Origin of the sequence: Roseivivax sediminis (assembly GCF_900112685.1) — a bacterium.
GTDB lineage: Bacteria > Pseudomonadota > Alphaproteobacteria > Rhodobacterales > Rhodobacteraceae > Roseivivax > Roseivivax sediminis.
In genome coordinates this window covers 169,099-281,060 of record NZ_FOMS01000003.1, presented here as the reverse complement: position 1 = coordinate 281,060, position 111,962 = coordinate 169,099, and the positions used below count along the sequence as shown (strand labels likewise).

The 111,962-nt window shown below is 67.7% G+C and carries 109 protein-coding genes (2 of these 109 only partly in view); 42 read left to right on the top strand and 67 right to left on the bottom strand.

The window, feature by feature from the left end; all coding sequences use genetic code 11:
* Nucleotides 1-146, top strand: partial view of a sigma-70 family RNA polymerase sigma factor gene (locus F3H57_RS06935; RefSeq protein ID WP_149755161.1) — the end only. 361 nt of this gene lie to the left of the window's left edge; the window shows 146 of its 507 coding nt (coding positions 362-507); its start codon lies beyond the left edge, outside the window; the stop codon is at nt 144-146.
* 26 nt (nt 147-172) lie between these two features.
* Here the strand turns inward: F3H57_RS06935 and F3H57_RS06930 are convergent, their stop codons facing one another.
* Nucleotides 173-1,783, bottom strand: coding sequence for a sodium:solute symporter (locus F3H57_RS06930; RefSeq protein WP_149755160.1), 1,611 nt, complete (start codon nt 1,781-1,783; stop codon nt 173-175).
* Between the two features lie 105 nt (nt 1,784-1,888).
* Complete coding sequence (locus F3H57_RS06925) at nt 1,889-2,737, bottom strand: SDR family oxidoreductase (RefSeq protein ID WP_149755159.1); 849 nt, start codon at nt 2,735-2,737, stop codon at nt 1,889-1,891.
* Nucleotides 2,738-2,863: 126 nt separating this feature from the next.
* Between F3H57_RS06925 and F3H57_RS06920 the strand changes: the two genes are divergently transcribed.
* Together F3H57_RS06920 and F3H57_RS06915 are read left to right on the top strand one after the other, a co-directional pair.
* Nucleotides 2,864-3,088, top strand: a complete 225-nt coding sequence (locus F3H57_RS06920; protein WP_149755158.1) for a hypothetical protein — start codon at nt 2,864-2,866, stop codon at nt 3,086-3,088.
* Between the two features lie 187 nt (nt 3,089-3,275).
* Nucleotides 3,276-6,386 carry a CheR family methyltransferase gene (locus tag F3H57_RS06915; protein ID WP_149755157.1) on the top strand — a complete coding sequence of 1,037 codons (3,111 nt, stop codon included), beginning with the start codon at nt 3,276-3,278 and terminating at the stop codon, nt 6,384-6,386.
* Between the two features lie 12 nt (nt 6,387-6,398).
* Here the strand turns inward: F3H57_RS06915 and F3H57_RS06910 are convergent, their stop codons facing one another.
* Both F3H57_RS06910 and F3H57_RS06905 read right to left on the bottom strand, forming a co-directional pair.
* Nucleotides 6,399-6,986, bottom strand: coding sequence for a response regulator (locus F3H57_RS06910; protein WP_149755156.1), 588 nt, complete (start codon nt 6,984-6,986; stop codon nt 6,399-6,401).
* Nucleotides 6,987-7,170: 184 nt separating this feature from the next.
* The gene (locus F3H57_RS06905; protein ID WP_149755155.1) at nt 7,171-7,455 is read right to left on the bottom strand and encodes a hypothetical protein; all 285 of its coding nucleotides are present in this window, start codon (nt 7,453-7,455) and stop codon (nt 7,171-7,173) included.
* Between the two features lie 229 nt (nt 7,456-7,684).
* Between F3H57_RS06905 and F3H57_RS06900 the strand changes: the two genes are divergently transcribed.
* Nucleotides 7,685-8,929 carry an MFS transporter gene (locus F3H57_RS06900; RefSeq protein ID WP_149755154.1) on the top strand — a complete coding sequence of 415 codons (1,245 nt, stop codon included), beginning with the start codon at nt 7,685-7,687 and terminating at the stop codon, nt 8,927-8,929.
* Nucleotides 8,930-8,938: 9 nt separating this feature from the next.
* Here F3H57_RS06900 and ligD read toward each other — a convergent pair whose 3' ends face one another.
* The 3 genes from ligD to F3H57_RS06885 all read right to left on the bottom strand — a co-directional run bounded on the left by ligD (nt 8,939) and on the right by F3H57_RS06885 (nt 13,067).
* Entirely contained in the window at nt 8,939-11,380 is a 2,442-nt protein-coding gene (ligD, locus tag F3H57_RS06895) for a DNA ligase D (RefSeq protein WP_149755153.1), read from the bottom strand.
* A complete protein-coding gene (gene ku / locus F3H57_RS06890; protein ID WP_149755152.1) occupies nt 11,380-12,282 on the bottom strand; it encodes a non-homologous end joining protein Ku in 903 nt (300 codons plus the stop codon). Before ku ends, ligD begins: the two co-directional genes overlap by 1 nt.
* A gap of 98 nt (nt 12,283-12,380) precedes the next feature.
* A complete protein-coding gene (locus tag F3H57_RS06885) occupies nt 12,381-13,067 on the bottom strand; it encodes a GntR family transcriptional regulator (RefSeq protein ID WP_149755151.1) in 687 nt (228 codons plus the stop codon).
* Between the two features lie 102 nt (nt 13,068-13,169).
* Here F3H57_RS06885 and uxaC point away from each other — a divergent pair, with 102 nt between their 5' ends.
* Together uxaC and F3H57_RS06875 are read left to right on the top strand one after the other, a co-directional pair.
* Nucleotides 13,170-14,576: a glucuronate isomerase gene (gene uxaC, locus F3H57_RS06880; RefSeq protein ID WP_149755150.1), complete on the top strand. Its 1,407-nt coding sequence runs from the start codon at nt 13,170-13,172 to the stop codon at nt 14,574-14,576.
* 36 nt (nt 14,577-14,612) lie between these two features.
* A complete protein-coding gene (locus F3H57_RS06875; RefSeq protein ID WP_149755149.1) occupies nt 14,613-16,031 on the top strand; it encodes a mannitol dehydrogenase family protein in 1,419 nt (472 codons plus the stop codon).
* 13 nt (nt 16,032-16,044) lie between these two features.
* Here F3H57_RS06875 and F3H57_RS06870 read toward each other — a convergent pair whose 3' ends face one another.
* A complete protein-coding gene (locus tag F3H57_RS06870; RefSeq protein ID WP_149755148.1) occupies nt 16,045-17,070 on the bottom strand; it encodes a LacI family DNA-binding transcriptional regulator in 1,026 nt (341 codons plus the stop codon).
* A 134-nt stretch (nt 17,071-17,204) separates the two neighbouring features.
* On the opposite strand from F3H57_RS06870, the gene F3H57_RS06865 reads away from it, so the two are divergent.
* Genes F3H57_RS06865 through F3H57_RS06835 form a run of 7 tightly spaced genes read left to right on the top strand, consistent with a single transcriptional unit; the run spans nt 17,205 to nt 24,872 of the window.
* Entirely contained in the window at nt 17,205-18,263 is a 1,059-nt protein-coding gene (locus F3H57_RS06865) for a sugar phosphate isomerase/epimerase family protein (RefSeq protein WP_149755147.1), read from the top strand.
* 2 nt (nt 18,264-18,265) lie between these two features.
* Nucleotides 18,266-19,396 carry a Gfo/Idh/MocA family protein gene (locus F3H57_RS06860; protein WP_149755146.1) on the top strand — a complete coding sequence of 377 codons (1,131 nt, stop codon included), beginning with the start codon at nt 18,266-18,268 and terminating at the stop codon, nt 19,394-19,396.
* Complete coding sequence (locus F3H57_RS06855) at nt 19,393-20,241, top strand: sugar phosphate isomerase/epimerase family protein (RefSeq protein ID WP_149755145.1); 849 nt, start codon at nt 19,393-19,395, stop codon at nt 20,239-20,241. The genes F3H57_RS06860 and F3H57_RS06855 overlap by 4 nt, the downstream gene beginning before the upstream one ends.
* Nucleotides 20,238-21,749, top strand: coding sequence for a sugar ABC transporter ATP-binding protein (locus F3H57_RS06850; protein ID WP_149755144.1), 1,512 nt, complete (start codon nt 20,238-20,240; stop codon nt 21,747-21,749). The genes F3H57_RS06855 and F3H57_RS06850 overlap by 4 nt, the downstream gene beginning before the upstream one ends.
* Entirely contained in the window at nt 21,746-22,732 is a 987-nt protein-coding gene (locus tag F3H57_RS06845; protein WP_149755143.1) for an ABC transporter permease, read from the top strand. The genes F3H57_RS06850 and F3H57_RS06845 overlap by 4 nt, the downstream gene beginning before the upstream one ends.
* Nucleotides 22,729-23,712, top strand: coding sequence for an ABC transporter permease (locus F3H57_RS06840; RefSeq protein WP_149755142.1), 984 nt, complete (start codon nt 22,729-22,731; stop codon nt 23,710-23,712). Before F3H57_RS06845 ends, F3H57_RS06840 begins: the two co-directional genes overlap by 4 nt.
* Before the next feature lie 41 nt (nt 23,713-23,753).
* Nucleotides 23,754-24,872 (top strand): substrate-binding domain-containing protein, encoded by a 1,119-nt coding sequence (locus F3H57_RS06835; RefSeq protein WP_149755141.1) that lies wholly within the window; start codon nt 23,754-23,756, stop codon nt 24,870-24,872.
* 558 nt (nt 24,873-25,430) lie between these two features.
* On the opposite strand, the gene F3H57_RS06830 is transcribed toward F3H57_RS06835, so the two are convergent.
* The 5 genes from F3H57_RS06830 to F3H57_RS06810 are packed head-to-tail and all read right to left on the bottom strand — an operon-like array spanning nt 25,431 to nt 30,811.
* Nucleotides 25,431-26,945 (bottom strand): UxaA family hydrolase, encoded by a 1,515-nt coding sequence (locus F3H57_RS06830; protein ID WP_149755140.1) that lies wholly within the window; start codon nt 26,943-26,945, stop codon nt 25,431-25,433.
* An 11-nt stretch (nt 26,946-26,956) separates the two neighbouring features.
* Nucleotides 26,957-27,967, bottom strand: a complete 1,011-nt coding sequence (locus tag F3H57_RS06825; protein WP_223162993.1) for a zinc-binding alcohol dehydrogenase family protein — start codon at nt 27,965-27,967, stop codon at nt 26,957-26,959.
* Nucleotides 27,964-28,737, bottom strand: a complete 774-nt coding sequence (locus F3H57_RS06820) for an ATP-binding cassette domain-containing protein (protein ID WP_149755249.1) — start codon at nt 28,735-28,737, stop codon at nt 27,964-27,966. Before F3H57_RS06820 ends, F3H57_RS06825 begins: the two co-directional genes overlap by 4 nt.
* A gap of 59 nt (nt 28,738-28,796) precedes the next feature.
* On the bottom strand, nt 28,797-29,735 hold the full coding sequence (locus tag F3H57_RS06815; protein ID WP_149755139.1) for an ABC transporter substrate-binding protein: 939 nt from the start codon (nt 29,733-29,735) through the stop codon (nt 28,797-28,799).
* Nucleotides 29,736-29,782: 47 nt separating this feature from the next.
* A complete protein-coding gene (locus F3H57_RS06810) occupies nt 29,783-30,811 on the bottom strand; it encodes an ABC transporter permease (RefSeq protein ID WP_149755138.1) in 1,029 nt (342 codons plus the stop codon).
* A 138-nt stretch (nt 30,812-30,949) separates the two neighbouring features.
* Here F3H57_RS06810 and F3H57_RS06805 point away from each other — a divergent pair, with 138 nt between their 5' ends.
* A complete protein-coding gene (locus F3H57_RS06805; protein WP_149755137.1) occupies nt 30,950-31,852 on the top strand; it encodes a GntR family transcriptional regulator in 903 nt (300 codons plus the stop codon).
* On the opposite strand, the gene F3H57_RS06800 is transcribed toward F3H57_RS06805, so the two are convergent.
* Nucleotides 31,844-32,806, bottom strand: coding sequence for an aldo/keto reductase (locus F3H57_RS06800; RefSeq protein ID WP_149755136.1), 963 nt, complete (start codon nt 32,804-32,806; stop codon nt 31,844-31,846). The genes F3H57_RS06805 and F3H57_RS06800 overlap by 9 nt on opposite strands.
* Nucleotides 32,807-32,930: 124 nt before the next feature.
* Here F3H57_RS06800 and F3H57_RS06795 point away from each other — a divergent pair, with 124 nt between their 5' ends.
* From F3H57_RS06795 to F3H57_RS06780, 4 genes are all read left to right on the top strand, one after another.
* The gene (locus F3H57_RS06795) at nt 32,931-33,758 is read left to right on the top strand and encodes an amidohydrolase family protein (protein WP_149755135.1); all 828 of its coding nucleotides are present in this window, start codon (nt 32,931-32,933) and stop codon (nt 33,756-33,758) included.
* 24 nt (nt 33,759-33,782) lie between these two features.
* Nucleotides 33,783-34,112: an L-rhamnose mutarotase gene (locus F3H57_RS06790; protein ID WP_149755134.1), complete on the top strand. Its 330-nt coding sequence runs from the start codon at nt 33,783-33,785 to the stop codon at nt 34,110-34,112.
* A gap of 72 nt (nt 34,113-34,184) precedes the next feature.
* Nucleotides 34,185-35,435: an AGE family epimerase/isomerase gene (locus F3H57_RS06785; RefSeq protein ID WP_149755133.1), complete on the top strand. Its 1,251-nt coding sequence runs from the start codon at nt 34,185-34,187 to the stop codon at nt 35,433-35,435.
* Between the two features lie 28 nt (nt 35,436-35,463).
* Entirely contained in the window at nt 35,464-36,606 is a 1,143-nt protein-coding gene (locus F3H57_RS06780; RefSeq protein WP_149755132.1) for a fumarylacetoacetate hydrolase family protein, read from the top strand.
* A 7-nt stretch (nt 36,607-36,613) separates the two neighbouring features.
* On the opposite strand, the gene guaD is transcribed toward F3H57_RS06780, so the two are convergent.
* Genes guaD through xdhA form a run of 5 tightly spaced genes read right to left on the bottom strand, consistent with a single transcriptional unit; the run spans nt 36,614 to nt 44,311 of the window.
* Nucleotides 36,614-37,963 carry a guanine deaminase gene (gene guaD, locus F3H57_RS06775; protein ID WP_394349822.1) on the bottom strand — a complete coding sequence of 450 codons (1,350 nt, stop codon included), beginning with the start codon at nt 37,961-37,963 and terminating at the stop codon, nt 36,614-36,616.
* A 50-nt stretch (nt 37,964-38,013) separates the two neighbouring features.
* Nucleotides 38,014-39,588 carry a permease family protein gene (locus F3H57_RS06770; RefSeq protein WP_149755131.1) on the bottom strand — a complete coding sequence of 525 codons (1,575 nt, stop codon included), beginning with the start codon at nt 39,586-39,588 and terminating at the stop codon, nt 38,014-38,016.
* A gap of 53 nt (nt 39,589-39,641) precedes the next feature.
* Nucleotides 39,642-40,517, bottom strand: a complete 876-nt coding sequence (xdhC, locus tag F3H57_RS06765; protein WP_149755130.1) for a xanthine dehydrogenase accessory protein XdhC — start codon at nt 40,515-40,517, stop codon at nt 39,642-39,644.
* A complete protein-coding gene (xdhB, locus tag F3H57_RS06760; protein WP_149755129.1) occupies nt 40,514-42,844 on the bottom strand; it encodes a xanthine dehydrogenase molybdopterin binding subunit in 2,331 nt (776 codons plus the stop codon). The genes xdhC and xdhB overlap by 4 nt, the downstream gene beginning before the upstream one ends.
* Nucleotides 42,845-42,856: 12 nt before the next feature.
* Entirely contained in the window at nt 42,857-44,311 is a 1,455-nt protein-coding gene (gene xdhA / locus F3H57_RS06755; protein WP_149755128.1) for a xanthine dehydrogenase small subunit, read from the bottom strand.
* Nucleotides 44,312-44,454: 143 nt separating this feature from the next.
* On the opposite strand from xdhA, the gene F3H57_RS06750 reads away from it, so the two are divergent.
* On the top strand, nt 44,455-45,360 hold the full coding sequence (locus tag F3H57_RS06750; protein ID WP_149755127.1) for a LysR family transcriptional regulator: 906 nt from the start codon (nt 44,455-44,457) through the stop codon (nt 45,358-45,360).
* A gap of 331 nt (nt 45,361-45,691) precedes the next feature.
* Here the strand turns inward: F3H57_RS06750 and F3H57_RS06745 are convergent, their stop codons facing one another.
* The gene (locus tag F3H57_RS06745; RefSeq protein WP_188129619.1) at nt 45,692-46,513 is read right to left on the bottom strand and encodes a universal stress protein; all 822 of its coding nucleotides are present in this window, start codon (nt 46,511-46,513) and stop codon (nt 45,692-45,694) included.
* 182 nt (nt 46,514-46,695) lie between these two features.
* Nucleotides 46,696-47,571, bottom strand: a complete 876-nt coding sequence (locus tag F3H57_RS06740) for a universal stress protein (RefSeq protein WP_149755125.1) — start codon at nt 47,569-47,571, stop codon at nt 46,696-46,698.
* A gap of 137 nt (nt 47,572-47,708) precedes the next feature.
* On the opposite strand from F3H57_RS06740, the gene F3H57_RS06735 reads away from it, so the two are divergent.
* The 7 genes from F3H57_RS06735 (at nt 47,709) to F3H57_RS06720 (ending at nt 53,031) form a co-directional block, all read left to right on the top strand.
* Nucleotides 47,709-47,954: a helix-turn-helix domain-containing protein gene (locus tag F3H57_RS06735; protein WP_149755124.1), complete on the top strand. Its 246-nt coding sequence runs from the start codon at nt 47,709-47,711 to the stop codon at nt 47,952-47,954.
* The gene (locus F3H57_RS06730; protein ID WP_149755123.1) at nt 47,951-49,678 is read left to right on the top strand and encodes a cation:proton antiporter; all 1,728 of its coding nucleotides are present in this window, start codon (nt 47,951-47,953) and stop codon (nt 49,676-49,678) included. The genes F3H57_RS06735 and F3H57_RS06730 overlap by 4 nt, the downstream gene beginning before the upstream one ends.
* Nucleotides 49,679-49,825: 147 nt before the next feature.
* On the top strand, nt 49,826-49,984 hold the full coding sequence (locus tag F3H57_RS22115; protein WP_188129618.1) for a hypothetical protein: 159 nt from the start codon (nt 49,826-49,828) through the stop codon (nt 49,982-49,984).
* A gap of 40 nt (nt 49,985-50,024) precedes the next feature.
* Nucleotides 50,025-50,156: a cation-transporting P-type ATPase gene (locus tag F3H57_RS22955; protein ID WP_223162992.1), complete on the top strand. Its 132-nt coding sequence runs from the start codon at nt 50,025-50,027 to the stop codon at nt 50,154-50,156.
* Between the two features lie 211 nt (nt 50,157-50,367).
* Complete coding sequence (locus tag F3H57_RS22490) at nt 50,368-50,751, top strand: hypothetical protein (RefSeq protein WP_223162991.1); 384 nt, start codon at nt 50,368-50,370, stop codon at nt 50,749-50,751.
* Between the two features lie 27 nt (nt 50,752-50,778).
* Complete coding sequence (locus tag F3H57_RS22485; protein WP_223162990.1) at nt 50,779-51,318, top strand: alpha/beta fold hydrolase; 540 nt, start codon at nt 50,779-50,781, stop codon at nt 51,316-51,318.
* Nucleotides 51,319-52,167: 849 nt separating this feature from the next.
* Complete coding sequence (locus F3H57_RS06720) at nt 52,168-53,031, top strand: bifunctional allantoicase/(S)-ureidoglycine aminohydrolase (protein ID WP_149755122.1); 864 nt, start codon at nt 52,168-52,170, stop codon at nt 53,029-53,031.
* Here the strand turns inward: F3H57_RS06720 and bhcR are convergent.
* Nucleotides 53,012-53,857: an HTH-type transcriptional regulator BhcR gene (gene bhcR / locus F3H57_RS06715; protein WP_149755121.1), complete on the bottom strand. Its 846-nt coding sequence runs from the start codon at nt 53,855-53,857 to the stop codon at nt 53,012-53,014. The genes F3H57_RS06720 and bhcR overlap by 20 nt on opposite strands.
* Nucleotides 53,858-54,025: 168 nt before the next feature.
* Between bhcR and bhcA the strand changes: the two genes are divergently transcribed.
* The 4 genes from bhcA to bhcD all read left to right on the top strand — a co-directional run bounded on the left by bhcA (nt 54,026) and on the right by bhcD (nt 58,520).
* Nucleotides 54,026-55,216: an L-aspartate--glyoxylate aminotransferase BhcA gene (bhcA, locus tag F3H57_RS06710; RefSeq protein WP_149755120.1), complete on the top strand. Its 1,191-nt coding sequence runs from the start codon at nt 54,026-54,028 to the stop codon at nt 55,214-55,216.
* Nucleotides 55,216-56,199, top strand: a complete 984-nt coding sequence (bhcB, locus tag F3H57_RS06705; RefSeq protein ID WP_149755119.1) for a beta-hydroxyaspartate dehydratase BhcB — start codon at nt 55,216-55,218, stop codon at nt 56,197-56,199. Before bhcA ends, bhcB begins: the two co-directional genes overlap by 1 nt.
* Before the next feature lie 87 nt (nt 56,200-56,286).
* Entirely contained in the window at nt 56,287-57,450 is a 1,164-nt protein-coding gene (bhcC, locus tag F3H57_RS06700) for a 3-hydroxy-D-aspartate aldolase BhcC (RefSeq protein ID WP_149755118.1), read from the top strand.
* A 104-nt stretch (nt 57,451-57,554) separates the two neighbouring features.
* Complete coding sequence (gene bhcD / locus F3H57_RS06695; RefSeq protein ID WP_149755117.1) at nt 57,555-58,520, top strand: iminosuccinate reductase BhcD; 966 nt, start codon at nt 57,555-57,557, stop codon at nt 58,518-58,520.
* A 31-nt stretch (nt 58,521-58,551) separates the two neighbouring features.
* Here bhcD and F3H57_RS06690 read toward each other — a convergent pair whose 3' ends face one another.
* Entirely contained in the window at nt 58,552-58,980 is a 429-nt protein-coding gene (locus F3H57_RS06690; RefSeq protein ID WP_149755116.1) for a PaaI family thioesterase, read from the bottom strand.
* Between F3H57_RS06690 and F3H57_RS06685 the strand changes: the two genes are divergently transcribed.
* From F3H57_RS06685 to gluQRS, 4 genes are all read left to right on the top strand, one after another.
* Nucleotides 58,871-59,827, top strand: a complete 957-nt coding sequence (locus tag F3H57_RS06685) for an enoyl-CoA hydratase (RefSeq protein ID WP_316632799.1) — start codon at nt 58,871-58,873, stop codon at nt 59,825-59,827. The genes F3H57_RS06690 and F3H57_RS06685 overlap by 110 nt on opposite strands.
* Before the next feature lie 101 nt (nt 59,828-59,928).
* The gene (gene trmFO, locus F3H57_RS06680) at nt 59,929-61,290 is read left to right on the top strand and encodes a methylenetetrahydrofolate--tRNA-(uracil(54)-C(5))-methyltransferase (FADH(2)-oxidizing) TrmFO (RefSeq protein WP_149755114.1); all 1,362 of its coding nucleotides are present in this window, start codon (nt 59,929-59,931) and stop codon (nt 61,288-61,290) included.
* Between the two features lie 4 nt (nt 61,291-61,294).
* Entirely contained in the window at nt 61,295-61,501 is a 207-nt protein-coding gene (locus tag F3H57_RS06675) for a hypothetical protein (protein WP_149755113.1), read from the top strand.
* Between the two features lie 6 nt (nt 61,502-61,507).
* A complete protein-coding gene (gluQRS, locus tag F3H57_RS06670) occupies nt 61,508-62,368 on the top strand; it encodes a tRNA glutamyl-Q(34) synthetase GluQRS (RefSeq protein WP_149755112.1) in 861 nt (286 codons plus the stop codon).
* A 15-nt stretch (nt 62,369-62,383) separates the two neighbouring features.
* Here the strand turns inward: gluQRS and hisI are convergent, their stop codons facing one another.
* Nucleotides 62,384-62,746: a phosphoribosyl-AMP cyclohydrolase gene (gene hisI / locus F3H57_RS06665; protein WP_149755111.1), complete on the bottom strand. Its 363-nt coding sequence runs from the start codon at nt 62,744-62,746 to the stop codon at nt 62,384-62,386.
* A 68-nt stretch (nt 62,747-62,814) separates the two neighbouring features.
* Between hisI and F3H57_RS06660 the strand changes: the two genes are divergently transcribed.
* Together F3H57_RS06660 and F3H57_RS06655 are read left to right on the top strand one after the other, a co-directional pair.
* Nucleotides 62,815-63,267 carry an iron-sulfur cluster assembly scaffold protein gene (locus tag F3H57_RS06660; RefSeq protein WP_149755110.1) on the top strand — a complete coding sequence of 151 codons (453 nt, stop codon included), beginning with the start codon at nt 62,815-62,817 and terminating at the stop codon, nt 63,265-63,267.
* Between the two features lie 55 nt (nt 63,268-63,322).
* Nucleotides 63,323-64,729, top strand: a complete 1,407-nt coding sequence (locus F3H57_RS06655) for a methyl-accepting chemotaxis protein (protein ID WP_149755109.1) — start codon at nt 63,323-63,325, stop codon at nt 64,727-64,729.
* Between the two features lie 384 nt (nt 64,730-65,113).
* Here the strand turns inward: F3H57_RS06655 and recG are convergent, their stop codons facing one another.
* The 4 genes from recG to sciP all read right to left on the bottom strand — a co-directional run bounded on the left by recG (nt 65,114) and on the right by sciP (nt 70,614).
* Entirely contained in the window at nt 65,114-67,204 is a 2,091-nt protein-coding gene (recG, locus tag F3H57_RS06650) for an ATP-dependent DNA helicase RecG (RefSeq protein WP_149755108.1), read from the bottom strand.
* Nucleotides 67,201-69,324, bottom strand: coding sequence for an NAD-dependent DNA ligase LigA (gene ligA / locus F3H57_RS06645; protein WP_149755107.1), 2,124 nt, complete (start codon nt 69,322-69,324; stop codon nt 67,201-67,203). Before ligA ends, recG begins: the two co-directional genes overlap by 4 nt.
* 177 nt (nt 69,325-69,501) lie before the next feature.
* Nucleotides 69,502-70,221 carry a response regulator transcription factor CtrA gene (ctrA, locus tag F3H57_RS06640; RefSeq protein ID WP_149755106.1) on the bottom strand — a complete coding sequence of 240 codons (720 nt, stop codon included), beginning with the start codon at nt 70,219-70,221 and terminating at the stop codon, nt 69,502-69,504.
* 114 nt (nt 70,222-70,335) lie between these two features.
* Nucleotides 70,336-70,614 carry a CtrA inhibitor SciP gene (sciP, locus tag F3H57_RS06635; RefSeq protein WP_149755105.1) on the bottom strand — a complete coding sequence of 93 codons (279 nt, stop codon included), beginning with the start codon at nt 70,612-70,614 and terminating at the stop codon, nt 70,336-70,338.
* Between the two features lie 121 nt (nt 70,615-70,735).
* Here sciP and mnmA point away from each other — a divergent pair, with 121 nt between their 5' ends.
* The 5 genes from mnmA (at nt 70,736) to F3H57_RS06610 (ending at nt 76,789) form a co-directional block, all read left to right on the top strand.
* A complete protein-coding gene (gene mnmA / locus F3H57_RS06630) occupies nt 70,736-71,878 on the top strand; it encodes a tRNA 2-thiouridine(34) synthase MnmA (RefSeq protein WP_149755104.1) in 1,143 nt (380 codons plus the stop codon).
* A 162-nt stretch (nt 71,879-72,040) separates the two neighbouring features.
* Nucleotides 72,041-73,774 carry a glycosyltransferase family 2 protein gene (locus F3H57_RS06625; protein ID WP_149755103.1) on the top strand — a complete coding sequence of 578 codons (1,734 nt, stop codon included), beginning with the start codon at nt 72,041-72,043 and terminating at the stop codon, nt 73,772-73,774.
* Nucleotides 73,771-74,727, top strand: a complete 957-nt coding sequence (locus F3H57_RS06620; protein WP_149755102.1) for a glycosyltransferase family 2 protein — start codon at nt 73,771-73,773, stop codon at nt 74,725-74,727. Before F3H57_RS06625 ends, F3H57_RS06620 begins: the two co-directional genes overlap by 4 nt.
* Nucleotides 74,728-74,997: 270 nt before the next feature.
* Nucleotides 74,998-76,437, top strand: coding sequence for a DEAD/DEAH box helicase (locus F3H57_RS06615; RefSeq protein WP_149755101.1), 1,440 nt, complete (start codon nt 74,998-75,000; stop codon nt 76,435-76,437).
* A gap of 121 nt (nt 76,438-76,558) precedes the next feature.
* A complete protein-coding gene (locus F3H57_RS06610; protein WP_149755100.1) occupies nt 76,559-76,789 on the top strand; it encodes a tautomerase family protein in 231 nt (76 codons plus the stop codon).
* Nucleotides 76,790-76,905: 116 nt separating this feature from the next.
* Here the strand turns inward: F3H57_RS06610 and F3H57_RS06605 are convergent, their stop codons facing one another.
* The 38 genes from F3H57_RS06605 to F3H57_RS06420 all read right to left on the bottom strand — a co-directional run bounded on the left by F3H57_RS06605 (nt 76,906) and on the right by F3H57_RS06420 (nt 110,674).
* The gene (locus F3H57_RS06605; protein ID WP_149755099.1) at nt 76,906-78,573 is read right to left on the bottom strand and encodes a ribonuclease J; all 1,668 of its coding nucleotides are present in this window, start codon (nt 78,571-78,573) and stop codon (nt 76,906-76,908) included.
* A 16-nt stretch (nt 78,574-78,589) separates the two neighbouring features.
* Nucleotides 78,590-79,357, bottom strand: a complete 768-nt coding sequence (locus F3H57_RS06600; RefSeq protein ID WP_149755098.1) for a type III pantothenate kinase — start codon at nt 79,355-79,357, stop codon at nt 78,590-78,592.
* A 14-nt stretch (nt 79,358-79,371) separates the two neighbouring features.
* Nucleotides 79,372-80,109: a biotin--[acetyl-CoA-carboxylase] ligase gene (locus F3H57_RS06595; protein WP_149755097.1), complete on the bottom strand. Its 738-nt coding sequence runs from the start codon at nt 80,107-80,109 to the stop codon at nt 79,372-79,374.
* Between the two features lie 100 nt (nt 80,110-80,209).
* Nucleotides 80,210-81,652 carry an NADH-quinone oxidoreductase subunit NuoN gene (gene nuoN, locus F3H57_RS06590; protein WP_149755096.1) on the bottom strand — a complete coding sequence of 481 codons (1,443 nt, stop codon included), beginning with the start codon at nt 81,650-81,652 and terminating at the stop codon, nt 80,210-80,212.
* 11 nt (nt 81,653-81,663) lie between these two features.
* Nucleotides 81,664-83,217 carry an NADH-quinone oxidoreductase subunit M gene (locus F3H57_RS06585; RefSeq protein WP_149755095.1) on the bottom strand — a complete coding sequence of 518 codons (1,554 nt, stop codon included), beginning with the start codon at nt 83,215-83,217 and terminating at the stop codon, nt 81,664-81,666.
* Nucleotides 83,217-85,328: an NADH-quinone oxidoreductase subunit L gene (gene nuoL, locus F3H57_RS06580; protein ID WP_149755094.1), complete on the bottom strand. Its 2,112-nt coding sequence runs from the start codon at nt 85,326-85,328 to the stop codon at nt 83,217-83,219. The genes F3H57_RS06585 and nuoL overlap by 1 nt, the downstream gene beginning before the upstream one ends.
* 4 nt (nt 85,329-85,332) lie before the next feature.
* Nucleotides 85,333-85,638, bottom strand: coding sequence for an NADH-quinone oxidoreductase subunit NuoK (gene nuoK, locus F3H57_RS06575; protein ID WP_076446015.1), 306 nt, complete (start codon nt 85,636-85,638; stop codon nt 85,333-85,335).
* Nucleotides 85,639-86,075: 437 nt separating this feature from the next.
* Nucleotides 86,076-86,678, bottom strand: coding sequence for an NADH-quinone oxidoreductase subunit J (locus tag F3H57_RS06570; RefSeq protein ID WP_149755093.1), 603 nt, complete (start codon nt 86,676-86,678; stop codon nt 86,076-86,078).
* Complete coding sequence (locus tag F3H57_RS06565; RefSeq protein WP_149755092.1) at nt 86,675-87,082, bottom strand: carboxymuconolactone decarboxylase family protein; 408 nt, start codon at nt 87,080-87,082, stop codon at nt 86,675-86,677. Before F3H57_RS06565 ends, F3H57_RS06570 begins: the two co-directional genes overlap by 4 nt.
* Nucleotides 87,079-87,288 (bottom strand): hypothetical protein, encoded by a 210-nt coding sequence (locus F3H57_RS06560; RefSeq protein ID WP_149755091.1) that lies wholly within the window; start codon nt 87,286-87,288, stop codon nt 87,079-87,081. Before F3H57_RS06560 ends, F3H57_RS06565 begins: the two co-directional genes overlap by 4 nt.
* Nucleotides 87,285-87,779, bottom strand: a complete 495-nt coding sequence (gene nuoI, locus F3H57_RS06555; RefSeq protein ID WP_149755090.1) for an NADH-quinone oxidoreductase subunit NuoI — start codon at nt 87,777-87,779, stop codon at nt 87,285-87,287. Before nuoI ends, F3H57_RS06560 begins: the two co-directional genes overlap by 4 nt.
* Entirely contained in the window at nt 87,779-88,096 is a 318-nt protein-coding gene (locus tag F3H57_RS06550) for a hypothetical protein (RefSeq protein WP_149755089.1), read from the bottom strand. The genes nuoI and F3H57_RS06550 overlap by 1 nt, the downstream gene beginning before the upstream one ends.
* 1 nt (nt 88,097) lies before the next feature.
* The gene (gene nuoH / locus F3H57_RS06545; protein WP_149755088.1) at nt 88,098-89,132 is read right to left on the bottom strand and encodes an NADH-quinone oxidoreductase subunit NuoH; all 1,035 of its coding nucleotides are present in this window, start codon (nt 89,130-89,132) and stop codon (nt 88,098-88,100) included.
* 9 nt (nt 89,133-89,141) lie between these two features.
* Nucleotides 89,142-89,534: a hypothetical protein gene (locus tag F3H57_RS06540; RefSeq protein ID WP_149755087.1), complete on the bottom strand. Its 393-nt coding sequence runs from the start codon at nt 89,532-89,534 to the stop codon at nt 89,142-89,144.
* 4 nt (nt 89,535-89,538) lie between these two features.
* On the bottom strand, nt 89,539-91,545 hold the full coding sequence (nuoG, locus tag F3H57_RS06535; RefSeq protein WP_149755086.1) for an NADH-quinone oxidoreductase subunit NuoG: 2,007 nt from the start codon (nt 91,543-91,545) through the stop codon (nt 89,539-89,541).
* A gap of 9 nt (nt 91,546-91,554) precedes the next feature.
* Entirely contained in the window at nt 91,555-91,980 is a 426-nt protein-coding gene (locus tag F3H57_RS06530; RefSeq protein ID WP_149755085.1) for a DUF5333 domain-containing protein, read from the bottom strand.
* Nucleotides 91,981-92,087: 107 nt separating this feature from the next.
* A complete protein-coding gene (locus F3H57_RS06525; RefSeq protein ID WP_149755084.1) occupies nt 92,088-92,450 on the bottom strand; it encodes a hypothetical protein in 363 nt (120 codons plus the stop codon).
* A gap of 94 nt (nt 92,451-92,544) precedes the next feature.
* Entirely contained in the window at nt 92,545-92,805 is a 261-nt protein-coding gene (locus F3H57_RS06520; protein WP_149755083.1) for a hypothetical protein, read from the bottom strand.
* 201 nt (nt 92,806-93,006) lie between these two features.
* Nucleotides 93,007-94,290, bottom strand: coding sequence for an NADH-quinone oxidoreductase subunit NuoF (nuoF, locus tag F3H57_RS06515; RefSeq protein ID WP_149755082.1), 1,284 nt, complete (start codon nt 94,288-94,290; stop codon nt 93,007-93,009).
* A gap of 3 nt (nt 94,291-94,293) precedes the next feature.
* Entirely contained in the window at nt 94,294-94,509 is a 216-nt protein-coding gene (locus F3H57_RS06510; protein ID WP_149755081.1) for a DUF5337 domain-containing protein, read from the bottom strand.
* A gap of 22 nt (nt 94,510-94,531) precedes the next feature.
* A complete protein-coding gene (locus F3H57_RS06505) occupies nt 94,532-95,305 on the bottom strand; it encodes an endonuclease (RefSeq protein WP_223162989.1) in 774 nt (257 codons plus the stop codon).
* Nucleotides 95,306-95,408: 103 nt separating this feature from the next.
* On the bottom strand, nt 95,409-96,530 hold the full coding sequence (locus tag F3H57_RS06500) for an NADH-quinone oxidoreductase subunit E (protein WP_149755080.1): 1,122 nt from the start codon (nt 96,528-96,530) through the stop codon (nt 95,409-95,411).
* 42 nt (nt 96,531-96,572) lie between these two features.
* Nucleotides 96,573-96,911: a hypothetical protein gene (locus F3H57_RS06495; RefSeq protein WP_223162988.1), complete on the bottom strand. Its 339-nt coding sequence runs from the start codon at nt 96,909-96,911 to the stop codon at nt 96,573-96,575.
* A gap of 62 nt (nt 96,912-96,973) precedes the next feature.
* Nucleotides 96,974-98,194, bottom strand: a complete 1,221-nt coding sequence (locus F3H57_RS06490) for an NADH-quinone oxidoreductase subunit D (RefSeq protein ID WP_149755246.1) — start codon at nt 98,192-98,194, stop codon at nt 96,974-96,976.
* Nucleotides 98,194-98,628: a GFA family protein gene (locus F3H57_RS06485; protein ID WP_149755078.1), complete on the bottom strand. Its 435-nt coding sequence runs from the start codon at nt 98,626-98,628 to the stop codon at nt 98,194-98,196. The genes F3H57_RS06490 and F3H57_RS06485 overlap by 1 nt, the downstream gene beginning before the upstream one ends.
* A complete protein-coding gene (locus F3H57_RS06480) occupies nt 98,625-99,251 on the bottom strand; it encodes an NADH-quinone oxidoreductase subunit C (protein ID WP_149755077.1) in 627 nt (208 codons plus the stop codon). Before F3H57_RS06480 ends, F3H57_RS06485 begins: the two co-directional genes overlap by 4 nt.
* A 54-nt stretch (nt 99,252-99,305) precedes the next feature.
* A complete protein-coding gene (locus F3H57_RS06475; protein WP_149755245.1) occupies nt 99,306-99,830 on the bottom strand; it encodes a NuoB/complex I 20 kDa subunit family protein in 525 nt (174 codons plus the stop codon).
* The gene (locus tag F3H57_RS06470; RefSeq protein ID WP_149755076.1) at nt 99,830-100,195 is read right to left on the bottom strand and encodes an NADH-quinone oxidoreductase subunit A; all 366 of its coding nucleotides are present in this window, start codon (nt 100,193-100,195) and stop codon (nt 99,830-99,832) included. Before F3H57_RS06470 ends, F3H57_RS06475 begins: the two co-directional genes overlap by 1 nt.
* A gap of 175 nt (nt 100,196-100,370) precedes the next feature.
* Nucleotides 100,371-100,976: an exopolysaccharide biosynthesis protein gene (locus tag F3H57_RS06465; protein WP_149755075.1), complete on the bottom strand. Its 606-nt coding sequence runs from the start codon at nt 100,974-100,976 to the stop codon at nt 100,371-100,373.
* A gap of 365 nt (nt 100,977-101,341) precedes the next feature.
* On the bottom strand, nt 101,342-102,127 hold the full coding sequence (locus tag F3H57_RS06460; protein ID WP_149755074.1) for a crotonase/enoyl-CoA hydratase family protein: 786 nt from the start codon (nt 102,125-102,127) through the stop codon (nt 101,342-101,344).
* A 24-nt stretch (nt 102,128-102,151) separates the two neighbouring features.
* Complete coding sequence (locus F3H57_RS06455) at nt 102,152-102,604, bottom strand: hypothetical protein (RefSeq protein WP_149755073.1); 453 nt, start codon at nt 102,602-102,604, stop codon at nt 102,152-102,154.
* A complete protein-coding gene (locus F3H57_RS06450) occupies nt 102,601-103,455 on the bottom strand; it encodes a hydroxymethylglutaryl-CoA lyase (RefSeq protein WP_149755244.1) in 855 nt (284 codons plus the stop codon). Before F3H57_RS06450 ends, F3H57_RS06455 begins: the two co-directional genes overlap by 4 nt.
* 47 nt (nt 103,456-103,502) lie before the next feature.
* Nucleotides 103,503-105,437, bottom strand: coding sequence for an acetyl/propionyl/methylcrotonyl-CoA carboxylase subunit alpha (locus F3H57_RS06445; protein ID WP_149755072.1), 1,935 nt, complete (start codon nt 105,435-105,437; stop codon nt 103,503-103,505).
* 78 nt (nt 105,438-105,515) lie between these two features.
* Complete coding sequence (locus tag F3H57_RS06440) at nt 105,516-105,950, bottom strand: ASCH domain-containing protein (RefSeq protein ID WP_149755243.1); 435 nt, start codon at nt 105,948-105,950, stop codon at nt 105,516-105,518.
* A 72-nt stretch (nt 105,951-106,022) separates the two neighbouring features.
* Nucleotides 106,023-107,627: a carboxyl transferase domain-containing protein gene (locus tag F3H57_RS06435; protein ID WP_149755071.1), complete on the bottom strand. Its 1,605-nt coding sequence runs from the start codon at nt 107,625-107,627 to the stop codon at nt 106,023-106,025.
* Complete coding sequence (locus F3H57_RS06430; RefSeq protein WP_149755242.1) at nt 107,624-109,177, bottom strand: AMP-binding protein; 1,554 nt, start codon at nt 109,175-109,177, stop codon at nt 107,624-107,626. The genes F3H57_RS06435 and F3H57_RS06430 overlap by 4 nt, the downstream gene beginning before the upstream one ends.
* A 7-nt stretch (nt 109,178-109,184) precedes the next feature.
* Complete coding sequence (locus F3H57_RS06425) at nt 109,185-109,511, bottom strand: hypothetical protein (RefSeq protein WP_149755070.1); 327 nt, start codon at nt 109,509-109,511, stop codon at nt 109,185-109,187.
* Nucleotides 109,511-110,674, bottom strand: coding sequence for an acyl-CoA dehydrogenase family protein (locus F3H57_RS06420; RefSeq protein ID WP_149755241.1), 1,164 nt, complete (start codon nt 110,672-110,674; stop codon nt 109,511-109,513). The genes F3H57_RS06425 and F3H57_RS06420 overlap by 1 nt, the downstream gene beginning before the upstream one ends.
* Nucleotides 110,675-110,783: 109 nt before the next feature.
* Here F3H57_RS06420 and F3H57_RS06415 point away from each other — a divergent pair, with 109 nt between their 5' ends.
* Nucleotides 110,784-111,251: a pyridoxamine 5'-phosphate oxidase family protein gene (locus F3H57_RS06415; RefSeq protein WP_149755069.1), complete on the top strand. Its 468-nt coding sequence runs from the start codon at nt 110,784-110,786 to the stop codon at nt 111,249-111,251.
* Nucleotides 111,252-111,407: 156 nt separating this feature from the next.
* Here F3H57_RS06415 and F3H57_RS06410 read toward each other — a convergent pair whose 3' ends face one another.
* Nucleotides 111,408-111,962, bottom strand: the 3' portion of a protein-coding gene (locus F3H57_RS06410; protein WP_149755068.1) for a DegT/DnrJ/EryC1/StrS family aminotransferase. Its footprint extends 627 nt past the window's final position; 555 of the gene's 1,182 nt are visible here — the last part of the coding sequence; its start codon lies beyond the right edge, outside the window; its stop codon occupies nt 111,408-111,410.

The window sequence follows — 111,962 nt, the reverse complement described above, 5'->3', positions numbered from 1 at the left end:
TGCTGATCCTGGTGGTGATGCTGGGTGAGACCTACGAACGCGCCGGAGAGATCTGCGGCTGCACGATGGGCACCGTCAAGAGCCGGGTGAACCGCGCCCGAAAGCTCGTGGCAGACGACCTGGAGCGCGAGCCGGTCCGGACCTGACGACCCGGCCGAGCCCCGAGGTTGCTTCACCAGAACCAGACGATGAAGCCGATCAGCGCCGCGCTCAGGAGCCCTGCCCAAAGAACGCGGTTGTGCCAGAGCGGCGCCTCCAACTGCGTGAACGTCCGCGCGAATTCGCCGCGCGACCAGACCAGCTTGTCGATGTCCTCCTGCTCGCGCCGTTCGGTGCGCGTCGCGGCCGACAGGCCGAAATGCAGCACGATCCCCAGCATCATCATGATCGACGACATCACCGTGTAGTGGATCTCCGGCAGGCCCACGGCCTCCCAGACCCCCGTCACCTCCTTGAGAAGGAACAGCGGGATGCCGATCGCCAGCCCCGCGACGATGGTCCAGAAGGCGCCGGTGCCGTTGAGCCACGGCACGAAGAGTCCGAGGATGTAGACCACCACGATGGTCGGCACGATGTAGCTCAGCGACGACTGGAAGTAGCTGAACAGGCTCTCGAACGATCCGATGAAGGGCGAATAGACCGCACCGAAGACCATCACGATCCCGGTGACGATGCGGCCCAGAGCGACCATGCGCACCTCGCTCACATCCGGCTTCAGCGGCTGGACGAAGTCCTTGACCACCAGCGTCGAGGCAGAGTTCAGCGCCGAGTCGAGCGACGACATGATCGCCGCGATCAGAGCTGCCATGATCAGCCCGCGGATTCCCACCGGCATCAGCTCGAACGCCAGCGTCGGAAAGGCCAGGTCGGGCGTTTCCAGCTCGGGATAGAGCTTCAGCGCGATCAGCCCCGGAAGGATCATAAGAAACAGGTTCGGCAGCTTCAGAAAGCCCGCGAAGAGCGCCCCCACCTGCCCTTCCCGCAGATCCTTGGCGCCGAGCGTGCGCTGCACCACGAACTGGTTGATCGTCCAGTAGTAGAAACCCAGGAGCACCACGCCCCAGAGCCCGGTCCAGGGCAGGAAGTCGTCGCTTGCCGGCAGGATCAGGTGCCGCTTGCTGTCCTCGATCCCGGTGAAGAGCTCGGACCAGCCGCCGACCTCATCGAGGCCGATCCAGAACAGCGCCGCCGCGCCCACGATCAGTAGCACCGCCTGTACGGTGTCGGTGACGACAACGGCCGAGAGCCCGCCGAGGATCGTGTAGAGCCCCGCGACCAGGGCCAGCAGCGCCACGGCCGTCCAGATGTTGAGGTATTCGGTGACGTTGGAGATCACCAACCCGCCGGCATAGAGCGCCCCGGCGGTGTCGATGAACATGATCGCCAGAATGGTGAAGAGCGAGAACGCCCGCCGCGAGCGCACGTCGTATCGGAACTCGAGGAATTCGGGGACGGTGGCGATCTTCGCGCGCAGGTAGGACGGCAGGATGAAGATCGCGAAGAGGATCAGCACGAAGGCCGCGGTCCACTCGTAATTGAAGATCGCGACGCCGTTGGCGTAGCTGCCGCCCATCAGGCCGACGAAGCTCGACCCCGACATGTTGGAGGCAAACAGCGAGAAGCCGATCAGGTACCACGGCAATGTGCGCCCGGCGAGGAAGTACCCCTCCGAGCCGCCTTCGAGCTTGCGCGAAACGTAGACCCCGTGAGCGATGATGGCGACGAAGTAGAGGGCGACCACCGTGAAGTCGATCCAGCTGAGGTCGAATTTCGCGTCACCCATCGTCGTCTCCTTCCGCCGTCGCTGTGGGCCCGTGAACATGAACCGCGGCGGAATGTTCCTGCCCGTCCCGCCACGGCCGGCACGCACCGCGGCCAGCGGGCGCGGTCACATCATCGGCTCGCCGCCGGCGACCGCGACGGTCGCGCCGGAGGTGTAGCTGGACAGCGGATCGGCCAGCATGACGTAGGCGGTGGCCAGCTCCGCCGGCTGCGCCGGACGGCCCATCGGCCTGTTGGCGCCGAACTCCTCGTGATCGGGGATCGTCGAGGGGATGAGCGGCGTCCAGACAGGCCCCGGCGCGACGCAGTTCACGCGGATGCCGCGGGGGCCCAGCATCTGCGCCAGCCCGTTGGTGAAGTTCTGGATCGCGCCCTTGGAAGCGGCATAGGCCAGCAGCCCCGGACTCGGCCGGTCGGAGTTGATGGAGGCGGAGTTGATGATCGACCCGCCGCGCGGCATCACCGGCACCGCCGCCTTGCACAGGTAGAACATCGAATGGATGTTGGTGCGGAACGTCGCTTCCCACTCTTCGTCCGAAATCTCCTCGATCGAATTCACGTGGGCCTGGTGCGCGGCGTTGTTGACGAGGATGTCGAGCCGGCCGAAGGCCGCGTGGGTGTCCTCCACCAGCCGTCGGCAATGCGCTGCGTCCTGGATGTCGCCGGGCATGAGATAAGCGCGGCGACCCGCCCCTTCGACCAGGTCGAGCGTGGTCTGCGCGTCCTCCTGCTCCTCGAGATAGGAGATCACGACATCGGCGCCTTCGCGGGCATAGGCCAGCGCGACGGCGCGGCCGATGCCGCTGTCCGCGCCGGTTATCAGCGCGGTCATGCCTTCGAGCCGTCCGGAGCCGCGATAGCTCCGCTCGCCGTGGTCGGGTTTGGGATTCATCTTGCCGGTCTCGCCCGGCAGGTCCTGGTGCTGCGTCTCGAAGGGCGGTGTCTTGTCGGTCATTTCTGCCTCCTGGGATTTTTCTGCGAACAACTGCCCCGATGAGATGTTCCCGGCTGAGGCGGAGGGCAGCGCCCTTCCGCACGGCAACCCGCCGCCGGACCCGGCGGCCGCGAAAGGAGGCAATCCATGGCGCGATGCGACCAGTGCCAAAACGACTACGACAACCTGATGATCGTGGAGAAGAACGGCCAGCGCTTCGGCTTCGACTGTTTCGAATGCGCGATCGAGAAGATGGCCCCGCGCTGCGCCCAGTGCGCCACCCGCGTGATCGGGCACGGGCTTGAAGCGGGCGACAGCGTCTATTGCTGCGGGCATTGCGCGCGCAAGGCCGGCGTGGAGGCACGCGCCTGACCCGGCCCGTCCCCGCCGCGCCGTCCGCCGTACCGGGCGGTTTAGCGGCGCGGCGCGGTTTACGCGGCCGTTGCGACAGGTCAGGATGGTGACGAGCGACCCAAAGTGACAGCCAGCGGCAGCGCCCGGCGCGGACAACGTGCCGCGGGGCGTGCCGCCGCGTCGCACGCCCCGCGATTGGACAGACATGACGACAGGACAGGAACTGACGGTCGTGGGCATCGGCGCATCGGCCGGCGGCATCGAGGCGCTGGAGACCTTCTTTCGCAATCTCGGGGCGCCGCGGAACATGGCCCTCGTTGTGGTCACCCACCTCAACCCCGATCACGAGAGCCGACTGCACGAGGTGCTCGGCAGGCACGCCGATATCGAGGTACGCGCTGCCGAGGACGGCGCGACGCTGAGCGCGGGTCAGGTCCACGTGATGCCCGAGGCCTGCGTGATCCGACTGCGCGACGGGCGCATCGCTCTCGATCGGGTAACCAGGCCCGAGGCGCGCGAGAAACCCATCGACATCTTCTTTTCCTCGCTCGCGCGGGACCGCGGGGACCGGGCTGTGGGCATCGTGCTGTCGGGCAGCGATGCCGACGGCACGCTCGGCATCAAGGCGATCAAGGAAAGCGGCGGCATCACCATGGCGCAAGCGCCGGATGGCGGGCGCGGACCCGGCCATGCCGACATGCCCAGAAGCGCCATCGCCACCGGTCTGGTCGATTTCGAGCTCACGGTCGAGAGCATGCCGGAGACGCTGCGCCGGCTGGTGGACAGCCGCACCTCCTTCGAGGCGCTGGCCGACACCTGGGACGACGGCGCGCTCGACACCGAGATGCAGACCGCGTTCGACCTACTGCGCAGCCATACCGGGCACGATTTCTCGGGCTACAAGAAACGGACCTTCCTGCGCCGCATGTCGCGCCGGGCGCAGATCGTCGAGGCGTCGACGCTGACCGACTACATCCGGCACCTGCGCAATGCCCCGACCGAAGTCATGGAACTCTACCGCGACCTGCTGATCAACGTCACGCGGTTCTTCCGCGATGCCGACGCCTTCGCCGCGCTGGAAGAGAACGTCATCCCCCAGCTGTTCCAGGGCCGCACATCCGGCGACGTGGTGCGCGTCTGGGTGCCGGGATGCGCCACAGGCGAGGAGGTCTATTCGATCGCCATCCTCCTGCGCGAGGAGATGGAGCGGCATCCGGGCGGGCCGCACGCGCAGATCTTCGCCACCGATATCGACGAGCCGGCGCTCGACGTCGCGCGCGCCGGCCGCTATCCCGAGGAATTCGTCTCCTCCATCGACCCCGCGCGCCGCGACCGCGCCTTCCGTCGCGAGGGGACGCAATACATCGTGCGCAAGGAAGTGCGCGATCTGTGCATCTTCTCGCCGCACAGCGTGATCTCGGATCCGCCCTTCGCGCGGATGGATCTGTTGTCCTGCCGCAACCTGCTGATCTATTTCGGACGCGACCTGCAGGACCAGGTGATCCCCACGTTCCACTATGCGCTGAAACCCGGCGGCTACCTGTTCCTCGGCACCTCCGAGAGCATCAGCCGGCAGGATGCGCTCTTCGCACCGGTGGACCGCCAGCAGCGGATCTTCCGCAGCCGCGAGACGACGACTTCGCATCCCGGCGTTCCGAACGCGTTCCGAGGCGGCGCGGAGGGCCTCGGAAAGCTGCATATCGGGCGGTCCCAGCCCAGCCCGTCCCGGTCAAGCTTCCAGCTCCGCCAACGGGTCGAGATGCAGGTCCTCGACCGGCACGCGCCGCCGCATGTGGTCGTCGACCGGCACGGAGAAATCGTCTATTATTCCGCCCGCGTCGGCCGCTTTCTCGAGATCCCGCGCGGCGCACCCAACCGTCGGCTTCTGGACATGACCCCCCGCCAGCTGCGGCAGGAGCTGAACACCGTCTTGCGCGAGGCGATGGAAAGCGGGCTGCCCGCCCACCGCAACGCGGTCCACGTCTCCGACGAGGACGGCCAGGACACCGAGCTGCGCCTCACGGTGGAGCCCATCCACATGGAGCGCGGCGCGGAGACGGTGTACCTCACGCTCTTCGTGCCCACCGGGCGGCGGGGCGCATCGGACAGCCGCTCGGACGCCTCCGGGCACGATGAGGACACCTACGAGACCGAGTTGCGCGAGCTGCGCGAACGCATGCATTCCACGATCGAGGAATACGAAACCGCGCTCGAAGAGCTGAAATCATCGAACGAGGAACTCGTCTCCGCCAACGAGGAAGCGCAATCGGCCAACGAGGAACTCGAAGCCTCCAAGGAGGAGATGCAGACCCTCAACGAGGAGCTGTCATCGACCAACGCCGTCCTCAGCAGCAAGCTCGAGGAGCTCGACCGCGCCCACGACGACATGCGCAACCTCTACGAGGCGACGCAGATAGCCAGCGTGTTCCTCGACACCGACCTCGTGATCCGCAACTTCACGCCCGCGGCGCTGACCTTCTTCCACCTGCGGCGGAACGACGTGGGCCGGCCGCTCAGCGACCTGGCCCTGACACTCGATTACCCGGAATTCCGCGAGCGACTGCAGGAGGTCCTGTCGAGCGGAGAGATGATCGAGGACCGGGTGCGTCCGAAGGACGATGCGCGCCGCTTCGTCGTCCGGCTGGTACCCTATCGCGACAAGAACAACGGTATCGACGGCGTGGTCGTGACGCTGATCGACATGACCAGTCTTGCCCGCGCGGAGGAAAACCAGCGCCTGCTGATCGACGAGCTCAACCATCGGGTCAAGAACATCCTGACGGTGGTCATCAGCGTCGTGAACGCGACCCTGCGCAGCACCCGCGATCCCGACGCATTCGGCGCGGCGTTGAACGACCGGCTGCACGGCATGGCGCGCACCTACAAGCTCCTGTCGCAGGAGGAATGGCGCGAGATATCCCTGCACGCGCTGATCGAGCAGGAATGCCACGCCCACGACCCCGCGCGCTTCGCCATCGAGGGGCCCGATCTTTCGCTTTCGTCGCGCAAGTCGCTGCCCGTGGGGCTGGCGATCCACGAACTTGCCACGAACGCCGCGAAATACGGCGCGCTGACCTGCGATACGGGATGCGTCCATATCCGCTGGAGCGTGACGGACGACATCGTCCGCATCGACTGGCGCGAAACCGGCGGACCGGCAACGTCCGAACCCGAGGCCGACGGCTTCGGCTGGCAGTTGATCGAAGGCCAGGTGTGCCAGCAGCTTCGCGGCGAGTTGGAGCGCGAGTTCCGCCCCGAGGGCCTGCAGGTGTCGATCCGGTTTTCACGGAAAGACCCGCAGGACGTGTGGTCCTGACCGCGCCGGCGGTCAGTGCATCAGCCGCGTGCCGTCGCGGACCAGAACGGTCTCGCATTTACGGTAGAGCCAGTCCATGCGCGACTGCGCCCCGTCCGGCAGTTCGCCCTCGCGCACGGCCCGGATCGCTTCCAGCAACGTGCGTTCCACAAGCCGGTCGGCGCTGGCCGGATCGGACAGCAGCAGCCGCGACCAGGCGCGCAGGAGCGGCAGGCATTGCTCGACGCTGTCCGCAGCCGACTCGTCCGGCGCCCGGAGCCGGTCGACCGCGCGGCCCAGATCCTGCACCGAGACCGGCTTGGAGAAGATCTCGGCGTGCCGCAGGGCGTTCGGCACGGGAACGTCGTGGCGGCGACCGGTATAGAATACGAAGGGCACGTCCCGCCGGGCCAGGGCTTCGGCCACCGGAAACACGGCGTCGCCGGATATGTCGAGATCGAGGATCGCCGCATCGGCGGAGTGGATGTGCCCCATCGCGTCGCCTAGGGTCAGGGCAGGTCCGAGCACATCGGCACCGGTGGTGCGAAAGAAATTCCCGATCTCCTGCGCCTGCAGGAAGTCGTCTTCGACGACCAGTATCTTTCGTCCGTGCATGTCCATCGCAGCCTCCTTGGGGACCGTCTCTGCCGCTTCGTGAGGCGCTTTCGTTATTCATTCAAAACGCCGCACCTGTCTGAAGGTTCCGAAGCGTTTTGGCCGCGAAGGCCACGCGGGCCGATGCCGAGCCCAGGGGATGGTCAAGCGGATGGCGCCACCCGGCGCCGGAATGACGGTCGCCCGACCGTCACGATCCGCCGCCGCCGCGCCGCGGCGGCTCCGGCGTGGTGGTGCCCCGCAGCTTTTCCTGTTCGTTCGAAAGAATCCTGCGGATCTCGGCCGAAAGCTCCTCGGCCCGGCCGACATCACCGACGGACTCGGCGCGGTCGAGCTCCGTCAGCACGGATTTGAGAAACTGGTACCGGTCGCCGGCCGAGTACCCCTGTTCGGCCATGAGTTCCTGCAGTTCTTCCGGGCCGACCAGATTGCCTTCCGGCGTTCTGAGTTGGGACAAGTCGGGTCTGGGGGCCATGATGCCTCCTTTTCCGTATCTGCGCCCCGGCGGGCCGGGGCTGTTGGCAGGCAGGACGCGGCAGAATGCCGGCCCGAACTATGCCGTTACGGGGTCAACGCCCTGCGCGCGCTAATGTTCGCACCGCGGACCCGCGGCCCGGCCCCGTCGGCGAGGATCGGCCACCGCGCCGCGGGAACGCGCCGCGCGCCCGGATCATTCGTCGACGGATCAAGAGGCACCACAGGACATGACACGCACACTGATCACACTCTCCGCCCTTCTCGCCGGGTACTTCATGCTGCAGATGAGCAACGGGCTTCAGGGCTCGCTCCTGGCCGTGCGCGCCGATCTCGAAGGGTTCGGCGCGACGGTGGCCGGGCTGGTGATGTCGGGCTTTTTCGTCGGCATGGGCATCGGCTCGCTCCTGGCCGGCCGCATGATCGAGCGGGTCGGCCACGTGCGCACCTTCGCCGCGCTCGCCTCCGTCGCCTCGGCGGCGGCGCTGGTGCACCTGGTGGTGATCCAGCCGGTAGTCTGGATCGCAGTGCGCGCGATCACCGGCTTCTGCTTCGCGGGGCTGCTGGTGGTGGTCGAATCCTGGTTGAACGCCTCGGTCGCGAGCCGGGAACGCGGGCGCCTCCTGTCGATCTACGCGATGGTCGGCATGGCCGCCGGCGCGGTCGGGCAACTGTTGCTCGACGCCGCCGATCCGGCGGGCTTCATGCTCTTCGTGCTGGTCTCCATCGGGCTGTCGCTGGCGCTGGTGCCGAGCACGCTGAGCCGGGCCACCGCGCCGGTGCCCGATGTCGCGCAGGAACGCCCCTCCGTCGGCCAGCTCTGGCAGATCTCGCCGTTCGGCGCGGTGGCGATGGCGATGGCAGGCGCCACCATAGGCACGTTCTTCGGCCTCGCCCCGGTCTTCGCCCAGCGCATCGGCTTCACACCGTCGGACATCGCCTATCTGATGGCGGCGGCGACGCTGGGCGGCATGGCGCTGCAATTCCCGGTGGGCGCCCTGTCGGACCGGCTCGACCGGCGCTGGGTGTGCATCGGCCTCGCGCTGACCGCCGCGGCGACGATGGCGCTGCTGGGCCTCTCGACCGCGCCCGCCTTCGGGCCGGGGCTGGCCATCGCGGCGCTGATGGGCGGTGTGCTGCTGCCCACGACCTCGGTCGTAGTGGCGCATATCAACGACCGCGCCCCACCCGAGGCGCTGCTGGCCGCGTCCGGCGGCATCGTGCTGATGCAGGGGATCGGCGCTGCCCTGGGGCCGTTCCTCGGCGGGGCCGCGATGGACACCATCGGCCCGCGCGGCTTCCTGCTGACGCTCAGCGCCGTGCAGGCGGTCATCGTGGTCTTCGCGCTGGTCCGCATCGTGCTCAACCACAATATCGAGCCCGACCGGAAGACCCCCTATGCGCCGGTGCCCATGACCCAGGTCGAAGGCGAGCTGCACATGCCCGAGCACGAGGACGCGCCCGCCCCGGCCTGACCGCGGCGGCTACCGGCGCTGCCACGCCTCCAGCCGGTCCACCACGTCCGACGTGAGACGCTGCAGATCGCCGGCCATCGCGAGGTAGGAACAGGGGTCCTCCAGCCGCTCGCGGACCGCGCCCATGTCGAAACCGTTCGGCGCCTCGAGGCCATTCAGCTCGTCCCAGGTGACCGGCACCGCGACCGGACCGCCGGGGCGGGCGCGCACCGAATAGGGCGCCACAGCCGTCGCGCCGCGCTCGTTCCGCAGCCAGTCGATGAAGATCCGGCCCTTGCGCTTCGCCTTCGACATGGTCGCGGTGAAGCGCTTCGGCTCCGCCTCCGCCATCACGTGCGCGAGCGTCTTGGCGAAGGTCTTCGCCACGTCCCAGTCGTGGCTGCGGTGCAGCGGCAGCCAGACATGCACGCCCTTGCCGCCGGTCACCAGCGCCCCTGAAGCCAGCCCGAGATCGGCTAGCCTGTCCCTGAGGTCGAACGCCGCCGAGCGCACGTCGCCCCAGCCCAGCCCCTCGTCGGGATCGAGGTCGAAGACGAGCCGGTCGGGCCGCTCCAGCCGGTCGGTGCGGCTGCCCCAGATGTGGAACTCGATCGTGCCCATCTGCGCGGCGGCGACGAACGCCTCGGGCCGCGTGGCATAGATGTAGGTGCCGCGCTTGCCCCCCGATTCCTCGATCTCGATCTCTTCCAGCGCGTCCGGAAAGCCCTTGCCGGCATGCTTCTGGAAGAAGGTCTCGCCCTCGATCCCCGTGGGCGCCCGCAACAGCGACAGCGGCCGGTGGCCCGCGATCTCGGTCAGCCGCTCGCCTGCCCGTTCGTAATGCCGTGCAACGTCGAGCTTGGTGCAGCCCGAGGCCGGGAAGACCTCCCGGTCGGGGCTGGAAATGGAGATACCGGCCACCTTGCCCTCGCTCTCCGTATCGGCGGGGGTCTCCGCGCCCACCTCTTTCGCCTCCTTGTCGGTGCGGGTGCCCTGGTAGGCGCCGTGGCGGATATGGCCGTCCTCGGTCAGTTCGGTGAACTCGACCTCGATCACCGTGTCCGGCGTGACCCAGACCGCATTGCAGGCGATCTCCTTCGGCACCTCCTCGAAAGGCGAGGTCTTGCGCGAGCGAAAGCCCTCCGACAACGCCGCGAGATCGTCCTGCGAATACCCGGTGCCGACGCGCCCGCGATAGATCAGATCGCCGTCCTGGTATTCCCCCACCAGCAGCGAGGCGAAGGGCCGGTCCTTGTCCGACCGGGTGAAGCCGCCGACGACGAATTCCTGCCGATTCACGCATTTCACCTTGCGCCAAGTCTTCGTGCGTGTGCCGCGATAGGGTGCGTCCGCCTTCTTCGAGACGATCCCCTCCGCCCCGGCCTTGCAGGCGGCGGCGAAGATCTCCGGCCCCTGCCCGCGCACCTGATCGGTGATCCGCAAGGGGCCGTCGTCCGGCACGCCGCGAAACAGCTCCTCGAGCCGCGCGCGGCGATCCTCCTGCGCCGCGCCGGTCAGGTCCTCGCCGTCGACCTCCAGCAGATCGAAGCAGAAGAACACCAGATCCCCGCCGTTCGACAGCGCCCGCTGCAGCGACGAGAACGCCGAGCCGCGGATCTTCGCCGCCATCACCTCCCCGTCGAGGAGCGCGCTGTCGCAGGGCAAGGGATCGAAGGCGCCCGCGAGCGCCGCAAACTTCTCGGTCCAGTCCTTGCCGCTGCGGGTCCAGAGCGTCACCCCGCCCTTGCCGATCGCGGCGAGCGCGCGGTAGCCGTCGAACTTGGTCTCGTGCAGCCAGCCGTCGCCCTCGGGCGCCTCCTCGACCAGCGTGGCGAGCTGGGGGCTGCGGAATTTCGGGGCCTTGCGGCTGCGCTTGGGCACGTCGTCTTTCATGCGTTTCGCCTTTGCCTTCTGCGCGATCTCCTCGAAGTCGCGGCCGGTGACGACGGAGGTCTCGTACCCCTCGGTCAGCGCGTCCGCGTCGCCTTGGGCGTAATCGTCCTTCTCCTTGATCAGGAGCCATGCGCCCTCCCCGCCCTTCTTGAAGCGCACGAGCGCCCAACCGCCGCGCATCCGTTCCCCGGCGATGTCCATCTTGAGGTTGCCGTCTTCCAGCATCTCGCCGACATCGCCACGCGGGGCCCAGGTGCCGCGATCCCACAGCATCACCGTGCCGCCGCCGTATTCCTTCTTCGGGATCGTCCCTTCGAAATCGCCGTAGTCGAGCGGATGGTCCTCCGTCCGCTGCGCCAGCCGCTTGTCGCCGGTGCGCGGCGACGGCCCCTTGGGGATGGCCCAGGACAGCAGCACCCCGTCGTGTTCGAGTCGCAGATCGTAATGCAGCGAAGAGGCGTCGTGCTTCTGGATCGAGAACCAGCGCCCTTCCGTCTTCTGCGGCCCGGCCCGGCCGCGCGGCTCGCTCGTCCGGGTGAAGTCGCGCTTGGCGTTGTAGTCCTTCAGCCGGTCGGCCATCACGACGCCTTCTTCTTCGACCGCGACCCGCCGGAGGAAGATTTCGACTTGGAGCTGCCCGAGGATTTGCGACCCGACGACTTGCGGCCGCCCTTGCCGCCGGACTTGCCCTCTGACGCATCGACGCTCTTGCGCAGCGCGCTCATCAGGTCGACGACGTTGTCGCCGTCGTCCCCGCCGTCGTCGTCCCCGGTATCGACGCGGGAGGTCGACTTGTCCTTGCGCTTGGCCTCGATCATCTCCTTCAGAGCCTTGTGGTAGCTGTCGGAAAAGGCGGAGGCGTCGAACGGCTTCGTCTTGCGGCCGATCAGCTCGCGCGCGAGGTCGAGCAGTTCCTCGTCGGCCTCCTCGTCGGCGATCTCGCTGAACAGCGGATCGGCGCTGCGGATCTCTTCCTCGTAGCGCAGCGTCTCCAGCAGCAGCCCGTCGCCGCAGGGCCTGATCGCGGCGAGGTGCTCCTTGCCGCGCAGCGTGATCTGGCAGAGCGCCGTCTTGCCCTCGCCCCGCAGCGCGTCGCGCACCACGCGGTAGGCATCCTCGGCCAGCTCGTCCTGCGGGACGATGTAGTACGGGCGCTCGAAGTAGATCGGCGGGATCTCCCCGCTCTCGACGAACTGGACAAGCTCCAGCGTCTTGGAGGTCTCCACCTTCAGCGCGTCGATCTCCTCGGGGTCGATCAGGATGTAGTCGCCGTCCTCGGTCTCGTAGCCCTTCACGATATCGTCGCTGTCGACCGGGCCGACGCCCTTCACGGTCTTCTCGTAGCGCACGCGCTTGCCGGAGGGTTCGTGGATCTGCCGGAACGACACGCGCGGGCCGGAGGTGGTGGCCGGATAGACCTCCACCGGGATGGAGACGAGCGAGAGGCGCAATTGCCCCTTCCAGACGGCGCGTGGGGCCATGACGAAATCCCTAAGTTGCCATACCCGAGAACGCCGCAGCGGGGATTATGTTTCCGGCGGGGCCCCGTCGGCTGACGGCTCTGGCCCGGCCGGAGGTCTCAGGGCCCCTCGAAACACTCCGGGTGGGCGCGCCGGATCTGCGGCAGGACCCGCAACAGGTCACTGACATGGGCGCGCAGGCAGGCCTCCGCCGCGTCCGCGTCGCGCGCGGCGATCGCGTCGCGCAGCCTGCGGTGGTCGGCCAGCACCTCCGCCCGCCGCCCCGGCGACAGCGTGAGAAAGCGCACCCGGTCGGTCTGCGCCTTCTGGCTGCGGATCAGCGCCCAGACATGGGCGTGCCCGGCGATACGGCAGAGCGCTTCGTGAAACGCCTCGTCGAGCGGGTGGAACGCCGCCGGGTCGGTCGCCGCCGCCTGCGCGGCGAGCGCTTCGTCCAGCTCTTCTAGGTCCGCGGCGCTGCGCCGCACGCAGGCCATGCGCACGCAATCGGCCTCGAGCGCGGCGCGCACGAAGACCGCGTCGCGCAGCCCCTGCTCGGAGATCCGCGTCACCCGCGTCGCCCGCTGCGGACGGATCGCTACCAGTCCCAGCCGCGACAGCCGGAAAAGCGCATCGCGCACCGGCTGGCGCGAGACCTCGAAACGCCGCGCCACCTCCACCTCCGACAGCTTGGCGTCCGGCGGCAGATCCAGCGTCAGGATCGCATCGTAGAGCGCCGAGAACACCGTCTCGGTGGTGGTGGCGAGCGCGGCGGTGCCCGCCGGTTGGATCTCCTCGCGCCTCATGCGATTACCCGGCCATGCCGCGCGGCGGCAGGCTCCCTTTGACAGCACATTCGATCTAACATACTAGAATGGAGCGCATTGGAAAACGGGGGAAAGACCGACATGCCGTTGACAGATCCGGACCGCCTGTTCCCGACCGAACCGCGGCTGCGCGACCTGGCCCGCGCGCTCTACGAGCCGGTGGCGGACCTGCCGATCATCTCGCCGCACGGCCATTGCGACCCGCGCTGGTTCGCCGAGAACGCCCGTTTCCCGAACCCCGCGGAACTGTTCGTCGTTCCCGACCACTACGTCTTCCGCATGCTGATCAGCCAGGGCGTGCCGCCCACCGATCTCGGCATCCCGCGCGCCGACGGCGGCGCGACCGAGACCGATCCGCGCAAGATCTGGCGGCGCTTCGCCGCGCATTATCATCTTTTCCGGGGCACGCCCTCGGCGATGTGGCTTGACCATTCCTTCGAACACGTCTTCGGCCTCGACGAGGTGCTGTCGGCGGACACCGCCGACGCCTATTACGACCATATCGACGCCAAGCTGGCCGAGGACGCCTTCCGCCCCCGCGCCCTCTTCGACCGCTTCGGGATCGAGGCGCTGGCGACCACCGAAAGCGCGCTCGACGACCTGCGGTGGCACAAGATGATCCGCGACAGCGACTGGCCGGGCCGCGTCATCACCACCTACCGCCCCGACGCCGTCGTCGACCCCGAATTCGAGGGCTTCGCGGAGAACCTCGACCGCCTGGGCGAGCTGACCGGCGAGGATTGCACGACGTGGGAGGGCTACCTCAACGCCCACCGCGCGCGCCGGGCGATATTCAAGGAGATGGGGGCGACCGCCTCCGACCACGGCCACCCCACCGCGCGCACAGAGGACCTCGCGCCGGCGGACGCCAAGGCGCTCTTTGCCACGGTGCGCCGCGGGCGCTGCACCGCCGAAGAGGCCGACGCGTTCCGCGGCCAGATGCTGACAGAGATGGCGCGGATGAGCCTCGAGGACGGGCTGACGCTGCAGATCCACGCCGGCTCGCACCGCAACCATTCGGCCCAAATGTTCGCCCGGCACGGCCGCGACAAGGGCTTCGACATCCCCCGCCGCACCGACTGGGTCGGCGGGCTGAAACCGCTCCTCAGCGCTGTCGGCCTTGAGCCCGGGCTGACGATCATCCCGTTCACGCTGGACGAAAGCACCTACGGGCGCGAACTTGCGCCGCTGGCCGGGGCCTACCCGGCGCTACGCCTCGGCCCGCCCTGGTGGTTCTTCGACAGCTTCGAGGGCATCCGCCGCTTCCGCGAGGCGACCACCGAGACCGCCGGCTTCTACAACACCGCGGGCTTCAACGACGACACGCGCGCGTTCTGCTCCATCCCGGCGCGGCACGACGTCGCCCGGCGGTCGGACTGCGCCTACCTTGCGCAACTCGTCGCCACGGGCCGCCTGCGCGAGGCCGACGCGCACGAAGTGGCGCACGACCTGACCTACCGGCTGGCGAAAGACGCCTACAAGCTCTGAGCGCCGCCCACCCCCCCGTACGAAGAAAGCGACGACATGACCGACCGCCTGACCCGCTCCGCCCCCGCGCCGAAACCCGGCATCGTGCATTTCGGCCCCGGCGCCTTCTTCCGCGCCTTCAACGCGGTCTACACGCACGAGGCGGTCGCGGAGAAAGGCGGCGACTGGGGCATTGTCGCGGTGAGCCTGCGCAGCCCCGGCCCGCGCGATCAGCTCGCCCCGCAGGGCTGCGCCTTCACGGCGGTGGAGCTTGGCCCGGACGGCCGGCGCTACGCGCAGATCGGCGCCATCGCGGAGGCGCTGGTCGCCCCCGAAGACCCCGAGGCGGTGCTTGCGGCGATGACCGATCCGGCGATCCGCATCGTGTCGCTCACGATCACGGAGAAAGGGTACTGCCACAACCCCGCGACCGGACGGCTCAGCACCGACAACGCCGACATCGCGCACGATCTCGCGACGCCGGACGCGCCCCGCTCCGCGCCCGGCTTCATCGTGGAGGCGCTGGCGCGCCGCCGCGCGGCGGGCCATGCGCCCTTCACCGTGCTCAGCTGCGACAACCTGCCCTCCAATGGCCGGCTGGCGCGCGGCATCGTGATCGACTTCGCCCGCGCCCGCGACGCCGATCTCGCCGACTGGATCGCGGCGGAGGTGACCTTCCCGGCGACCATGGTCGACCGCATCACCCCCGCCACGACCGAGGATGACGTCGCCGCGCTGGAAGAGGCGCAAGGGTATCGCGACGAGGCGATGGTGGTGCATGAGCCGTTCCGCCAATGGGTGATCGAGGACGATTTCGTCGACGGCCGCCCGGCCTGGGACGCGGTCGGCGCGCAGATGGTCGAGGACGTGGAGGCGCACGAGCTGATGAAGCTGCGCTGTCTGAATGGCACCCATTCCACGCTTGCCTATCTCGGCTACCTCGCCGGGTTCGAGACCATCGCGGAGACCACCGCCAACCCCGATTTCGCCGCACTTTGCGCCAAGCTCTGGGCCGAGGAGATCGTCCCGACGCTGCCGCAGCCCGAGGGCGAGGACCTCTCGGCCTACACCGCCGCGCTGCTTGAGCGCTACCAGAACCCCGGCATCCGGCACCGCACCTGGCAGATCGCCATGGACGGCAGCCAGAAGCTGCCCCAGCGCATCCTCGGCACCGTGACGGATCAGCTCGACCGGGGGAACGTGCCGCACGGGCTCTGCCTCGCCGTGGCGGCCTGGATCCGCTACGTCGGCGGCACCGACGAGGGCGGGCAGCCCATCGACGTGCGCGACCCGCTGGCCGACGATCTGCGCGCGGCGGCGACCTCGGACGATCCGGTGGGCGCGGTGCTGGCCATCGACGCGGTCTTCTCCGAGCGTCTTGCGAAAGACGAGAGCTTCCGCGCCGCGGTCAGCGACGCGCATGACCGCCTGACCGGCGACGGCGCCGCGCGCACGGTCGCCGCCTTCATCGCCTGAGGGTACAGCGGCCCTAACCTTCCGCCGCCGCTTCGCTGCGCGCGGCGGCGGGGCACGCGGGCAGCGTCGTTCCCCGCACCACCAGTTCGGGCGCGATGGGCGCGCCCGTCGCACCGGCCGCCGCGCCTTGGCCTTCCAGCATCGCCACGATCATCCGCGCGGCCTGGCGCCCCATCTCCTCGCGCGGCTGGCGGATCGTGGTCAGCGCGGGCAGGAAATGATCGGCGAAGTCGATGTCGTCGAAGCCGATCACGCTGACGTCGCGCGGCACCGACACCCCCAGCCGCCCGCATTCGGAGATGAAGCCCAGCGCGCATTCGTCAGAGGCGCAGAACACCCCCGTGGGCCGCTCGGCCAGGCCCGCCCAGCGGCGCGCGGCCTCCGCCCCCGCGGCGAGCGTGAAGTCGCCGTCAAAGACCTCCGCCGACACAGCCCGCGCCGCGGCCGCCTCCAGAAATCCCGCGCGCCGCGTCTCGGCCAGAACGTTCTCCGCCGGCCCGCTGACATGCAAAAGCGCGCGGTGCCCCAGATCCGCCAGGTGGTCGACCGCCAGCCGCGCCGCTGCCGGGTTGTCGAACACGAGGCGGGGCGCGTCGTAGGACTCGTTCCATTCGCTGAGCTGCACCAGCGGCAGATTCCAGCCGTTCACCACTTCGGGGTCGATATTGCCGTCGAGCAGAACGATCCCGTCCGCCCGCCCGTCGTAGCCCAGCGAGACAAGCTTGTCGCGTCCGATCCGGCTGTCGGAGATCTGCACCGTCAGGCCCACGGCGCCCGCCTCCTCCTGGATGGCGGCGAAGATCCGGCTGAAGAAGGTGTTCGACAGGTTGGGCGCAAGGATCAGGATCGACCGCGCCCGCCGCTGCCGCAGATCCCGCGCGGCGGAGTTGATGCGGTAGCCGGTGGTGCGCACCGCCTCCATCACCTTCTTGCGGGTCGCGGGACCGACCGTCTCGGGCGCGGACAGCGCGCGGCTGACCGTGGCGGTGGACACCCCCGCCAGCGACGCGACGTCGACGATCCGCACTCTTTCCGCCATCGGCCCTCCGCCGGAACTGCATTCGATTAATCGATTACATTTTCCATTGCCAAATGACCATCGCTTTGATGTAATCGATTTCAACACACCACCGGGAGGACGCCGCGCCCACGCACGCGGCGGCGGGAGGACACATGCAGACGATCAAGGGGCCGGCCCTGTTCCTGGCGCAGTTCGCGTCGGACGAAGCGCCGTTCAACGACTGGAGCGCGATCACCCGCTGGGCGGCCGAATGCGGCTACAAGGGTGTGCAAGTGCCGAGCTGGGACAAGCGGCTCTTCGACCTCGCCAAGGCCGCCGAGTCCCGCGACTACTGCGATGACTTCAAGGGACGCGCCGCCGAGAACGGCATCGAGGTGACGGAGCTGTCGGCGCATCTGCAGGGTCAGCTCGTCGCGGTACATCCGGCCTACGACATCGCCTTCGACGGCTTCGCCGACCCGTCCGTCCACCGCGACCCCAAGGCCCGGCAGGCCTGGGCGGTCGATCAGGTGAAGATGGCGCTCAGCGCGTCGCGCAACCTCGGCCTGACGGCGCTCGGCGCCTTCTCCGGCTCCCTCGCCTGGCCCTATGTCTACCCCTGGCCGCAGCGCCCCGCCGGCCTGATCGAGGCGGCGTTCGACGAGCTCGCCGCGCGCTGGCGCCCGCTTCTGGATCACGCCGAGGAGTGCGGCGTCGATATCTGCTACGAGATCCACCCGGGCGAGGATCTCCACGACGGCATCAGCTACGAGATGTTCCTCGAGCGCGTCGACGATCACGCCCGCGCCCGGATGCTGTACGATCCGTCCCATTACGTGCTGCAATGCCTCGACTACGTCGCGCATCTGGACACCTATGCCGACCGGATCGGCATGTTCCACGTCAAGGACGCGGAGTTCACGCCGACCGCGAAACAGGGCGTCTACGGCGGCTTCCAGTCCTGGGCGAACCGCGCCGGCCGCTTCCGCTCCCCCGGCGACGGGCAGGTCGATTTCGGGGCGATCTTCTCCAAGCTGACGTCACAGGGCTTCGGCGGCTGGGCCGTGGTCGAATGGGAATGCGCCCTCAAGCACCCCGAGGACGGCGCGCGCGAGGGCGCGGCCTTCGTGCGCGACCACATCATCCGCGTGACCGAACGCGCCTTCGACGATTTCGCGGATGGCGGCGCGGACGACGCCGCCAACCGCCGGATGTTGGGACTGGAGGGCTGAGAATGGCAGAGACACCGATCCGGCTCGGCATGGTCGGCGGCGGCGCCGACGCGTTCATCGGCGCCGTCCACCGCATCGCCTCGCGCCTCGACGGGCATTACACGCTCCTTGCCGGCGCGCTCAGTTCCACGCCGGAAAAGGCCCGTGCCAGCGCCGAGGCGCTTGGCCTGCCCCGCAGCTACGACAGCTTCGAGGCGATGGCCGAGGCCGAGGCGGCGCGCGACGACGGGATCGAGGCGGTGGCCATCGTCACCCCGAACCACGTCCACGCACCCGCCGCGAAGGCATTCCTGAAGCGCGGCATCCACGTGATCTGCGACAAGCCGCTGACCTCCACGGTGGACGACGCCGAGGACCTCGCGAAGACGGCCGAAGCCTCCGGCGCGCTCTTCGTGCTGACGCACAATTACACCGGCTACCCGGTGGTGCGGCAGGCGCGGCAGATGGTGGCGGACGGCGCGCTCGGCACGCTGCGGCTGGTGCAGGTGGAATACGCGCAGGACTGGATGACCGGGCCGGCCGAGGGCAAGCAGGCCGAATGGCGCGTCGATCCGGCGCGTTCGGGCGGCGGCGGGTCCATCGGCGATATCGGCACCCACGCCTACAACCTCGCCTGTTTCGTCTCGGGCCTGACGCTCGAGGCGCTGGCCGCCGACCTCCACGCCTTCGGCGCGGGCCGCACGCTCGACGACAACGCCCACGTGATGCTGCGCTGGAAGGGCGGCGCCAAGGGCATGCTCTGGTGCAGCCAGGTCGCGCCCGGCAACGAGAACGCGCTGAAGCTGCGGATCTACGGCGATCGCGGCGGCCTCGAATGGGTCCAGGAAGAGCCGAACCACCTGTGGTACACGCCCTTCGGAGAGCCCAAGCGCCTGCTCACCCGCAACGGCGCCGGCGCGACGGAGGCGAACACGTCGCTCTGCCGCGTGCCGGGCGGCCACCCCGAGGGCTACCTCGAAGCCTTCGCCAACATCTACACCGAGGCGGCGCGCGCCATCCACGCCCGCCGCCTCGGGCAAGACGTGCCGGGCGACCTCGCGTATCCGACGATTCACGACGGCCTCGACGGCATGCGCTTCATCGACGCCTGCCTGCGCTCGGCCCAGGGCGACAGCGCGTGGGTGGCGCCATGAAGCTCGGCATCAACCTTCTGTGCCTCGGCGGGCATATCGACGACAGCCACCTGCCGCAGCTCGAACGCATCGCGGCGATCGGCTACGATCATGTCGAGGTTCCGGTGATGCACGGGCATCCCGACCATTACGCCCGGCTCGGCGCGCGGCTCGCCGATCTCGGGCTTGGCCGAGCGCAGACCTCCATCGTCCCCGACCCGGACGCCAACCCGCTGTCCGACGACGACGCGGTGCGCCGGCGCGGCCTCGATCATCTTTCGTGGATCCAGGACTGCGCGGAGGCGCTGGGGTCCGAAACCATCGGCGGCCCCTTCCACGCGCCGATGGCGCATTTCACCGGCGAGGGCCCGACCGAGGCGGAAGTCGCCCGCGCCGCCGAAGCGCACCGCACGATGGCCGAACGCGCGGGCCGCAACGGCTATGTCCTCGCGCTCGAACATCTCAACCGGTTCGAGACCTATTTCCTCAACACCATGGCGCAGGCGCGGGCCTATGCCGACGCGGTCGATCACCCGGCCTTCGGCATCATGTACGACACCTTCCACGCCAATATCGAGGAGTTGTCGCAACCGGAGGCGATCCGCACCATCGGCGGCAAGATGCACGTCCTGCACGTCTCCGAGAACGACCGCGGCATCCCGGGGCGCGGGCAGATCGACTTCGCCGCCGTCTTCCGCACCGCCAAGGAGATCGGCTTCGACGGGCCGGTGGTTCTGGAGGCCTTCGGCGCGGGCGTGCCGGAACTCGCCGCCGCCACGCGGGTCTGGCGCCCGCTTTTCCCCGATTTCGAGACGCTCTTCGCCGAGTCCCACGATTTCATCCGCGCCGCGTGGGAGGCCGCATGACCGCCCCCGTCATCGAGATGCAGGGCATCACCAAGACCTTCCCCGGCGTACGCGCGCTGTCGGAAGTGAGCTTCGACGTCCGCCCCGGCGAGGTGCAGGCACTGGTGGGCGAGAACGGCGCGGGCAAGTCGACGCTGATCAAGATCCTCTCGGGCGTCTACCATGCCGATGCCGGCGAGGTCCGGATGGGCGGGGAGCCGGTGCATTTCGCGCATCCCGTGGAGTCGCTCCGCGCCGGGATCGCGGTGATCTACCAGGAGTTTTCCCTCCTGCCCGAGCGCAGCGTCGCCCAGAACCTCTTTCTCGGGCGCGAGCCGCGCGGCCGCTTCGGCCTCATCGACGAGCGGCGCATGCACGACGAGACGCGCAAGGTGCTCGACCTCTTCGCCACCGGCGGGCGGATCGACCCGGGGCGCGCGGTCGGCACACTCGATGTCGCCACCCAGCAGATGGTGGAGATCGCCAAGGCGGTGTCGCACGACGCCCGCGTGATCGTCATGGACGAGCCCACCGCCGCGCTCAACGACGCTGAGTGCGAGGAACTCTTCACCACCGTCGACCGCCTGCGCGAGCGCGGCGTCGCGATCATCTACATCACCCACCGGATGCGCGAGATCGCGCGCCTCGCCGACCGCGTCACCGTCCTCAAGGACGGCGAGGTCGCGGCGCGCTTCGACGCCGTGCCCGAGCCGGGCGAGATCGTGCACGCCATGGTCGGCCGCGACATCGCGGATTTCTACGCCCCGCCCGCGACCGAGGCCGAGATCGGCGATCCGGTCCTGACGGTCACCGGCGGCGGCAACGCGCACCTGCACGGCATCGACATGTCCGTGCGCGCCGGAGAGATCGTCGGGCTGGCCGGAATCCAGGGCGCGGGCCGCGTGGCGCTCGCCATGGCGCTGTTCGGGCAGGAGCCGTTCGAGACCGGCGAGGTCACGCTCGCCGGAGAGCGCGTGTCCTTCCGCACCCCGCGCGAGGCGATCGAGGCCGGGATCGGCCTGCTGCCCGGCGACCGCAAGAGCGAGGGGCTCGTGCTGATGCAGTCGGTGCGCGACAACGGGATGCTGACGCCCCGCGCCTTCGCGCCGCTCTGGTCGAGCCACAAGCGCACCGCGCAGGCCGACCTCGCGCGGATCGACGAACTGCTGGACCGCATGGAGATCCGCGCTGCCTCCTACGATCAGGACATCCGCGCGCTGTCGGGCGGCAACCAGCAGAAGGCCATCGTCGCGCGCTGGCTGTCGATGCGCCCCAAGCTCTTGATCTTCATCGAACCGACGCGCGGCATCGACGTGAACGCCAAGGCCGGGATCTACCACCTGATGCGCGACCTCGCGCGCGGCGGCGCGGGGATCCTGATGATCTCCTCCGACCTGCCGGAAGTCATCGGCGCCGCCGACCGCATCCTGGTGATGCAGGAAGGCCGGATCGCCGCCGAATTCCCGCACGGTCCCACCGAGCGCGACATCATGCACGCCGCCACCGGCGAGACAGAGGTCGCCGCATGAGCGCCGCCGACACGCCCGCCCCCACCCGCGCCGGGTTCCGCTTCGAACGCTGGGCGCCGCTGATCCTGCTCGCCGGGGCCTTCGCGATCTACGTGATCGTCGCGGTCGCCACGGACCAGACGCAGTACCTCACGCTCGAGAACCTCATCGCCATCCTCGCGCGGTCCATCGCGCTCGGCATCACGGCGATCGGGCAGACCTTCGTGATCCTCGTCGCCTCCATCGACCTCAGCGTGGCGAGCCTGATTTCCGCCACCGCGGTGCTGGCCTCCGTGGTCATGGACGGATCGCCGGCGATGATCCTGCCGGCGATCCTCGCCGCGCTGCTGCTCGGCGGCCTCGTCGGGCTGGCCAACGGGCTCGTGGTGAGCGGGCTCAAGGTCAACCCGCTGATCGCGACGCTCGGCATGAGCCTGATTATCCAGGGCTGCCTGTCGGCCTTCGTGTCGAACTTCGCCGGCTCCGTGCCGCCGGCCTTCCAGGTCTTCGCCTACGGCGAGATCGGCATGGTGCCGGTGGCGCTGATCTTCCTCGCCCTCCTTGCCGTCACGGCCTGGGGCGTGCTGCGCTTCACCAAGTTCGGCTCCGACATCTACGCCGTCGGCGGCAACGAGGAAGCCGCCCGCTTCGCCGGGATCAAGACCGGCCGCATCGTCGTGGCCAGCCACGTGATCTGCTCGGTCTGCGCGTCCATCGCCGGGCTCTACCTCGCCAGCCGCCTGCGTTCGGGCGCGCCGTGGATCGGGGCGGACGGGGTCTACGACCTCGAAAGCATCGCCGTCGTCGTCATCGGCGGCACCGTCCTCGCCGGCGGGCGCGGTGGCGTCTGGGGGACCATGGCGGGGATGCTGATCTTCTCGCTCATCGACTCGGTCTTCAACATCGCCGGGGTCGACAGCTTCGCCAAGCAGGTGTTGCGCGGCATCATCATCGTCGCCGCCGTCGCCTTCTACGCCATCCGGTCGAAAAGGATCGTGGCATGACGGACCAGAGCGCCGCCCCCGACCGCAAGCGCCGCCGTCTGCCGCAGATCAACCCGGTCTGGGTGCTGCTGGCGGTGCTGATCGCCGGTATCGTCTACATGAACCCCGGCTTCGCGGAGCCGACGGGCTACATGAACTTCCTCAAGCGCGCGGCGCCGCTGGCGATCCTCGCGGCGGGGCAGGTCTACGTGATCACCTCGGGCGGGTTCGACCTCTCGGTCGGCTCGCTGATCACGCTGGTGGTCGTGGGCGCGTCGATGCTCACCAACAACGATCCCTCCGCGACCTACTGGGTGATCCCGCTGATGCTGGCCATGGGCCTCGGCGTCGGCGCGGTGAACGGCGCCATCGTGTGCTTCCTGCGGGTGCCGTCGCTGATCGCCACGCTGGGCACGATGATCACGCTGAACGGGCTGGCCTTCCTGTGGTCGGGCGGCGCGCCGCGCGGCTACCTGCCCGACACGTTCCGCTTCTTCGGGCGCGAACTGATCCGCGACGTGCCGCTGGTGCGCTTCATCCCGGTCTCGGTCATCGTGCTGATCGTCGTCGTCGGCCTCTTCGCCTGGCTGATGCACCGCACCAATCTCGGCCGCATGGTCCATGCCATCGGCGACAACCCGGTCGCAGCGCGGCTCGCCGGGGTGCCGGTGAACCGGGTACGGATCTCGGCCTTCATGCTCTCGGGGCTCTCGGGCGCCATCGCGGGCATCCTTCTGGGCGGTTTCGCCGGCGTGTCGACCGATGTCGGCGCGGGCTACGAGCTGGAAGCGATCACCGCCGCAGTCCTGGGGGGCGCGCAGCTTCTCGGCGGGCGCGGCTCGGTGCCCGCGGCGCTCGGCGGGGCGCTCGCGCTCACCGCCATCTTCACGCTTCTGAACTTCCTCGGCCTGCCGCAACCCGTCCGGCAGGTGGTGCAGGGTCTGATCCTGATCGCGGCGGTCGCGCTGGCCATGCACCGAAGGAAACGCACGGGAACCTGATGGCCCGCGGGGAGCGGGCCGGACATACTGGGAGGATACCAATGAGACTGCTACTGACGGCAACCGGCGCGCTGGCCCTGAGCCTGTCGCCCGTGCACGCCCAGAACTTCGACGACCCCGAGGAATTCGCCAAGCAGCAGGAGCAGCTGCAGGCGGAGCCGAACGGCCCCGAAGGCGAGCCCTGGCTGCAATATATCGGCGACGGCATGGTCGAGACCGCCGATCTCGGCGTCGAGGCGCCGGCGACGGTCTGCTTCTCCAACGCCGGGGTGAACAACCCCTGGCGCGTGGTCGGCTTCACCAACATGACCGAGGAACTGGCCAACCACGACTCCATCGAGGACTTCGTGCATGTCGACGCGGAAGGGTCGGACGACAAGCAGATCGCGGATATCGACGACCTGCTGGCGGGCGGCGATTGCGACGTGATGATCGTGTCGCCCAACACCACCGCGGCGCTCACCCCGGCGGTGGAGCGCGCCTGCGAGGCGATGCCCGTCATCGTCTTCGACCGCGGCGTGAACACCGACTGCCCGGTCACCTTCGTTCACCCGGTCGGCGGCTACGGCTTCGGCATCCAGGGGGCGGAGTTCGTGGCCAGCGAGCTCGACGAAGGCGCCGACGTGCTGATGCTGCGGATCCTGCCCGGCGTCGACGTGCTCGAGACGCGCTACTCGGCCGGGCGGCGCATCCTCGAAGAGGCCGGCATGAACATCGTCGGCGCGGAATTCACCGACGGCGACAACGCCAAGACCAAGTCGATCGTCGAGGATTACCTGATGCGCGGCAACATCGACGCGGTGTGGATGGATGCCGGCGCCACCGCGGTCGCGGCGATCGAGGCGTTCGAGGATTCCGGCTACGAGATCCCGGTCTTCGTGGGCGAGGACCAGCAGGATTTCCTGCGCAAGTGGCAGGAGGAGGACATGACCGCCATCGCCCCCACCTACCCCACCTACCAGTGGCGCACCGCGATCATCGCCGCCGCCCGCGTGATCGAGGGCGAAGCGCTCCCCGGCCCCGAATGGGTGCTGCCGCAACCGGCGATCACGCAGGAGAACCTGTCGGACTACATCAACCCGGCGATGCCGCCGCTGCACTACGCGATGTGCGGCTGCGATGACATGGAGGGCTACCCCGAGGCCTGGGGCGGCGAGTGACCCACGCGCCGGGGCGCGCGGCCGCCCCGGCCTGAAATGAGTGACGGCCGCGCCACCCACCGGCGCGGCCGTTTCATTTCGGGAGTTCTGCCGGTCACCGAAGGTGACGGGCGCGCGCCGGACCGGGGGCTGGCGCTGCGACTTTCGAGGTCGGCGCTTTATCCCGGCCACGTTCCTCCGAAATATGAACGTCGCACGCGGGTGACATCGCGCCAGACCGTGGGGACGGTCCGGCGCGCGCCCGGCACCTTCGGTGCTGTTCGGGCGGATGGTGCCTGGCTCGGCGGTCACTAGATTACGGCTTGGACCGTTGCGCGTCGCTGCGAAGTAGCGGCGTTTGCCCCCGCTGAGCCGCCGAAGGTGAGAGGCACGCGTCGGACCGGGGGCCGGCGCCACACCGCCCGAGGCCCGCGCTTTATCCCCGCCAAGCCCCTCCGCAACATGAACGGCGCACGCGGGTGACATCGCGCCAGACCGCCGGGCCGGTCCGGCGCGCGCCCGTCACCTTTGGTGCTGTTCGAGCGGTCAGTGCTTCGCTCAACCGGGGCGGGCCGCTCCCTACATCACGGCGCCGATCTGCCATGGCACGAACTCCACCGCGCCGAAGCCGTGCGCCTCGCTCTTGGTCTGCTCGCCCGAGGCGACGCGCAGCATCAGATCGAAGATCTCGCGCCCCTTCTCCTCCAGGCTCACCCCCGACAGGATCGCGCCGCAATCGACATCCATGTCCGGCTCCATCCGGCGCCACAGATCGGGGTTGGAGGCCAGCTTGATGCAGGGCACAGGCTGGTAGCCCGACACGCTGCCGCGCCCGGTGGTGAAGGCGATGAGATTGGAACCCGACGCCGTCTGCCCGGTGACCGAACAAGGATCGTAACCGGGGCTGTCCATGAAGACGAAACCCGGCCGGTCGATCGGCTCACCGTACTTGTAGACGCCCGAGAGCGGCGCACGCCCGCCCTTCGCCACGGCCCCGAGGCTCTTCTCAAGGATCGTCGTCAGCCCGCCGCGCTTGTTGCCGGGGGACGGGTTGTTGTCCATCTCACCGAAGTTGCGGGCGGTGTAATCCTCCCACCACTCGATCAGGTCGATGAGCTTGCGGCCCGTAGGCTCGTCCACCGCGCGGCGGGTCAGGAGGTGCTCGGCGCCGTAGATCTCCGACGTCTCCGACAGGATCGACGTGCCGCCGTGGCGCACCAGAAGATCCGAGGCGACGCCGAGCGCGGGGTTCGCGGTGATCCCCGAATAGCCGTCCGATCCGCCGCATTGCATGCCCAGCACCAGGTGCGAGGCCGGCACCTCCTCGCGCACCGCCTTGTCGGCTTCGGCGGCAAGCTCCTTCAGCGCGCCAACGCCCCGCGCCACGGCGGCGGGTGTGCCGCCCTCCCCCTGGATCGTCATGTAGCGGAAGCGCGCGCTGTCCTTGATGGCGGAGCGGTCGACGAGATCGGGGATCTGCATGACCTCGCAGCCGAGACCCAGCATCAGGATCGCGCCGAAATTGGGATTGCGCGCATAGCCCGCGAGCGTGCGGAAGAGCGTGTCGTACCCCTCGCCCTCGCCCGACATGCCGCAGCCGGACCCGTGGGTGATCGGCACCACGCCGTCGACATTCGGGAAGGCGTCGAGGTCGATCTCCCGCGCCGCCGCCTCCGCGATGAAGCGCGCGACGGAGCCCGAGCAGTTCACCGAGGTCAGGATGCCGATATAGTTGCGTGTGCCCACCCGGCCCGACGGGCGGCGGAAGCCCCGGAACGTCGCCTCGCCCGGCGCGGGATCGAGCGGCACCGCAGCGGAGCCGAAGCCGTAATCCTGCCGGTGCGCGCCCATGCCGAGGTTGTGGGAATGCACATGCGCGCCGGGCGCGATGGCGGCAGTCGCGACGCCGATGGTCTGGCCGTACTTCACCACCGGCTCGCCCGCGGCGATGGCCCGGATCGCGATCTTGTGGCCGGCGGGCACGGCCTCGGCCGCGGCAACGCCCGGCGCGACCTCCGCGCCGGGGGCGAGCGCGACGAGCGCCACCATGATGTTGTCGCTCTCGTGCAAGTGAAGTGCGACGGGTCCGGTCATGTTCTCTGCCTTCAGGGTGTGACGATGATCTTGACGATGGCGTCGCGGTTCTCCGCCAATCCGGGGAACCTGCCCGGCAGTTCGGTCAGCGGCAAGGTCTCTGTCGCGATCGCCTCCGTGGGGATGGCGCCGTCGCGGATCGCCGCCATCACCCGGTCGAAATCGGATCGAAGGGCGTTGCGGCTGCCGACGATGCGCGCCTCGCGCTTGTGGAACTCGGCATCGGAAAAGGTGATGTCGTCCTTGACCACGCTGACGAAGACCGCGGTGCCGCCATGGGCCAGAAGCGGCAGGCCCGCCTCCATCGCGGTCGCGTTGCCGGTGGCGTCGAAGACGACGTCGAAGCCCTCGGCCAGATCGCCTGTCAGCACGTCCCCCCCCGGCGCGTGGTGACGGTCGAAGCCGAACAGCCGCTCCGCCGCCGCCAACCGTTCGGGGCTGAGGTCCATCAGGTGCACCTCCGCCCCCGCGATCCGGGCGAAGAGCGCGGTGCCAAGCCCGATGGGCCCTGCCCCGGTCACCAGCACGGCATCCCCCGGCCCGGTGCCCGAGCGCGCGACCGCGTGGGCGCCGATGGCGAGGAACTCCACCATCGCGGCCTGCTCCGCGCTCAGGCCCTCGGCGGGATAAAGGTTGCCCTCCGGCACCGCGATGCGGGCACACATGCCGCCGTCGCGATGCACACCGAGGACGGAGATCGACGCGCAGCAATTGGGTTTGCCGCGCCGGCAGGCCCGGCAGGTGCCGCAGGAGATATAGGGGTTCACCACCACCAGCTGCCCCGCATCGGGGCCGGAGGCGATGTGCCCCGACAATTCGTGCCCGATCACGCGCGGGTAGTCGAGGAACGGGTGCTTGCCCTCGAAGATGTGGTAATCCGTCCCGCAGATACCGATGGCGGCGATGTCCACCAGCACGTGCCCCTCGGGCGCCGTCTCCGGCAGGGGCCGCGTCTCCACCCGGAAGGTGCCCGGCGCCACGCAGACACCGCATTCCATGGTATCGGTCGCGCCATCCTTCATTGCGCCGGCTCCAGATTGCGGGCGGACCAGTCGGCCGGCAGCTCGCCCTTGATGATGAGGCTGAGGATGTCGTCCTTGGTGACCTCTTCGATGGCGTGCGAGCCGACGAGCCGGCCCTTGTTCATCACCACCACCCGGTCGCACAGGTCGAACACGTCGTGCATGTCGTGGCTCACGAGGAAGATGCCGATCCCCTCGGCCCGCAGCTTGCGGATGAGGTCGGCGACCATCTTGGTCTCCGACGGGCCAAGCGCCGCGGTCGGCTCGTCCATGATCAGGATCTTCGTGTCGAAATAGATCGCGCGGGCGATGGCGATCACCTGGCGCTGCCCGCCCGACAGGCTCGAGACCGGATCGCGCAGGTTCTTGAAGTTGGGGTTGAGCCGGGCCAGCGTCTCTTTCGCCGCGCGGTACATCGCGCCGTCGTCGAGATTGCCGAACCGGGTCTTGAGCTCCCGCCCGAGGAACAGGTTCGCCGGCGCGTCAAGATGATCGGCCAGCGCGAGCGTCTGGTAGATCGGCTCGATCCCCACCGCGCGGGCGTCGTTCGGCTCGTCGAAACTCACCGCCTCGCCGTTGACGCGGATCTCTCCGCCACTGGGCTTCATCGCCCCGGCGAGGATCTTCATCAGGCAGGACTTGCCCGCGCCGTTGTGACCCAGCAGCCCGACAACCTCGCCCGGATAGAGGTCGACCGACACGTGCTCCACCGCGCGCACGCCGCCGAAATGCTTCTCGATGTCGATCATCTCGACCAGGGGCGTTCGCATCATCGCTTGCCTTCCTTCGCTGAACGCGGGGGCCGGCGCACCGGCCCCCGGGACACGGATCAGTAGAGGACGTTCTGCGCCTCGTCCGAGTCGATGTTGTCCTGATCGACCATCACGACACCGGTGTTGATGAAGTCATCGACCGTCTCGCCGCTCAGGATGTCGATCACGGTGTTCACCCCCGTCTCGCCCATCGCGAAGGAGCCCTGCACCGCGATCGCGTTCAGCACGCCGTCGCGGACGAAATTCTGCAGGTCCTCGTTGCCGTCGAAGCCCAGCGCGACGAGCTGCCCGGCCTTGCCCGCCTGCACGATCGCCCGGCCCATGCCGACGGCGGTCGGCTCGTTCGCGCCGAAGATGCCGACGAGGTCGGGATTGGCCGACAGCACGTCCGTCGTCTGGTTGAGCGCGGTCGCCATCTGGCTCTGCGAATAATACGGGCCGACGACCTCCAGCTCGGAGTTTTCGGCCAGGTAGTCCTGGAAGCAGCCGACGCGCCCGATCTCCGACCCGACGCCCGCGACATAGGACATGATCGCGACCTTGCCCTCGGTGCCGGCCTCCTCGATCATGCGCTCGGCGACCTGTTCGCCGGCGGCGCAGTTGTCGGTCGACAGGAAGGCCTGGTAGTACTCCTCCGCCCCGTCGGCGAGCATGCTGTCGACGATCACCACCGGAATGGCGGATTCGTAGGCGCGCTTGACCACCGGCACCAGCGCCTCGGGGTCGGACGGCGCCAGCACGATGCCCGCGACGCCGCGGTTGATGGCGTTCTCGACAAGGTTCACCTCGTCGGCGATGGCGCTTTCGGCGGCGGGTCCGTCAAAGCTCATGGTATGCTCGGACTGGCCCTCGATGGCGGCCTGCGCGCCCTTGTTCACGTTCTGCCAGAAATTGGAGTTCGTGGTCTTCACGATCACCGCGATCTCGCCCGCCTGCACCATGCCCGCGCTGAGGGCGAGCGCCGAGGCGGCAATCCCGTATTTCAGAAATGTCATTTGTCTTCCTCCCTTGAACACGTGGGTTCACGTTCACGCCCCGGCCTTCACGGCCGGTTGCGCATCTGGTCGATCCACACCGCGCCGATGACGACGAGGCCGATCACGATCTGCTGGATGAAGGCGGAGACCCCCGCCATGTTGAGCCCGTTGCGCAGGATGCCGATGATGAACGCGCCGATCATCGTGCCCGAGATGGAGCCCACCCCGCCCGACAGTGACGCGCCGCCGATCACCGCCGCGGCGATGGCGTCAAGTTCGTACATCACCCCTTCGGAGGGCTGCGCCGTCACCAGCCGCGACATCAGCACGTTGCCCGCAAGACCGGCGAGCGCGCCCGACATGGTGTAGGCATAGAGCTTCGTGCGATCCACGCGCACACCCGACAGGCGCGCGGCCTCCTGGTTCGATCCGGTGGCGTAGATGTGCCGGCCGATCTGGCGGCGGCGCAACAGGTAGGCCGCGCCGATGGCCACGATCAGAAGCAGGATCGCCGGATAGGGAATGCCGGGGAAGATCACGTTGGGAAAGCCGTTCTCGCGCATCTCCACCACCCGGAAAAGCGCACCGTTGCCAAGCGTGCCGAACGCGTCCCCGAGCCCCGAGATCGGCGTCGCCCCCGTCAGTTGCAGTGCCAGCCCGCGCGCGATCAGCATCATGCCCAGTGTCGCCACGAAGGGCGGAATCCGCATCCGCGTGATGACGAAGCCGTTGAAGGCGCCGCAGGCCGCGCCCGCCGCGACGCCCAGCGTCATCGCCGGCACCACCGGCAGCCCGGCCTTGACCGCAAAGCCCGACACCACGCCAGACAGCGCCAGCACCGATCCAACCGACAGGTCGATACCGCCGGTGATGATGACCATGGTCATGCCGATCCCCAGAAGCCCGATCACCGCCGTCTGCAGCAGGATCGTCAGCCCGTTGTTGACCGAGAAGAAGGCGGGACTGGCCAGCGAGAAGCCGATCACCAGCAGGAAAAGCGTCAGCACCGCCGAAAGCTTCTGCAGGGCGGCGAACCCCGCACTTCCCGGAAAGGACGGGCCGAGCCCCTCCGCGGGCTTGCTCGTATCTGACATGGCGCATCCTCCCTGACCGTCTGCGCTTTATTATTAAAAACTGTTACGAACGCGCTTGCGGACGGTCAACAGTTTTTTTTAATTTGAAACAGACATCGCGCCCCCTCCAGAGGCGCGAGGGGAAGGAAAGGCAGCGCATTGGCCCGAAGCGACACGCGATACAGGCAGGCCTACAACCGCCTTCTGGACTTCTGCGGCACCCTGCCCGTCGGCGCCTCCGTCCCCGCCGAGACCGAACTGGGCGAGATCGCCAATGTCAGCCGCACGGTGATCCGCCGCTGCCTCTCCCGCCTCGAAGAACGCAAGGTCATCTCGTGGGACGGGCGCGAGAAGCGGCTGCTGCGCCGGCCCACAGACGCCGACCGGGTGGAGCTTGCCGACAGCCGCGTATCGACCGCCGACCTCGAACAGCGCTTCCTCGACTGGGTGCTGCGCTTCGACGTGCCGGCGGACACGCCGCTATCGGTGGCCGAGCTGTCGCGCACCTTCGGCGTGCCGCAGCACGAGCTGAAGGAATTCCTCGCCGGGCTCAGCCGCTTCGGCCTCGTGGCGCGGCGGCGGCAGGGGGGCTGGATGCTGCGCGGCTTCACCCGCGACTTCGCGGTGGAGCTGTCGGATTTCCGCGCGGTGCTCGAGCTGAACGCCGTCGAACAGGCCGCCGAGGCCCCCGTCGATCACCCGATCTGGCCCCGGCTGGAAGCGCTCCGGGCCGAGCATCTCGACCTCGCGGCCCGGATCGACAGCGACTTTCACGCCTTCTCCAAGCTCGACGAGACCTTTCACAAGACGATCAACTCGGTCGTCCGCAACCGCTTCATCGAGGAATTCCAGAAGGTCATCTCGCTGATCTTCCACTACCACTACCTGTGGGACAAGACCGAGGAGAAGGACCGCAACGCCGCCGCCATCGCCGAGCATCTGGCCATCATCGACGCGCTCGAGGCGCGCGATGCAGACGCGGCGCGCGAGGCCGCGCGCCGCCATCTCAGGACCTCCAAGACGACGCTGCTGTCGTCCCTGCGCCACCACGAGCTAGGCTAGCGCGGCGCGCGCCTCTCCGGGGATTTCCTCAGCCAAAGCAGACAGGTTACGGGTCAGGCTCGACGCTTTGGCGGTGCCCAGCAGCACCGAGGCCGCCGCCGGATGGTCCCGCGCGAAGTGCAGCGCGGCGGTCGGCAGCTTCAGCCCGTGCGCCTCGGCGCGCGATTGCAGCTCCGCCACGCGGGCGCGCACGTCCTCGGGCGCGGGTCCGTAATCGTAGGTCGCGCCCTCGACCGGCCCGGTCGCGAGGATGCCGGAGTTGAACACCCCGCCGAGCACCAGGCTCGTGCCCTCCGACAGGCAGCGCGGCACCAGTTCGGCCTCTGCCGAGCGGTCCAGCAGCGTCAGCCGCCCGGCCAGCAGGATCGCGTCGATGGCCCCGTGGTCCATAACGTCGAGGCACACCTGGCATTCGTTCACACCCAGCCCGAAGGCGCCGATCCGCCCCTCTTCCTTCAGCCGCACGAGCCGCTCGTAGCCCGAGCCGAAGAACGCCTCCATGTGACCGGCATTGTCCGCGCCGTGGGTGTATTCGCCGATGTCATGGACATAGACGATGTCCGCGCGCGTCGCGCCGACCCGCTCGAAGCTCTGCTCCAGGCTCTCTTCGATGCCGTCGCCTGAGTAGTCGTAGCGCACATCGTTCTGCGCCGGCTGGACGTAGCCGTCGGCCTCTTCGATGGGCGCGGCGGCTGGCGACAGGACGCGCCCGACCTTGGTCGACAGCGCGTAGCCCGTCCGCCCCGACAGGAACCGGCCGAGCCGCGCCTCGGACAGCCCGCGCCCGTAATGCGGCGCGGTGTCGAAATAGCGGATGCCGGCGTCCCAGGCGGCCTGAAGCACCGCCTGCGCGTCCGCCTCGTCCACCGCGCGATAAAGGTTGCCGATGCTCGCGCAGCCGAAGGCGACCTCTGTCACTTCGACGCCGGTGCGGCCGATCGTGCGCGTTTTCATGCGGCCCCTCCCTGCGATGCGCGGGCACGCTCCGCCCGCCGGATCGGTGTGGTTGACATGCGTTCGACCCTCTCCCTACAGTTCACTATCATAAAGAACACATCCACCTGAGAGGGGGCAAGCAGTGATCATCGACGCGCATCAGCACTTCTGGCGCATCTCGCGCGGCGACTATTCGTGGATGAACGACAGCGTCGCCGAAATCCGCCGGGACATCCTGCCCGCCGACCTTGCGCCGCTGACCGAGGCTGCGGGTGTCGGCGGCACCATCCTCGTGCAGGCCGCGCCGACCACCGACGAGACGCTGTTCATGCTGGGCCTCGCCGAGGAAACCCCGCTGGTGAAGGGCGTCGTCGGCTGGATCGACCTCGAAGGCGACGTGGACGCACAGCTTGAGCGCATCGCCCACCCGGCCTTGCGCGGCATCCGCCCCATGCTCCAGGATATCGAAGAGACCGAATGGGTCCTGCGCCCCGCGGTGCTGGACGGCCTGCGCAAACTTGCCGCCGCGGGCCTCCGCATGGACGCCCTCATCACCCCACGGCACCTGCCGGTCATCGACCGGCTCGCGCGCGAGATCCCCGATCTTCCACTGGTGATCGACCATTGCGCCAAGCCGGTTTTCGACGGCACCGATCCCGGGGGCGACTGGCGGCAGGGCATGACCGCGCTCGCCGCGCATGGCCAGATCGCCTGCAAGCTGTCGGGCCTTGCCAACGAATACGGCCCCGGCTGGTCGGCGGACACGTTGCGCCCGGTCTTCGAGCATGTCGTCGGCACCTTCGGCACGGGCCGGGTGATGTGGGGCAGCGACTGGCCGGTGCTGGAGCTTGCAGGCGATTACGCCGGCTGGCTCGCCGCCGCGCAGACGCTGGCCGAGCCGCTTTCGGGGCCCGAACGCACCGCGCTCTTCGGCGGCGCCGCCGCCCGGTTCTACGGCCTCGGCGCCTGACACCCTAGAAAGGACAGCAAAAACATGCAGCGCATGGGCCTCGTCATCGGCATCGACCCCGAGTCCATCCCAGAATACAAGCGCCTCCACGCCGCGGCGTGGGATGGCGTTCTGAACCGGCTGCGCGCCTCCAATATCACCAATTACTCGATCTTCCTGCGCGAGCCGGAGAACCTCCTTTTCTCCTACTGGGAATATCTCGGGAGCGATTTCGAGGCCGACAGCGCCGCCATCGCCGCCGATCCCGTCACGCGGGAATGGTGGGCGATTTGCGGGCCGATGCAGCGCCCGCTCGACAGCCGGGCGGAGGGCGAATGGTGGGCGCCGATGGAAGAGGTGTTCCATCTGCCCTGACCGCCCCCCTGTGCATTGCGCCGGGGACGGGCTACGTCACGGCCATCGCTCCCGATCCGAAGGAGGTCCCGCATGACCGACCTGCCGCTCGGCACGACCGACAATTCCGTTTCCTGGCTGCGCGACCGGGCGCACCGGGCCTGGCTCGCCGCCGATGCCGAACGCCAACTGGCGTTATTCGACCAGAGCCTGCGCGCGGATGGCGGCTTCGACGCGCTCGACACCGACGGCTCCCCCCTGCCCCGGAACGGGCAGGAGCTGCACACGACCGCGCGACTCGTCCATTCCTACGCGCTCGGCCAGGCCTTCGGCCACGACGAGGCGGACCGGATGATCGACGCCGGCATGTCCGCGCTGCGCACCTGGCACCGCGACGACGCCCACGGCGGCTATGTCTGGTGGGCCGATGCGGAGGGGCCGCGCGACGGCCCGAAACTCGCCTACGGCCACGTGTTCGTGCTGCTGGCGGCCTCGAGCGCGAAGGCCGCCGATCACCCCGATGCCGACGCGCTTCTGGCAGACATCGCCGAAGTGCTCGACACCCGCTTTTGGGACGACGCGCGCGGCCTCCTTTGCGAGGAATACTCCCGCGACTGGTCCTCTCTGTCGGACTACCGCGGCATGAACGCCAACATGCACGGGGTGGAGGCGATGCTCGCCGCCCATATCGCGACGGGAGAGCGCTGCTGGCTCGACCGCGCCGGCCGCATCCTCAGCTTCTTCACCGAGGAAATCGCCCCGGATCACGACTGGCGCCTGCCGGAACACTACGATGCCGACTGGCAGGTCGACCCGGACTATTCGGGCGATCCGATGTTCCGCCCCGCCGGCACCACGCCGGGCCACAGCCTCGAACTCGGCCGGCTGATCCTCGAGCACTGGGACCTTGAGGGCCGCCCCGACAACGGCGCGCCGGACCGGGCGCGCAAGCTGATCGAGACCGCGCTCTGGGACGGCTGGCGCACCGATGGCGGGATGGTCTACACCCTGCATCTGGGCGGCAACGACGTGGCGATCGCCGACCGCTACTGGTGGCCCGTGACCGAAGGCATCGGCGCGCTCGCCGCGCTGATCAAGCTCGGCGACGGAACGACGGACGAGCTCTGGTATCGCCGCCTCTGGCGTTTTGCCGAGAGCTGCTTCGTCGATCCCGTCCACGGCGGCTGGCACCCGGAGATCGACGCGACATGCCAGCCCGTCGCGCACCAGTTCGCGGGCAAGCCCGACATCTACCACGCGCTGCAGGCCACGCTGTTTCCGCTGACGACGGGCCTGTCGCGCCATCATCAAGAGATCGGCCGCGGCGCCGCGGCGGCGGAATGACGGCACGGGGCCGAAAAAAGGAGCAGACATGGATTTGATCGACGCGCCCGAGGGGCTCTGGCTGGGCCGCTGCTGGCGGCCGGATGTTGCGGGGCCCGCCGTGGTCACGCTGCGGGACGGCACCCTGACCGACATCACCAGCGCCACGGCACCCACGGTAAGCGACGTGCTCGACCTGCCGGACCCGGCCGCGCATGTACGCGGCGCCCCGGGCGAGGCGCTCGGCCCGCTGGACGAGATCGCAGCCAATCCCTGCGATCGGCGGAACCTGCACCTTCTGGCCCCCTGCGATCTGCAGGCGGTCAAGGCGGCCGGCGTCACCTTCGCGCGCTCCATGGTGGAACGTGTGATCGAGGAACAGGCCGCCGGCGATCCGACCCGCGCCGAAGCCGTCCGCGCCCGCATCGGCGCGGCGATCGGCGACAGCCTGCGCGATCTGCGCGCCGGATCGCCCGAGGCGGCAGAGGTCAAGCGCGCGCTCCAGGCCGAGGGACTCTGGTCGCAATACCTGGAGGTCGGCATCGGCCCGGATGCGGAGGTCTTCTCCAAGTGCCCCCCGATGGCCTCTGTCGGGCCGGGCGCCGATATCGGTCTCCTGCCCGTCTCCACCTGGAACAACCCCGAGCCCGAGATCGTGCTCGCAGTCTCGTCGGCCGGCCGCATCCTCGGCGCGACGCTCGGCAACGACGTGAACCTGCGCGACCTAGAAGGGCGCTCGGCGCTCCTGCTCAGCAAGGCCAAGGACAACAACGCCTCCAGCGCCATCGGCCCGATGATCCGGTTGTTCGACGACGGATGGGGCCTCGACGACGTGCGCCGGGCCGAGCTGACGCTGCTGGTGGAAGGGGAGGACGGCTACACCCTCACCGGCCATTCCTCCATGTCCGAGATAAGCCGCGATCCCGAGGATCTTGTCGCCCAGACCCTCGGGCGGCACCACCAGTATCCCGACGGCGTGGTGCTCTATCTCGGCACGCTCTTCGCCCCGACGGAGGATCGCGACGTCCCCGGCGAAGGCTTCACCCACAAGCAGGGCGACGTGGTGACGATCTCCGCGCCCGGCCTCGGCGCACTGCGCAACGTCGTGCGCCTGTCGACCGAAGCGCCGGAATGGACCTTCGGAACCCGCGCGCTGATGAAGAACCTCGCCGCGCGCGGGCTGCTGTCCTGAGAGCGTCTCAGGCCGGTTGCAGGGCGCGGGTCTCGTCCCGGCCCTGCGCCGCCGCACGGTCAAGCTGCGCCGCACCGGCGACGTAGACCTCTGCGACCGCACGGTCGTCGCCGAGGATCTGCAGCGCGAAGAGCTCTTCCGCCAACGTCTCCGCCCGCGACACGCGCAAGGCCATCGCCGGCGTCGCGGTGGAATCGAGCACGACGAGATCCGCCTCGCTCCCGGGCGCCAGCGTGCCGATCCGGTCCGAGAGGCCCAGCACCTCGGCATTGCCGCGGGTGATCCAGTCGAACGCGGCGAGCGGGTGCAGCGCCTGGCCCCGAAGCTGCAGGATCTTGTACGCCTCCGCCAGCGTCGCCAGCATCGAATAGCTCGTGCCCGCGCCGACATCCGTGGCGATCCCCGGCACGATCCCGCACCCCCGCAGCCCCGCGTCATCGAAGAGCCCGCTGCCCAGAAAGAGGTTCGAGGTCGGGCAGAAAACCGGCTTGGCCCTCCGCTCGGCCATCGCGCCGATCTCGCGCGGCTCCAGGTGGATCGCGTGACCCAGCAAAGTATTCTCCCGCACGAGCCCGTAGCGTTCGTAAACGCCAAGGTAATCGGGCGCCTCGGGAAACAGCGCGCGGGTCGCTTCGATCTCGCCGTGATTCTCCGACAGGTGCGTCTGGATCGGGCAGTCCGGGAACTCCGCCGCCAGCGCCCCCGCCGCCTCCAGCTGCGCCGGCGTCGAGGTCAGCGCGAAGCGCGGCGAGATGGCATAGCCGACCCGACCCGTCCCGTGCCAGCGCTCGATCAGCGCGCGGCTCTCGTCGTAGCCCCGCTGCGCGGTGTCGGTCAGACCCTCCGGCGCGTTCCGGTCCATCATCACCTTGCCGCCGAGCATCCGCATGTTGCGCCGCGCGGCTTCCGCGAAATACGCCTCGGCCGAGCCGGGATGGACCGAGCAGAAGGCGACTGCCGTGGTCGTGCCGTGCGACAGCAGCAGATCGTGGAACGCCCGCGCCATCGCCGCCGCGTGCTCGGAATCGTCGTATCGCAGCTCGGCCGGAAACGTGTAGCTGTTCAGCCAGTCGAGCAGCTGCGCGCCCCAGGACGCGATCATCTCGATCTGCGGGAAATGGATATGCGTGTCGACGAAGCCCGGCAGGATCAGGTGCGGCCGGTGGTCGGTGACAGGGGCGGCCGGCGCCCCGGCGCGCACCTCGTCCCATGTCCCGCAGGCAGAGATGTGCCCGCCCGCCAGCGCCAGCGCGCCGTCCTCGAGATAGGTATAGGCGCCGGTATCCTCGGGGCCCTCGGGCCGGTGCCGGAAGCTCAGGATGCGGCCTCGGATGATCTGGTCGGTCGGGGTCATCATGTCTCTTGCCTCGGGGTTGGCGCGGGGGCAGACATCCCCCGCGCGTTTGCTCACTCGCCGGGTTGCAGGCCGGCCGGCTCGGCCTCGCGCCCGCGCGTCTCGTCGCGGTGCAGGACCGGGTAGATCGCCAGGAACGCCGCCGCCATCAGGTAGCCCAGCGCCACCGGCGTCGGCGTCGGCCATTGCAGGCTGGCGGCATGGATCACTCCGAAGGCCGACATCACCGAGGCGGCGAAGGCAAAGCCCGCCGCGGCGCGGAACCGCCCGTCGATCACGTCGGCGACGATCGCACCCCAGATCAGGCCTGTCAGGATCGCCCCCTGGCTCAGCAGCAGATGCCCCTGGTAATGCGCGCCCTGCGTCAGCAGCTCCGCCGTCAGGCCGGCATCGCCCAGCGCCGGCAGACCCTCCACCCCGCTCGCCCCCAGCGCGGCCATCATCGAGTTCCACTTGGTGACGAGGAAGCTCGAGATATGCGGCATCATCGCGATGGTCACGGCGGCGATATGCGCCGGCTTCACCGATTGCGCGGTGTTGGTGATGAGGCTGAGCGCCACGAATACGAGCACCGGCGCGGCCGCCGCCGCCGGGATCAGCCCGTTGAGGAAGGCCAGGAGCCCGGTGAAGGCCGCCAGCGGGATGACGGTGCCCATGCCGATCACGTAGCCCGCATGCGCCCCCATCCGCTTGTAGGCCGGATGGCCGATATAGGCGGTCGTCGGGAAGGGCGAGCCGAAGAGCGCGCCGATCATCGTCCCCGCCCCGTCCGTCACCTGGCAGAGCCCCACCGGGTAGCTGTCGCCCACGGCCTCGGCGCTCTCCACGTTGTTCATGGTCTCGATGAAGTTGTAGATCTGCACCGGCACCAGCACGAGGAACAACTCGGGATTGGCAAAGAGGTGCTGAATGCCGGCAACGAGGTCGCCGAGATACGGCATCGGCAGGTAGAGGCCCACGTTCGACGTGTCGATCTCCGCCTTGCCGAGCGCCAGCGCGACCGCCGTGCCCGCGACCAGCGCCAGAAGGCCCGCCGGCACGTTGCCCGGCAACCGGAAGCGCCCAACGAGGCCCCAGAGGATGATGATCATCGAGGCGAAACCGACATACGGGTCCTCGAAAACCGTGGCGAGCGGCACCGTCCCGATGAACACCAGCGCGATACCGCAGAGCGTGCCGAGCATCCCCGCTCGCGGCGTCACGCGCTTCAGCCACGGACCCACCAGCGCGCCCAGCCCGGCGACGATGCCGCCGATGAAGCCCGCGCCGATACCGACCTGCCAGGCCAGCACCGGATCCTCGGTCGCCCAGTAGATCGGTCCGATCACCCCGAAGAGGTAGACGAACATCACCGGCGTCGAGATGCCGTAGGGCAGCGCCGTCACGTCGCGGCCCGTGTGCTCGGCGGTGCGGCGGGCTAGCCAGACATAGACCGCGACGCCGGCGATGATCGCCACCGCCGCGCCCGGCAGGATGCGGCCGAAAACGATCTCGCCCGGCATGCCGAAGACGAAACGGCAGATCCCCGACAACACGATCAGGTTGACGAGGTTGTCTGTGAAGAGCGCCCAGAAGGCGCTGAAGTCGCTGCGTGAAAACAGCCGGTAGGTGTAGTGTCCCGTCTCCATGTCGGGGTTCCTCCCTTGGGTGACGGCGCGTGCGGTCCCTTCCCGGCGGCGTCTCAGCCGCGCGGGCCCTCCCGGACCTCAGCGCCTTGCGTGTCCATGCGGGCGCATGGGGTGTGGGCGCGCGGCGCGCGGGCCGCGTCGTGGGTGGTGAGCGCCGTCATCACCTCGGCTGTGACGCAGGCGGCAATGATCTCGGGGCGCTTGTCGCGGCTGGGGCCGGCGGCGATCGGACAGGTCAGCCTTGTCGTATCCGCGGCCGCGCCGTGATCGCGCACGAAGCGATCCAGCTTCGCGCGCTTGGTCTTCGATCCGATCAGGCCCACATAGGCGGCATCCCCGCGCGCCAGCGCCGCGTCGGTCACCAGGAAATCGAGCCCGTGGTCGTGCGTGGCAACGATGAAGGCAGCGCCGGGCGCGGCGGTCGCGACGTCGGCCTCGGGGATCGCGGCAAGGCGGGTTTCCACGCGCGCGGCGCAGCGGCCCAACTCCTCGCCGCGCGGGTCGATCAGCACCGCGCGAACCGGCATGTGCTGCATGAGGTCCGCGAGGGCCCGGCCGACATGACCCGCGCCGAAGATCAGCACCTCGGGCAGCGCGGCCTCGGCGGCGCCGGCCCGCTCCAGCGCCGCACGGCGGTCCGTCCGGCCCATCCGGGCCAGCGTCACCTCCACGCGCCCGCCGCAGCACTGGCCGATCTCGGGGCCGAGCGGCAGGTCCATGACCTCGCGCAGGGTGCCCTCGGTCAGCATCTCGCGCGCCCGCGCGACGGCCATGTATTCCAGCCGACCGCCGCCGATGGTGCCGTGCATCCCCTCCGCGGCGACGAACATCTCCGCCCCCGCCTCGCGCGGGGACGAGCCGCGCACGCGGCTCAGCGCCACGCGGATCACCGCGCCGTGCCGGTCGAGAAAGGCGCCGAGGCCGGTCATACCGCCCCCCGCTGCAGCCGGTCGACCGCCATCAGCACGCGCTCCGGCGTCGCCGGGGTGTCGAGGCGCGGGCAGGTGCGGTAGTCGTCCACGCTCGCCACCGCCATAGACAGCGCCTCCAGCACCGAGATTCCGAGCATGAAGGGCGGCTCGCCCACCGCCTTCGACCGCTTGATGGTGCGCTCGGCATTGGCGTTCCAGCTCACCAGATCGACGTTGAAGACGCGCGGCGCATCCGAGGCGAGCGGGATCTTGTAGGTCGACGGCGCGTGCGTCCGGAGGCGCCCCTTTTCATCCCACCACAGCTCCTCGGTGGTGAGCCAGCCCATCCCTTGGATGAACGCGCCCTCCACCTGCCCGCGATCAATATCAGGGTTCAGCGACCGGCCCACGTCGTGCAGAAGATCCGCGCGCAGCACCCGGTATTCGCCGGTCAGCGTGTCGATCTCCACCTCCGAGCACGCCGCGCCGTAGGCGTAGTAGTAGAACGGCCGCCCGGTGCCGCTGGAGCGATCCCAGTGGATGTCGGGCGTCTTGTAGAACCCCGCCGCCGACAGCTGCACCCGCGCCATGTAGGCCGATTTCACGAATTCGGCGAAGGGGATCACCTCTTCGCCGACCGCCACGGCGTTCGGCAGGAACCGCACCGCGTCCGCCGCAACGCCGCGGCTCTCGCAGGCGAAGGCGACGAGCCGCGCCTTGATCTGCTCGGCCGCGTCAAGCGCCGCCATACCGTTGAGGTCCGACCCCGAGGACGCCGCCGTGGCCGAGGTGTTCGGCACCTTCTCGGTCGTCGTGGCGGTGATGCGGATGGTGTCGATATCCACCTGGAAGGCATCCGCCACCACCTGCGCGACCTTGGTGTTGAGGCCCTGCCCCATCTCCGTGCCGCCGTGGTTCAGGTGGATCGACCCGTCGTTATAGACATGAATCAGCGCGCCGGCCTGGTTGAAATGCGTCGCGGTGAAGGAGATGCCGAACTTCACCGGCGTCAGCGCGATACCGCGCCGGATCACCGGGCTGTCGCGGTTGAACGCCTCGATCTGCTTCCGGCGCGCGCGGTACTCCGACCGCTCTTCCAGCTCTTCCACCAGCCGCAGGATCACGTTGTCGGTGACCTGCTGATGGTACGGCGTCAGGTCGCGCCCCTCGCGATAGAAGTTGGCCTTGCGGATATCGAGCGGGTCGCGCCCCAGCGCATAGGCGATCTCCTCGATCATGCGCTCGGCGGCAACGACGCCCTGCGGGCCGCCGAAGCCCCGGAAGGCGGTATTCGACACCGTGTTGGTCTTCATCGGCCGGCTTTGCAGCCGCACATGGGGATAGAAATAGGCGTTGTCGGCATGGAACAGCGCGCGGTCGGTGACCGGCCCAGACAGGTCCGCCGAAAAGCCGCAGCGCGCCGCGAAACTGCCCTCGACCGCCGCGATCACGCCCGCCTCGTCGAAGGCCACGTCGTAATCGACGACGAAATCGTGCCGCTTGCCGGTCGCGGTCATGTCCTGGTCGCGATCGGGGCGGATCTTCACCGGCCGGTCGAGCTTTTTCGCCGCCAGCGCCGCCACCGCCGCGAACAGGTTCATCTGGCTTTCCTTGCCGCCGAACCCCCCGCCCATGCGCCGCACCTGGACGTTGACCGCGTTCGACGGCACCCCGAGCACATGAGCGACCATGTGCTGCGCCTCGCTCGGATGCTGGGTGGAACAATGAACGGTAACCGTCTCGTCCTCCCCCGGCACCGCGAAGGAGATCTGCCCCTCGAGGTACATGTGATCCTGCCCACCGATCCTCACCTTGCCGGCGATCCGGTGAGGGGCCCCGTCGCGCCCGGTCTCCACCTCGCCGCGCGCCAGCGTCAACGGCGCCGTCACATGCGGATAGCCGGCCGCGATCGCCGCCTCGGGGTCGAGCGCATGGGCGAGCGGCGCCACCTCCACCTCCGCCTTCGCGGCGGCGCGGCGGGCAAAGTCGCGGCTTTCGGCCACCACGGCGAAGAGCGGCTGACCGTGGTACTCGATCAGATCCGCGGGAAAGACCGGGTCGTCGCGCTTGCCCGTCGGGCTCACGTCGTTCTCTCCGGGGATGTCGTCCGCTGTCAGCACCGCGACGACGCCCGGCGCCGCGCGCACCGCCGCGAGATCCATCGACAGGATGCGCCCGTGCGCGATGTTCGACACCCCGAGATAGGCGTGCAGCGTGCCCACGGGCTCGGGGATGTCGTCGGTATAGCTCGCCCGGCCGGTGACGTGGTTCGCCGCGCTGTCATGGGCGAGCCCGGTGTGGACGGCGCCGCGGATCGGCGCGCGGATGGTCTTCATGTCGGTCATCGTTCCCTCCCTTCAGGCGCTGAGCCGCACGCGGGCCACGCCCGCATGTTCGAGATGGAAGCGGCGGAGTAGATTCTGCGCCGCAAGCCGCCGGTACTCCGCCGAGGCACGCCAGTCGGTGAGCGGGTCGTAATCGCCCGCCAGCGCCCGCGCCGCCGCCTCGAAGGCGGCCTCCCCGAAGGGCTGGCCGATCAGCGCGGCCTCGGCCGCTTGCGCCCGGCGCGGCGTCGCCGCCATGCCGCCGAAGGCGATGCGGGCCGAGGCGATCACCCCGTCGCGGACCGTTACGCTGATCCCGGCGGCGAGCGCGGAAATGTCCTCGTCGCGCCGCTTGGACACCTTGTAGGCGGCGTCGATCTGCCCCGCTTCGGGGCGCGGCACGCGGACCCCTTCCACGAACTCTCCCGGCGCGCGGTCCTGCTCTCCGTAGTCGATGAAGAAATCCCGGAGCGGGATCGTCCGACGCGCCGCTCCGCGCCGCAGCGTCACCGTGGCGCCCAGCGCGATCAGCACACAGGGCGTGTCCCCGATCGGCGAGCCGTTGGCGATGTTGCCGCCGATCGTGCCCATGTTGCGCACCTGCCAACCGGCGATGCGCCGCCAATAGGGCGCCAGATGCGGGAAATGCTCCGCGATCACCGGCTCCAGCCCGGAATAACTGACTCCGGCGCCGATCTCCACGGCGTCCTCGGTGATCTCGACGCGCTTCAGCCCGTCCAGATGGCCGATGAACACCCCGTGGCTGATGGGCCGCAGGAACTTCGTCACCCACAGCCCGACATCCGTCGCCCCCGCGACCACAGTCGCCCCGGGCGCCTCCGCCAGCACGTCGGCGAGGTCGTCCACGTCCGCCGGCAGGATCGCGCGGTTGCCCTCAGGCCCGCTCACGACCCGCCGGCCGTCGCGCATGGCGCGCAGCCGCTCGACGATCCGGGTCCGCTCGGTCGCGATCGGATCGTTCTGGGGCGTGCCGTAGGACTGGATCGCCTGCGCCGCGCGCAGGATCGGCGCGTAGCCGGTGCAGCGGCAAAGGTTGCCCTGAAGCGCAGTTTCCACCTCCTCGGCCGTCGGGCGCGGCGACTGCATCCAGAGCGCGTAGAGCGACATGACGATGCCCGGCGTGCAGAACCCGCACTGGCTGCCGTGATGATCCACCATCGCCTGCTGAACCGGGTGAAGTGCCCCGCCGCGCGGCGACAGGTGCTCCACCGTCACCACGTGGCAACCGTCGAGCGTGGCCAGGAAGCGGATGCAGGCGTTCACCGTCTCGTAGCGCAGCGCGCCGTCCTGAAGCCGGCCCACCAGCACCGTGCAGGCGCCGCAATCGCCCTCGGCGCAACCCTCCTTGGTCCCGGTCAGGCGCCGCGCAAGGCGCAAGTGATCGAGCAGCGTGTCGGACGCGCCGACCCCGTCGAGCGTCATCTCCTGATCGTTCAGCAGGAAACGGATGGCTGTGCGATGCTCCATGGCTCTCCCCATCGCGTTGTGATCTGCCAGCCACCCTAGCGGCGAACGACCCCTTCCGATAACAGCGCCAGTCGGCAAATACTTTCAACGGGACGTTGATAATCCCGCCGGTCCCTGCTCTCTTCTGCACAGGAGGATCGCCGATGCCGTATGTCGAAAGCCTGCGCGTCTTCGCCCGCGTGGTGGAGCTTGGTAGCATCACCTCGGGCGGCCGCGACCTGCGGCTGACCCCGGCGGTGGCCAGCAAGCGGATCAAGGAGCTCGAACAGAAACTCGGCGTGCGGCTCTTCAACCGTACCACGCGCTCGCTCACCCCGACGGAGGTCGGGCGCGTGTTCTACGAGGAAACCAAGGCGGTGCTCGACCGGCTCGACCGGGCCGAGGCGGCGGTGGCGAATTTCTCGAACGCGCCGCGCGGCGCGATCCGGGTGACCGCGCCCCTCGGCATCGGGCGGCGCCTGATCGGCCCCATGGTGCCGGACTTCACCGACGCCTACCCGCAGACCGAGGTGCGCATGCGCCTGTCGGACCGGCGCGTCGACATCCTGGGCGAGGAACTGGACGTCGCCTTCTTCCTCGGCAATCCACGCGATTCGACGCTGACCATGCGCAAGATCGCGGATTGCCCCCGCGTGCTGGTCGCCGCGCCCTCCTACCTCGCCGCGCACGGCACGCCGCACGCGCCGGACGACCTGCTCTCCAGCCGGCACAATTGCCTCCTCCTGCGCTACCCGCGCTCGCCCGAGTACTTCTGGGTGCTGGACACGCCGGAGGGACCGCGCAAGCTGGAGGTGTCGGGACGCTTCGACGCCGACGACGGCGACATCCTCACCGACTGGGCGCTCTCCGGCCACGGCATCGCCATGAAGCCCCGTTTCGACGTCGCCGCCCACCTCGCCAGCGGCGCGCTGGTGGAGGTGCTGCCCGACACGCCCCCGCCCCCCGCGCTCTTCGGTTGCCTCTACCCGCACCGGCGGCTGCAGGACACCAAGGTGCGGCTCTTCATCGACTTCGCGGTGGAGGCGGCGCGCAAGCGGCTCTCTCCCTGACCTGGTCCTGCCCGCCTTGGTCGACAGCACCCTTCGTGTGCGCCCTTCCCGTGCGATGCCGCGGCCCGCGTCGGGCTGTCCGTACCGACACGATCTCTCGGTGCGACGGTCGCAAGCGTCCGCAGTGCGGGACCTTTCGGTCGTTAGAAGTTCTTCCAATGCCAGTGCAGAATGTTTGATGGCGCGTTCGCGGCTACGGCATCCCACGTTCTGCGTGGCAGCGCGGATCGCCGAACCGGTCGTTCAAGACAGGACCAACAACAGAAATACATTCCGACCATTCCCGCACTCAGGCGCAATGACGCCGCGGCAGGACCGTCCGGGCCATATATCAAGCTCTGACGACCAAGACGTCGCAGAACTGCCAGCGGATGATCGCCTCGGTGAAGCTCCCCAGCGAGCCTTGCATGAATCCGGAACGCCCATGCGCGCCGATCGCAACCAAATCCGGCTTCACCTCGTATCTCATCTCTCGAAAGGCTTCGGGCAACGATTTCGGGATGACAACAGGACGAGCTATCTCTTCGGGGAGTTCCCGCTCCTGCCACCAAGCCGAAAGCTGATTCTCGGCTTCCTTTGTCAACGATCGGATTTCATCGGAATCGCTCGCTCCCCCGAACCAGCCCGGCGCGGGGACATTCACGGCATGGAACGTCGTAAATTTTGCAGACGCAGCGATGAGGTTGGCCAACCTCAACGCGGCTTCGCTTGCCGGAGAGAAATCGACCCCTGCCAAAACACGCGAATATGCTGCTGTTACAGGATTGGGTACGAGGAGAACCGGCAGGCGGCTTGCATGCACGAGTCTCTCCATTGTTGTTCCGTAGATGAGGTCCCAGAGCGGGCGATGACGGTGTGTGCCGAGCACGAGCATGTCAGCATCGACCCGGGACGCGATGGCCATAATGGCGGCGACCGGCTCTCCAACCTCCACAACGATTTCGGCATCGTCATGCCCAAGAGATCTACATGCCTGGGTCAAGCCTTCAGCGGTCTCACGCTTTAACGTGTCGACCATCTTTGGCGGCAAGTCATCATCCACGATTGAGCAGATTATTAGCGATGCAGAGTGGTTCCGCACCAGCTGAGCAGCCCGCACGAGCGCATGGTGCGAGCGGTCGGAAAGGTCGGAACACACAAGAATCTTTCGCATCGCTTGTTTCTCCTGTTTGGAAGTGTCGTTTGCGCCGAGCACCGGACCGATATGGCGTCCTCCTCCAGGCATTTGCGAGGCAACGCCCTCCGGTCTGCGGCTATGGCACATACGTCAGAGCGCTTGCCCGCCCCACATTATTGACGCCGCCAATCGGTGTGCCTCACATGGCCGCAAGGCGGTTAGGTGGCCATTCCAGCTGTAGATTCTGGCGGAATCGCGAGTATATCCCGATCAGCGGCACGGAGTACGGCCTCTGCCACGCTGCCAAGGAAGAATTTCGCAAGGCCGCTTCTACCGAGTGTTCCGACAACAACGAGATCAGCCGCTTCCTCTCTCGCGAGGGTCAAGATCTCCTCTGCCGGCGCATGCAATCCGCGACGGACGTATTGGCGCTCCGAGCTAGAGCCGAGTGTCTTCACGAAGCCTGCGAGATCACTTTCGGCCTCCTTCCGCATCTCTTCGAGATAAGCCTCTCGGTCGTCCACCGGCACGGTATGGCTCATGGCCAGACGTTCGCCGGGCGTCTGGTAGACATGTCCGAAGGACGTGAGCGCCGTGCCGGTTATGCCCAACGCGATAAAACTCTTGGCCATCTTCATCGCTGCATCGGACAGGTCCGTCGCGACCAGAACGTGACGATAGCTCCCCATCGGCGGCGCATTTACCATGAGTACCGGGCAGCTGACGGATCGGATCGTTCGTTCCGCCGTCGTTCCCACGAAAACATCCCGTAGTGTTTGCCGTCGATGCGGCCCAAGAACGAGAAGGTCCGGGCGTTCCTCCTCGGCGACCTGCGCGATCCCGACAAATGGATCGGCAATTTCAACACGGGTCTCGCACGAAACGCCATCGACGCTTCGCATTGTCCCCTGCAATTCCCCCAGGAGGGCCGCCGCCACCTTACGCTCGCTGTTGATGACCCGAGACGGTTGATCATCGTCGACGACATTGAGGATCAATACCGAGGCGCCAGACCGATGGGCGAGCAGTGTCGCACGCCGAAGCGCACGGTCCGATCTTTCGGAGAAATCGGTGGCCAGCATGATCCGCTTCATGTCGTTCCCTTCTTCGCCAGCAGGCGATCGCGTACCTGATACAAGCATAGAACAAACATCTTCGACTTGATCTGTATCAAGTGAACTGAGGCGATTTCCGGTATTCTGCACCAAACCAAGCTGAACGATCATTCACGATGGCGCGCGAGCAATACCAAACAGTCAAGGAGATCGCCGATCGACTTATGGTCAGCGAGGCTACTGTCCGCGGCTGGATCAAAACCGGTGAGCTACGTGCGATCACCATAGGTAAGGGCTGGCGGGTGGCCGATAGCGACCTGAGCCGCTTCTTGTGCCGTCATGAAACTCGTACGCGAGCGTCAGTACCGGAGGCCAGCGCGTCCCGTAAGAAGGATGACCTCGACGAAGAGCACGGGGAATGATCGAAACCTTGCTTCATTCGCCGTTCGCGGAGATCGCCACGCTGCTTGTCATGGCCGCTGTATTCGGTCTGTTCGGCGTTCTGTTGCGACAGCCTCTGATTGTCAGCTTCATCGTGGTCGGGCTATTCGCCGGACCGTCGGCGCTGGACGTCGTGCGCTCGGATGCCCAGATCGCTCTGCTGTCGGAACTCGGGATCGCCGTGCTGCTGTTTCTTGTCGGCATCAAGCTGGACGTGAAACTGATCCGATCGCTGGGTGTGGTCTCTGTAATCACCGGGCTCGGTCAGGTCGCGTTCACCGCGTTCTTCGGCTATCTCATCGGCCTCAGCCTCGGGCTTGAGCACGTCACCAGCATCTATGTCACGGTGGCGCTGACGTTTTCCTCCACGATCATCATCGTCAAGCTCCTATCAGACAAGCGCGAGATCGACGCGCTACATGGCCAAATCGCCCTGGGGTTTCTGATCGTGCAGGATCTCGTAGTGGTGCTGGCGATGATCGTTCTGTCCGCCATCGGCATTGGCGCGCCCGATCATGGCGGCCGGGGGGGTGGCTCAATCGTTACGGTGCTGGCGTCGGGCGTCGCGATGGTCGCGGCGGTGGTCCTCTTCGTACGCTATCTCGCTACTCCGCTGACCGAGCGGTTAGCCCGCGCACCCGAGCTTCTGGTGATATTCGCGATCGCACTGGCCTCGATGTTCGCCGCCATCGGCGATGTCGTCGGTCTGGGCAAGGAGGTGGGAGGCCTGATGGCGGGTGTGGCGCTCGCCTCGACCCCCTACCGCGAAACCATCGCCGCCCGGCTGGCGCCGCTGCGCGATTTCCTCCTCCTGTTCTTTTTCATCGCGCTTGGTGCGACGCTGGACCTGTCGCTTCTGGGCACACATGTGATCGGCGCCGTGGTCTTCTCGCTCTTCGTACTGGTCGGGAACCCGCTGATCGTACTCGCGATCATGGGCTCAATGGGTTACCGCAAGCGCACCTCGTTTCTGGCCGGGCTCACGGTGGCGCAGATCAGTGAGTTTTCCTTGATCTTTGTCGCCATGGGCGTGTCGCTGGGGCATGTGACCGACGATGCGCTCGGGCTCGTCGCGATGGTCGGCCTCGTGACCATCGCGGCCTCGACCTACATGATCACCTACTCGCAACGGCTGTATGTGCTCTTCGAGCCGCTGCTCGGCGTTTTCGAGCGTAAGGGTACGCCGCGGGAGCCCTCCGAAGCCGGCGCGCACGCGGCGAGCGGCTACAAGGTCATCCTCTTCGGCCTGGGTCGCTTCGGGACCGCCGTCGGCCTGCGGCTGAAGAAACGGGGGATCCCTGTACTTGGCGTAGATTTCAACCCGGAGGCAGTACGGCGCTGGCGCGCTCTCGGGCTCGACGCGGATTTCGGTGATGCGAGTGATCCGGAACTCGTGGCCGAGCTGCCGTTTCGAGGAGCGGAGTGGATGGTGTCGACCGTGCCGATTCATCCCACCGGCCTGAGCCACGAGGACACCCGCAGAACGCTGATCCAGCTGGTGCGCGCCGCTGGGTTCACGGGCCAGATCGCGACGGCCTCGCACAGCGTGGGCGACACCGAGGTAATGCTCGGCGCGGGCGCCGATCTGGTGCTTGAGCCGTTCCAGGATGCCGCCGACCGCGCGGTGGAGCTGCTCTGCGGCGCCGCCGGAGAAGAACGCACCGAGTTCCCCGAGATTGCGGCCGAAGGCCGGGCGACATGGTGAACCGATCAACCACGTGATAACCGGAGGACGAACCCAACGAACCGACTTGCAGGCAAGACCGCCATCGTGACCGGAGGCGCCGTCGGCATCGGCCGCGCCTGCGTGCAGCGGATGGCCGAGTAGGGCGCGAAGGTCGCCATCCTCGACATGCTGGAGACCGAGGGCCGAGACCTGGCTGCCGAGCCGACGACCGCAGGGCACAAGGCTGCCTTCTGGGCGGTGGATGTCAGGGGCGAGGCGAAGTTCGTCACCGGTGCTGAGATTGTCATCGACGGCGGCTATACGGCGCGTATGACATGCGCCTGACCGACGCCCATGCAAGACCAGCCGACGATGCCTTGCCGCGTTGAACCCAACGGCTGCCGGACTGACAACGGACAAAGCTGCGCGCCGGCTGGCGGACCACGGAGCCAATCGGCTGCCCGGCAAACGCGCGGTCTGCTGCTGCGCTTCGCGCGACAGGTCCACAACCTGCTGATCCACGTCCTTATCGGCGCGGCTTGCGGGTGCTGGCGCTGGCCGAAGGACCCCAGAGCGGCGATCACATCGACCGGCCTGGACCGGACGGCGGCCTCGATTTCCTCGGTCTCGTCCTTCCCGCCGAAACCATATGACAAGCGCTTCACCCATCGCGGCTGTCGGACCTTTCCGTTCCAGCTCTGGCAACAGGGTTCCTCCGTACATGATTGGTGGATCATGCCACCGAACCGACGCGAGGCCTGCGGCCCGAGGATGCCGACCGCACGCGCTTCCTGGCCCGTCAGACGCTCGACGTGCTGTCGCCGTCGAACTCTCCACTACTCAATCCCGAGATCATCGAAGAGACCGTAAGGATCTTGGGCCGCAACCTGACCGGGCAAGCGGCGCATTTCGCCCATGACGCGCTGAAGACGATGACCGGCCAGCGCGATCCGGCACCCGAAGGCTATCGGATCGGCGAGGATCCGGCTTGCACGCCAGGACAGGTGATCTTCCGCAACGACCTGATGGAACTGATCCAGTACGCGCCCCAGACACCGCAGGTGCAGACGCGGCCGATCCTGATCGCTCCAGCCTGCATCATGAAACATTAGGTTCTCGACCTCTCGCCCGAAAACGCGATGGTGCGCTACCTGGCCGGCCAAGGCTTCACCGTCTTCATGATCTCCTGGTCGAACCTGACCGCCGAGCAGCGCGACCCGTCGTTGGAGGACTACCGGAGACGCGGAGTGATGGCGGCGCTGGATGCCGTGCAGGCCATCGTGCCCGATGTGCCGATCCACGCCGTCGGCTCTTGCCTCGGAGGCACCATCCTCGCCATCGTGGCCTCCACCATGGCGCGTGACGGCGACCGGAGGCTGGCCTCAGTCATGTTGATGGCGGCGCAGGTGGATTTCGCCGAGGCGTGCGAGCTGCTGCTGTTCCTCGACGAGAGCCAGGTCGCCTTTCTCGAGGATCTGATGTGGGAACAAGGCTATCTCGACCGCCCGCAGATGGCGCGTGCCTTCGCCACCAACCGAGCCGAGGACCTGATCTGGACCCGCGCCGTCCGGCGATACTTCCTCGGCCGCCAGGATGTGCCCACCGACCTCGGCGTCTGGCTGTCGGACACCACTCGAATGGGTAGTGTCCGACCATGGGCGACCCGAGCCGCGGTTTGACCCCGCTCCGTGCCGCGCCCGGCACATATGTCCTGCAAGACTGGACCCGCACCGTCATCCTTGTCCCAGGATAGGTTTCGGCCGGCTGCGAGATTACGGTTCATCCAAGAACGTCGGCTTGCACATCGGATTTAGCGTGTTCGCAACGTCCCGCAGTCCGGACATCACTCCTCATGCTCTTGCTGCGCTCGGCGCGAATGGCCTGAGCCTTGGCTGCAGTGCCGCGTCGGTTTCGGCCGGAACGCAGCAGCGGTTCTGCCGCGAGCACGCGCAGCGAGAATTTGGCATTTCCGAATGGGCTCCTTGCGGCCCTTCGCCGCGCGCTGCCTGAACGGCGGCTTCGGCGGGGGCGAGCGTCACGCGCTCCGCAAGTGTCAAACCGTCTCACAAGAGAAGCAATCCCGACCTCGCACTGAGATTTCGCCACTCTGTGTGTCAGACGATGTCTTTCCGCTCGAAAGGCAGCTCTTCGTGACCGGCGCCACGTGGGCCGGACGGACAGAGTGCCGCATCCGGCAGCGGCCCGACCAGCCCTTCCGATCACCGAACGAACGGAGGAGACCGGATCATGCAACGGAACGTCCGAACGCCTCGCAGGGCAGGCAACACGGCCTGTTGTCCTCGGGATCGCGCGCGTCGGCGACAGGAAATCGTCGTCGTCGAGCGGCCTGCCCCCGGCGGCCCCTCGTCGGCGCCGCCAGGGTCGAACACCGCCTGTTTCAAACCGTTCCAGCAAGCACGACGCGACTTTCAAGAAAAACCGAACGGACCTGTCGGACCGCGCCGGGTGGCCGATCCGCCCCGCGCGCGCCATACTTGCCCCACGACACGCAAGGAGCCCGCGCCGCCATGACCGCCAAATACTACGCGCCGCACGGCGGCCACCCGGGTCAGGAGACCCTGCTGACCGACCGCGCCGTCTTTACCGACGCCTACGCGGTGATACCCCGCGGCACCATGCGCGACATCGTCACCAGCTTCCTGCCCGGCTGGGAGGGCACGCGCCTGTGGGTCCTCGCCCGCCCCATGACCGGCTTCGCCGAGACCTTTTCGCAATACATCATGGAGGTCGCGCCCGGCGGCGGCTCCGACCGGCCCGAGACCGACCCCGAGGCCGAGGGCGTGCTCTTCGTCGTCGAAGGCACCGCCACCCTGACCGTGAACGGCAAGGCGCACGACATGGTCCCCGGCGGCTACGCCTACCTGCCGCCGTCGGCCGACTGGACCCTGCGCAATCCCGGCGACGCGCCCCTGCGCTTCCACTGGATCCGCAAGGCCTACGAGCCGGTGGAGGGGCTGGACGAGCCCGATCCGCTGGTCCTCAACGAGGCCGACATCGCGCCGACGCCGATGCCCGGAACCGACGGCAAATGGGCCACCACCCGTTTCGTCGACCCCGCTGACCTGCGCCACGACATGCACGTCACCGTCGTCACGTTCGAGCCCGGCGCCGTCATCCCCTTCCTCGAGACGCACGTGATGGAGCACGGGCTCTACGTCCTCGAGGGCAAGGCCGCCTACCGGCTCAACACCGACTGGGTGGAGGTCGAGGCGGGCGATTTCATGTGGCTGCGCGCCTTCTGCCCACAGGCCTGCTATGCCGGGGGGCCGGGGCGCTTCCGCTACCTGCTCTACAAGGACGTGAACCGGCACGCGGCGCTCCGGCCCGGTGCCCTCGCCCGTCCGCGACGCTTCAGTTCCGCGGCGGAGTGACCCCGCCGATCGCCGCCGTCAGGTCATGCGCCGCCGCCAGCACGTGACCGCTCAGCGGCGCCACCTGATCGAGGCCGATCCGGCTCGTCGGGCCCGAAACCGACAGCCCCGCCGTCACCTCGCCGTGCATGTCGAAGATCGGCGCCGCGATGCACCGCATCCCGGCGTTCTTCTCCTCGTTGTCGATGGAATAGCCGCGCGTCCGGATCACGCCGAGGTCCTGCCGCAGCGCCTCCGCATCGGTCAGAGTGTGATCGGTGAACGCGGTCAGGACCGCCACCTTCAGCACGCGCGCGAGCCGATCCTCGTCCATATGCGCGAGCAGCGCCTTGCCGATGCCCGAGGCGTGCATCGGCGATAGCGTGCCCGGCGGAAAGAACGCGCGGATGCTCGCCTCCGTCTCCACCTGGCTCAGAAACAACACCGAGGCGTCCCGCCCCACCCCGAGATTCGCCGTCTCGCCCGTCGCCTCCATCAGCCGCCGCAGCACCGGGCGCGCGCGCTCCACCAGGCTCGTGCGGCGCAGGAAGCGCGCGCCGATGACGAAGGCGCGCGGGCCGATATGCCAAAGCTGCTCCTCGGCATCGAACTCCACCAGCCCCCGCCCCTCCAGCGTCACGAGGATGCGGTAGACCGTCGCCGGCGACTGGCCCATTTCCCCGGCGATGGCGGTCAACGCCTTGCCCTGCGCCTCGCTCAGGAACTCGAACACCTCCATCGCGCGATCGAGCGACTTGATGGTGTTCTGCTCGGTCTTGTCGTCCCAGCCGCGGGGGCGGCCACGGGCGCGCCGCGGGCCGCGCCCGCCATTCTCCGGACTTTCCATAAGACCCCTTCGCGTAGAATTGAAAAACACCCCCACGATATGAAAATTACAAGCACCTGACAATGATGCATTTTCCGGCCACACCCCCAATCTGAAAAAAGGTTTTAAAATAATCCACTCTGCCGCGCGACTGCTCTATGGTCCGCGTCACAGACTGAGGAGACACCGATGAGCTTTCAGAATCCGGTTTTCATCCCGGGGCCGACCAACATCCCCGAACGCCTGCGCAAGGCGTGCGACATGCCGACGATCGACCACCGCTCGCCGCTCTTCGGGCAGATCCTGCACCCCGCGCGCGAAGGCGTTCAGAAGGTCCTCAAGAGCGACAGTGCCGAGGTCTTCATCTTCCCGTCCACCGGCACCGGCGGCTGGGAAACGGCGCTCTCCAACACGCTGTCGCCCGGCGACAAGGTGCTGGCCGCGCGCAACGGCATGTTCTCGCACCGCTGGATCGACATGTGCCAGCGCCATGACCTCGACGTGACCATCGTCGAGACGCCGTGGGGCGAAGGCCTGCCCGCCGCCCGCTACGAAGAGGTCCTGGCCGCCGACACGGGCCACGAGATCAAGGCGGTCCTGGCCACGCACAACGAGACCGCGACCGGCGTGAAATCCGACATCGCCGCGGTGCGCCGCGCGCTTGATACCGCGGGCCATCCCGCGATGCTCTTCGTCGACGGCGTCAGCTCCATCGGCTCGATGGACTTCCGCTTCGATGAATGGGGCGTCGACGTCGCCGTGACCGGCTCGCAGAAGGGCTTCATGCTGAGCGCGGGCCTCGCCATCGTCGGCTTCAGCGACAAGGCGATGCAGGCGACCAAGACCGCCAGGCTGCCGCGCACCTTCTTCGACGTGCACGACATGGCCAAGGGCTACGCCAACAGCGCCTATCCCTACACGCCCGCCGTGGGGCTTCTGAACGGGCTGAACGAGGCCTGCGGGATGCTGCTGTCCGAAGGGCTCGACAATGTCTTCGCCCGCCACACCCGCATCGCCGAAGGCGTGCGCGCGGCGGTCGGCGCCTGGGGCCTGGACCTCTGCGCCACCGCGCCGGAGTTCTACTCCGACACCGTCAGCGCGATCCGCACGCCCGAGGGCTTCGATGCCACGCGCGTCGTCACCCATGCGGCAGACGTCTACGGCGTCGCCTTCGGCGTCGGCCTCGGCGAGGTCGCCGGCAAGGTGTTCCGCATCGGCCACCTGGGCAGCCTCACCGACGTGATGACGCTCTCGGGGATCGCCACGGCCGAGATGTGCATGGTAGACTTGGGGCTCGACATCGAACTCGGCTCCGGCGTGGCGGCGGCGCAGCGGATCTACCGCGCGGATGCCGCGCTCGCCCGCAAGGACGCCGCGTGATGAAGGACAGCGCGATGCAGATCCCCACCTACGAGGACATGCTGGCGGCGCACGACCGCATCCGCCCGCATATCCGGCGCACGCCGGTGCTGACCTCGGATTACCTGGACGAGATCACCGGCGCGCAGCTCTTCTTCAAGTGCGAGAACCTGCAGGAGCCGGGCGCCTTCAAGGTGCGCGGCGCCTCCAACGCGGTGTTCGGGCTCGATGACGAACAGGCGAAGCTGGGCGTGGCGACGCATTCCTCGGGCAACCACGCGCTGTGCCTCAGCTACGCCGCCGGCCGGCGCGGCATCCCTTGCAACGTGGTCATGCCGCGCACCGCGCCGCAGGCCAAGAAGGACGCGGTGCGCCGCTACGGCGGCCGCGTGACCGAATGCGAGCCCTCCACCTCTTCGCGCGAGGAGGTTTTCGCCAAGGTCCAGGCCGAGACGGGGGGCGAGTTCGTGCACCCCTACAACGACCCCCGCGTGATCGCGGGTCAGGGGACGTGTTCGAAGGAGCTGATGGAGCAAATGGCCGAACGCGACGGCGGCGGGCTCGACATCGTCACAGCGCCCATCGGCGGCGGCGGCATGATCTCGGGCACCTGCCTGACGCTGTCGACGCTGGCGCCCGAGACGCAGATCATCGCCGCGGAGCCCGAGCAGGCCGACGACGCCATGCGCAGCTTCAAGGCCGGTCACATCATCGCCGACGACGCCCCCGACACCATCGCCGACGGGCTCAAGGTGCCGCTGAAGGATCTCACCTGGCACTTCGTGTCGAACCACGTCAGCGACATCCTCACCGCCTCGGAGGAGGAGATCGTCGAGGCGATGAAGATCACCTGGAAATACCTGCGCGTGGTGATGGAGCCGTCCTGTGCCGTGCCGCTGGCCGTGATCCTCAAGAACAAGGAGAGGTTCGCCGGCAAGCGCGTCGGTGTCGTCGTCACCGGCGGCAACGTGGACCTCGACCGTCTGCCCTGGATGGCGGGCTGAAGCCCGCCCTACCACACGTCCCGTCCCGGCCCCACATCGTGGCCGCAGGGCGGGCTTCAGCCCCCCAAACGCCGAAGGAGAATGACCATGAACGCTCCCGTCAATCTCGATGCCCTGGAAGTCGGCTACGACGTCCCTGCCCTGCCCGGCATGGACGAGGCCGAGATCCAGACGCCCTGCCTCGTGCTCGACCTCGATGCGCTCGAGCGCAACATCCGCAAGATGGGCGACTATGCCCGCGAGCACGGCATGCGCCACCGCGTGCACGGCAAGATGCACAAGTCCGTCGACGTGGCGAAGCTGCAGATGGACCTCGGCGGCGCCTGTGGAATCTGCTGCCAGAAGGTGTCCGAGGCCGAGGTCTTCGCCCGCGGCGGCATCAAGGATGTGCTGGTCTCCAACCAGGTGCGCGACCCGCAGAAGATCGACCGGCTCGCGCGCATGCCCAACCTCGGTGCGCGCACCATCTGCTGCGTCGACGACGTGGCCAACGTCGCGGACCTGTCGGCCGGCGCGCAGAAGCACGGCACGGAGATCGAGTGCCTGGTGGAGATCGACTGCGGCGCCGGGCGCTGCGGCGTGACCACCACCGAGGCGGTGGTCGAGATCGCCAAGGCAATCGACGCCGCGCCGGGCCTCAAGTTCGGCGGCATCCAGGCCTACCAGGGCGCGATGCAGCACATGGACAAGTACGAGGACCGCAAGGCCAAGATCGACATCGCCGTCGCCATGGTGGCTGACGCCGTCGACGGGCTGAAGGCCGAGGGGCTGGAATGCGACATCGTCGGCGGCGGCGGCACCGGGTCGTATTATTTCGAGAGCGCCTCGGGCGTCTACAACGAGCTTCAGTGCGGCTCCTACGCCTTCATGGACGCCGATTACGGCCGTATCCTCGACGAGAACGGCAACCGCATCGACCGCGGCGAATGGGAGAACGCGTTCTTCCTGCTCACCCAGGTGATGAGCCATGCCAAAGAGGAAAAGGCGATCTGCGACGCTGGCCTCAAGGCGCAATCGGTCGACAGCGGCCTGCCGGTGATCTTCGGGCGCGATGACGTAGAATACGTCAAGTGCTCGGACGAGCACGGCGTGATCGCCGATCCCAAGGGTGTGCTGAAGGTCGGCGAGAAGCTGCGCCTCGTGCCCGGCCACTGCGATCCGACCGCCAACGTCCACGACTGGTACGTCGGCGTCCGGGGCGGCAAGGTCGAAACGATCTGGCCCGTCTCCGCGCGCGGCAAGGCGTACTGATCCGCTGACCGGACGACCCGGCCCCGAGCGGGCCGGGGCATCGCCCGCGCGGCCCGGCGCCCCCGGCCGCGCGGGCGCACGACACAACGACAAAAGGACGACCCATGCTGATCGTGCCCGAACGAGAAATCGCCGACCTGATGACCCGCGAGGCCGCCTTCGCCGCGGTGGAAAAGGTCTTTGCCGCCATGGCCTCGGGCGATGCCTACAACTTCCCCGTGGTGCGCGAGGCGATCGGCCACGAGGACGCGCTCTACGGTTTCAAGGGCGGCTTCGACCGCGCGGGCCTGACGCTCGGCCTCAAGGCCGGGGGTTACTGGCCCAACAACCTCGACAAGCGTGGCATCATCAACCACCAGTCGACGGTCTTCCTGTTCGACCCCGACACCGGCAAGGCCAAGGCGATGGTCGGCGGCAACCTCCTGACCGCGCTGCGCACCGCCGCCGCCTCCTCGGTGTCGATCCGGCATCTCGCGCGCAAGGATGCCAAGGTGATAGGCATGATCGGCGCCGGGCATCAGGCGAAGTTCCAGCTGCGCGCGGCGCTCGAACAGCGCGACTTCGACAAGGTCATCGGCTGGAACCTCCACCCCGACATGCTGCCCAACCTCGAGGAAGTCGCGGCCGAGGCCGGCCTGCCCTTCGAGGCGGTCGAGCTGGACGGCATGCAGGAGGCGGACGTGATGATCTCCATCACCTCGTCCTTCGACGCGATCCTCTCGGCCGGCCAGGTCGCGCCCGGCACGCACATCGCCTGCATGGGCACCGACACCAAGGGCAAGCAGGAGGTCGACCCGCAGCTTCTGGCAAAGGCCACCGTCTTCACCGACGAGGTCGCGCAATCGGTCAGCATCGGCGAGGCGCAGCACGCCGTCGCGCAGGGGCTGATCGCAGAGGGCGACATCGCCCAGCTCGGCGCGGTCATCAACGGCAGCCACAAGGGCCGCGCCTCGGACGAGGAGATCACGCTCTTCGACGGCACCGGCGTCGGCCTTCAGGACCTCGCCGTCGCCAACGCGGTGGTGGAACTTGCCGTGGAGAAGGGCATCGCCATCGAGGTCGATTTCTGAAGACCGGCCGGCGCGGGGCCTATCCCCGCGCCTACCCCGCCGCCACCGGCGGCAGCGAATAGGTCAGCGAAGCCCGCGCCACCGGCTCCGCCATGCCCTCGGAATACAGCAGCACGTCGCACACCGACAGCGACCGGCCCAGCTTGAGCACCCGGCATTTGGCCAGCACGTCCGCCCCCGCCACCGGCTTGCGCATGAAATCGATCGAGCAATTGGTGGTCACCGCCAGCGCCTCGCGCCCGATCCGCGCCATGGTCGCCACGTAGGCCGACACGTCTGCCAGCCCGAACATCGCCGGCCCCGACACCGTGCCGCCGGGACGCAGGTGTCGTTCGTGCGAATACAGCCGCATGATGAGCAGATCCTCGTCCAGACGGTCGATCCCGAACATGCCCGCGACCTGCGGGAAGACCTCTTCGAGAAACGGCATCATCTCGTCGGCGCCGATGCGGATCGTCATGTGCGCTTGTCCCCTCTCCCTCATCGCCGCTACGCTGCCCCGACAGGCGAGGGAGGACAAGATGACACTGATCCTGCGACGCGATGCCGGCGCCGTGCGCCATCTCACGCTGAATGCGCCCGACCGGCTCAATGCGCTGTCGGACGCGATGCTCGCCGCGCTCGACGCCGAATGCGCCGAACTGGAACAGGACCGGTCCATCCGCGTCGTCACGCTCGGCGGTGCGGGCCGCGCCTTCTGCGCCGGGCACGACCTCGCGGAAATGCAGGCCGCCCGCCAGGCCGAGGATGCCGGGCGCGCTGCCTTCGCCGATCTCTTCGCGCGGTGCTCGGCGCTGATGCAGCGGCTGCAGGGCCTGCCCCAGCCGGTGATCGCCCGCGTCCACGGGGTGGCCGCCGCCGCCGGCTGCCAGCTCGTCGCGACCTGCGACATGGCCGTCGCGGCCGACAGCGCGCGCTTTGGCGTCAATGGCGTGAACCTCGGCCTCTTCTGCTCCACGCCCATGGTGGCGCTGTCGCGCAACGCGCCGGCCAAGCACGTCTTCGAAATGCTCGTGACCGGCGAATTCGTGGATGCGCCCCGCGCGCGCGAGCTCGGCCTTGTCAACCGCGTCGTGCCCGAGGGCGACCTCTACACCGCCGCCGAGGATCTCGCCGACACCGTCGCCGCGAAACTCGGCAGCGCGGTGCGGATCGGCAAGCAGGCCTTCTACCGCCAGCGCGAACTGACCCTCGCCCAAGCCTACGCCTATACCGGGGAAGTGATGGTGCAGAACATGCTCGATGTCGGCACCGAAGAAGGCATCGCCGCCTTCCTCGAAAAGCGCGAGCCCGACTGGCCGCAATAGGCTGCGCCTGCCGGCTCCGGGCCATACGCTTGCCATACCGGGTCCATACCCGTGCAAGCTGCCCCCGTGACAAGCGCGGCCCGAGCCCCTATCTCCGCCCCATGACGGAAGAGATTCACATCGTTGGCGGCGGCATGGCCGGGTCCGAGGCTGCATGGCAGGCCGCAAATCGCGGCTGCCGCGTGGTCATCCACGAGATGCGGCCCGAGCGCGGCACATTCGCTCACAAGACCGGCAACCTGGGCGAGATGGTGTGTTCCAACTCCTTCCGCTCGGACGATCACGAACAGAACGCGGTCGGATTGCTCCATTGGGAGATGAAGCAGGCCGGCGGGCTCGTGATATCAACGGCTTACAAGCACCGCCTACCCGCGGGCGGCGCGCTCGCAGTCGACCGCGAGCGCTTTGCCGAAGATATCACGGACGCATTAAGGTCGCATCCCAACATCCTGATATCGAACGAGGAAGTCTCGACCCTTCCGGACGATGGCCAGTGGATCGTCGCGACCGGCCCGTTGACCTCCGACGCGCTCGGCCAAGCCATCGCGCGCGAGACAGGGACCACCGCGCTCGCCTTCTTCGACGCCATCGCCCCCATCGTGCACGCCGAATCCATCGACATGGACCGCGCCTGGCTGCAATCGCGCTACGACAAGGGCGAGACCGAGGAAGAGCGCCGCGCCTACATCAATTGTCCAATGGACAAGGATACTTACGAGGCGTTCATCGACGCGCTCCTGGCCGCGGACGTCACCGAGTTCCACGACGGGGAGACCGCAGGCTACTTCGACGGCTGCCTGCCGATCGAGGTCATGGCCGCGCGCGGCCGCGAGACCCTGCGCCACGGCCCGATGAAACCCGTGGGCCTCACCAACCCGCACCAGCCCGACGTGAAGCCCCACGCGGTCGTGCAGCTCCGCCGCGACAACGCGCTCGGCACGCTCTACAACATCGTCGGCTTCCAGACGAAGATGAAATACGGCGCGCAAGCCGATGTTTTTCGTATAATTCCAGGTCTGGAGAATGCCCGCTTCGCCCGCCTCGGCGGCATCCACCGGAACACCTTCCTGAACTCGCCGACGCTTCTCGATTCCGGCATGCGCCTGCGCTCCAAACCCAACATCCGCTTCGCCGGCCAGATCACAGGCGTCGAGGGCTACGTCGAATCCGCCGCCATGGGCCTGCTCGCCGGCCGCCTTGCCGCCGCCGAGGCCGCCGGCCATCCGCTCCCCGAGGTGCCGCAGGACAGCGCCCACGGCGCGCTGGTGCACCACATCACCGGCGGCGCGGACGCCAGGACGTTTCAGCCGATGAACGTGAATTTCGGTCTGTTTCAACCGCTTGAGGGCCTGCGCTCGGGTCGCAAGGGTCGCCGCGACCGCTACAAGGCCTATACCGACCGGGCCAAGGCCTGCTGGTCCGACTGGCTCGCGGCGCAGAGCCCGGCCGAAGCCGCGGAGTAACCCGATGAACTACGTCCTCGCCCTCTTCCTTCCGCCCCTGTCGATCCTGCTCACCGGCCGGATCCTCACCTCCATCGTCGTCTTCGTGATCTGGATCCCCGCGATCCTGTTCTCCGGCGGCCTGACGCATCCGATGTTCATCCTGCTCGCCTGGATCCTGATCTATCAGTCCGGCGAGGAGCGCCGCATGCGCCGCTTCCGCGACGACTGACGCCGCGTGCGCACGAGGTTCGCGCCGTCGCCGACCGGCCCCCTGCATCTCGGCCACGCCTATTCCGCCATGCTGGCCAGTGACTTGGCCCGCGATATCGGCGGCACGTTCCATCTGCGGATCGAGGATATCGACCGCTCCCGCGCCCGCGACCATTGGGAGGCGCAGATCTACACCGATCTTGCCTGGCTGGGCCTCCGTTGGGAACACCCCGTCCTGCGGCAGTCGGAACGCATGGACGCTTACCGGCAGGCCCTTGAAACCCTGTGGCGTCGCGGCTTTCTCTATCCCTGCTCGTGCCGTCGCCGCGATATCCGCGACGCGCTTGCCGCGCCGCAGGAGGGTGCGCCCGTCTACGGGCCCGACGGTCCGGTCTATCCCGGCACCTGCCGCCCCGCCGCACCGCCGGCCGGGAGCCCGCCACACGAAACCGCCCTGCGGCTCGACATGCGCCGTGCGCTGCAATCCCTTGATCCCGCTTCCCTGTGGTTCGAAGAAACAACCGGCAAGGGACGGATCTCGCTGAGCCCTTGTGAGCTGATCGACGGTGTCGGCGACGTCGTGCTCGCCCGGCGCGACATGGGAACCTCCTATCATCTGTCCGTGGTGGTCGACGACGCAGCGCAGGGCATCACGCATGTCACACGCGGCGAGGACCTGTTCGAGGCAACCGCGGTCCACGTCGTTCTGCAACGGCTTATGGACATGCCTTCACCGATCTACCAGCATCACCGACTGATCCGGGACGCGGAGGGCAAGCGTCTGGCCAAGCGCGACGACGCCCGGTCCATCGCCCGGTACCGCGAAGACGGGCTAAGCCCGGCCGACATTCGCCAACTCGTCGATCTTACGCCACGGCATCAATGACTTGCCGCCCGACCCCTACCCCTCGAGCGGCGTCATGATCTCCGTTTCCTCGCCATCGCGGATCGCGGTGTAGAAGCAACTGCGCCGCCCCGTGTGACAGGCCGGTCCAGTCTGGTTCACCAGCGCCAGCAGGCAGTCGCGGTCGCAATCGACCCGCATTTCTACCAGTTGCTGCACGTGCCCCGACGTCTCGCCCTTGATCCAGAAGTTCTGTCTGGAGCGCGACCAGTACGTTACCCGGCCGGTTTCGAGCGTCCGTGCAACCGCTTCGCGATTCATCCACGCCACCATCAGCACGGTCCCGTCCGCTGCATCCTGCGCGACCGCGGGAATCAGGCCGTTCACATCATAGACCAAGGTAGCGGGATCGAAGCTCATGGAGTGTTTTCCTTTTGCATGCGGCACGGTCGCGCCTATCTAGGGGGGAGCACAGCGAAGGGAAAGCCATGCCCGGCGACAGCGATCTGATCAAGCTCTACTCGCAGCGCATCCTTGCGCTCGCTGCCGACATTCCGAACACGCAGCGGCTCGAGGATCCGGACGCAAGTGTCAAGAAACGCTCGCCGCTTTGCGGATCGACGGTCACGGTCGACTTGTCGCTGGAAGACGGCCGCATCAGCGCGTTCGGCCAGGACGTGAAGGCCTGTGCGCTCGGTCAGGCGGCTGCATCGGTCGTCGGCGGCGCCATCGTGGGCCAGACCCCTGCTCAGGTCGCGGCCGCGCGCGATGCGCTGCAGGCCATGTTGAAGTCGGATGGCCCGACTCCGCCCGCCCCGTTCGACAATCTCGAGGTGCTGCGCCCGGCGCAGGCCTACAAGAACCGCCATGCCTCGATCATGCTGGCGCTCGATGCCGCGGTCGATGCGGCGGAAATGGCGCAGGCGCGGCAGACGGCTTAATCCTTCGTCAGCATCTTGCGTTTAGGACGGTCGCAGTCTTCATGTGAGCGCCCGGATGCAGCACGACACCGATCTCGGCAAACCCCACGTCACGGCGAACATTCTCAAGGGGCTGTCGGACGACGCGACCTCGCTGGGGCGCGAACTGGTGGACATAGCGGGCTTCCTGACCGACCTCGACGCCAGCGGCTCGGAACAGATGCATCGGTTGCAATCCCTGCAGGAACAGACGGACGATCTCCGCGACTCCGCGCGACGGGTCGGCCAGACCACGCGCCGCGTGATCGAGGATATGGATGCCGCTCAAGGCGGCGTGAAGGACTCCATCGCGATCCTGTCGGCTACCAGCGGTTCGTCCCGCGCGCTCGCCGAATGGGTGCAATCCGTACGCTCCGGTTCGGACGCGGTCGACGACATGCTCGTGGCCGTGCGCAACTCGAACGCGCAGATCGCCTCCATCGCCTCCCAGGTCAACATTCTCGCGATGAACGCCAAGATCGAGGCGGCGCGCGCCGGACAGGCGGGAATGGGCTTTGCCATCGTGGCGGAGGCGATCAACGAACTGAGTCAGAAGACCAGCACCGCCGCGGCGGATATCTCCACGACCATCGGCCGCATGACCGACTGGATGAACGAATTGCGGAAGGGAGCGGTCGACACCTCCGAAGTGGCGTCGGAGCTGCTGAATCGCGGCGAAGACACCGACGCGGCGCTGTCGGAGATCGAGATGCGGATGAGCGCCATGAAGCGCGAGACCGAGGAGATCGGCACGCATGTGGGCAAGACGGAAACGACGGTGGAGCGGCTCTCGCCCGCGATCTCGGAGGTGGCGCGGTCGATCTCGGGGGTGTCGACCGGCGTCAAGGAGGCCAAGCAGCGCAGCGACACGCTGATCGACGTATCGGAAGGAGTGATGCAAAAGGCCGTGCAACTGGGGTCCGAAGGCGCTGACGGCCCGATGATCACGCTCGTGCAGGACCTTGCCGGCCAGATCTCGGAGGCTTTCGAAGCGGCCCTCGCCCGGGGCCGCATCAGCCTCGCTCGCTTGTTCGACACAGACTATCGCCCCGTTCCAAAGACCGATCCGCAGCAGGTGACAACCGCATTCACCGAACTGACCGACGCCATTCTGCCAGACATCCAGGAACCCGTTCTCGCCCGCCATTCCAAGGTGGTGTTCTGCGCCGCGGTCGATCGCAACGGCTACCTGCCCACCCACAACCGCAAGTTCTCGCAGCCGCAATCGACCGATCCCGTCTGGAACGCGGCCAATTGCAGGAACCGACGGATCTTTGACGATCGTGTCGGGCTGAAGGCTGGGCGCAACACGGAACCGTTCCTACTGCAGATCTATCGCCGCGACATGGGCGGCGGGCAATTCGTGATGATGAAGGATCTCTCCGCGCCGATCCGCGTGCAGGGGCGCCATTGGGGCGGACTTCGACTGGCCTATCGGATGTAAAAAACCGCCGCGCGTCGCGTTCAGCGCGACGGCGGCGGTCAGGGGCGTCTCTCGTGAAACCCGGGCCGGCAAGAGGCGTAACGGGGGACAGACCGTATCGGCCGAACCCGCGCGTTGGGGACACACGGATAAAAGGCTCAGGGACGAGCGACGCAGGCAGAAAACCGCATCAGAGATGGAGGCCGGCAAAGAGCATGACGACAAGCGCCAAAGCTCCGAACGCGTCCTGTACGATCAGGGCCTCGGGTTGACGAAGCGCGAACTTGATCCTGCTGTGCATTACAACCTCCAACATATCTGTTGCCACTTTGTTCTCACATCACTCCACGCCATGTAAAGAACTTTTTAAGAACATCCGTGCATAATGGCAGCCGGCGGATCGGCTCAGCCGACGCGCAGCAGCCGGATCGCCTCGTCCTGCCGCATGAGCCACAGCAAGTGCCGGGCGGCCTCTCCCCGAGCCCCTTCAAGCGAAGGGTCGTCGGAGAGGAGCCTGCGGGCATCGCTTTGCGCCAGGGCCATCAGACCGGCCTGCCGCTCCAGGTCGGCGATACGGAACCTCGGAAGACCGGATTGCGCGGTCCCGATAAGGTCACCGGAGCCACGCATCTCCAGATCGACCTCGGCGATGCGGAAGCCGTCCTCGGTCTCGCGCAGGGTCGTCAACCTTCGGGAGCCCGTCTCGGAAAGCGGCGGCTGGTACATAAGAAGGCAGGTCGAAGCCGCTTCACCGCGCCCCACACGGCCGCGCAGCTGGTGCAGCTGGGCAAGCCCGAACCACTCGGCGCGCTCGATCACCATGATCGTCGCGTTCGGTACGTTGACTCCGACCTCGATAACCGTGGTCGCCACCAGAACGGAGGTCTCTCCCGATACGAACCGCGCCATGGCCGCATCCTTCTCGGCGGGTGCCATCTGGCCATGGACAAGCCCCACGACGCCCTCCCCCAGGGCGGCGCGCAACCTTTCGAACCGCTGCGCGGCCGCAGTCAGATCGACCGCCTCGCTCTCCTCCACCAGCGGGCAGACCCAGTAGGCTTGCCGGCCCTCGGCGACCGCACGGGCCAGGTGCGCGACCACCTCGTCCATGCGCTCCGACGAAACCAGCGCCGTGGTGATCGGTTTGCGCCCCGGCGGTTTCTCGTCGAGCACGGAGACATCCATGTCGCCATACTGCGCCAGCGCGAGGCTGCGCGGAATCGGCGTGGCGGTCATCACCAGAACGTCGGTCGCGGCTCCCTTCCGGCCGAGTTCCAACCGTTCGCGGACGCCGAACCGATGCTGTTCGTCCACCACCGCCAGCCGCAGGTCTTGGAAGGACACGTCCTTCTGAAAAACCGCGTGCGTGCCCACGAGCACCTGGATGTCGCCGCAGGCCAGCGCCTCCAGTTTCGCGCGACGCTCGGCCCCCTTGTCGCGGCCTGTCAAGATCTCGAGCACCACGCCCGCGCTCTCAGCCAGAGGCAGCAACCCCTCGAGGTGCTGGCGCGCGAGGATCTCGGTCGGCGCCATCATCACGCCCTGCCCGCCCGCTTCGACCGCGACCAACAGAGCGTCAAAGGCCACGAGTGTCTTGCCCGCACCGACATCGCCCTGCAGCAATCGGCTCATGCGCTCGGGTGCGGCCATGTCGACGGCGATCTCCTCCATCGCGCGCGACTGCGCACCGGTCGGCCGATACGGCAACGCCTGGAGGAGCCGCTGGCGCAAGGTCCCGTCACCTGCGCTTGCCACACCCGGCTGGCGCCGCCGCGCCGCACGGGCGAGTGCGAGGGTCAGCTGGTGCGCGAAGACCTCGTCATACGCCAACCGGCGCCGGGCCGGTGCGTCCGGCGAAAGCTCTGCCGCCGTGCCCGGCGCATGGGCCGTCAGAAGCGCGCCGCGCCAGTCCGGCCACCCCTCGCGTGCCACGAGCGCGGGGTCGATCCATTCCGCCAGGGCCGGAGCCCGTGCCAGCGCATCGGCGATTCCGCGCACTATGGTGCGGCGGGTCACACCGGCGGTCAGCGGATATACCGGCTCGAAACGTGGCAGGCTGCCGGCCTCGTCCAGGGTCAGAATGTGATCGGGATGCACCATCTGCGCGAGCCCGTCGAAAAGCTCGACCCGGCCCGACACCACGCGCCGCTGCCCCGTGGGCAGCAGGCGCGACAGGTAGTCGGACCTGGCATGGAAGAACACGATCTGAAAGGCTGTGGCGCTGTCCTCGACGTTGATCCGGTAGGCCCCCCCGCGCGAGCGGGGCGGCCGATGCTGGCCGACCAGCACCTCCACCGTCAGCACCGCCGGAAGTTCGGCGGCCTGGATCGTGGGCCGCGGCGTCCGGTCGATCCCGGAATGCGGTAGCGTGAAGAGCAGATCGCGTGGCGTCGCGATCCCGAGATGCCCCAGGGCGTCCGCGGTCTTGGGCCCGATCCCGTCGAGCCTTTCGAGCCCCGCAAAGAGCGGGAACAGGATCTCTGGGCGGCCGCTCATGCCTTGCCGACGAGATCGAACCAGCCGTCTTCGTCGAGCACTTCAACCCCCAGCTCCCGGGCCTTCTTTTCCTTGGAGCCCGCGCCAGGACCGGCGACAACAAGGTCGGTTTTCGCAGACACCGAGCCCGAGACCTTCGCGCCGAGCGCTTCGGCGCGGGCCTTGGCCTCCGCCCGGGTCATCCGTTCCAGCGTGCCGGTGAAGACGATGGTCCTGCCAGCCACGGGGCTACCGGCCGTCGCCGGTTGCGCGGCAGGTGCCACGTCCAGATGCGCGATGAGCCGTTCGATCGAGGCGCGCTCGGCGTCCTGATTGATCGTAGTGACCAGCGAAGTGGCCAGCACCTGTCCGACGCCATCGATGCCGTTGAGTTCCTCCCAGGCCGACCCTTCGAGCGCGTGTGCTTCCGTCATCGCCGCATCGAACGCCTCCCATGTGCCATAGTGCCGGGCGAGCAGGTTCGAGGCGACCTCGCCCACGTGGCGGATGCCGAGGGCGAAGATCAAGCGGCCGAGCGTGATGCGCCGTCGGTCGGCGATTGCCGCGAACAGATTCCGGGCCGATTTCTCGCCCCAGCCCTCCCGGTTCTTCAGCTGCTGCATGCCGCTTGCGTAGCGCGCCTCGAGCTCGAAAATGTCGGCCGGCTCCTTGATCCACCCGTCGCGATAGAACTGTTCGACCTGTTTCGCGCCGAGCCCCTCGATGTCGAATGCCGCGCGGGAGACGAAGTGCTTGAGCTTTTCGACGGCCTGCGCGGGGCAGACCAGGCCGCCGGTGCAGCGCCGGACCGCGTCGCCCTCTTCGCGGACGGCATCGGAACCGCATTCGGGGCATTGAGACGGGAATTCGTATGGCTCCGCCCCCGCCGGGCGCTGCGACAGGTCGACATCGGCGATCTTGGGAATGACGTCGCCCGCGCGGTAAACCTGCACGAGATCGCCCTCGCGAATGTCGCGGCCCGCTCGGATCGGATGACCCTCGGCATCGCGGCCGGCGATGTAATCCTCGTTGTGGAGAGTGGCGTTCGACACCACAACGCCCCCGACCGTCACCGGACTGAGACGCGCGACCGGCGACAGCGCGCCGGTGCGGCCGACCTGGATCTCGATCCGCTCGAGCCGTGTCCAGGCCAGTTCGGCAGGGAACTTGTGCGCGAGGGCCCAACGCGGCGTGGTCGAGCGGTAGCCAAGTCGCTTCTGCAGCGCCAGGTCGTCGACCTTGTAGACCACGCCGTCGATATCGTAGTCCAGCTCGCCCCGCTCCGCCTCGACGCGGGCATAGTGGGCGAGCATTTCCTCAGGGCCGTCGCAGCGGACGGTAAGCGGGTTGGTACAAAAGCCAAGCGCCGCAAGGCGTTCGATCGCCTCCATCTGTGTGGCGGCGAGCGGCGCCGATACCTCCCCCCAGGCATAGGCGAAGAAGCGCAGCGGCCGCGCGCGGGTGACCTCCAGGTCGAGTTGGCGCAACGAGCCGGCGGCGGCATTGCGCGGATTGGCGAAGGTCTTGTCGCCTTTGTCCGCCTGCCGGACGTTGAGCGCGGCAAAATCGCTGTGGCTCATGTAGACCTCGCCCCGGACCTCGAGCAGGTCCGGGGCACCGGTCAGCCGTTCCGGGATATCGCCGATGGTACGGGCATTGGCGGTCACATTCTCGCCCACCGCGCCGTCGCCGCGCGTGGCGGCCTGGACGAGCCGCCCGCCTTCGTAGCGCAGCGACAATGACAATCCGTCGATCTTCGGCTCGGCAGTGTAGACCAGCCGGTCCTCAGCCGCGAGTCCCAGATAGCGGCGAATGCGGGCATCGAACTCGTGGATCTCCGCGGAGTCGAAGGCGTTTCCCAAGGATAGCATTCGCAGGGCGTGCGTGATCTTGTCGAAGCCTTCGGCGGGCGCAGCGCCAACCGTTTCGGTGGGGCTGTCCGCGCGTTTGAGCGTCGGGAAACGCGCCTCGATCTGCATGTTCCGGCGCTTGAGCCGGTCATACTCCGCGTCCGTGATCTCGGGCGCATCATGGGTGTGATAGGCTGTATTCGCCGCGTTCAGGACCTCGGCGAGCCGGGCGAGTTCGTGCCCCGCCGCCTCCTCGTCCAGCGCATCCACCGCGATGTCGCTCTCGCCCATGGCCCGGCCTTCTGCCCTTCGTTTCTCCGACCTCGTGATAGGTCGGAGAGCTGCCATGGTCCAGTGGACCGAGGCCGTCATCTGCGATCAGGTCACCGCCGGAAGATCCGCAGCCGATGGCGTGGCTCCGCTCTACTGTGCCGAGAGATCGGGTTCGTCGGCAAGTATAAGGCGCGGTCAGGCCCGAATGGCGACCGGGTCGTCCGCACTTTCGCCGTCCTGTTCGGGATCGCGCAGTACGTAACCGCGGCCCCACACGGTCTCGATGTAACTGGGATCGCCCGTGGCCTCGGACAGCTTCTTGCGCAGTTTGCAGATGAAGACGTCGATGATCTTGAGTTCGGGCTCGTCCATGCCGCCGTAGAGGTGGTTCAGGAACATCTCCTTGGTCAGCGTCGTGCCCTTGCGCAGGCTCAGAAGCTCCAGCATCTGGTATTCCTTGCCCGTCAGGTGCACCGGTTGGCCGGCGACGTCCACCGTCTTTGCGTCAAGGTTCACATTGATCTTGCCGGTGCGAATGACCGATTGCGCATGCCCCTTGGATCGGCGGATGATCGCGTGGATGCGCGCGACCAGCTCGTCGGCATGGAACGGCTTGGTGAGATAGTCGTCGGCGCCGAAACCGAACCCCTTGAGCTTGCTTTCGGTATCGTCGTTGCCCGACAGGATCAGGATAGGCGTGGAGATCCGGGACGTGCGCAGCTGGCGCAGCACTTCGTGACCGGTGATGTCCGGTAGCGTGATGTCGAGCAGGATCAGGTCGTAATCGTAGAGCTTGGCAAGATCGACCCCCTCTTCACCCATATCCGTGGCATATACGTTCAGGTTCGACCGGGTCAGCATCAACTCGATGCTGCGGGACGTTGTGGGGTCATCTTCAATCAAGAGGACGCGCATTGTCCAAACTCCGTGTACAGGTAACCTAGGGCACTTCAATGACGTCTAATGGTTAACTTCCTATTACCTCCCGTTGCATGAGCGTAGTCAAAGTTCCCTAGAGGTGTAAACAATTTACCCTTGTCGCAATTTCTGGACACTCGTCGCCTTCAATCCGCGTTCCCCGTGATCGGCCATCGCGCGGATCCAGCAAGCCAGCTCCTCCTCGCTGAGCTGGTACCGGTCCTGCGCCTGCGCTTCGGTCAGCAATCCGTGCACGACCGCGCGCACCACGGCCGCCTTGCGCGAGGCGACCCAGCGCTTCGTGCTGGGCGGCGGCAAGTCGGCGCGCGTCATTACCGTTCCGTTCGGGAGGGTCACGGCACGCGGCCCGTCTATTTTTTTCAGGTACATGGCGGCATTACCCTTGGCTGCGCGGAAATGAATGGCGCCAGACGCTTAATTCGCGATGAACCACACCCTTGAGATTGCCTTGGATTTTCCTATATTTCCGCCGCATTCCAAGGAGACCGCCATGCCCCTCGACCGCGCCCCGCTGAATTCGCTGGGCCTGCCCAAGCCGCCGTCCGACACGCGCGTCGTCGTCGCCATGTCCGGCGGTGTCGACAGTTCGGTCGTGGCCGCGCAACTGGCGGAAGAGGGCTATGACGTCGTGGGCGTGACCCTCCAGCTCTACGATCACGGGGCGGCGCTGGCAAAAAAGGGCGCGTGCTGTGCGGGTCTCGACATTCACGACGCGCGGCGCGTGGCGGAAACCATGGGCTTTCCGCATTACGTCCTCGACTACGAGAACGTCTTTCGCGACGCGGTGATCGACGAGTTCGCCGACAGCTACCTTGCCGGCGCAACACCAGTGCCCTGCATCCGCTGCAACGAACGGGTGAAGTTCAAGGACCTGCTGGAGACGGCCCGGGACCTTGACGCCGATTGCATGGCCACGGGGCACTACATCCAGCGCAAGACCGGGCCGACGGGGGCGGAGCTGCACTCCGCCGCCGATCCGCAGCGCGATCAATCCTATTTCCTGTTCTCGACGACGCGCGAGCAGCTCGATTACCTGCGCTTCCCGCTCGGGCACCTGGCCTCCAAAGCGGACACCCGGGCGCTGGCAGAGCGCTACGGGCTGCCGGTGGCCGACAAGCCCGACAGCCAGGATATCTGCTTCGTGCCGAACGGCGACTATGCCAGCGTGATCGAGAAACTGCGCCCCGGAGCTGCCGATCCGGGCGAGATCGTGCATGCCGACGGACGTCTCCTCGGCCGGCACGACGGTGTGATCCACTACACGATCGGCCAGCGCCGCGGGCTCGGCATCGGCGGTCTCTCGGAGCCGCTCTACGTCGTGAAACTGGACGTGGACAATGCCCGCGTGATCGTCGGGCCGAAGGACATGCTGGCCACCCGCACCGTGCCGGTGCGCGAGATCAACTGGCTGGGCGACGCGCCCCTGACCTCGCGCGCCGAATGGCATGTGGCGGTCAAGGTCCGCTCCACCCGTCCCCCGCGCGAGGCGGTGATCCGGCCGGTCTCGGAAACCGAGGCAGAGGTGGAGCTGGTCACGCCCGAAGAAGGCGTCTCCCCGGGACAGGCCTGTGTCTTCTACGACACCGACAGCACGCGCATCTTCGGCGGCGGGTGGATCTGGCGCGGGAACTGACGCGGCGCCGCGCGAGCCCCGGCGCCCCGCCGGCGGGGGCTCCGCCCCCTGCACCCCCGGAGTATTTGCGGCCCGAAGAAGCCGGGATGCCGGCGCGGAATGCCGCGGTTTGATCCCTGTCTTTCCTTGTTTCGGCCGCGTGGGTCGCGCAGATTTTGCGGCATGAGCCATGATGATCGTTCCCCGGTCTATCCCGGCGGCATGCCGGTCTTGCTGTCCCGGATGGAAGAGCGGCGGGCGCCGCTCTCCTTTGCGCCGGGCGAGGCGCTGGGATCGCTGGAGACGGACCTCGCGGCCCTCGCGGACGCGGTCGTGTGCGACCCCGATACCGATCCGGGGGAGGCGCCGCCCTTCCGCTCGGACCACCACCGCAAGCGGCACGCCCTGCGGAAGGAGTTCACCGGGCAGAGTGAACTTGCCTGCCTCAACGGGCTGGTGATCGCGCATCTGCGCAAGCGCGACTGGCCGGACCATGCGCCGGCGCTGTTCCAGCGGATCTGGACCGAACAGGGCGCGGACCTGACCGAGACGCTCGATCCGCGGTGGCTGGTGTCGTCCCTCTCCACCTTCGGCGATCACGGGGCGACGACGGCGCAGCGCAGCCTCGGGCTGGCGCTGTCGACGCTGATGGGGGCGATGAAGCTCTACGAGTTCGAGCGGCTGCATTCCGGCACGACGCCCGAGACGCCCCACCCGCTCGACCGGCGCGTCGCGGCACCGCTTCCGATGGAGATGGCACCCTATTCGCTCACCTCGGGCGGACTCGACGTCAACCTGATCGGCCGGCTCTGGCGCGAGGCGGAGGCCGATCCGGTGATCGGCCCCCCGGCGATGCGGCTCCTCGACATGCTGATCCACGATCCCGGAACGCTTTTCGGCCGGTTGCAGGTGATGCGCCAGCGCAAGGCGCGCAAGGACACGCGGCCCGCGTCGGCGCGCCCGGCGCCCGATGCGGCGCGGCTGCGCTGGGGGCTGGTGTCGCTGGTCAAGGCGCCCTCACGTGACGTGCTGCGATTTGCCGCGCATCACCTGGAGCTTGGGGCAACGGAGCTGCACATCTTCCTCGACGCGCCGGAGCCGGAGGTCGTCGCGCGGCTGGGCGATCATCCGAAGATCCGGGTTACCGTTTGTGACACGGCATACTGGGAACGGGCCGGCAAGCCTCGACCCGGGCCGCATCAGCTGCGCCAGGCCTGGGTGGCGACGCAGGTGCTGCACGGCGCCGGCGCCGGGCTCGACTGGCTGGGCCATATCGACGTGGACGAGTTCCTGCTGCCTCGCCGTCCGGTGGCGGAGGCGTTGTCGGAGCTGCACGAGGACACCGATTTCGCCCGCATCGTGCCGGCAGAACTGCTGGCGCTCGAAGCGGGGGGACCGGCAAGGCACTTCAAGCTCACCCACAAGGGCGCCGGACAGCCCAAGGCCGTCGTTCAGGACATCTACCCGACCTTCGGGCTGCACCTCTATGGCGGTTTCCTGAGCCACGTCACCGGCAAGGTCTTCGTCCGCACCGGGCAGCCGGGCGACATCCGCTTCGGCATCCATGCGCTGCGCCGCGACGGCGTGCATCTGAAGACGAAGACACAGCTGTCGGGCGTGCACCTGGGCCACCTTCACGCGCCGAGCTGGGCGCATTTCCGGGACCACCTCGAGTTCCGACGCAGCCACGGGTCCTACCGCAAGCGCAACGAGGATCCCGCCGATATGGGCCTCGCCGATATCCTCGCATTCCTCGACGAGACAGAAGGCGAGGACGGCCTGCGCGCTTTCTTCGAGGAGGTTTGCCGCGACACGCCTGAGCTGCGCGCGCGGCTCGCGGCGCACGGGATGCTGCTCGACCATCCGCTCGACCTCGACGCCGCGGTGGCACGGGTCTTCGGAACGGTGCCGGCATGAACCGCTGGGGCGCGGTCTGCACCACCAACGCGGCGCTGGAAGCGGTGCTCGACTTCGCCGCCTGGCACCTGGAGCTCGGGGCGCAGCGGATCTACCTTTATCTCGACGAGCCCGACCCGGAGACGGAGGCCACGCTGTCGGCCCATCCCAGGCTGCGCGTCGTCCGCACCGATGACGCCTATTGGAAGAAACGCGGCGGCCGCCCCGAGGCGCACCAGGCGCGGCAATCGCGGAACGCGCGCCACGCCTACAGCCGGCGGACGGAAGTCGACTGGCTGACCCATATCGACGTGGACGAGTTCCTCGTGCCGGAACGGCCTGTCGAAGAGGTGCTGTCGGCCCTGCCAGGAGATGTCTTCTGCACCCGGGTCCGGCCCATGGAGGCGCTCGCCCCCGGTGCCGGAGACATGCCAGGCACCCGCTCGTTCAAGGCGCTGCATCTCGATCAGACGCGGCGCGCGGCGGCGGCTCGGGCCTGCTTCCCGGACTGGGCCGATCATCTTTCGGGGGGCTTCCTCAGCCACGTCGCCGGCAAGCTGTTCTTCCGCACAGGGGCGGAGGGTGTGCAGATCCGCATCCACAATGTCTTTCGCGCGGGCGAGCAGAATCCCGGCATGGTGGAACTGCCGCAGATCGCGCTGGCGCATCTGCACGCCGAAAGCTGGGACCATTTCCTCGCCGCCTACCGCTTTCGCCTGGCCCGCGGGTCCTACCGCGCGGAACTGAAGCCGCAGGTGCGCGGCCCCGACGCGCTGTCGCTGCACGATCTTTTCCGCCGCATCGAAGCCGAGGGCGGCGAGGCCGCGTTGCGCCGTTTCTTCGAGGATGTCGCCACCGCGACTCCGACGCTCTGCGCCGCACTGGAGCGCGAGGGGCTGCTGCGGCGCCTGCCCTTCGCGCCCACCGCGCTGCGCAGGACACACTTTCCCGGCATCGTGGACGCCGAAGTCTGACCTCGAAGGCAGATCGCGTTGACGCAACAGCCTCTTTTGTTTACAGACCCGCGCGGAGTGGCTGACGTTGGCCGCTTGCGGGCTACGTGCCCCATCAGGACGGACGGAGCGTCCCAGGCGCGCCAAAGACGCGGCGCCCGGCGGGCGCCGACAGGAAGGCCTCAGAGGGCCGCAAGAGACGGGACCGCCCGTCGCCATCCGGGGTCGCTACGGGCCTCACGACGATCAGACGCGCGGGCAGAGGAAATTGTCCGCAGCAAGCGGATACATATGACACAGTTCAACGAACTCAATCTCAGCCCCAAGGTGCTGCAGGCGGTCGAAGAGGCCGGCTACACCATCCCCACCCCGATCCAGGCGGGCGCGATCCCGCCGGCGCTCGAGGGCAAGGACGTCCTCGGCATCGCGCAGACCGGTACCGGCAAGACGGCCTCCTTCACGCTGCCGATGATCACCAAGCTCGCCCGAGGACGGGCGCGCGCGCGAATGCCGCGCAGCCTGGTGCTTTGCCCCACGCGCGAACTTGCCGCCCAGGTGGCGGAGAACTTCGACACCTATTCCAAGAACGTGAAGCTGACCAAGGCGCTCCTGATCGGCGGCGTGTCGTTCAAGGAGCAGGATCTCCTGATCGACAAGGGCGTCGACGTGCTGATCGCGACGCCGGGGCGGCTCCTCGACCATTTCGAGCGCGGCAAGCTCCTGCTGACCGGGATCGAGGTGATGGTCGTGGACGAGGCCGACCGGATGCTCGACATGGGCTTCATACCGGATATCGAGCGGATCTTCTCGCTCACGCCGTTCACCCGGCAGACGCTGTTCTTCTCGGCGACCATGGCACCCGAGATCGAGCGCATCACCAACACTTTCCTGCAGGCGCCTGTGCGGATCGAGGTTGCCCGTCAGGCGACCGCGTCCGAGACGATCGACCAGCATGTCGTCATGTTCAAGGGCTCGCGCCGCGACCGCGCCGACAGCGAGAAGCGCCGCACCCTGCGCAAGATCATCGAGGAGGAAGGCGAGAAGCTGACCAACGCCATCGTCTTCTGCAACCGCAAGGTCGATGTCGACGTGGTCGCGAAGTCGCTGAAGAAATACGGCGTAGACGCCGCGCCGATCCATGGCGATCTCGACCAGTCGACGCGGACCCGCACGCTGGAAGGCTTCCGCCAGGGGGAGCTCAAGATTCTCGTCGCGTCTGACGTGGCCGCGCGCGGGCTCGACGTGCCGTCGGTCAGCCACGTGATCAACTTCGACGTCCCCTCGCATGCGGAAGATTACGTACACCGCATCGGTCGCACCGGGCGTGCCGGGCGCGAGGGCAAGGCGATCACGATCTGCGCGCCCAAGGACGAAAAGAACCTCGAGGATGTCGAGAAGCTGCTCCAGAAGGAGATCGCGCGCCTCGACGACCCGGGCAAGCCCAAGAAATCGGCCGAAACCAAGAGCGACGCCGAAGCGGCACCCCAGAAGACCGAGGAAACCGCCGCGGAGCCCTCCAAGACTGTGGAGAAGCCCGCGCAGACGCCCAAGACTGCAGAGAAACCGGCCACATCTGCAAAACCCGAGAAGGGCTCGGGCGGCCGCAGCCGGTCGCGCGGCGGATCGAAGGACCGGGGCAAGTCCGACAAGGACGACAACAAAGTCGTCGGCATGGGCGACCACCTGCCCTCCTTCATCGCGATGAGCTTCGAGGAGCGCCGCGCAAGCTGATCCGTAGCAGCAGCGCTGAGAAAGATGCAGCCGTGCGGTCCACCGCACGGCTTTTTTCTTTGTCTGAGCCGCCAAGCCGCCCACACTTTCGCCGAATCGGAGGCGGTCAAGGGAGGGAGCGATGCCGGCGATCGACATTCAGGTCATGACGGGGGTCTTCTCCGCGGAGGAAAAGGCACGGATCATCACAGCGGTGACCGAAGGGTTCGGATCGGTGGCCGGCGAAACGCTGCAGGCCAACACCTCCGTCCGGATCCACGAGATCCAGAGCGGTGCCTGGGGATATGGCGGCGCCGTGCTGACCACAGAGGACGCGCGGCGGATGCGCATCGGAGGCGACGCGGCCGACTGACGCGCACGGGGCTGGCTACCGACGAGCGAGGGGCTATCCGCCCCTCGCGCTCCCCGAAAGTACTTGCAACGAGAAAAAGGGCAGCGTCGGGAACCTGCGCATGCGCCCTCCCCGGCTCAGGACAGCCGGCTGATCACCACGGTCACTTCGGGCTTCTTGCCGATCTCGTCCTGCGCGCCGTTGCGAATCGCGCGGCGCAGCGTCTCTTCGAGCTTGTCGTCGTCTGCCAGCGTCTTCTTGCCCGCCCGCGCGACCACCGCAGCAAGTTCCTCTTCCAGGACCTCCACGAGCGGCTGGCGCGAGCGCCCGGTCTCGGGCAGGCCCATCAGGTCGACCCAGGGATCGCCGAGCGCCTCGTCGTCCTCGTCAACGACCAGCGTCACCGTCGCGTGCCCGTTCAGCGCCATGCGGATCCGGTCGCGCACAACGCCGTCGAGCGCGCCCACCTTCACCGACCCGTCAAGATAAGTGCGCCCGGTCTCGACGTAGTCAACCACCTTCGGCGCGTTGCCCGACAGTTCCACCATCGTGCCGTTCACCGCCAGAACGCCCTGCAGGCCGCGCCGCTCTGCCAGCTTGACATGCTCGCGCAGGTGCCGGTGTTCGCCGTGCATCGGCACCACGATCTGCGGCTTGACGATGTCGTGCATCGCCTCGAGGTCCGGCCGGTTGGCGTGGCCCGAGACGTGATAGCGCCCGGCATTGTCATCCACGACGTCCACGCCCTTCTCGGAGAGCTGGTTCATGATCCGGATCACGCCCTTTTCATTCCCCGGAATGGTCTTGGAGGAGAAAAGGAAGAGATCGCCCTCCTTCAGTTCCATCCCGTGATGCTTGCCACGCGCGAGCTGCGCCGACGCGGCGCGCCGCTCGCCCTGGCTGCCGGTCACGATCAGCATGAGGTTCTCGCGCGGGATCTGGCCCGCCTCCTCCACCGGCACGGTCGACGGGAAACCGCGCAGAACGCCTGTCTCCACTGCCGCCTCGATCATCCGGCGCATCGCGCGCCCCATCAGAACGATGGAGCGGCCGGCCTTCTCGCCCGCCTCCGCCAGAGTCTTGAGTCGCGCCACGTTGGACGCGAAGGTCGTCGCGACGACCATGCCACGCGCCTCGGAGAGAAGCCGCTCGATCTCCGGGCCGACGGTCGCCTCGGACCGGCCCTCGTGGGTCGAGAAGACGTTGGTCGAATCGCAGATCAGCGCCTTCACGCCGGGTTTGGCGACCTCTTCCCAAGCGGCGCGCTCGAAGGGTTCGCCCACCACCGGCGTCAGGTCGATCTTGAAGTCGCCGGTATGGATCAGCCGCTCCTCGGGTATGTCGATCACCAGCGCGGAGCTTTCGGGGATCGAGTGCGAGATCGGCAGGAAACTCACCCCGAAGGCGCCGGCCTTCACCGTCTCGGGCCAGGGCGAAGCGGTCAGCACCGTCTCCGGCTTCAGGCCCTGCTCCTCGAACTTGCGCCGGGCGATGTTGGCGGTGAAGGCGCGCGCGTAGACCGGCGCGCCCAGCCGTTCCCAGAAATGCGCGACGGCACCGACATGGTCCTCGTGCGCGTGGGTGACGAAGATGGCTTTCAGTCGATCGCGCCGCTCCGCCAGCCAGGCGATGTCGGGGAAGATCAGGTCCACGCCGGGCGTGCCGTCCATATCCGGGAAGGTCACGCCAAGATCGACGAGGATCAGCTCCTCCTCACCGGGCTTGCCGTAGCCGTACACGTAGGCGTTCATGCCAATTTCGCCCGCCCCGCCGAGGGGCAGGTAGATGATGCGGTTTTCGTTCATTTGGTCGTTGTTCTCTTTATGTCGTGTTGTGTCGGTAGATGACGGTCAGCCCGTGCATCGTCAGATCGTCCTTGAAGTCGTCGAAGAGCTCCTCGGATTGCTGGAAGAGCGGCGCCAGCCCGCCGGTCGAGATGATTTTCATGGGCCGTTCCCGTTCGGCCTTTATCCGTGCGCAGATCTCGCGGATGAGACCCACATATCCCCAGAAGATCCCCGACTGCATGCAGGCCACCGTATTGGTGCCCACCACGGCCTGGGGTCTTGAAATGTCCACATGCGGCAATGCCGCGGCGGCCTCGTGCAGCGCCTGGAGCGACAGGTTCACCCCGGGCGCGATCACTCCGCCGACATAGGCGCCGTCATGATCGACCACATCGAAGGTGGTCGCGGTACCGAAGTCGACGACGATCAGGTCGCCTCCGTAGAGATCGTAGCCCGCCACGGTATTTACAAGGCGGTCGGAGCCCACCTGCGTGCCGGCATCGACGCGCACGTCCACGGGCAGCGGGCAGTCGGGCTTGCCGACGACCAGCGGACGGGTCCCGAAATACCGGTCTGCGAGAACCCGCAGGTTGAAGACCACGCGCGGCACCGTCGAGGAGATGATGACATCGGTGATGTCCGCATCGATTCCCGTCAGGTTCAACAGCGTCGACAGCCAGACGTAATACTGGTCGGCAGTGCGCTGATGCTCCGTGGCCGTACGCCAGGTCGCTATGAACTCTGTCCCGTCCCAGATCGAGAAGACGGTGTTGGTGTTGCCGCAGTCGATGGCAAGGAGCATGGCCGGCCCCGCTTTCAGAAGAACACGTCGGCCGCGGCGATCGCGACGCGGCCCTTGGAGGTCAGAATCACGAGATTGCCGGAGGGATCTACCGTCTCGAAGGTGCCTGTGGTCTCGGACGTGCCGGTGCGCGCGGTGATGCTCTGCCCGAGACGGGCAGCTCCGGCCAACCAGGCCTCGCGTACAGGGGCGAAACCGTAGGTTCGGAAATCGGCCTCGCGCCGCGCATAGGCCGCGGCGAGATGATCGAGAAACACCTCCGGCGCCACCGCCGCCCCAGTCTCGGACGCCAGCGACACCGGAGCGAGCGCGCCCTCTTCCACCTCGCCAGGCGCGGGCGTCTCGACAAGATTCACCCCGAAGCCGATCGCCAGCACACGGCCGCCCTGATGCGTCTCCAGAAGGATGCCCGCGACCTTGCCGCCGTTCAGCAGCACGTCGTTCGGCCATTTCAACGCGAAGGGCTCGGCCCGCCCGGTCACCGCGACGAAGGTGTCGAAGAGTGCCAGAGCGGCAACGAAACTGCGCAGCGCCACGACCGGCGCGGCACCGTTCACGGGCATCGCAAGCGTCGCGCCGAAATTGCCCTCCGGCATGCGCCAGGTGCGGCCGCGGCGCCCCCTAGCCGCCTGCTGCCGCTCTGCGAGGATCCATTCGGGACCGGCCAGCACTGCCGACCGGCGCGCCGCCTCCGCCATCGTGCTATCGACACTCGCGAGCACGCGCCTTTCATGGCCGGGCGGCCAGGTCATCGCGCCGCGCCCCTGCTTCTTCTCGTCGAAAGTACTTCCGCCGGAGGCCGGCCGAACGCTGGCCACCCGGCGCCGCCCTCACTCCTGGGCGACTCGGCGCTCAGTTGACCAACGCCGCCGCCGCCGCGGCCGCTGCGCCCTCGATCCCGAACAGGTTGATGACCCCCGCGACCATGATCAGCGCCGACAGCGCCATCATGCCCCAGAGCACGCCGGACCGGTTGGCGTCTAGCCGGTCGTCCCGCTCCGCCCCGAAATACATCAGGTAGACGATGCGCAGATAGTAGAACGCGCCGATCACCGAGGCGATGCCGCCCAGGATCGCGAGCCAGAACAGATCCGCGTCGACCGCGGCGCGGAAGACGCCGAACTTGCCGAAGAACCCCAGAAACGGCGGCACGCCAGCGAGGCTGAACAGAAGCACCAGCATCGCCAGCGCGCGGCCTCCGTCGCTCTTCGACAGAAGGCTCAGAGAGGCGATGTCGGTCACTGGCTGGCCGTCGCGTTCCATGGACAGGATGAAAGCGAAGGTGCCGACATTCATGGTCACGTAGATCGCCATGTAGATCAGCATCGCCTCCACGCCGAGCGCGGTGCCCGCGGCCAGGCCCATCAGCGCAAAGCCCATATGCGCGATCGAGGAATACGCCATCAGCCGCTTGATGTTGGTTTGACCGATCGCGGCGATCCCGCCGAGCATCATCGACAGCACCGACAGAAGCGCGATGATCTGCTGCCAGTCGCTCACCACACCGCCGAAGGCGTCGTGCAGCACGCGCGCGAAAAGCGCCATGGCCGCAATCTTGGGCGCGGTGGCGAAGAAGGCGGTGATCGGCGTCGGCGCCCCTTCGTAGACGTCCGGCGTCCACATGTGGAACGGCACGGCGGAGATCTTGAAGGCCAGACCCGCCGTCACGAACACCAACCCGAACAGCAGCCCGAGCGGCGCCTGCCCCTCGCCGGCCGCCTGCACGATCCCCGAGAAGAGCGTCGTGCCTGCGTAGCCGTAGGTCAGCGACGCCCCGTAGAGCAAAAGGCCGGAACTGAGCGCGCCCAGCACGAAGTACTTAAGTCCCGCCTCGGTCGACCGGACGCTGTCGCGCCGCAGGGATGCGACGACGTAGAGCGCCAGAGATTGCAGTTCGAGCCCCATGTAGAGCGCGATGAGATCGCCTGCGGAGACCATCATCATCATGCCCACCGCAGCAAGCGCCACGAGCACCGGGTATTCGAAGCGCAGAAGCCCCCGCCGCGCCATGTAGTCCTGGCTCATCGCCAGCACCGCGGCGGCGGAGACGAGGATCATCACCTTGGAGAAGCGCGCGAAGGTGTCCGACACGAACATGCCGTCGAACGCCTCCCGTGTGCCCGGCCCGCGGGTCGCGATCCAGACACCGAGCGCAACCATAAGCGCCGAGGTCGCCCAGACCAGCGGTTTGGCCAGCGCGTCCTTGCCCGAATAGACCGCGCCCACCAGCGCGCCCATCGCGAACAGCGACAGCACGATCTCGGGCAGGATGAGGCTGAGGTCGGCAGAAAGCATGGGTCAGGTCCTCAGTGTTCTTCGGCAGCGGCCACCTGCGGACCGCCGAGGTCCGCCGCAGCGACGCGGGAATCGTAGGTTTCGACCAGCGCCTCGACCGAGGGGCCGATGCGATCGAGGATCGGCGCGGGGTACACCCCCATCCAGATCGTCATGAAAACGAGCGGGGCAAAGATCGCCTTCTCTCGACGGGTCATGTCGGTGATGGACCGCAGTGCCTCCTTTACGAGATCGCCCATCACCACCCGGCGGTAGAGCCAGAGCGCATAGGCCGCCGACAGGATCACGCCCGTCGTCGCGAAGAGCGCGACCCAGGTGTTGACCTGGAAGACCCCCATCAGCGTCAGAAATTCGCCGATGAAGCCAGAGGTGCCCGGCAGGCCGACATTGGCCATGGTGAAGAACATGAAGATCATCGCGTAGGCCGGCATCCGGTTCACCAGACCGCCATAGGCGTCGATCTCGCGCGTGTGCATCCGGTCGTAGATCACCCCGACGCAGAGAAAGAGCGCGCCGGAAATGAAGCCGTGGCTGATCATCTGGAAGATCGCGCCATCCACGCCCTGCTGGTTGGCCGCGAAGATGCCCATGGTGACGTAGCCCATATGCGCGACCGAGGAATAGGCGATCAGCTTCTTCATGTCCTCCTGCACCAGCGCCACGAGCGAGGTGTAGACGATGGCGATCACCGACAGCCACAGAATGAGCGGGCCGATCACCTCGGATCCGACGGGGAACATCGGCAGATTGAATCGCAGGAAGCCGTAGCCGCCGAGCTTCAGCAGGATCGAGGCCAGCACCACCGAACCCGCCGTCGGCGCCTGCACGTGCGCGTCGGGCAGCCAGGTGTGCACCGGCCACATCGGCATCTTCACCGCGAAGGAGGCGAAGAAGGCGAGGAACAGCATCGTCTGCAGGCCGCCCACGACGGTGATGCCGAGGACGCTGAAGCTGCCATGCGCGAATTCGTGGTTCAGCAACGTCGGGATGTCCGTCGTGCCGGCATCCGCGTACATCGCGACCATCGCCACCAGCATCAGGATCGACCCGAGGAAGGTGTAAAGGAAGAACTTGAACGCCGCGTAGATGCGGTTCTTGCCGCCCCAGATACCGATGATAAGGAACATCGGGATCAGGCCACCCTCGAAGAAGAGGTAGAAGAGCACCAGGTCGAGCGCCATGAAGACACCCAGCATCAGCGTCTCGAGCACCAGGAACGCGATCATGTATTCCTTCACGCGCTCCTTCACTTCCCAGCTCGCCGCGATGACGAGCGGCATGATGAACGTGGTCAGCAGCACGAACAGGACCGAGATCCCGTCGACGCCCATCTTGTAGTTCAGACCGAGCAGCCACTCGCCCTCCTCGATCATCTGGAAGTCGGGGTTCGAGGCGTCGAACTGCGCAAGGATGAAGAGCGAGATCAGGAAGGTCGCCGTGGTCGCGATCAGCGCCAGCCACTTGGCGTTGCGGTCCGCGGCCGCATCCCCGCCCTTGAGAAAAACGCCGAGGATCAGCGCCGCAAGGGCCGGAAGGAAGGTGGTGATGGAAAGCAGGTTGTCCATTACTGGCCCCCTCCCGAAAGCGTCATCCAGGTGATGAGGACCGCGATCCCGATCACCATCGCGAAGGCGTAGGTGAAGATGTAGCCCGATTGCGCCCGGCCAGCGAGGCGGGTGAAGAACGGCACGATCCCCATGGAGACGCCATTGATCGTTCCGTCGATCACGTCACCGTCGCCGCGGCGCCAGAAGATCCGACCGACCGACTTCGCCGGCTGCACGAAGAGGAAGTCGTAGATCTCGTCGAAATACCACTTGTTGAGCAGGAAGAGGTACAATGGACGCTGGCTCTCGGCCAGCCGAGCGGGCAGCGCCGGGTTGACGATGTAGAACAGGTACGCGGTCCCGAACCCGATCAGCATGGCGATGAAGGGCGAGACCTTGACCCAGACCGGCGCGTGGTGCGCCTCGTCCATGACGTGGTTGTCGGGATGCATGTAGATCGCCCCGGCGCCCGGCGCGGGATCAAGCGCGGCATGCTCCTCGGCTCCGGCCGGAGCCTCATCGCCATGGCCATCGGCCGCCGCCTCTTGGCCCTGCCCGGCTTCCTCGCCGTGGCCCTCGGAGGCCTCCGCGTGGGAATCCGGGATGCCGAAGAAGCGGTTCACCTGGGAATGATCCCCGAAGAACGAGCCGTACCAGATCATGCCCGCGAAGACCGCGCCTAGCGCCAGCACGCCGAGCGGCGCCACCATCACGGTCGGCGACTCGTGCGCGTGGTCATGGGTGTGCTTGTCGCCCCGGGGCGTGCCGAAGAAGGTCAGAAACATCAGCCGCCAAGAGTAGAACGAGGTGAACAGAGCCGCGATCACGAGCATCCAGAAGGCGTAGCCGCCCGCCGTGCCGGCCCAGGCGCTCTCGATCACCGCGTCCTTAGACAGGAAGCCCGCGAAACCGATATGGGTGAGCGGGATGCCGACGCCGGTGATCGCCAGCGTACCGATCATCATCGCCCAGAACGTGTAGGGCATCTTGTGACGCAGCCCGCCATAGTTCCGCATGTCCTGCTCGTGGTGCATGCCGTGGATGACCGAGCCGGCACCGAGGAACAGCATCGCCTTGAAGAAGGCGTGTGTGAACAGGTGGAACATGGCGACGGAATAGACGCCTACGCCCGCGGCCACGAACATGTAGCCGAGCTGCGAGCAGGTCGAATATGCGATCACGCGCTTGATGTCGTTCTGCACGAGGCCGACCGTCGCCGCGAAGAACGCCGTGGTCGCGCCCAGGAAGGTCACGAAGGTCAGCGCCTCGGGCGCGAATTCCATCAGCGGCGACATCCGGCAGACGAGGAACACGCCCGCCGTCACCATCGTCGCGGCGTGGATCAGCGCCGAGACCGGTGTCGGGCCCTCCATCGCGTCCGGCAGCCACGTGTGCAGGATCAGCTGCGCCGACTTGCCCATGGCGCCGATGAACAGCAGCACCGCGATCAGGTTGGCGGCGTTCACCTCTGCCCACAGGAAGCTGACCTGGGTCTCGGCCAGTTCCGGCGCGGCGGCGAAGATGTCGTCGAAACGCACCGAGTCGACCAGGAAGAACAGCGCGAAGATCCCCAGCGCGAGGCCGAAATCGCCGACACGGTTGACGATGAACGCCTTCATCGCCGCGGCGTTCGCCGACGGCTTGCGGTAGTAGAAACCGATCAGCAGGTAGGACGCGACGCCCACGCCTTCCCAGCCGAAGAAGAGTTGCACGAGGTTGTCGGACGTCACCAGCATCAGCATCGCGAAGGTGAAGAACGACAGGTAGGCGAAGAAGCGCGGCTTGTAGCTTTCCTCGCCCTCCCGGAAGTTCTCGTCATGCGCCATGTAGCCAAAGCTGTAGAGGTGCACGAGCGCGGAGACCGTCGTCACCACGATGAGCATGATCGAGGTCAGCCGGTCGAGCCGGATCGACCAGTCGGTCGACAGCGTGCCCGATTCGATCCAGCGCATCACCTGGATGTGCTGCGCGTCGGGGCCATGGCTGAAGAACACGATCCACGAGAAGAAGCAGGCCACGAAGAGCAGGCCCGTGGTGATCCACTGGGCGCCGCGGATGCCCGTCAGCTTCCAGAAGAAGCCCGCGATGATGGCGCCCACCAGGGGGGCGAAGAGGATGATGCTCTCCATGCGTTCAGCCTTTCATCACGTTGACGTCTTCCACGGCGATAGTGCCGCGGTTCCGGAAGAAGCAGACCAGGATGGCAAGACCGATCGCCGCCTCGGCCGCGGCAACCGTCAGCACGAAGAGTGTGAAGACCTGCCCGACCAGATCGCCGAGGAACGAAGAGAACGCGACGAGGTTGATGTTCACCGCAAGCAGCATCAGCTCGATCGACATGAGCAGGATGATCACGTTCTTGCGGTTGAGGAAAAGCCCGAAGATGCCGATGACGAACAGCGCCGCCGCCACCGTGAGGTAATGTTCCAGTCCGATCATCGTCGTCCCTCGTCCGTCTTTCTGGGTTGCGGGGACGGTGCCGCGCGGCGGCCCCCGGCGTTCCTGGCAGCGGCTTAGCCGCCCGAGTCTCGGTTTGCAACGCGCCCGTCGCGATTGGTCGCCCTGGCGATGCCGGCCGTCGGTGATGCCCTCATCCCGGATGTCCCCCCTGGCGCGCCCGGCGCGGTCGTCAGACGCTCACGTAGCCGCCGATCACCAGGATCAGCACCACAACGACGACGATAATCAACATGTTGCGCGACATTGGTCAGGTCCTCGAAGGGTTCATGTGAATATTCCGGCGAGGCCGAAGCCGATCGCCGATACGGTCGGAACGAGCGCCGGCGCCCAGGAGCGCAGCCCTGAGCGCCGCCCGATCATGCCGGCGGCCGGGACGAATGATGCAAGCGCGACCGCGGTCCAACTCTGCCAGGGCATCAGAGGCCCTGCCCCGGCTTGACGTCGCGCAGCTCCATCGCGGTCTTCGGATCGCGGTACATCTGCGCCAGCACATCCTGCCGCTTCACGTCCGAGCGGTGGCGCAGCGTCAGCACGATCGCCCCGATCATCGCCACCAGCAGGATCAGGCCCGCCAGCTGGAACAGCAGGAAGTAGCGGTCGTAGAGGATGAGCCCGAGCGCCTCGGTATTGTGCCGGCCCTCGGGGATCGGCTGCGCGGCCAGCCCCTCGGCCATCTCGGAGGTCTCCCAAGCGCCGTACGCCACCGCGAACTGCATCAGGATGATGACGCCGATCAATAGCGCCAGCGGCATGAAGCGTGCCATCTCCGCCTTAAGCTCCGCGAAATCGACGTCGAGCATCATCACCACGAAGAGGAACAGAACCGCGACCGCGCCGACATAGACGATGATCAGCAGCATCGCGACGAATTCCGCGCCCAGAAGCACGAACAGGCCCGCCGCCGAAAGGAAGGCGAGGATCAGCCAGAGGACCGAATGCACCGGGTGGCGGCTGATCACGGTGAAGAGACCGCCGGCCAGGCAGCTCACCGCGAAGAGGTAGAAGGCAAACGCGCTCATGTGTCCTCGTCCTTCGTGTCGTCGTTCATCACCTCGCGCGCGAGCTCCATCGCGCGGGTCATCGCGGGGATGCCGGCGAACATCGACATCTGCGCGATGGTCTCGGCGATCTCGTCCTTCGTCGCGCCCGCCTCCAGAAGGTGCCGCACATTCATGCGCACCTGTGTGTCCGCCTGCGCGCCTTGCATCGTCAGCCCCGCCAGCGTCAAGAGAAGCCGGGTCTTGGCGTCGAGCCCGTCCTTCGAGATGCCCTTGCCGAACCACATCTCCATGGCGTCCTTGGGCATCGTCGGCCACATCTTCTCGAAGCCGCGCGGATCGAAGCTCTCGAGTGCGGGATTGAACGCCCGGGCCATCTCCTGTGCCTGCTCCATGAAGAGCTCGAACGGCGTCTTGGAGGTCATTGCGGGTTATCCTCCCCGATCTCGTCCATCATCGCGGCCAGTTCGTCCTCCTCGGTCGCGACGGTGGCACCGGCGAGCATGGTCAGAAGAACCGACAGGCCGTCGATCTTCTGATGCGCGATATCGAGGCTGTCGTGCATGTCGGACACCTCTTCGCGCAGCAGCCTGATCTCGGCCATCAGTTCCTTCAGGACCCCGTCGCTCATCTGTAAGGCGCGTCGATCTCGAGGTTGCGGGCGATTTCCGCCTCCCAGCGCTCTCCGTTCTCCAGTAGCTTCTCCTTGTCGTAGAACAGCTCTTCCCGGGTCTCGGCGGAAAACTCGAAATTCGGGCCCTCGACGATGGCATCGACCGGACACGCCTCCTGGCAGAACCCGCAATAGATGCACTTGGTCATGTCGATGTCGTAGCGCGTCGTCCGGCGGGAGCCGTCCTCGCGCGGTTCGGCGTCGATGGTGATCGCCTGCGCCGGGCAGATCGCCTCGCAGAGCTTGCAGGCGATGCAGCGCTCTTCGCCGTTGGGATAGCGACGCAGCGCGTGTTCGCCGCGAAAGCGCGGGCTCAGCGGCCCCTTCTCGTGCGGGTAGTTCAGCGTGGCCTTCGGCTTGAAGAAGTACTTCAGACCCAGACTCAGCCCCTTCCACACATCCTGAAGTAGGAAGTATTTCGCGGCGCGGGTGTAATCCATGGTCGCCATTATTCAGCGTCCTCCGGTTTGCCTTGCGCTTCGGCGGCGTGTACGCGCGCCTCGGCCCCGGCGACGCCGATCTTCGGGTCACCGTGGTGATCGTGTTCGCCGTCCCCCGCGCCGTTCGCCACGGCCGGGGTGCCCCGGCGGCCCAACTGCGCGCCGGCGGCCCAGCGGAAGATCGCCGCAGCGATCTCGTTCTGCTGCGGCAGCATCTCGCCGCTCTCGTCCATGTCCGGCAGGCCGCAATCGCGGACAACGAAATCCGCCAGCTCGATCATGTCCAAGTATTTAGCGTCGAGAATCGCGGATTTCAGTTCGCTCATGTCACGCTCCTGCCCAGCGGGCGAAGATGCCCCAGAACCAGCCGAACTTGGCGGCGAAGGCGACGAAGACGACCCAGACCAGACTGAAGGGCAGGAAGACCTTCCAGCCGATGCGCATCAGCTGGTCGTAGCGGAAGCGCGGTGTGACGGCCTTCACCATCGCGAAGAGGAAGAAGAAGAACGCCATCTTCCCGACCATCCACAGCGCGCCGTCCGGCAGGCCCGGGATCGGTGACAGCCAGCCGCCGAAGAACAGCAGCGAGGTCAGCGCGCACATCAGGAACATGGCGATGTATTCACCGGCCATGAACAGCAGGAACGGCGTCGAGGAATATTCCACCTGGTAGCCGGCCACGAGCTCCGATTCGGCCTCGGGCAGGTCAAAGGGCGGGCGGTTCGTTTCGGCCAGCGCGGAGATGAAGAACAGGAAAACCATCGGGAAGTGCGGCAGCCAGTACCAGCCGAGGAAGTGCCAGCCCGTGTCCTGCGCCGCGACGATGTTTCCGAAGTTCATCGACCCGGTGGAGATGATCACCCCGATAATAATCAGGCCCAGCGACACCTCGTAGGAGATCATCTGCGCCGCCGAGCGCAGCGAGCCGAGGAACGGATACTTGGAGTTGGACGCCCAGCCCCCCATGATCACGCCGTAAACCTCCAGAGAGGAAACCGCGAAGACGTAGAGGATGGCGACGTTGATGTCCGACAGCACCCAGGTCTCGTTGAAGGGGATCACCGCCCAGGCGATCATTGCCAGCACGAAGGACGTCATCGGCGCCATGATGAAGACCGTACGGTCCGCGCCGGCGGGCACGACGACTTCCTTGAAGACGTATTTCGCCGCATCGGCAATGGTTTGCAGCAGGCCGAACACGCCCACGACGTTCGGGCCGCGCCGCAGCTGCACCGCCGCCCAGATCTTGCGATCGCCGTAGACGAGGAACAGCAGCGACAGCATCACGAAGGTGACCATGGCGAGAACCTGCATGGTCACGATCAGCGCGGTGCCGCCGGCAGTGGACAGAAAGTCAGACATGAAGGTCCCTCACACCGTCGGTATTCCGTTCTCCGCGCAGTTGAACACGGTGACCTCGGCGTCGATCGTCTTCAGGCCGCGCGGAAGGGCTGGCGAAATGGTGTAAACCGCATCTGCGCGCCATAAGCCACCCTCTTCGTCCACATTTGTGCGCAAATGCCGCGCAAAACCGTAGCCGCGGATCAATGCGTACTGCGCGGCGGCGCATTCGGCGTAGTCCGCGACGTCGAGCCCGTCGCGCGCGCCGCGCATCGCCACCATGAATTGCACCAGATCGCCGTCGAGGAGGCGCGTCTCGACCCCCTCGTAGCTAGGATCGAAAGGTTGCGCCTCGCGCGGTTTGGGATCGTCGGCCGCGCAGGCGACCACCGGCAGCGCCAGAAGAATGCGCAATGCGCGCATTCTGCTACTCCGCGGCGACCTTGGTCTGCGAGCGTGCCTTGGCCCGCGCCGACAGTTCCGCCATCAGCTCGCTCGCCCGCGCGACCGGGTTGGTCAGGTAGAAGTCGTGGATCGCGACATCGAAGTCGCCTGAGCCGAGATCGCCCTCGGACTCGGCACGCCAGTCGTTCTGCGGCACGCGGTCGAGCTCCGCGAGGTGCGGCACGGACTCCACCATCTTCTGCCGGAGCTGCGCCAGGCTGTCATATGGCAGTTGCTTGCCCGCTTCGGCCGACAGCGCACGCAGGATTGCCCAGTTCTCTTTCGCCTCGCCGGGCGCGAAGCTGGCGCGCAGCGCCAGTTGCGGACGCCCCTCGGTGTTGACGAACAGGCCCTGTTCCTCGGTATAGGCGGCGCCCGGCAGGATGACGTCGGCGCGGTGCGCGCCTCGGTCGCCATGGCTGCCTTGGTAGATGACGAACGCGCCCTGCGGCACGTCGATCTCGTCCGCGCCGAGATTGTAGACCACGTCCGCACCTTCCATCGCCGCCGGCAACCCGCCCTCGGTCACCGCACCGACATCCAGCGCGCCGACCCGGCTTGCAGCGGTATGCAGGACCATGAGCTTCGCGCCCGTCGCCTCGGCGTGCTTCATCACGGCGCCAAGCACCGCGGCGCCGTCATCGCCCCGAAGCGCGCCCTGCCCCACGACGATCACGTCGTAGCCGACCTTGTGGCCCATATCCTTGGTCAGCCCGTCACGGCCAGTGCCAAGATGCGTGTATTCGTAGGTCAGGTCGACCGGCGCGCCGAGCACGCTCACCTGCCCGCCCTTGAGCCAGCCCTTGCGGATGCGCGCGTTCAGCACCGGCGCCTCGATGCGCGGATTGGTCCCGACCAGCAGCACAGATTTCGCGTCGTCCAGATCCTCGATCGCGGCTGTGCCGACATAACCTGACCGGTTGCCGGCGGGCAGCTTCGCGCCGTCGGTGCGGCATTCTGTCGTACCGCCAAAGCTCTCGATCAGTTCCTTCATCGCGAAGATCGCCTCGGTCGGGGCGAGGTCACCGACCAGCCCGACCGGCTGCTTCGCGCCCTTGAGCGCGCCGGCCGCCTTCTCCAGCGCCTCGGGCCATGTCGCGGCGCGCAGCTTGCCGTTCTCGCGCACGTAAGGCTTGTCGAGCCGCTGGCGCCGCAGCCCGTCCCAGACGAAGCGGGTCTTGTCGGAGATCCATTCCTCGTTCGTGCCGTCGTGGTTGCGGGGCAGGAAGCGCATGACCTCGCGCCCCTTCGCGTCGACCCGAATCGAAGAGCCGAGCGCATCCATCACGTCGATGGATTCGGTCTTCGACAACTCCCACGGCCGCGCGGTGTAGGCGTAGGGCTTGGAGGTCAGCGCGCCGACCGGGCACAGGTCGATGATGTTGCCCTGAAGTTCCGATTCGAGCGTCTGGCCGAGATAGGCGGTGATCTCCGCATCCTCGCCCCGGCCGGTCTGGCCGAGCTCCGGCATGCCGGCGACCTCGGTGATGAAGCGCACGCAGCGGGTACAGGAGATGCAGCGCGTCATGTGCGTGCCGACGAGCGGCCCGAGATCCATGTCCGCCACGGCGCGCTTGGGCTCGCGGTACCGCGAGAAGTCGACGCCGTAGGCCATCGCCTGGTCCTGCAGGTCGCATTCGCCGCCCTGGTCGCAAATCGGGCAGTCGAGCGGGTGGTTGATGAGCAGGAACTCCATCACCCCCTCGCGGGCTTTCTTGACCATCGGCGAGTTCGTCTTGACCTGCGGCGGCTCCCCGTCCTTGCCGGGGCGCATGTCACGGATCTGGACGGCGCAGGACGCCGCCGGCTTCGGCGGGCCGCCGACGACCTCCACAAGGCACATCCGGCAATTGCCGGCGATGGACAGCCGTTCGTGGTAACAGAAGCGCGGGATCTCGATCCCCGCCTCCTCACAGGCCTGGAGGAGCGTCATCGCCCCGTCCACTTCGAGTTCCATCCCGTCGATGTTGACTTTGCGAAGGTCGGACATGAGGACCCCTTACCTGGCTCTGAGCAGGACGCCGATCTGGCTGCCTCTGGCTATTTCCTGTTTGCCGAAGGTGCAATAGGCGCCTTTGTCGCTGCGGTCCACGCCTCTTGCGGCCAGAAACGCCTTGCCGCGCGCCTCCATGCGCTTCTTCTCGGCTTTCGAGGTGACGTAGTCCTCGATCTCGTCGTCGCTATAGCCGCGGTCGCGCGCCATGCCTTTGAGCTTTTGCAGATACGAATACGCTCGGATCAGGCGCGCGTCGATATCGTCGCAGGTCTTGCGCAGGTCGTCGGCGATGGCGACCATCAAGAGAGAGTCATCGATTTCGGCCACGTCGCGCAACGGCGTCTGGCCCTGAGTGGCCGCGGGTACGGCGCCGGCGGCAAGCGAGAGGGCCACGAGGGGCGCGATCAGCGGGGCGACGATGGTACGCATGCGGGTCTCCTTCAGCTCGCGCGGGTGCCTCCGAAGGACACCGGCATCGCCAGGAAGATGGGTATGCAGGGGTCGGATATGCAATGACCGCGGCTGTTTCGCGCCGATCACGATCCGCGTTCGGGCCATTCGATGCAGCGCCCCGAGGTCGACACGCGATTGCCATCCACGGTCAGCAGGCCCGGGTCGTCCTGCGTAGGATGCACGCTCCATGCGATCTCCGAGCTGCCGAAATGCGTCACGCAATGCAGCGTGCCCTCGTAGAAAGCCGCCTGCCGCGCGCCCTCGATGCCGCGGGCGATCGGACCGGCGCTGACGACGAAATTGTGCCGGTCGCTGCGCGGCGCCTTGGCGCTGGCGCGGTAGTATTCGCCTTCGAAGCGGATGCGCTTGGAGGTTTCGCTACAGGCGCCGAGCACGATCAACGCGGCGGCGAGCCCCAGCCAGGTGATGCGGTGAGCGGTCGGCATGTCGCTGTCCCCTTCGGATCCTGTCGGGCCTCTGGCGTGCCCCTGTCCGGCAGAGGTATCGAAGAAATCGCGTCGCGCGTCCAGCCCGTTCGGCTCACACGCCCTCGGCCGCCGCCGCCTCGGCGCGCTTGAGGTCCGCCACGCTCTGCCCCTTCGCGGCGGCGACAAGCCGCGTGACACGCGGCAGAACGACAAGCGAGATCGTCGGCACCGTGACCAGCGTCGATAGAAGGATACGCAGCCAGACCGGCGCATCCGGTGCCAGCCAGCCCACCACCTCCGCGAAGATCAGGACGCCGGGATAGACGGCGAGCCAGACGAAGAAGATGAAAAGCGCGCGCTGGCTGCGGGACATGGGCCGGGGTTCCTTGGGCATTGCGTCTCGGACCGGGGCCAAGGTGTTCCGACAGCCACCAAAGGAAAGGCCCGCGGCGCCACGTCATCCGGCGCAATCGGCTCACGACACGCCGCGCTCGTGGCGCGGCGCGCGCCCGGCAGCTTCGGTGCCGGACGCGCCGTCAGGACGGTGCTTGCAAGCGGCTGTACCGCCCACCGGTCACTCGGCGGCGATCGGCCCGCGCTTGTGCTTGATGCGATCCTCGATCTCGTCGCGGAAGTTACGAATGAGGCCCTGGATCGGCCACGCCGCCGCGTCGCCGAGCGCGCAGATCGTGTGCCCCTCCACCTGCTTGGTGACGTCGAGCAGCATGTCGATCTCGTCGACCTCCGCCTCGCCTTTCACCAGGCGCTCCATCACCCGCATCATCCAGCCGGCGCCCTCGCGGCACGGCGTGCACTGGCCGCAGCTTTCGTGCTTGTAGAACTTCGACAACCGCCAGATCGCCTTGATGATGTCGGTGTCCTTGTCCATCACGATGACGGCCGCCGTCCCGAGACCCGACCGCTGCTCTTTCAGCCAGTCGAAGTCCATGATGGCATCCTTCATGTTCTCGCCGCGGATGCAGGGCACGGAGGAGCCACCGGGAATCACCGCCTTGAGATTGTCCCACCCGCCACGGATGCCGCCGCAATGGCGGTCGATCAATTCTTCGAAGGAGATCGACATCGCCTCCTCGACGACGCAGGGGCGGTTCACGTGGCCCGAGACGGCGAACACCTTGGTGCCCGCGTTGTTCGGCCGCCCGAAGGAGGCGAACCAGTCCGCCCCGCGCCGCAGGATCGTCGGCACGACCGCGATGCTCTCCACGTTGTTCACCGTCGTCGGGCAGCCGTAGAGGCCCGCGCCCGCCGGGAACGGCGGCTTCATGCGCGGCATGCCCTTCTTCCCCTCGAGGCTCTCGATCAGGGCGGTTTCCTCGCCGCAGATATAGGCGCCGGCGCCGTGCGTAAGGTAGAGGTCGAAATCCCAGCCCGACCCGGCCGCGTTTGTGCCCAGCAGCCCGTCGTCATAGGCCTCGTCGATGGCCGCCTGCAGCGCCTCCTTCTCGCGGATGTATTCGCCGCGGATGTAGATGTAGCAGGCATGCGCGTTCATCGCGAACGACGCGATCAGGCAGCCCTCGATCAGCGTGTGCGGATCGTGGCGCATGATCTCCCGGTCCTTGCAGGTCCCGGGCTCCGATTCGTCGGCATTGACCACGAGGTAGGCCGGGCGGCCGTCGCTTTCCTTCGGCATGAAGGACCACTTGAGCCCCGTCGGGAAGCCCGCGCCGCCGCGCCCGCGCAGGCCGGACTTCTTCATCTCGTCGACGATCGCGTCGCGACCGCGCTTTATCAGATCACCGGTGCCATCCCAGTGGCCTCGGCGCTTGGCCCCGGCAAGGGTGCGCTCGTGCATCCCGTAGAGGTTGGTGAAGATGCGGTCTTCGTCCTTCAGCATGGCTCAATCCTTGTCGTTCCGGCGCGCGCGCCAGAGGTCAAACAGCATGTATATGGCCATGCCGAATCCCGCCAGAGCGGCAAGATCGCACAGGGCCCTTGCGCGCTGGCTCCAGCCGAGCCAGGCGCCGAGGGCCGTCGCGGCGATCCAGAAAAGCCCCGTGCCCGCGATCACGAGCGCGATCACGCGCCCCCGCCGTGCCTGGTCTTCACTGGTCATGCCGCTTCGTCGGCCCCCTGGTTCACGTCGCGCCGCTGCCGGCGCCCTTGTTTGCGGTCGGGTCCTCGCCGGCGGCGAGGGCCCTGGCTTGCGCGACCCAGTCGTCGCGGGTCACGCGGCCGTTGAAGCCATCGAGATTGGCGTCGACCCAGGCCGCCTCCTCGTCGGTCCAGGCCGCGATCTGGTCGAAATGAAAGAAGCCGAGGCGATGCAGCATATCCTCAAGCTTCGGACCGACCCCCTTGATCCGCTTGAGATCGTCGGCGCCGCCGGGCCGCGGCGCGTCGAGCGTGGCGGGTTTGGCGCCGGCATCGGTCACGGACCCGTCCCCCTCGTAGCGCCAGGTGCCCTTGCGCTCTGCCAGATCCTTCTGGCCGGGCAGTTCCTTGGTTGGCTTCACGAGTGGTCCGGTCTCGGAATCCGCGTCGGCCACGGCGGCCCCCGGTGCGGGCGGCGGGGCCTTCCGCTCCTCCGCCGGCGCGTCTTCCCGGCGCTCCGCCGCTTCCGGCGCGCCCGCCGGGGCCGGATCGGGAGCCGGCGTCGCCGACGGGGCGCTGGCAGCCACTGTGCGCGCCTGCGAATCCGTGGCGGAGGCCGCGCCGGTCTCGGCATCCGGCGCGCAGCGGATGTTCTGAAGCAACAGCCCCAGCGCCGCCGCGATCACGATCGCAAGAAGTAGTGCGCCGATCACCGCGAAGCCCACGAGCAGCAGCAGCAAGAAGATCAGCAGCCCGCCGCCGCCGGCGAGCGCCCAGCAGCGGGTCTGGCAGCTCATGCCGTTGTTCGTTGCGTTCATGTCTCTCTCCTCTCCGTGCCGGTGCGGGCCGCGCTCGGCCCCGATCACCCTTGTAGCACGCGAAAGAAACAGCGTCTTGCCCGGCGTGAGCGCGGCGCCGCGGTCAGCTGTTCGGGTCCTTTCCGTCTGCCAGCGCCCTGGCCTGCGCGACCCAGTCGTCGCGTGTCACACGGCCCTTGAACCCCTCCAGGTTGGCATCGACCCAGGCGACCTCTTCCTGGGTCCAGGCGGCGATCTGGTCGAAGTGATAGAAGCCCATGCTGTTGCATTGCTCCTCGAGCTTCGGCCCGATCCCCTTGATCCGCTTGAGATCGTCGGCCCCACCTTCGCGCGGAGCGTCGAAGGTCTCCGGCTTCTTGCCTTCCGCTGGATCGGCATCCTCCGCCGGCGCGAAGCTGGACGGCTTGCCGCTGCCCTCGACCGGGGCGGTCTGCTTCTCGACCCCGGTTTCGTCGACCGGACGGTCTCCGGCAAGCTCCGGCCCCTGCTGCGGCACCGCATCGCCCTTCTTGTCGGACATGTCGCGCCACGGCGTGCGCAGCGGCACCTCGGTGCCGTCGATACGCTTCACAGTATCACCGATCTCCCGCGCCAGCGCGACCGAGGCGTTGCCGCGCTCCCGTCCCTCGTCGAACCCGGTCAGCGAGGTCAGCCCGCCGGCGGGCTCGGAAGAGTAACGCCCCTGCTGCGGTCCCGGCGTCGGCACTCGGCCCGCCGCCAGTTCATCGAGGATCTCCGCGAAGCGCTCGGTTGTCAGATCCTCGTAATAGTCCTTGCCGATCTGCGCCATCGGCGCGTTGGCGCAGGCGCCAAGACACTCCACCTCTTCCCAGGTGAACTTGCCGTCCTCCGAGAGCGTGAAGGGCTTCGCCGCGATCTTGTCCTTGCAGACCTCCATCAGGTCCTCGGCCCCGCAAATCATGCACGACGTGGTGCCGCAGACCTGCACATGCGCGACCGATCCGGTCGGCTGGAGCTGGAACATGAAGTAGAAGGTCGCGACCTCCAGCGCCCGCATGTAGGGCATGTCCAGCATCTCCGCGACATGTTCGATCGCGGGGCGGGTAAGCCAGCCCTCCTGCTCCTGCGCGCGCCACAGCAGCGCGATCACCGCCGAGGCCTGGCGCCCGTCGGGATACTTGGTGATCTGCGCCTCGGCCCATTCCCGGTTGGCCGGGGTGAAGGCGAAGCTGTCGGGTTGCTCGTCGTGCAGTCGTCTCAGCATGTCGGATCCTCGTCGGTCGCCCCGGGCCCTGCGGGGCGCGCGTCAGGCAGTCTCTTCGGGGGCGGTGTCCGTCATCGGGGCGGCCTCTGGTGTCGGCTCCGGCGGGGAGCAGGGGCCGGTCGTCAACCGGACACCGCCGCCTTCCAGCCGCACCGCCGAGCCGGTCTCGACCTTGTATTGCGACATCTCGCCAAGCTGCGCGCGGGTGAGGCCCGTCTGCAGTTCGACCGCCAAATATTCACTTTCGGTGCGCAGATCGCAGCCGACCGAAGACACGGCCGAATCGAAAGCGGCGAGGTCCTGCTCGTCGGTGCCTTCCGGCGGCATGGCGCAGGCGGCGATCAGGCTCAGCGCGGCGAGCGGGGCGGCCACAGATTTCATCCACATGTCCCTTGTATTCTTTGCTTTTTACGCCGGCGCTGTCCCGCGCCGATCCACGGTGTCTACCGGTCGACCTCTCCGAACACGATGTCGAGCGTGCCGATGATCGCGGCGACGTCCGCCAGCTGGTGCCCCTTGGTGATGTGGTCCATCGCCTGCAGGTGCAGATAGCCAGGCGCCCGCAGCTTCGCGCGGTACGGCCGGTTGGTCCCGTCCGCCACGAGGTAGACGCCAAACTCGCCCTTCGGCGCCTCGACGGCGGCGTAGACCTCACCCTCGGGCACGTGGAAGCCTTCGGTATAAAGCTTGAAGTGGTGGATGAGTGCCTCCATCGAGGTCTTCATCGTTCCCCGCTTCGGCGGCGTGATCTTGCCGCGGGCCAGGATGTCGCCCTGCCCTTCGGGCGCGCGCAACTTCTCGATCGCCTGCTTCACGATGGAGGTCGACTGGCGCATCTCCTCCATCCGGCAGAGGTAACGGTCGTAACAGTCGCCGTTCTTGCCGACCGGGATCTGGAAGTCGAACTCGTCGTAGCATTCATAAGGCTGCGCGCGGCGCAGGTCCCAGGCAAGGCCCGACCCGCGCACCATGACGCCGGAAAAGCCCCATTCCTGGATCTCTTCCTCGTTCACCACGCCGATATCGGCGTTGCGCTGCTTGAAGATGCGGTTCTCGGTCAGCAGCCCGTCGATATCGTCGAGCACGGCCGGGAAGGCCTCGGCCCATTCCATGATGTCGTCCAGAAGCTCCGGCGGCAGGTCCTGGTGCACGCCGCCCGGCCGGAAATAGGCCGAGTGCAGGCGCGCGCCGCAGGCCCGCTCGTAGAAGATCATCAGCTTCTCGCGCTCTTCGAAGCCCCAGAGCGGCGGGGTCAGCGCGCCCACGTCCATCGCCTGCGTCGTCACGTTCAGCAGGTGGTTCAGGATGCGCCCGATCTCCGAGTAGAGCACGCGGATGAGGCTGGCGCGGCGCGGCACGGGCGTTCCGGTCAGTTTCTCGATCGCCAGGCACCACGCGTGTTCCTGGTTCATCGGCGAGACGTAGTCCAGCCGGTCGAAATACGGCAGGTTCTGCAGGTACGTCCGGCTTTCCATCAGCTTCTCGGTGCCGCGGTGCAAGAGGCCGATATGCGGGTCGCACCGCTCCACGATCTCGCCGTCGAGCTCCAGGACCAGACGCAGCACGCCGTGCGCCGCCGGGTGCTGGGGGCCGAAGTTGATGTTGAAGTTGCGGATCTTCTGTTCGCCGGTTTCGGCATCGCCGAACTGGTTGGAGCCGTCCATCATGCGTCAGCCTCCGGTTGAGCGGCGAACAACTCGAAGACCTGCGCGCCGGTCAGCGTCTTGGTCTCGTTCGCCAATGCGTAATTCGTCGGTTTACTGTCGATGAAGATCTCCATCGTCAGCGGAAAGTCCTCGGGGTGCTCGAAGGCCTGGATCGACACGACGGTCATCTTGCCGTCGCTGCTCTGCCACGCGAGGGCGGAACCGCACTCGCCACAGAAGATCCGGTGCCCCCAGTCGCTCGACTGGTAGGTCCTGATCGGGGCGCCGTCGTCGAAGCTCAGGCTGTCGCCGCAGGGCGTGCCGATGAACATGCCCCCCGACCACTTGCGGCAATAGCTGCAATGGCAGACATCCGCCTCCGGCGCGGGCCGGGCGGTGAACGTCGACGCACCGCACAGGCACGCGCCGCGCTGGGGCGCCGCGTCGGTCACTTCGCCTTCTCCTCGGGCTTTTCTTCGGTCTTCTCGTCGCCGGGCAGCACGTATTCCGCACCTTCCCAGGGCGACATGAAGTCGAACTGGCGGTACTCCTGCACCAGGCTCACAGGTTCGTAGACGACGCGCTTCTCGGCCTCGTCGTAGCGCACCTCGGTGTAGCCGGTGGTGGGGAAGTCCTTGCGCAGCGGGTAGCCGCGGAAGCCGTAATCGGTGAGGATGCGCCGCAGGTCCGGGTGGCCCGAGAACAGCAGTCCGAACATGTCGAAAATCTCGCGCTCGAACCAGTTGGCTGAGGGATGCACCCCGGTGATCGACGGGATCACATCCTCTTCGCGCACCTGCATGCGCAGGCGAATCCGGTGGTTCTGGTACATCGACAGGAAGTGGTAGACGACGTCGAAGCGCTTGGCCCGCTGCGGCCAGTCCACTGCCGTGATGTCGATAAGCGTCGAGAACCGGCAGGTCGGCTCCGTCTTGAGGAACTCCACGAGGCCGCGGATGTTCGACGGCGCCACGTCGACACTCAGCTCACTGACCTCCGTCAGGCTCCAGCCGATCACGCAATCGGGGCGCTTGGCTTCGATGAAACCGCCGAGTTCTTTGAGGGCCTGGGTCATCGGTCCCACCTTTCAGGGTCTTGCAGCGCCTTGCAGGGGCGCGTCGATCATGCCTCAGCGCGTCAGGGTGCCGGTCCGGCGGATTTTCCGCTGCAAAGCGAGAATGCCGTAAAGCAGCGCCTCCGCGGTCGGCGGGCAGCCGGGCACGTAGACGTCGACCGGGATCACCCGGTCGCAGCCTCGCACCACCGAGTAGCTGTAATGGTAGTACCCGCCGCCATTGGCACAGGACCCCATGGAGATCACGTAACGCGGCTCCGGCATCTGGTCGTAGACCTTGCGCAGCGCCGGGGCCATCTTGTTGGTCAGCGTACCAGCGACGATCATCAGGTCGGACTGGCGCGGGGACGCGCGCGGGGCAACGCCGAAACGCTCGGCATCGTAGCGCGGCATCGAGGTGTGCATCATCTCGACCGCGCAGCAGGCAAGACCGAAGGTCATCCAGTGGAGCGAGCCGGTGCGCGCCCAGTTGATGATGTCCTCGGTCGAGGTCAGCAAGAAACCCTTGTCGGTCAGCTCCCGGTTGAGGTTCTGGGTGGCCACCTCGCGGTCGGGACCGGCGGTGTTCGCGCCTGTCATCACTCCCATTCGAGAGCCCCTTTCTTCCATTCGTAGGCAAAGCCGATGGTCAGAACGCCGAGGAACACCATCATCGACCAGAACGCCATGTCGCTGAGGTCGGCAAAACCAACCGCCCAGGGGAACAGAAACGCGATTTCCAGATCGAAGATGATGAACAGGATCGACACGAGGTAGAAGCGCACGTCGAACTTCATCCGTGCGTCATCGAAGGCGTTGAAGCCGCATTCGTAGGCCGACACCTTCTCGGGGTCGGGCCGGCGCACGGCAAGCACCACCGCGGCAAGGACGAGGACGATCCCCAGCCCGATCGCGATGGCCAGAAACACGAGGATGGGAAGGTATTCCCGCAGCAGGTCTTCCACGGAACCGGCTCCCTGTGGCCGCGGCGCACACTCCGTCCGGAGGCGGCGGCATCAAGTGGCGTGACATCTTGCAAGTGATCTATCCCCGGTCCGGTGCGGGGTCAACCGACGCGCCGCGCCGTGGTGTCGCATTACACTCCCGCCAGTGTCCTCGCCGCAGGGGCATGCGGGCTGGTCAGCCCTGCGCCCCGCTCCACAGCAGAAAGGCCCAAAGCCCCGCGGTGACGGCCGCCGCCGCCCCCGCGAAGCCCATCAGCATAAGCAGACCGTCGCGATAGAGCAGTCCCAGACCAAACACCGAGACCGCGATCATTGGACCCGAGGTGGCAAACGGCACCACTTCGAGAGGCGGGACCGTCACCAGGATGCACAATATCACGACGCACGCCGCGCGTCGGCCGGAGGGCCCGGCGAGCCATGCCAGCCTCTCGTGCAACTGCGCGTCGATCCGCAGCGAGACCGGCTTGAGCCAATTCACCGAAGCGATCACCCGGCGCGAGTCGAAGCTCCGGCGCCGCAGCCAGCCGGGCGCCCAGAAATGGTCGTATCCCATCAGCAGCCGGACAGTGATGAGGCCGAGGGTGACCGCGAGCAATGTGGGAAAGCCCGGGATGCCTCCGATCGGGGTCAGCTCCAGCAACGGCAGGATAGCCAGCGCGGGTCCATAGCCGCGCTGATCGAGTGCGTCGATCAGCTCGCCGACCTCGACGACGTCCCGGCCCTCCGAAGCGCTCACAAGCTCGTCGATAACGTCGGTGAGCGCGCCTTCGCGTTTCTTCATGCCGCTTTCTCCATCGCGAGCCAACGCGCCGCGATGTGCCTCGTTCCTCCGCCGCGGGAACGTGGGTAACCGCCACGCGCCGACGATGGAAAGGGGCGACCGACAGCAGAACGGAGCGTGTCGCGAAACGGCCCGGCCGGCCCGGGGCATGATCGGGTGATCGAGCCGATCCGGGGCCGTTTCGCGCGCCGACATCCCGTGAGTGAGACCGCCGACAAGAGCCGCGGTGTTCTCGCCCCGATCTTCGGGGCGTGCTGCCGGCCTCTGGCATCGGGTGTACCGCGCGGGCGGGTACGGGTCACTGCCGCTGCGGAATAGCGACGGCACTTCGTCAGGACAGATGGCCTATCCTTTCGGACAGGTGCTCACCCGGCCCATCGCGGGCTTCGCTTGTCGAAGAAGGCCGACACCCCCTCGGCGGCCTCCTCGGTCTCCCACCGGGCCGCGAGCGCGTCCACGGCGTGGGCGACGTCCGCCTCGCTCACCCGCCCGGCGATATCCCCGAGCAGCCGCTTGGCATCGGCCACCGCACCCGGCGCGCAGGAGAGATAAGGCGCCACCTCAGCCTCGATCGCGTCGTCCAGCGCCTCGGGCGCCACGACCCGCGCAAGGAGGTTGAGCCGCACCGCTTCCTCGGCATCGAAGATCCGCGAGGACATGAACACCTCGCGCGCCCGCGCCGCGCCCATCCGGGCGACGACGTAGGGGCCGATATTGGCCGGGATGAGGCCGAGCCGCGTCTCGGTCAGGCCCATCTTCGCCCCCGCGGCGCCAATCGCCACGTCGCAGACTGCGGCCAGACCGACGCCGCCCCCGAAAGCGTTGCCGTGGATGCGCCCGATCAGCGGCTGCGGCAATGCGGCGAGCGCGCCCAGCACCTGTGCGATGCGCGCGCTCTCGATGCGGCGGGTGGCGGTGTCCATGTCGCGCTGCGCCTGCATCCAGCGCAGGTCGCCGCCGGCGCAGAAGCTGCGTCCCTCGGCGGCGAGGACCACGACCCGCACGTCGCGCGCCCGTGCCAGCGCCGCGGCGGCGGCCTGAAGCTCGGTCATCATCTCCGCCGACAGCGCGTTGTGCTTGTCGCGCCGCGTCAGGGTCAGCCTCGCGACGCCGCGCGCATCGGTTTCGGTCCGGATCAGGGTCTGTGCCATGTCATGCTCCTTTCGGCCCGGGCGTCACACGGCGCCGGTCTCCGTCAGCACCGAAAGCCGCGTGGCGATAGCCACGGCGGCCTCTCCGGGTGTCATCGTTGCGGTGTCGAGGCGGAAAGCCGCCGGCGGCGGCGCACAGACGCGCGCCAGAACTGTCGGCCAGTCGGGCAATGCTCTGCCGCATCTCGTTTCGCCGCCGATGCTCCTCCGGGTCCGAACAGCGAAGCGCCACATCGAGAGTCCGCGCGTCCTCCGCCTCCGCAGCCATCGCCAGGCCATCTGAGCGAGCGGGATCGGTGTGACACATTCGGCGACAACGCCTGGCCCGCCGCGCAGGACGTCGCGCGCCAGCGCCGCCTCGATGCTGTCGACACTCAGATAGGCCGCGCCGAGCCCCGCCGCGAGCGGCCGCGCCACCGTGATCTTGCCAGCTCCGGACAGACCCGAGACGACGACGAGGACCGGCGCGCCGCTCATCCCGCGCGCATCGCCCGCGCCATCGCGGCCGCCTCCGCCAGCACCGCGCGGTCGAGCCCGGTGGCATAACCCAACTCGGCGAGCCGCTCGGCCACCGCCTCCGTGGCAACGTTGCCTTTTGCGCCCGGCGCGTAGGGGCACCCGCCGAGACCGCCGACCGCCGCGTCGAAGACCCGCAGCCCGCGCTCGAGCGCCACCTCGACATTCTCAAGCGCGCGGCCGGACGTGTCGTGGAAATGCCCCGCCAGCCGCGTCGGCGGCATCTCCTCCAGCACCCGCGTCAGCATGGCGTCCACCGCCTCCGGCGTGCCCTGTCCGATCGTGTCCCCGAGGCTGACCTCGTAGACCCCCAACTCGCTCAGAGCGGCGGCGGCTCGCGCCGCCGCCTCCGGCGCCACGGGCCCGTCATAGGGGCATTCGACCACGCAGGAGACATAGCCGCGCACCGGCACGCCTGCGGCCCGCGCGGCCGCCGCCACCGGGGCGAAACGCGCGAGGCTTTCTGCGATAGTCGCGTTCAGGTTGGCCCTGGAGAACCCTTCGGAGGCAGAGGCGAAAATCGCGACTTCGTCGGCGCCCGCGGCCAGTGCCGCCTCGAACCCCTTCAGGTTCGGCGTGAGCGCCGCGTAGGAGATGCCCGGCACGCGCGTGATCTCGGCAAGGACCTCCCCCGACGATGCCATCTGCGGCACCCATTTCGGGCTGACGAAGGAGGCCACCTCGATCCGCCGGAAGCCCGCCCGGCCGAGACAGTCGATCAGCGCCACCTTCTCGGGCACCGGGATCGGGCGCGCCTCGTTCTGCAGCCCGTCGCGCGGCCCGACCTCGAAGATCTCGACCGCTTCCGTCACGTCGGTGCCTCCCGCCGCGCGCCCCGGCCATACTCCGCGCAGGCCCGTCATGTCTCAGCTTCCAGCCGCACCAGCGCCGTGCCCGCCGCCACCTGGTCGCCTTCGGCCACCAGGACCTCGGCGATCTCGCCGTCGCGCCAAGCGGTGAGCGCGTGTTCCATCTTCATCGCCTCGAGCACCACCAGCCGGTCGCCGGCCACGACGCGCTGACCCGGCGCGACCGCCACGCGCACCACGCGGCCCGGCATCGGCGCCTCGATGGTCGTCTCGCCCGTGGCCGCCTCCGCCTGCTCCAGAGGATCGACGATGTCGAAAACGCTACCGTGCCCGGCAAAGACCGTCACCCGACCGCCCGAAATCGCCGTCCCGTGCGCGGACCGGCCCTCGAAGCGCCAGACGCCCGCTTTGCGCGCCGCCGCGACCTCCGTCCCGTCAACGTCAATGACCGCGCTGCCCGGCCCGGTCATCCGCAGGCGGCAGCGAACCTCCCTCCCGGACCGAACGAGCCGCAGGCTCCGCTCCAGCGGCGCCCAGAGCGTGAAACCGGCCAACGGTTCCTCTGCCCGGTCGAACCCAGCCATCGCCAGCGCAGCCTCCGCGACAACGGTCGCCGGAACCTCCGGCATCGCCGTCAGCGCGGCGAGATCCCGGCCGATCAGCCCGGTATCGACCGCGCCGCGCGCGAACCCCTCGTGCGCCGCCAGCGCACCGAGGAAGGCGAGGTTCGTGACCGTGCCCGCGACCCGCGTCTCGGAGAGCGCGCGCGACAGCTTGCGCAGCGCCACCGCCCGCGTCGACCCCTGCACGATCAGCTTGGCGATCATCGGATCGTAATGCGGGCTGATCGCGTCGCCCGCCCGCACCCCGGTATCGGCCCGCGCACCTTCCGGGAAGCGCAGTTCCGTCAACCGCCCTGTGGCCGGCAGGAACCCCGCCGGCACGTCCTCGGCATAGAGCCGCGCCTCGAAGGCGTGGCCCGAAAGCGTCAGGTCCTCCTGCGCGGCCGGCAGGGGCTCACCCGCCGCCACCCGCAACTGCCAGTCCACGAGATCGACGCCGGTCACCATCTCCGTGACCGGATGCTCGACCTGCAGCCGGGTGTTCATCTCCATGAACCAGAACCGGTCGGGGCGCAGTCCGTCCGAGCCGTCGACGATGAATTCCACCGTGCCGGCCCCGGCATAGCCGATGGCTTCGGCGGCGCGCACCGCGGAGTCTCCCATCGCCGCGCGCATCTCTTCGGTCATGCCCGGTGCGGGCGTCTCCTCGATCACCTTCTGGTGCCGCCGCTGGAGCGAGCAATCGCGTTCGAAAAGATGCACCGCCCGCGTGCCGTCGCCGAAGACCTGCACCTCGATGTGCCGCGGCGTCGCGACGAGCTTCTCGATCAGAACGGCATCGTTGCCGAAGGCGCCGCGCGCCTCGCCCCGGGCCGCGGCGAGCGCGTCGTCGAAATCCGCCGCCCGCTCGACCAGCCGCATGCCCTTGCCACCGCCGCCCGCGACCGCCTTGATCAGGACCGGGTAGCCGATCGCCGCGGCCTCGCGCGCCAGTCGCCCTGGCGCCTGATCCTCGCCCATGTAGCCCGGCACGACCGGCACACCGGCCTCTGCCATCAGCCGCTTTGCCGCGTCCTTGAGCCCCATCTTGCGGATCGCTTCGGCCGAGGGACCGATGAAGACCAGACCCGCCGCCTCCACCGCCTCCACGAAATCCGCGTTCTCGGACAGGAAGCCGTAACCGGGATGGATTGCCTGCGCCCCAGTCGCCAGTGCCGCCTCGATGATCCGCTCGCCGCGCAGGTAACTCTCGGCCGGAGCCGCGCCGCCGATCGCCACGGCTTCGTCCGCCTCCGCCACGTGCAGCGCGTGGTCATCGACGTCCGAATGAACCGCCACGGTGCCGACACCCATGGCCCGCGCCGTGCGGATGACCCGCACCGCGATCTCGCCCCGGTTGGCGATCAGGATCTTCGCAAACATCGCGCCTTGAGCTCCCAGCCCCGGGCGCGGCGCACGCCACCTCGCGCCACGCCTTGCCCTTCTTCTCGTTCCAAATACTCAAATACCACACTCGCCGCCCACAACGCCGGCGAGATCCTCGACCATCCGGAACCGCTCGCACACCAGCATCATCTCGCGATCCCACCCGCCGTTCCGCTCGAAATAGGCGCGGTGCCCGGCCTGCCATCCGGCGAGGTCGGCATCCTCACCCTCGGCCAGCGCGAAGTCCGCATCCACGTCGCGGAAGCGCCGCAGCGTGATCTCCAGCGTCTCGATCACCAGCGCCGGCCGGCCGTCCCAGTCGAGCGCGATGTCCCGCCGCCCGACCTGCGGCAGGGACGCGCCTTCGGCCTCGTAGTCACGCATCGCGCCGCAGGTCGCGGTCTTGATCCCCGCACGCACGAGCGCGGTGAGTTCGTCGCACAGCGCCCGGCTGTCGCCGAACTGGAATGTCTCCGCGCCCGGGTAGCGAGCCCGCAGAGCGATGAGCATCTCCTCGTCAGCCAATCCGTGTCCTCCCGATCGCGGCCACCTCAGCAACCACATGCCGTGCGCGCCGCACCATCACATCCGGAAGACACCGAACCGCGTCTCCTCGATGGGGGCGTTCAGTGCCGCTTTCAGCGACAACGCCAGAACCGCCCGCGACTTGCGCGGGTCGACCACCCCGTCGTCCCAGAGCCGCGCCGTGGCGTACAGCGGATGCGACTGGCGCTCGAACATCTCTACGGTGGGACGCTTGAATGCGGCCTCCTCCTCGGCGGACCAGTCCTCGCCCGCCTTCTCCATCGCCGCGCGTTTCACACTCGCGAGCACCCCGGCGGCCTGCGCCCCGCCCATCACCGAGATCCGGGCATTCGGCCAGGTCCACAGGAAGCGCGGCTGGTAGGCCCGCCCCGCCATGCCGTAATTGCCCGCGCCGAACGAGCCGCCGACCAGCATGGTGATCTTCGGCACCGAGGTCGTCGCCACCGCGGTCACCATCTTCGCGCCGTTCCGGGCGATCCCCTCGTTCTCGTATTTGCGGCCCACCATGAAACCGGTGATGTTCTGCAGGAACACCAGCGGGATCTTCCGCTGCGAGCAGAGCTCGACGAAATGCGCGCCTTTCTGTGCGCTTTCGGAAAACAGCACGCCGTTGTTCGCGACGATCCCCACCGGGCAGCCATGCACATGCGCAAAACCGCAGACCAGCGTCTCGCCGAAGCGCGGCTTGAACGCGTCGAAGCGCGAGCCGTCCACCAGCCGGGCGATCACCTCGTGGATGTCGTAGGGCGTCTTGAGGTCCGCCGGCACCACGCCGAGGATCTCTTCGGGGTCGCAGGCCGGTTCCTCGGGCGTCTGCCAGGCCACCGTCTCGGGCTGCGTGCGGTTCAGGCTCTCCACCGCGCGGCGGGCCAGCGCCAGCGCGTGATCGTCGTCCTCTGCGAGGTAATCCGCGACACCCGACAGTCGCGTGTGCACGTCGCCGCCGCCCAGGTCCTCGGCCGAGACCACCTCCCCCGTCGCCGCCTGAACCAGCGGCGGGCCGGCGAGGAAGATCGTCCCCTGATCCTTCACGATGATGGTGACATCCGACATCGCCGGAACGTAGGCGCCGCCGGCGGTGCACGATCCCATCACCACGGCGATCTGCGGGATGTTCTTCGCGCTCATCCGTGCCTGGTTGTAGAAGATCCGGCCGAAATGGTCCCTGTCGGGAAAGACCTCGTCCTGGTTCGGCAGGTTCGCGCCACCGCTGTCGACGAGGTAGATGCACGGCAGGCGGTTCTCCTCCGCGATCTCCTGCGCGCGCAGGTGCTTCTTCACCGTCATCGGGTAATAGGTGCCGCCCTTCACGGTGGCGTCGTTGCACACCACCATGACGTCCTGCCCGTGCACCCGGCCGATCCCGGCGATGGCCCCGGCGGCCGGGGCGGCATCGTCGTACATCCCGTGCGCCGCCAGCGCGCCGATCTCGAGGAACGGCGAGCCGGGATCGAGCAGGTTCGCCACCCGCTCCCGCGGAAGCATCTTGCCGCGCTCCAGGTGCCGCTTGCGCGCCCGCGCCCCGCCCCCGGCGGCGGCGAGGGCCGCGGCCTCCTCCACGACGCGCAAAGCCTCCAGATGCGCCGCGTGGTTGGCCTTGAACTCCTCCGAGGTCGGGATCGCACGGGATCGCAATTTCACGTCTTGGCCTCCTCCGCCGCCCGCGCCTTCAGCTCCTTGCGGATCACCTTGCCGGTCACCGTCATCGGCAGCTCCGGCAGGAAGGCGATCTCACGCGGATAGCAATGCTCGGCCAGCCGCTCGCGAACCCAGTCCCGAAGATGCGAGGCAAGCGCCTCGGTCCCTTCCATGCCGTCCCGAAGCACCACGTAGGCCTTCACGATTTCCGTTCGCACCGGATCGGGCTTGCCCACCACACCGACATTCGCCACCGCGTCATGGCTCATCAGGCAATCCTCGATCTCCGCCGGGCCGATGCGGTACCCGGCAGAGGTTATGACGTCGTCCGCGCGCCCGACGAAGCGCAGGAACCCGTCCTCGATCACGCCGCGGTCGCCGGTCAGCATCCAGCGGCCGCGGAACTTCGCGGCGGTCTCCTTCGGCTTGCGCCAGTATTCCAGCATCATCGAGGCCGACCCGCGCTTGATCGCGATCTCTCCCTCGCCCTCGCAAGGCTCCCCGTCCGGGCCCAGGACTGCGACGCGGTGCCCCGGCACCGCCCGGCCGATGAAGCCCGGCCGAGGGCTGAAGAGGTCCCCCGCGCTCGAAGCGACCATGTTGCACTCGGTCTGCCCGTAGAACTCGTTGATCGACACGCCGAGCGCCGAGCGTCCCCAGGACAGCATCTCCGCGCCCAGCGGCTCGCCGCCACTCGCAACCGACCGCAGCCCCTCGATGCGCACGCCCTCGGCCTTCAGCATCCGAAGCGCGGTGGGCGGGAAAAAGACGTTCTTCACCGCGCCCTCGCGGATGATCCGATGACACGTTTCGGGCGTGAACGTCTCCGCCCGCGCGGCCACCACCGGCACGCCGAGCGCGAGCCCCGCCATCGCCACGTCGAAGAGCCCGCCGATCCACGCCCAGTCCGCCGGGGTCCAGATCACGTCGCCGCGCTGGCCGAGGAAATCGTGGCTCATCTCCACCCCCGGCAGATGCCCCGTGAGCACCCGATGGCCGTGCAGCGCGCCCTTCGGTGCGCCGGTCGTGCCGCTGGTATAGATCAGCACCGCCGCGTCGTCGGGCCCGGTCTCCACCCCGGCATTGGAGGGCATGCCCTGTCCCAGATCGCCCTCGGTCAGGACCGCAACGCCCAGCCCCTTCAGGGCCGCTCGGCCATCCTCGTCCGACACCACGACGCCGAGCCCCGAATCCTCGATCCGAGTCTCCAGCGCCGCGCGCCGGAACAGCGTGAACAATGGCACCGATATCGCGCCCAGCCGCCAGGCCGCGATATGCGCCGCCAGCGTCAGCGGCGACTGCGGCAGCAGCACGCCGACGCGGTGGCCGCGCAAGACGCCCTTCTCGATCAGCGCCGCCTCGACCCGGCGCGACAGTTTCCAAAGCTCGCCATAGGTCCAGATCCGCCGCCTCCGCGACAGGTCGATCACGGCGATCCGGTCGGGCTCCGTCGCGGCCCAGCCGTCGCAGACCTGCTCGGCCATGTTCAGCGTATCGGGCAGATCCCAGCGGAAGCGCCCGTAGAGCGTTTCGTAATCGCGCCGACGCAGCATCCGGGCCTCACGCATCGCCGGGCCCCACCACGCGCGCCAGATCCCCGGCACGGGTCACGTAATAAGTGTAGTGCCGCGCCGGATCGTGCGGCTCCGGTCCGCAGACGACAACCAGCCAGACGCCGCTGCCCTCGCCCGGTACCGCTCGGCACTCGGACGGCTGTGCGCCCTGCCCGGTGCCATCCCGCGCGCGGTCGTCGAGATATTGCTGAGCGTACATGGCGATCACCTGCGTTTCGCTCACGTTGGCGTGGATCCAGCCCTGGCGCCACCCCAGAAGCGCGGCGAGCGCCACCAGAAGGCCCACCGGCAGGAACCACACGAGCCGTGGCATCAGCCCATCGCCGCCATCAGTTCCCGGCCGATCAGCATGCGCCGGATCTCCGACGTGCCGGCCCCGATCTCCATCAGCTTGGCATCGCGGAAGAGCCGCGCGACCGGCGCATCGGCCAGAAAGCCCGCGCCGCCCATCGCCTGCACCGCCTGATGCGCCTGCACCATCGCCTGTTCGGAGGCATAAAGGCAGCAGGCCGCCGCGTCCTGCCGCGTCACCCGGCCCGCATCGCAGGCCTTCGCGACCTCGTAGACATAGGCCCGCGCCGAGTTCATCGCCGTGTACATGTCGGCGATCTTGCCCTGCATGAGCTGGAACGACCCGATCGGCTGGCCGAACTGCTTGCGCTCGGCCATGTAGGGCATGACCTCGTCCATGCAGGCCGCCATGATGCCGAGCCCGATCCCGGCGAGTACGACCCGCTCGAAGTCGAGGCCGGACATCAGCACCTGCACGCCGCGCCCTTCCGCGCCCAGCACGTTCTCGAACGGCACCTCGACGCCCTCGAAGATCAGCTCCGCGGTGTTCGACCCACGCATCCCCAGCTTATCGAAATGCGGGCTGGCGGAAAAACCGGCCATGCCCTTGTCGATCAGGAAGGCGGTGATCCCCTTCGAGCCTGCGTCGCGGTCGGTCTTGCCGTAAACGACCAGCGTGTCGGCATCCGGCCCGTTGGTGATCCAGTACTTGCTGCCGCTCAGCCGGTAATGGTCGTTGCGCTTCTCGGCACTCAGCGCCATCGACACCACGTCCGATCCCGCGCCGGCCTCCGACATAGCCAAGGCGCCGACCTTCTCGCCAGAAACGAGCCCCGGCAGGTATTTCCGCCGCTGCGCCTCCGTTCCGTTCAACTTGATCTGGTTCACGCAGAGGTTGGAATGCGCGCCGTAGCTGAGCGACACGCTGGCCGAGGCGCGGGCCACCTCCTCCACCGCCACGACATGCGCGAGGTATCCCATGCCGGCACCGCCGTATTCCTCGCCCACGGTGATGCCGAGAAGCCCCAGATCGCCCATCTCGCGCCAGAGCTCGGCGGGAAAGAAGTTGCTCCGATCAATCTCGGCCGCCATCGGGCGGACCCGGTCCTGCGCCCATCGGCGGACGGTTTCGCGCAGCGCGCCCACATCCTCGCCAAGGTCGAATGCCATCACCGCATCGAACATGTCGCCTCCCTTCGCGCCGCCACCGAACCGGCCTTCGCCGCCGGAACCGCGCCCGGCGGAGCGGCGTTCGACCGGCGAGCCCCTGACAGGCAACAGAAAGGATATACTCATGGCAAGCGACCTCAAGGACATGTTCTGGAAACGCCTCGACAACGTCCAGGCAGGTCTGCTGTCCGCCGACAGCGAACGCCCGGTGCCGATGGCGCCGCAGACCGATCGAGACGAGAAGGCGATCTGGTTCGTGACCGCGAAGGGTTCGACCGCGGAGCGCGCGGCGAAATCGGGCGGCGACGGCCGGTTCGACGTGGCCGATCCCAAGGCCGGACTTTATGCCACGATCGACGGCAAGCTCGATCTCGGCAGCGAGGACAAGCTCGAAGAGGTCTGGAATGCCTTCGCCGCGGCGTGGTTCAAGGACGGCAAGGACGACAAGGATGCCACTCTGGTGAAGTTCACGCCTCACTCCGCCGAGGTCTGGGCGACCGAGAACTCGGTCTCCTTCCTCTACGAAGTGGCCAAGGCCAACGTGACCAAGCAGACCGCATCTGGCGGGGAGCACGGCCGCCTCGCGTTCTGATCCGGCGCAACACCTCGCGCACGGCCCCTGCCCGGCTCGCCGGGCAGGGGCCGTGTGTTTCGCGGCTCTGCCACGCTTCCCGAAGCCGGGCCTCCATATTGCCTGGCCAAGCAGACAGAAGATCGAGCGCGCCCGCCCCGCGGGCGCTCCGCCGGATCAGAAGGACGCGACCTCCTGCCGGACGATCCGCGCGATCAGCGCGCAATCCTCCACCGAGAACGTCAGAGGTACCCTCAGGTCCAAGAGCCCCGCCAGGACCCGGTCGGTGCGCGGCATCGGCTCCGACGGCGCGTAGCGCCAGGCACCGTAGCGCGAGGTGAAGCCCGACGGCTCTTCCGGCCCGAACCATTTCAACTCTACACCGCGCGCGGCGCAGCGTCCGACGACGTCCGCGATCCGGTCGGCGCGCCAGCCGAGCAGCAGGAACTGGAAGGACGAACCGACGAACTCCTCCTCGGCCGGGCGCGGCACCAGCGTCAGTCCCGGCACGTCCCGCAGCCCCTCCTCGAGCGCCGCGTAGCGCTCCGACCAGCGTTGCCGGCGATCCTCCAAGAGCGCCAGTTGCGGTCGAAGGATCGCCGCCCGCAGGTTGTCCATGCGGCCCGACACGTTCGGCACTTCGTAGCGCAGGTCCGCGTAGGCCTCGGCCGGCGGCCCCGCGAGGTGCCGCTCGTAGAGCATGTAGGATCCCGACAGCAGCACCATGCGCGC

Excerpts from the sequence above, each read along its gene's own strand:
- F3H57_RS06850 (WP_149755144.1), top strand. The coding sequence starts at position 20,238 with ATGACCGCCCCCGTCATCGAGATGCAGGGCATCACCAAGACCTTCCCC.
- F3H57_RS06785 (WP_149755133.1), top strand. The coding sequence starts at position 34,185 with ATGACCGACCTGCCGCTCGGCACGACCGACAATTCCGTTTCCTGGCTG.
- F3H57_RS06815 (WP_149755139.1), bottom strand. The coding sequence starts at position 29,735 with ATGACATTTCTGAAATACGGGATTGCCGCCTCGGCGCTCGCCCTCAGC.
- F3H57_RS06830 (WP_149755140.1), bottom strand. The coding sequence starts at position 26,945 with ATGACCGGACCCGTCGCACTTCACTTGCACGAGAGCGACAACATCATG.
- F3H57_RS06560 (WP_149755091.1), bottom strand. The coding sequence starts at position 87,288 with ATGAGCGACGGGGTCCTGAAGGAACTGATGGCCGAGATCAGGCTGCTG.
- F3H57_RS06780 (WP_149755132.1), top strand. The coding sequence starts at position 35,464 with ATGGATTTGATCGACGCGCCCGAGGGGCTCTGGCTGGGCCGCTGCTGG.
- sciP (WP_149755105.1), bottom strand. The coding sequence starts at position 70,614 with ATGTACCTGAAAAAAATAGACGGGCCGCGTGCCGTGACCCTCCCGAAC.
- F3H57_RS06525 (WP_149755084.1), bottom strand. The coding sequence starts at position 92,450 with ATGCCGACCGCTCACCGCATCACCTGGCTGGGGCTCGCCGCCGCGTTG.
- ligD (WP_149755153.1), bottom strand. The coding sequence starts at position 11,380 with ATGGCCGACCGGCTGAAGGACTACAACGCCAAGCGCGACTTCACCCGG.
- F3H57_RS06495 (WP_223162988.1), bottom strand. The coding sequence starts at position 96,911 with ATGAAATCTGTGGCCGCCCCGCTCGCCGCGCTGAGCCTGATCGCCGCC.
- F3H57_RS06820 (WP_149755249.1), bottom strand. The coding sequence starts at position 28,737 with ATGCGAACGCCCCTGGTCGAGATGATCGACATCGAGAAGCATTTCGGC.
- F3H57_RS06480 (WP_149755077.1), bottom strand. The coding sequence starts at position 99,251 with ATGACCCAGGCCCTCAAAGAACTCGGCGGTTTCATCGAAGCCAAGCGC.
- nuoG (WP_149755086.1), bottom strand. The coding sequence starts at position 91,545 with ATGTCCGACCTTCGCAAAGTCAACATCGACGGGATGGAACTCGAAGTG.
- F3H57_RS06735 (WP_149755124.1), top strand. The coding sequence starts at position 47,709 with ATGGCGCGCGAGCAATACCAAACAGTCAAGGAGATCGCCGATCGACTT.
- nuoI (WP_149755090.1), bottom strand. The coding sequence starts at position 87,779 with ATGGCGACCATGGATTACACCCGCGCCGCGAAATACTTCCTACTTCAG.
- xdhC (WP_149755130.1), bottom strand. The coding sequence starts at position 40,517 with ATGACCGGCCTCGGCGCCTTTCTCGACCGGCACGGCGCGGTGATCCGC.
- F3H57_RS06870 (WP_149755148.1), bottom strand. The coding sequence starts at position 17,070 with ATGGCGGAAAGAGTGCGGATCGTCGACGTCGCGTCGCTGGCGGGGGTG.
- nuoN (WP_149755096.1), bottom strand. The coding sequence starts at position 81,652 with ATGCTTTCTGCCGACCTCAGCCTCATCCTGCCCGAGATCGTGCTGTCG.
- F3H57_RS06585 (WP_149755095.1), bottom strand. The coding sequence starts at position 83,217 with ATGGACAACCTGCTTTCCATCACCACCTTCCTTCCGGCCCTTGCGGCG.
- F3H57_RS06460 (WP_149755074.1), bottom strand. The coding sequence starts at position 102,127 with ATGGCACAGACCCTGATCCGGACCGAAACCGATGCGCGCGGCGTCGCG.
- F3H57_RS06600 (WP_149755098.1), bottom strand. The coding sequence starts at position 79,357 with ATGCTCCTTGCCATCGACTGCGGCAACACCAACACCGTCTTCTCGATC.
- F3H57_RS22485 (WP_223162990.1), top strand. The coding sequence starts at position 50,779 with ATGGTGCGCTACCTGGCCGGCCAAGGCTTCACCGTCTTCATGATCTCC.
- F3H57_RS06920 (WP_149755158.1), top strand. The coding sequence starts at position 2,864 with ATGGCGCGATGCGACCAGTGCCAAAACGACTACGACAACCTGATGATC.
- nuoH (WP_149755088.1), bottom strand. The coding sequence starts at position 89,132 with ATGTCTGACTTTCTGTCCACTGCCGGCGGCACCGCGCTGATCGTGACC.
- F3H57_RS06595 (WP_149755097.1), bottom strand. The coding sequence starts at position 80,109 with ATGACCTGGCCGCCCGGCCATGAAAGGCGCGTGCTCGCGAGTGTCGAT.
- F3H57_RS06730 (WP_149755123.1), top strand. The coding sequence starts at position 47,951 with ATGATCGAAACCTTGCTTCATTCGCCGTTCGCGGAGATCGCCACGCTG.
- nuoF (WP_149755082.1), bottom strand. The coding sequence starts at position 94,290 with ATGCTGAAGGACGAAGACCGCATCTTCACCAACCTCTACGGGATGCAC.
- guaD (WP_394349822.1), bottom strand. The coding sequence starts at position 37,963 with ATGATGACCCCGACCGACCAGATCATCCGAGGCCGCATCCTGAGCTTC.
- F3H57_RS06415 (WP_149755069.1), top strand. The coding sequence starts at position 110,784 with ATGGCAAGCGACCTCAAGGACATGTTCTGGAAACGCCTCGACAACGTC.
- F3H57_RS06770 (WP_149755131.1), bottom strand. The coding sequence starts at position 39,588 with ATGGAGACGGGACACTACACCTACCGGCTGTTTTCACGCAGCGACTTC.
- bhcD (WP_149755117.1), top strand. The coding sequence starts at position 57,555 with ATGCTGATCGTGCCCGAACGAGAAATCGCCGACCTGATGACCCGCGAG.
- F3H57_RS06905 (WP_149755155.1), bottom strand. The coding sequence starts at position 7,455 with ATGGCCCCCAGACCCGACTTGTCCCAACTCAGAACGCCGGAAGGCAAT.
- F3H57_RS06675 (WP_149755113.1), top strand. The coding sequence starts at position 61,295 with ATGAACTACGTCCTCGCCCTCTTCCTTCCGCCCCTGTCGATCCTGCTC.
- F3H57_RS06465 (WP_149755075.1), bottom strand. The coding sequence starts at position 100,976 with ATGAAGAAACGCGAAGGCGCGCTCACCGACGTTATCGACGAGCTTGTG.
- F3H57_RS06475 (WP_149755245.1), bottom strand. The coding sequence starts at position 99,830 with ATGACAGGCGCGAACACCGCCGGTCCCGACCGCGAGGTGGCCACCCAG.
- F3H57_RS06610 (WP_149755100.1), top strand. The coding sequence starts at position 76,559 with ATGCCGGCGATCGACATTCAGGTCATGACGGGGGTCTTCTCCGCGGAG.
- bhcC (WP_149755118.1), top strand. The coding sequence starts at position 56,287 with ATGAACGCTCCCGTCAATCTCGATGCCCTGGAAGTCGGCTACGACGTC.
- nuoL (WP_149755094.1), bottom strand. The coding sequence starts at position 85,328 with ATGGAGAGCATCATCCTCTTCGCCCCCCTGGTGGGCGCCATCATCGCG.
- F3H57_RS06875 (WP_149755149.1), top strand. The coding sequence starts at position 14,613 with ATGACCGACCGCCTGACCCGCTCCGCCCCCGCGCCGAAACCCGGCATC.
- F3H57_RS06440 (WP_149755243.1), bottom strand. The coding sequence starts at position 105,950 with ATGCTCATCGCTCTGCGGGCTCGCTACCCGGGCGCGGAGACATTCCAG.
- F3H57_RS06625 (WP_149755103.1), top strand. The coding sequence starts at position 72,041 with ATGAGCCATGATGATCGTTCCCCGGTCTATCCCGGCGGCATGCCGGTC.
- F3H57_RS06605 (WP_149755099.1), bottom strand. The coding sequence starts at position 78,573 with ATGAACGAAAACCGCATCATCTACCTGCCCCTCGGCGGGGCGGGCGAA.
- ku (WP_149755152.1), bottom strand. The coding sequence starts at position 12,282 with ATGGCCCCACGCGCCGTCTGGAAGGGGCAATTGCGCCTCTCGCTCGTC.
- F3H57_RS06930 (WP_149755160.1), bottom strand. The coding sequence starts at position 1,783 with ATGGGTGACGCGAAATTCGACCTCAGCTGGATCGACTTCACGGTGGTC.
- F3H57_RS06420 (WP_149755241.1), bottom strand. The coding sequence starts at position 110,674 with ATGTTCGATGCGGTGATGGCATTCGACCTTGGCGAGGATGTGGGCGCG.
- ctrA (WP_149755106.1), bottom strand. The coding sequence starts at position 70,221 with ATGCGCGTCCTCTTGATTGAAGATGACCCCACAACGTCCCGCAGCATC.
- hisI (WP_149755111.1), bottom strand. The coding sequence starts at position 62,746 with ATGAGCTTCGATCCCGCTACCTTGGTCTATGATGTGAACGGCCTGATT.
- F3H57_RS06900 (WP_149755154.1), top strand. The coding sequence starts at position 7,685 with ATGACACGCACACTGATCACACTCTCCGCCCTTCTCGCCGGGTACTTC.
- uxaC (WP_149755150.1), top strand. The coding sequence starts at position 13,170 with ATGCCGTTGACAGATCCGGACCGCCTGTTCCCGACCGAACCGCGGCTG.
- F3H57_RS06430 (WP_149755242.1), bottom strand. The coding sequence starts at position 109,177 with ATGCTGCGTCGGCGCGATTACGAAACGCTCTACGGGCGCTTCCGCTGG.
- F3H57_RS06685 (WP_316632799.1), top strand. The coding sequence starts at position 58,871 with ATGATGAGCAGATCCTCGTCCAGACGGTCGATCCCGAACATGCCCGCG.
- F3H57_RS06445 (WP_149755072.1), bottom strand. The coding sequence starts at position 105,437 with ATGTTTGCGAAGATCCTGATCGCCAACCGGGGCGAGATCGCGGTGCGG.
- F3H57_RS06860 (WP_149755146.1), top strand. The coding sequence starts at position 18,266 with ATGGCAGAGACACCGATCCGGCTCGGCATGGTCGGCGGCGGCGCCGAC.
- xdhA (WP_149755128.1), bottom strand. The coding sequence starts at position 44,311 with ATGGAGCATCGCACAGCCATCCGTTTCCTGCTGAACGATCAGGAGATG.
- ligA (WP_149755107.1), bottom strand. The coding sequence starts at position 69,324 with ATGGGCGAGAGCGACATCGCGGTGGATGCGCTGGACGAGGAGGCGGCG.
- F3H57_RS06540 (WP_149755087.1), bottom strand. The coding sequence starts at position 89,534 with ATGCGCGCATTGCGCATTCTTCTGGCGCTGCCGGTGGTCGCCTGCGCG.
- trmFO (WP_149755114.1), top strand. The coding sequence starts at position 59,929 with ATGACGGAAGAGATTCACATCGTTGGCGGCGGCATGGCCGGGTCCGAG.
- F3H57_RS06660 (WP_149755110.1), top strand. The coding sequence starts at position 62,815 with ATGCCCGGCGACAGCGATCTGATCAAGCTCTACTCGCAGCGCATCCTT.
- F3H57_RS06840 (WP_149755142.1), top strand. The coding sequence starts at position 22,729 with ATGACGGACCAGAGCGCCGCCCCCGACCGCAAGCGCCGCCGTCTGCCG.
- F3H57_RS06655 (WP_149755109.1), top strand. The coding sequence starts at position 63,323 with ATGCAGCACGACACCGATCTCGGCAAACCCCACGTCACGGCGAACATT.
- F3H57_RS06800 (WP_149755136.1), bottom strand. The coding sequence starts at position 32,806 with ATGAAAACGCGCACGATCGGCCGCACCGGCGTCGAAGTGACAGAGGTC.
- F3H57_RS06690 (WP_149755116.1), bottom strand. The coding sequence starts at position 58,980 with ATGACGATCCGCATCGGCGCCGACGAGATGATGCCGTTTCTCGAAGAG.
- F3H57_RS06915 (WP_149755157.1), top strand. The coding sequence starts at position 3,276 with ATGACGACAGGACAGGAACTGACGGTCGTGGGCATCGGCGCATCGGCC.
- bhcA (WP_149755120.1), top strand. The coding sequence starts at position 54,026 with ATGAGCTTTCAGAATCCGGTTTTCATCCCGGGGCCGACCAACATCCCC.
- bhcR (WP_149755121.1), bottom strand. The coding sequence starts at position 53,857 with ATGGAAAGTCCGGAGAATGGCGGGCGCGGCCCGCGGCGCGCCCGTGGC.
- F3H57_RS06810 (WP_149755138.1), bottom strand. The coding sequence starts at position 30,811 with ATGTCAGATACGAGCAAGCCCGCGGAGGGGCTCGGCCCGTCCTTTCCG.
- F3H57_RS06750 (WP_149755127.1), top strand. The coding sequence starts at position 44,455 with ATGCCGTATGTCGAAAGCCTGCGCGTCTTCGCCCGCGTGGTGGAGCTT.
- F3H57_RS06500 (WP_149755080.1), bottom strand. The coding sequence starts at position 96,530 with ATGCTGAGACGACTGCACGACGAGCAACCCGACAGCTTCGCCTTCACC.
- xdhB (WP_149755129.1), bottom strand. The coding sequence starts at position 42,844 with ATGACCGACATGAAGACCATCCGCGCGCCGATCCGCGGCGCCGTCCAC.
- F3H57_RS06615 (WP_149755101.1), top strand. The coding sequence starts at position 74,998 with ATGACACAGTTCAACGAACTCAATCTCAGCCCCAAGGTGCTGCAGGCG.
- F3H57_RS06745 (WP_188129619.1), bottom strand. The coding sequence starts at position 46,513 with ATGCGAAAGATTCTTGTGTGTTCCGACCTTTCCGACCGCTCGCACCAT.
- F3H57_RS06425 (WP_149755070.1), bottom strand. The coding sequence starts at position 109,511 with ATGCCACGGCTCGTGTGGTTCCTGCCGGTGGGCCTTCTGGTGGCGCTC.
- F3H57_RS06855 (WP_149755145.1), top strand. The coding sequence starts at position 19,393 with ATGAAGCTCGGCATCAACCTTCTGTGCCTCGGCGGGCATATCGACGAC.
- F3H57_RS06925 (WP_149755159.1), bottom strand. The coding sequence starts at position 2,737 with ATGACCGACAAGACACCGCCCTTCGAGACGCAGCACCAGGACCTGCCG.
- F3H57_RS06620 (WP_149755102.1), top strand. The coding sequence starts at position 73,771 with ATGAACCGCTGGGGCGCGGTCTGCACCACCAACGCGGCGCTGGAAGCG.
- recG (WP_149755108.1), bottom strand. The coding sequence starts at position 67,204 with ATGAGCGGCCGCCCAGAGATCCTGTTCCCGCTCTTTGCGGGGCTCGAA.
- F3H57_RS06520 (WP_149755083.1), bottom strand. The coding sequence starts at position 92,805 with ATGTCCCGCAGCCAGCGCGCGCTTTTCATCTTCTTCGTCTGGCTCGCC.
- F3H57_RS06455 (WP_149755073.1), bottom strand. The coding sequence starts at position 102,604 with ATGAGCGGCGCGCCGGTCCTCGTCGTCGTCTCGGGTCTGTCCGGAGCT.
- F3H57_RS06740 (WP_149755125.1), bottom strand. The coding sequence starts at position 47,571 with ATGAAGCGGATCATGCTGGCCACCGATTTCTCCGAAAGATCGGACCGT.
- F3H57_RS06530 (WP_149755085.1), bottom strand. The coding sequence starts at position 91,980 with ATGCGTACCATCGTCGCCCCGCTGATCGCGCCCCTCGTGGCCCTCTCG.
- F3H57_RS06720 (WP_149755122.1), top strand. The coding sequence starts at position 52,168 with ATGACCGCCAAATACTACGCGCCGCACGGCGGCCACCCGGGTCAGGAG.
- F3H57_RS06565 (WP_149755092.1), bottom strand. The coding sequence starts at position 87,082 with ATGACCTCCAAGACGCCGTTCGAGCTCTTCATGGAGCAGGCACAGGAG.
- F3H57_RS06835 (WP_149755141.1), top strand. The coding sequence starts at position 23,754 with ATGAGACTGCTACTGACGGCAACCGGCGCGCTGGCCCTGAGCCTGTCG.
- F3H57_RS06885 (WP_149755151.1), bottom strand. The coding sequence starts at position 13,067 with ATGAGGCGCGAGGAGATCCAACCGGCGGGCACCGCCGCGCTCGCCACC.
- F3H57_RS06550 (WP_149755089.1), bottom strand. The coding sequence starts at position 88,096 with ATGAGCGAACTGAAATCCGCGATTCTCGACGCTAAATACTTGGACATG.
- mnmA (WP_149755104.1), top strand. The coding sequence starts at position 70,736 with ATGCCCCTCGACCGCGCCCCGCTGAATTCGCTGGGCCTGCCCAAGCCG.
- F3H57_RS06505 (WP_223162989.1), bottom strand. The coding sequence starts at position 95,305 with ATGAACGCAACGAACAACGGCATGAGCTGCCAGACCCGCTGCTGGGCG.
- F3H57_RS06865 (WP_149755147.1), top strand. The coding sequence starts at position 17,205 with ATGCAGACGATCAAGGGGCCGGCCCTGTTCCTGGCGCAGTTCGCGTCG.
- F3H57_RS06825 (WP_223162993.1), bottom strand. The coding sequence starts at position 27,967 with ATGAAGGATGGCGCGACCGATACCATGGAATGCGGTGTCTGCGTGGCG.
- F3H57_RS06510 (WP_149755081.1), bottom strand. The coding sequence starts at position 94,509 with ATGACCAGTGAAGACCAGGCACGGCGGGGGCGCGTGATCGCGCTCGTG.
- nuoK (WP_076446015.1), bottom strand. The coding sequence starts at position 85,638 with ATGATCGGACTGGAACATTACCTCACGGTGGCGGCGGCGCTGTTCGTC.
- F3H57_RS06570 (WP_149755093.1), bottom strand. The coding sequence starts at position 86,678 with ATGAGCGCGTTTGCCTTCTACCTCTTCGCGGTGAGCTGCCTGGCCGGC.
- F3H57_RS06910 (WP_149755156.1), bottom strand. The coding sequence starts at position 6,986 with ATGGACATGCACGGACGAAAGATACTGGTCGTCGAAGACGACTTCCTG.
- bhcB (WP_149755119.1), top strand. The coding sequence starts at position 55,216 with ATGAAGGACAGCGCGATGCAGATCCCCACCTACGAGGACATGCTGGCG.
- F3H57_RS22115 (WP_188129618.1), top strand. The coding sequence starts at position 49,826 with ATGCTGGAGACCGAGGGCCGAGACCTGGCTGCCGAGCCGACGACCGCA.
- F3H57_RS06845 (WP_149755143.1), top strand. The coding sequence starts at position 21,746 with ATGAGCGCCGCCGACACGCCCGCCCCCACCCGCGCCGGGTTCCGCTTC.
- F3H57_RS06790 (WP_149755134.1), top strand. The coding sequence starts at position 33,783 with ATGCAGCGCATGGGCCTCGTCATCGGCATCGACCCCGAGTCCATCCCA.
- F3H57_RS06490 (WP_149755246.1), bottom strand. The coding sequence starts at position 98,194 with ATGGACGGCTCCAACCAGTTCGGCGATGCCGAAACCGGCGAACAGAAG.